Genomic DNA, 115,343 nt, shown 5'->3' on the forward strand with positions numbered 1-115,343 from the left:
TGCGATATCCGCAATATTGTACATAAAAATTAGTCTTTCATTCGTTGTAATATCAGGAACATCCGTGATTTGCTCCAAACGCTTGGAACCTAATCGAAGAGTCAGAACCGCATTAGCTCCTGAACCAGAAGCTTGTTGATATACGATTCGATTGTCGTACTTGGGTGAAGCTAGAGCGAATGGGCCGACCCCGCTGGAGCGAAGAATAAACTTTTCATTTTCTCCGATCACAGCAGCATCTGCTTTAATCACATGATTACCATCAACCATTTCATCCTTCACCGACAAATAGGTATTTGTCTTGACCAGCTTGATTGCATAGGTACCGTCGCTATTAGCAGTCATTTGGAAAAATGGTGCTGCTTGCTTTATCACACTGGTCACTAGCTCACCGTTTTCATTGATATCATAATAAGAATTCAATGTCTCTGCGACTCTCTGTCCATCCACCATACTCCAATTTCTCTGATACAACGGCTCCCATCGGGTTCGCATCTGAAAATAGGACTCATTGGAGCGAAGCGGCTCACCATTGTAGAGCGTCAGTGTGCCGAAGTTAAGGTTATCAAAATGCACCATGCCTTGAGGACGGGCTGCCCGCGCTGCTCTCTCCGTCCATGGCAACTCAACGTGTCCCGTCTTGCGGTAAAGTGCCAGCGCCTGTTCGAATACGGGCCGCAATTCACCACGGTTAAGTCCGTTGGACTCTCTGTCAAAACCCGCCCCATAGTACCCTCTGGAAGGATCACCGAATACATTCGGCATCCCGACAAAAGGAACCTCCTCACCATAGAGTTCCTTCGAATACAAATTATATTTTGCTGTGTATTCAAAAGCTTTAGCCAATCTGTTATCGTACAAGGAATACAGATCCGAACCTTGATTGTAAGCGATGATGCAGATTTCAGCCATGTATCCGATGCCTAACATTGCATGAGCTTGATCGCGTCCGGTTTCCATGGTTTGTCCGGTGTCATTCACATATGCAAAGATCGACCCGTTCACATGAATATCTTGATATAATGCCATCGCACGATCATAAATTTCCGTATTGTCACACAGAACACCTATTGACATCATAGTGACCAGAGCCGCTGTATCCCAGTTGCCATTGGCAAGCATTGGGGCTGCCGCATCCTGGATGACAGGATAAACTACGTTTAACATCATATCTTGCAATGCTTGAAAGTCAGCATCACTGTATCCGCTATATCCGCCGTCATAATACTTTAAGATTTCGGCAGCACTGGCATATTTGTACGCATTGATACCAGCGCCAAGGATTCGGTCTCTGCCATCAATAACCTTAAGTGTATGCGCCCAGGTGCTCAGGATCCCCGCTGCATTCTCCGCATACTTGTCTTCTCCCGTAATTACCCATTGCAAGGCATTGAAATAAGCAGCAGTGCCGCCTTATTCAAAATAACCGATATTTCCGGAATCCGAAGGTGCTCCTCCACGTCCCACATTTGTAAAGGCTGTGGTCATATAATTGAAGCTGGATAGGTGATAGGGAACACTGTTCTGCAATCTCTGGTAATCGGAATACCAAGGTTCTTCCTTGGCCTGAACATGATGCCTCATGCTATCCAGATCTTCTTGCGTATGCAGGATACCCGGATGACTGAAAATTCTGACAGCGACCCCCGATTCTGTCTGAATGCCATGGCCACTGTAGGTAATAGTAAATCTGTGGCTGCCGATGCTCAAATCAGCTATTGTCGCCTTCATTCGTCCTTCCGTAAACTGAACCTCTGTACCAGCTCGATCGATACTGTAATTTTCAGGGTTGGTATCCCCATTTAGGGGACGCCAGTGCAGCAGCACATCATTTCCTGTTACCTTCTGGCTGACCTCCAACAAATCCGCACCAGTCACTTCTTCAAAATAAAACCGATATTCCGAATTTTCAAGGGCAATACCGGTCGATTGCATAGAATCCTCTGTCATCTTAACGTTGAAGCGGTCAAAACCCGAATCATCCCTCATCGTGGACAAATGGGAATAGATGCGATAATAATCAGACTGTGCATAATGGTCGATATAAAATCGCTCGTTCCAGTTCGGGGTAACTGCAGATGCTTTAATTTCAAATACTCTGTCCGTACTGGTTCCGCTCGAAGCACCACTTATAATATTAAAGTACCTGTGCGTATTATTCAGGAATTCTTCTGCTGTATAGTAGTTTTGAATCGTTAGGTATTTTCCTGTATCCAGCGATTTTATGGAATAAATCGTCCTGGTAGCTCCTACTTCTTCTTCCGCTTTATCAACTGTGGCGAAGTAGTCCAGAACGTACAAAGCAAAGTTAGATCCGTCTTCCCTGCTAGCCGTAAGCGATAACGTTTCAGTAACAGGATCCACCTTCACATATCTGCCATCTGTATTTTTTATTTTCATAATTTTTGCCGCATGCTTACTATTATCAAAATAATTGCCCATGTTCGGGCCCGAAATTTGAACAGGCCTCTCGGCAGCTTCCAGTCTGTCCATAGCCGCTTGCAGAGACAGCATTGCTTGATCAACCTCCTGTTGCGTCACCGGGGATCGGATGGTTCCCTTCGCATGCCGGATTGCTTCCAGGAGCGCTGCCCAGCTGTCAATCTCATAATCCGATTCTGTTAATTGCTCCGCTGCGGCAACTAATGCTTTTAGAGCCTCTTTATCGGTTCCATCATTTACAACTGGTTCACCCAGCGTGACGGTCAGAGATGGACCGGGATGCCCCGAAGTATTCCTTGAAGAATACATCTCGCTGGCATTAACTGTGTTGTCATTCACACTAGCGGTTGTCAAATGAATACTTACCGTTTTTCTTCCGCTGCTTAATGCAGATTGAAAGATGGATGACACATCCACAGAGAGATTCTCCTCCCCTGTAGACACTACATTCTTTGTCACAACCGGCGATCCCGCCATATCATAGGGGCGGTTATTATAAGTGACATTTGTTACCGTCCATGGTTCTGTGGAATTTCTCAGCGTCGGCTCGCTCTCCGTGAATATCAGTTCATTGGGCGCATGACTCTTTCTGAAATTCAAATTCATTTGCATCTCTTCAATAGCATAATATTGGGTATCTATCGAGGATAAATCGAATTGAAGATACACGTGGCGGTGCTTTCCGTATATCAGTTTATTTGCGTTCGAGTTAACCATCGTGGTGTTGTCTTGGGAATTGAAATTCGATACAAATGCATCTTGTGTTGCCGGGAAGGTGTCGGCCTCAGCTGCCGCAACTAGTGTTGTTCCCAGTAAAAAAGTGGTGAGGGGCGTGCCTAACAGGGAAACGCATAACAATAAAGACAAAGCCCGCCTAATTAATCTAAACATACTTCTCCTCCTCAAAAGAAATCGTTGAAAGCGCTATCATTAATCTCTTTTAAAGAATACCACTTTGTTTTTTGTCACAACATGCTCTTTTTTTAGAATGAACTGAGGTTTTTTTAGGAAAAGCATAAAAAAACCGGCTTGCGGTCATAAAGTGCCCCCCTAGAATTCATCGGTTAAACCAAGGGGTGCTAAACCTTTAATCCATTACAATATTTCAATATACCCTTCTGTTCCATTTACGCGAATTCGTTGCCCGTCTTCTATCCGTTTAGTAGCATTCTCCACACCAACAACTGCTGGTAAGCCATATTCACGTGCGATTACTGCTCCATGGGTCATCAGCCCACCAACTTCGGTGACTAGGTCTTTTATGGATACAAACAATGGTGTCCAGCTTGGATCTGTAAAGGCGGTAACTAATATATCCCCAGCTTGAACGAGTCGTTCGCCCTCTTTTAGTAAAGCCTGCTTATAAGCGAAATAGCGATGAACCATGCCGTATTCTGGATATTCCCTAAACCCGCTGAAATTCCGGTTGAGGTTGATCATTCGTTTGCTTTCCTTGGCTTTTTGTTCGCCATCCGGTAATTGGCTTAATCGATCTAATAATGCTTGCTTTTTTGCCAAAGCTTCCTGTCTCCCTTGCTCAAATTTCCGACGGCTTGCATTAGGCTCAAAGTTTTTGATGTTACCAAGAATCAGCGGGATAACCGTCATTGGTTTTTCGCTCCAACGAGTCCGGGTGATATCGATTTCTCCGGTACATCGCATGCCGTATTTATCCAGATAGGCATCGATTTAATGGGCCGGCTCTGGACAATATGGAATGTGTCGTTAACCAAATATCACTCCATATCTTCTGGCTGGCCAAAATAAGCTTCGATCTGTCTCCCAATGCGTGCCAGCTGTAATAACGCCGCCTGGACAGAAATTTGATTTGTCTAACAGCGACTTAATATTCTCCTTTAATTATGAAAAACGAGCCCCGAATGGTTCCAGCTAATTTAGACTTCTGTCTAGCGAACTTAAACTTCCCTTCTAACTCCTTGGGGATTTCCATCCCCTCAGAAAGCTTAAAACCAACGGCTCGCTTCTTAGGTTCATCAACCGTATACATGACGTTGAGCGCAAGACCATCCTCATAAAAGACGAAAGTCCATTTGATATTTTCCACTTGGAAACGCGACGTTTCTAATGGTTTGGCCGCAAACTCAATATCGCGTTCTTCTTTCAAAATTTGGTTCACATAATCAAGGATCTCCTGGCTTTCACTGGCAGGTACAACCGTAAATTCATGCTTATATTTGTTCATAAAGTAACGGGCTTCATTCGCTCGTAAGCCAGCAAGCGCTTCTGCTACGGGTGAAGACTCTAAACCAAGCGTCGATACGTTTTTAAAGTCTACGATATAGGACATGTTCATCTCTCCTAAAAGTTTTGTGATTAGAACCTGCTTCGAGTAAAACTCGCAGCGGAAGCTTTACTGATCTCTTTATTTCCTTACAACGGGAATCCACATTTCACCAAATACGGAGCCGTTTCGCTGCCCCATCTCAACCGTTGCATTTGGCCCGCCAACATAGGCAAAATTCTGTGCTTCCGGCAAGACTTGTCCAAAGGCAATACCAGTAAGCATATTACTCAACTCCCAAGATGTCTTCCCTTCCCCTTTTACAACCAGGTATTCCCCTTTAGGAAATTGAATCACTCTGGTTGCTTCCGGTACTGATGCTTCTGTCATGACGCCAGCATAATGCATCATCTTGTTATTTACCGCTTCGTTTACGGCAAAAATGTAGTCATTTGCGGCTATGGTTTTTAAAGTGTCAAGCCTTCCATCTTGTTTCACTGCCTCCCAAAAGTCTGCTTTTTCCTTATTTATGCCGGCATAGTCTGTGTAATCGCTCTGAAGCTCAATTCTGATACCTAAAACGATAAAGCTGTCTTTTTCCTCAAGGATATAATTTGCCATATTCAAAACCTTCCTTTTTTTAAAAATTATCAAATGGTTTTGTCTATTCACTTGATGGGTTTATAATAACCTTAAATCATGTCAAAAAATGATACTGTTTCGGGGGGCCCGATGAAAAAAGTTGAACGGATAAATATCATTATGCGGTATATCAACAACCGCGCTCACTTTACCATTTCTGAAATCATGCGGGAATTTAACATCTCTCGTTCGACAGCCATTAGAGATATCCGAGAAATCGAAGCGATGGGGATGCCGCTTGTCGCTGAAGTTGGAAGGGATGGGGGGTATTTTGTCATGAACAACTCTGTCCTGCCCACTGTCCGCTTTACCGATAATGAAATTAAAGCTTTATTTATTGCCTTTATGGCCACAAGAAATCAACAGCTCCCTTATCTCAAAAGTCGTCAGTCTTTAGCTGAAAAATTACTGGGTTTCATCTCCGAAAACCAGCAAGATGACCTTGTTCTTTTAAATCAAATATTGCTTTTTGAAGGAACCAACCCCCATAATCCAGACCTGCTTGATCTGTCAGACCTGCCCCACCCCATGTTAGAAAAACTTATCCAAATCCTTCTGTTGGACAGCTATTTATTGGTTTCCATCAAAGAAGAGAACGCAATAAAATCTTGTCCCATTTATCTCCTGCATCTTTATCATGAAAAAAGTCTATGGCAAATTGAAGGCTTTGACTTAGAGGAAGAAAAGAGACGGATTATTCCTGTCGACAGTCTCACCAATGTAGAACCATACCCTGCGAAAAAAAGAGGAAGTAAGAAGAAGATTCTAGAAAGCCTAAGTAAGCAGGAAGAAGTCATCAACCTTGTCCTTGATCTTGGTCCAAAGGCGATTGCCCAGTTCAAAAAATACCATCCTTTAAAGATTTCGATCTCGTATACGAATCCGTATCAAACCACGGCCACCTTAAAGACTTTTATCAATGTTCATCATTCAGAGGAATTAACCGAGATAACCAATTGGCTGCTTTTCCTGGGTGAAGATCTCAAGGTCAGGGAGATACCAGAAGAAGTCCTAGAAGGCTTACAAGAGAGATTAAGCTTATACGGCCATAAGCAGTGCCAGCTTTTTGATACATTTCCATAAGAAACCTTTAAGGGCCTTTGAGTTGAACATTCCATTTTAATCAATCCTTTATGCGATCCTGGACTTTAGTCGAGGTTCGCTACCTGCCACGGTCTGTTCCGACTCAAGGAGATATTCGTTATAATATTGCCAAGTCTTTTGGAGGAGCGATTGATCATGAATTACGAACATAAAGTACAGAGGGAAGTTGCCAACTGGGAACAAAAAATGTTCAAACCGCCAGGATGGCTGGAGAAAACGTCAAAAACGATCGGCAATCGAATAAACCATTTCATTCCCCCGAAGGTGCACAGTATCATTACGACCACCATACGATCGATCGTGCGCACGGCACTGTTCGGTGCAGAATATACACCTAGCCGTCCCGTGCAGCGTACTCTGGAACTGGAGTCTGCCGATCAAGAAGCGAATGAGTTGTTTGCCCTGTACCAAAAAATCGCAGTTGCTGAAGGCGCCGGAACTGGAGCTGGCGGCATTATGCTTAGCATGGTAGACTTTCCAGCGTTAATTGCGATCAAGATGAAATATTTGTTCGAGCTGGCGCATGTTTATGGCTATGACACCAAACACTTCTCCGAGCGAGTATTCATTCTCAAGGTATTTCAAATGACGTTTTCGGGGCCGGAAAATCGTGCCAGATTACTCTCCTCCATCAAGTATTGGCATATTGAAAAGGAACAGTGGTTCTCCGATGCTGAATACTCCCGGAATATGGACTGGGAGACATTCCAGATCGAGTACCGAGACGCCATCGACTTCCGGAAAATGCTGCAAATGGTGCCTGGAATCGGTGCTTTCGCAGGCGCATGGGCGAATTACACGATCCTTGAGGAGCTGCGCGAATTTGCTATGAATGCTTACCGCCTGCGCAGATTGCACGATGATTTCGTGTTTTAGGGTTAATCCTCTCTCTGACTCCCTTGCGTAACGGCTTCTAAAAAAAATGCCTAATAGAATGGAATTCCATTCTATTAGGCATTTTTAATCAACATGAAGTAACAATTGATCCAAATCTGGGATTTTAATTTTCTTTTTGGGTAATTGCTTGATCAATCCATGTTGTTCAAGTGAAGTAAATTTACGGCTGATTGTTTCTGGTGTTGTACCAAGATACGAAGCTAAATCCTTTCTAGACATCGGTAAAGTAATCGTTGGACTATTGCCGCTCCCCTTTTCAACACACTCTGCTAAAAAGGAAATAAGACGGGATTCCACATTTTCAATCGCTACCTGAGTGGTTTGTTTTTCAGATTCTTTCAAACGCATGGTAACCTCTGACAGTATTCTTAAAGAAATCTGCGGATATGCCAACAAATATTTCTGTAAATCCTCTTGTTTGATTAAACAAATTGACGTATTCTGCAGGGCTTCAGCATAATTCTCATGAACACTTCCGGGTTGGAAGATGGCCACCTCACCTGTGAAATCTCCTGGATTTAAAATTCGAACGAGTTGTTCCTTTCCGGAGTCAGATAAACGGTAAATCCGAACCTTACCTGAATTGATAATATACAGGGTGTCATCCTCCTCACCTGCACGGAATAACAATTCACCTTTTTGTAAATGAAGTGTTTTGGCTGATTCTGCAATCATATCCATTTGACGATCTTCCAGATGGTTAAAAATCGGAACTAAACGAACGCATTCAGCATGTCCACGGTGGTGATGACAACCTTGACTTTGTTCCAACATAATATCCCCCTTTTTATTTCTAGTACAGCTTGCTCTATTGTAAAAAAGGCTTTGCGCCCCTAGATAAAAAGATCTTTGCTATTTATTATATCAATCTATGAAAATGAATTCGAGAAGCCTCCACAGTATTCGTGTATCAGTTACCAGTAGGTTCTTAAATAAAATAGCCACTGAGAAATAATGTTTTCTCAATGGCTATATATGGAGTTTTTTTCAATAGCCTTTTCCTGCCCCGTCCCATATCCTTAAGAGTGATACGCTTTGTCTGCTTCCGACAACATATTATATACGGCTGCATAAGTGTCGCATACATCTCCAGGAATGGTGTAATTGCCTGTAATTTTACGTAACTGAGCAAATTCGAGATCCAAGTTGGGTTTGTTAGTTCTTGCGTTTTTAACTTTATCGTTTATTGCTTCAAATAGACTACGTATTTCAAATGCTTCTGGGTGATTCTTACCATGGGCACGTGTGATAGCAGTAGTGAATAAATCTAATTTTTCAAAATAGTCCGTTGCAATATCGATAAATGTTCCTGTTTGTTCTAACATGCTGCTTCCTTCCTCCTTGAATGAATTTTGTTTTGCATCTTAGGCAGATTTTACTTTTGATTTTATGACGGGATACCCCAAGTCCTCGATGGCTTTTTCGATATCGCCAATAGCTATCTTTTCTGAATGAAAATCTACTTTTACTTTACTTGCATTGAATAATACTTTTACGCTATCTGGATTGATGCCGTTCAATCCTTTTACTGCATTCTCAATCTTTTGCATACATGATGGACAAGATAAGGTATCTAGTTGAATGCTAGCTTTTTGCATGATTTATTTCTCCTTTTTTTTTAATGTTGTGGCTTCGTTATTCCGCCTCTTCCTCTTCACAGTTCAAGTATAGCTTTGTTTTGTCTTCAAAAAATTGATAGAGATCAAGTTATGATGATTTAAATTTTTAAACGGAATCTCAACAATCTCATACCATTAAAGATGACCGCCAAGATACTTGCTTCGTGAACCAACATCCCAATGGACATGTTCATCCACTCACTGAATAATACGCTGGCGAGCAAGACCAATACCACACCTACCGCAATGAAGATGTTTTGTTTCATGTTTCTTGCGGTTGATTTTGTCAGGCCTAATGCGTGTGGCAAACGGCTGAAGTCAGAATTCATTAAGACTACATCGGATGTTTCAATCGCAACGTCTGTTCCGCTTCCCATGGCGATCCCGATATCTGCTAAGGCCAAGGATGGGCTGTCATTGACCCCGTCACCGACAAAGGCTACGATTTGACCTTCTGCTTGCATTTTTTCAATATAAGCTGATTTACCTCCTGGCAGCATATGACCATGCGCTTCAGTCAGCCCAAGTTCACGAGCAACTAAATCAACTGTCCCTTGGTTGTCCCCGGAAAGAACCACCAGGTTTTTCACGCCTAGTTTTTTAAGTTTTTGGAGATCTTGTTTGACGCCTGGACGGATTTGATCCCGAATACCCATTAGAACTTTCAATTTTCCATCAACTGCGGTCAAGACAAGAGAGTTCCCGTTTTGTTCAAAGCGTTCTACGTCTCTTCGGACTTTTTTGTTTAGTTCAACATTTTCCTTTTCCATTAAAGCTACGTTACCAACTGCTATACGATGACCCTTTACTTTTGCGACAATCCCGCCACCTTTAACCACTTCGGTTTCTTCTACAGTGGAAAAAGTAGTCTCGCCAATGTCTTGCAGGACTGCCTTTGCCAGTGGGTGATCTGATTCACGTTCTACACTTGCCAAGTATCCTAGTGCTTCCTCAATATTTTCACCGTAAAATTCTTTTTCGGCAACCTCAGGGTTCCCTACGGTTAAAGTTCCGGTTTTATCAAAAACAATCGTGTCAACATTACTGAAATCATGGATCACTTCACTACCTTTTAAGAGTACACCATTCCGGGCGCCATTTCCGATCCCGGCAACGTTGGATACTGGCACTCCGATAACCAATGCCCCTGGGCATCCCAATACCAAGATCGTGATGGCCAGCTCAATGTCACCGCTGAACAGCCCAATAATTAAGGAAAGGATTAGAACAGCTGGGGTATAGTATTTCGAGAAACGGTCAATGAACCTTTCTGCTTCTGATTTGGAATCCTGTGCTTCTTCAACTAATTCGATGATTCTACCAAATGTTGTATCTTCGCCGACACGATCAGCTCGGATTTGAATCGTTCCGTTTTCCAAGATAGTTCCCGCAAACACTTCAGAATCAACAGTCTTGCTTACGGGTACGGACTCACCCGTGATACTCGCTTCATTGATGTGACCTTCTCCAGTCAACACGGTTCCATCCACTGGAACTTTCGCACCGGTCTTTACGAGCAGGATATCTCCTTCGTCTACTTCATCGACCTCTACCTCTTCAAATTCTCCGTTTTCCATTTGTTTCAGGGCACTTTCTGGTGCCATCTCGGTTAATTCTTTAATGGCGGATCGTGTTTTATTCAAAGTGCGCTGTTCTAAGAAAGAACCGAATAAGAATAAGAAAGTAACAATAGCTGACTCTTCATAGTTTTGAATTAAAAAAGCTCCAATAACGGCGATGGTGACTAATACATCAATACTGATGACTTTTACTTTTAATGCTTGATACGCTTGAATGGCGATGGGGGCCACCCCGAAAATAGAAGCAATGATGAATGACCAGTTGAAAAGAGTGACATTACCTAAAACAAAATGACTAAACAAACCAATTAAAATTAAAGTTCCGCTAATCAGCGTTATCTGATTTTTCTTCCTTAATACATGGATTTGCATTTTTGTCCTCCTACTAGTTTTACTTTTTCTTATTGTTGGTGATTCTAGTATAGGATGTTTTAGGTTAATGAAAATTGACTCGTATCAAGTTTCAGTATTTATGAGAAAATAATAGGTTGGAATCCGCCGATGACAATATAAGCAAGCCCAAATCTTCAACCTTGCATTTTTTTATGGTTGTAGTCAATGTATTAGCCTCCTTATAATTCCCTTAATTCCCCTCCCTACATTTTTCCGATTAACTAACTAGTTTCAGACCAACAGCAGATCCAAGCACCATGGCAATAAATAAAATTCGCAAGAAATTTTTTGGTTCACCATAAAAGACCATTCCGAGAACCGCTCCACCAGATGCCCCGATTCCTGTCCATACCGCATATGCCGTTCCCATCGGCAAGGTGCTCATCGCCAAAGACAAGAACAAAAAGCTTAATCCGAAGCCTGCAACCAACAAAAATAATGATAGCGCATTTCGATCTTTGTTCAATTTATTAATCATCAGGACGCCGAACATTTCAAATAACCCTGCTAGAACAAGAAAAAACCAATTCATCTGTTAAGCCACCTCCTTTTTCTTATCTTTGCTTAACATTTTTAGCCCAATAACCCCCAATAGCAGCACTGCAATGAGCAGCATCTTTTCCATTTGAACAGGAGCGCCAAATATAATTATTTCTGCAAGAACAGTACCAGCTGTACCTAAACCAACGAAAACAGCATATACAGTGCCAACAGGCAGGAATCGAGAAGCCCCAATCATCAAGGTGAAGCTTACGATAATGGCAATCACTGTTGCCCCCCATTCAAAAATTCCGCTGGCATGTTTCAATCCAATGACCCATCCCACCTCAAATACCGCAGCGATAATAACAGACAACCACGTTTTGTTCATTGCTTTAACCTTCCTCTCTAGAATTACGCTACTTATAACATTTATCAAATGTAGCAAAAATATAAAAAAGCCTGGGAAAACAAACTGTTTTACAACAGTTTATCTCCCAGGCTTTTATCCCTCCGTGGCACAACGAATGAGTTGTGAGTTATCTCTCGGACCAGCCAACAATAAATCGCGGAACCCTAGATAACATTTGAATTATTCAATTCTTTTAAATTATACACAGTTTCTTGTTCTTTTCAACTCCGCAAAAAGACCGCTCTAAGCTTGAGAACATTATTTAATAACTACATATTCCAAGTCGACAAGCTTTGCGTAGGTGATAATTTGGTCTGTTGTTAAGTTTAATGAAACAACGGTATGATGGCCGCCGCCATTCTCGATCCAAGCTTTAACCCCATCTTGGAAGTTTGGCTTAACTTCCCATAGTACGCGGGCCACTGGCAGTTTAGGGGCTGGAACCGTCGGTTCAAAGGCAGAAACTTCGTTGATCAATAGTTTATAGTGAGTGCCAAAGTCAGCCATGGAAACAACTACGCCTTCTCCACTTTTACCATCAAATACTAAACGGGCTGGATCTTCACGATCGCCAATGCCTAATGGTGAAACGATAATTTTTGGTTTATTGCCCGCCAATGTAGGATCCACTTCAAGCATATGCGATTGCAGGATGGCTTCTTGACCAGCCGCCATTTCATAAGTGTAATCTTCCATAAAGCCTGTAGATTGGTTATGGCTCATCACTTTGAGCAAACGGTCAAGTGCCGCCGTCTTCCAATCCCCTTCACCCGCAAAGCCATAACCTTGAGCCATCAAGCGTTGGACGGCTAATCCAGGAAGCTGCTTCATGCCATGCAAATCTTCGAAGTTCGTTGTAAAGGCATTGTAGCCGCCTTGATCCAGGAAACGTTTCATGGCAATTTCATAGCTTGCTTGTACTTTTACACTAGCCTCCCAGTCTTCCTTACTGTAAGTCCCGTAATCGAAGTCATAAAGCTTTGCATATTCGGCGAACAATGCATCAATTTCTTCTACTTTAACCTCATTCACGTATTGAACAAGATCGCCGATGCCAAAGTAATCAACGGTCCAGCCAAATTGAATTTGTGCTTCAACCTTATCTCCTTCGGTTACGCCAACGTTGCGCATGTTGTCGCCAAAGCGAGCAACTTTAATATTGAAACTTTCGTTATAGGCAACCGCGACGTCCATCCATTCTGCAATCTGCTTCTGTACTTCAGGACGCTCCCAGTATCCTACTACAATTTTGTTTTGTTTCTTTAAACGTGCATTGATGAAGCCATATTCACGATCACCATGAGCTGCTTGGTTGAGATTCATGAAGTCCATATCGATCGTAGCCCAAGGGATGCTCTCATTATATTGCGTTGCCAGATGAAGCAAAGGCTTTTGCAAAAGCTTTGTTCCGCGGATCCACATTTTTGCAGGCGAGAACGTATGCATCCAAGTGATGACACCAGCAACCTCGTCACGATAGTTGACTTCTTTCATGATGCTTGTGATTTTATCTGCGCTAACAGCCAAATCCTGTAATACTAACGGGTAAGGCAGAACTCCGCTGTTGTTCAAAGCATCCGTCATCGCCTGCGCGTGTGCCTTAACCTCAGATAATGCTTCTTCCCCATATAGGTGCTGTGATCCGACGACAAACCAAAATTGTTTAGCTGCAACTGTTGACATATTCATCCTCTTTTCTGTGATTTTATGGAGTAATTAATTTTGCCCGTAGTAAGCGTCTTTCCCATGTTTGCGCAAGTAGTGCTTATCTAAAATTCGCTGTGGCAATTCCTCTGCAAAACGGTTTAATTCTCTTGCAAATAAATTCATTTTCGAAACTTCTTCCAGCACAACACTGTTCATTACCGCAGATTTCGCATCTTTCCCCCAAGTAAACGGCCCATGTCCTTTAAGCAAAACGCCAGGAACTGCCATAATATCAATGCCTCGCTGTTCAAAAGTTTCGATGATTACCCGGCCTGTTTCCGCCTCGTAACCGCGATCTACTTCCTCTTGTGTCAAGAAGCGAGCGCAGGGTACGGAACCATAGAATGTATCGGCGTGCGTCGTCCCCATAACAGGAACATCAAGCCCAGCTTGAGCCCAGACGGTCGCCCAGGTGGAATGGGTGTGCACGATGCCGCCGATTTGCGGGTAATGCTTGTAAAGTACAGCGTGAGTAGGCGTATCGGATGAAGGTCTCAATTCTCCTTCGACGACATTTCCATCTAGATCCATAACGACCATATCACTGGCTTTCATCGTCTCATAGCTAACACCACTAGGTTTAATTACGAACAAGCCGCTTTCACGATCGATTGCACTTACATTTCCCCACGTATATTTAATGAGTCCCTGTTTCGGCAATTCCAGATTGGCCTGGAAAACCTCTTCTTTTAGCTGTTCTAACACCTTGCTCCCTCCATTTTCATACTAAATTGTCGACGGCAGCCTGCTCAATGACGAGGCCTTTTTTGTATCTTTCGATAAAGGTTTCAAACCCTTTTACGTCGATCGGATCGGGATGAATTTCTTGTGACTCAACATCATTGAACACTTTGTGGTCGAGGAAGTCTTCCAAGCGTTCTTCCTGAGCTTTGCTCATCATGTAAGAGGCTAGAATGGACATGCCCCACGCCCCGCCTTCTCCAGCAGTCGACATCACGGAGACGGGTACATTCATAGCGGCGGCCATCATCTTTTGACCGACTACCGGAGTCTTAAATAAACCGCCGTGTCCTAGAATGCTGTCAATCGCAACATTCTCTTCCTTCGTCAAAATGTCCATACCGATCTTCAAAGCTCCAAATGCAGTGAATAAATGAACCCGCATAAAATTAGCCAAATTGAATTTGCTTTCCGGCGAGCGAACAAATAATGGACGCCCTTGCTCCAATCCCGTAATATTCTCACCCGAGAGGTAGCCATAGCTGAGTAATCCGCCGCCATCCGGATCGGCTTCCAGCGCTTTATTCAGCATCACGCTGTACAACTGCTCGTTATCTATCTTATTCCCCACGGCTTCAGAGTACTCGCGGAACAATCCGATCCAGGCGTTGATATCACTGGAACAGTTATTGGCATGAACCATGCCAACCGGACTACCGTTCGGCGTGGTGACCATATCGATCTCCGGATATACTTTAGAAAGCTCTTGCTCCAGTACTATCATAGCAAAAACAGAGGTGCCAACAGACACATTACCAGTACGCTTCCTTACGCTATTCGTCGCGACCATCCCGGTTCCGGCATCCCCTTCTGGAGGACAAAGCGGAATACCTGCTTGCAATTGGTTGGATGGATCGAGAATTTTCGCGCCCTCTTCGGTTAAGACACCAGCTTCTTTACCTGCGGTATACACCTTGGGAAGCAGATCATTGATTTTCCATGGGTATCCCTTGCCAGCTACGAGTTCATCAAACTGCTTGATCATCGATTCATTATAATTGCCTATGGATTCATCAATCGGGAACATCCCTGAAGCATCTCCGATACCAAGAGCTTTGGTTCCGGTCAACAGCCAATGAATATATCCTGCTAACGTCGTAACATAGCGGATCTGCGGCACATGTTCCTCATCGTTTAAGATCGCTTGATACAGATGAGCAATGCTCCATCGTTCAGGGATATTAAATTGGAATAGATCGGTCAATTGTTTGGCCGCTGCCCCCGTCGTTGCATTACGCCAAGTCCGGAACGGTACGAGTAATTCATTCTTCTCATCAAAAGCCATATATCCGTGCATCATCGCAGAAAACCCGATTGAACCGATCGTTTGAAGAGTAATTCCGTAAGCGCGTTCAACTTCTTGCTTCAATTCGGAGTAAGCCTTTTGAAGACCTGTGATAACATCCTCTAAGCTATACGTCCAAAAGCCGTCCTTCAACTGGTTCTCCCATTCGTAGCTTCCAGAAGCAATCGTCTGAAAGCTACGATCAATAAGTACTGCTTTAATACGTGTGGATCCGAATTCAATACCAAGCGAAGTCTCGCCCTTAACGATCGCTTGTTCCATACTCATTCGATTCGACATCACGTTAGTCTCCTCTCTGATAGCGCTTTTTAAAGTAAGGTCTTATTTTAAGATTAAGCTTTTCTTATTAACAATTCTAGTATATTTTTTTGTACGTACATTTGTCAACACATTACGATAGATATACATACAAGTTTATAATAGCATGAGACGACACTAGCTTTCAAACAACAAATCTACGCGTCATCATAAGGATTGCTCCCTCTTTTTATTTTTTTCACAATCATGCTATAATTTGTACATACAAGTATTCTAAATATGCAAATATATAGCGAACAAGTATGGAAGAAGGAGTAACATGAAACCTAAATATCAAGTGATCATTGATGATATAAAAAGCAAAATCCTTGCCGGAGATTACAGTGTAGGAGAACAAATTCCTACAGAGTCCGCCATGCAGTCCATGTACGAGGTTAGCAGACAGACCGTTCGAAAAGCGATTTTAGGACTAGCCACCGAAGGGTTCCTGCGAAGCGAGAAAGGGTCTGGAACTTATGTCAGCAACCAATACCGCTCGAAATCCGGCGGTAATTCCCATAAGAAGACCATCGGCGTAATCACTACTTACATCTCCGATTACATCTTCCCTTCCATTATCCGGGGGATCGAAAGCAGATTGAACGAGGATAATTATTCATTGCTATTAGCCAGTACTAATAACGATGTAGAACAAGAAAAAAAGGCTTTGGAAATGATGCTGTCATATGGTGTAGACGGCCTAATTATTGAACCTACGAAAAGCAATCTATACAATCCAAATATTGCTTACTACCTGTCTTTTAAGGAACAAGAAATTCCGTTCGTGATGATCAATGCTTTTTATGAGGAAATTGAGGTGCCTTTTCTTTGTCTCGATGATGTGCAGTCCAGCTATTTGGCTACGAAGGAACTCATTTCCAATGGACACACACAAATCGGACTTATTGCCAAAATGGATGATTTACAAGGGAAATATCGAATGAAGGGGTATATCAAAGCCCTTGGTGAAGCCAAATTGCGCTTTGATCCAGAGCATGTTCTCTCATTTGACACGGAGACGAAGAAAGCGCTGGCTACAGACCTAAAGGATTTCTTGAGTAAAAACAGAGAGATGCTCACAGCTATCGTTTGCTACAATGATGAGGTCGGCTTGGAAGTGGTCAACGCTTGCAGACAGCTTGATATTTCTATTCCGGAACAATTATCGTTAATAGGCCAGGACAATTCCTATATCGCTAAAAACGCGAACATTAAGTTAACGACCCTTACGCACCCTCAAGAACAAATGGGACGTGATGCGGCGGATTGGGTCATTAAGAAATTACAAGGTAAGAAAGATTTGCAAAACCACACTTACTATCAGCCCGTATTAATCGAAGGTGAAACGGTATTAAAGAGACCGTAGGCCCCTTAAATACACTGACACAAGGGCTGCGTATCCTGACATTTCTACGAGACCGAAACTTTCACCGGCTAGAAGATACGTACTTGCCTCGGCTTGCCGACAACAAAATAATAGCCCTGGCTTAGTCGGCCAAGGCTATTTTCGACTTTCAGTTGCACCATTTGGGGGCTAATGCATACCGAATCCTTCCCCTCGCCAACTTTCGCTTGCACAGATCCCCAGAAGGAAATTTTAATATTAAAAGTCCACCGTTGTTCAATAAGATTAAAAAGAGATATAGTTATCCGTTCTATTTACAATAACTTCGAAGTACTTTGTGAGTTTTTACTTCTATAATGTTTTATATTGAATTCATTAACTGGAAGAAGTATTCAGGTTTGTGAGTCTTATTTAGGTTATACCATGAATGTAATGTATCTGGTGCAAATACATCTAATTTTTTCAGTACTTCCTTCGCAAATTCCAGAGGAGCTATTCCTGATGCAGTAATTAAATTCTCACCAGATACCGCAGGTTCCATCTCATAATATTTTTCTCCTTTATAATTAGGACAAACCGTTTTAATATACTCTAAGTTGTTGCTTGTATGCTTTCTAGAATCTAGGTATCCCATATTCGCAAGGGCCTCGGTTGCACCACAAATCGCAGCAACAATCGTACCAATCTTTAAAGCTTCGCCAATTTTTTTCAAGATTGGTTGATGAATAACTTCTCCCCAAGTATTCCCTCCAGGTAAAACAAAAAGATCATTACTCTCGAGAGTACACTCATCAAGGGAAATATCGGGTTTGATGCTCAGTCCCCCCATCGTGGTAATCATTTCTTTATTAGCTCCTACTGTAACTACTTTTAAAGGTGCTATATCCCTTTTGAAATATCTTCCTGTGTTTAGTTCAGCAATTAAGTATCCATATTCCCAGTCTGACATTGTGTTAAATACATATAGATAAACTTTTTTTGTCTGCATCCAATAACACTCCCAATCACAATTGATACAGCCAATTATAATATAACTACCCTGACAGCTAACGTCAGGGTAGTTATCATATTTGATGAAATTTTATTAATTCCGACAGAACTTCAATAAGTCTTTTCTTTAGATTTATTGGTTCAATAACTTGAATAGATTTACCGTACGGTAAAAGTAAATAAGGTACATATGTATGTATCATATCCTTTTCAAGAAGAAATACTGCTTGATTTGAAGTCCGTTCTTGTAAGTAATGTCCTAAAAACCAATGTTGGCAAATATCTCCCAAAGCCCTTCTATCCCCATTAATAACCAAAGGGGTGATCCCTTCCTTATCATCTAGAGTTGGAAGGAGGTTTTCCATAAAAAAGTCACGTGCTGAAAAATTTTCTGGCTGATTAAACTTATTTTCGGTTAGCATTAGACTTTCAATTCGATCTACTCTAAAACTACGGATATCATTCCTAAGATGACAAAATCCAATCACATACCACTTATTATTCCAATAGATAATTTTGTACGGATTGACCAATCTATTATTTAATTGCTTTTCGCCACTTTTATGGTAAAGAATTTTTACTGAGTACCCCTCAGATACGGCCTGCTCCAACTCCTTCAAAAAAGGTTCCGTAGAGAGTGAACTAAATCGACTTATTACTTCAAGACTAATTAAATGTTGGTTTATCTTTGTTTCCTGCTCTTGATTTGAGTATTTACTTAGTTTTGAAATAGCCCTGTTTAGTGCCTCCCCTCCATAATATCCGGCTTCTTCTGCAAAAACAGCAGCGTGAAATAGTGAAGTTTGCTCCTCAAAATCAAAAAAAAGAGGAGCCTCAATAAAATTGTTCAATAAAGTGTATCCACCGTTATATCCTGGTTCTGAAATTATAGGTACGCCACTTGTTGAAAGTGTATCAATATAACGATACACAGTCCTTATATTCATCTCTAACTTTTCTGAAATTTGTTTTGCAGTAATTTTTTCACCTGAACGAAGCATCCATAGAATTGCTAACATATTGTCTATTTTAGCCATATAATCCCACCTTTATGTGGAGTTTATTTTCTATTGTATATTTTCAATTCTCAGTATAACCCATCAACTGTTCCTTTCCGATAGCTTTCACGAGCCTATCTTTATTATTGGTAGATTCCCAGAAGGTGAGCAGGTGACCGATTACACGATCATGGCTACCATCCTTCCGTTAGTTATTCCCTTTTAATATTCGTATTGCTCCATTAAGCGTCGTGTAGTTGCAGCCGGTTTTCATTGATTCGATCAAATAGGGCTAAATATAATACCAAATCATTTCGCATTGGGGAAGGAAATAGAGGATGAGAAATGGCAGAAGCACGGAATGAGAAATCAATGCAGACCCTATGAAGAAATGGAGTGTTATTAGACGGAAATTGTCCTAAATCAGCTTCTTAAGTTAAAATTAGCTAAATGCCGTCCTCATTTCATTAATATAAAGAAGCATCAGAAAGGAGAATGTTGAATGTCTTTATTCCCTTATACTTCCTATGACGCTGTAGGGCTCGCTCAGCTAGTCCGAGAGAAAGGGGTTTCGCCCGGTGAGCTCATACATGCTGCCATTGCACAAATCAACCAGCACAATCCTGAACTGAATGCCGTCGTGCATACTCGCTATGAAGCAGCTATTCAAGAAGCTGAACAAGTCAGTATCGGCGAACAGCCGTTTGCAGGCGTGCCTATTTTGCTAAAAGATATTTCTCAAGCCATCGGCGGTGAGCCGCTGACTTCTGGCTCCCGTCTGTTCCAGCATCATAAAGCAAAGTCGGATTCCCATTTTGTCGCCAAACTTCGAAGAGCGGGGTTTATTCCCATCGGGCATACCAATACCCCCGAGTTCGGACTGAAAAATATCACAGAGCCGCAATTGTATGGCCCAACACGCAATCCTTGGAATCCTCTCTATTCAGCCGGAGGTTCAAGCGGAGGTGCCGCAGCTGCAGTCGCTTCCGGTATGGTTCCACTTGCAGGCGCAAGCGACGGCGGCGGATCAATCCGGATTCCGGCTTCGTTCAGCGGCCTGTTTGGACTTAAGCCAACACGCGGCCGGACTCCGGTAGGTCCTGGTGTCGGCAGGCAGTGGCAAGGCGCCTCAATTGATTTTGCTTTATCCAGGACGGTTCGAGACAGCGCAGCCCTGCTTGATGTGCTCCAGGTAGTGCAGAATGAAGCTGCATTTCAGGTTCCATTATATCCGGGAAGCTATCTCGAAGATATGTATCGAGCTAACGATAGAACATATCGTTTTGCCTACACCATCGACTCTCCTGTAGGCACTGAGGTTAGTGAAGAAGCCAAACAAGCCGTGCTTCGGTTAGTGGAGTATCTGGAAGCGGAGGGCCACTTGGTCGAAGAGAAATTAAGTCCCGTCAACGGTGTGCATCTTATGGAAAATTACTACATGATGAACAGCGGCGAAATGGCTGCCATGGTGCTTACCATAGAGCGCTCGCTCGGAAGATCGATTACATCAGAGGATATTGAAATTGAAGGCTGGGTGCTGCTTGAAGCCGGACGCAAGCTATCAGCCGCTGAATATGCGCTCAGTCTTTCGGCATGGGATGTAGCTGCTGCCCAAATGAATACGATTTTTGATACGTACGATTTCTATATTACACCGGCGACGGCCTCCCCTGCCCCACTTGTCGGAGAACTAACGCCGAGCCCTGAACAGATCCAGCATTTGCTTGCTGTAAGCGAGCTTTCAAAAGAAAAACAGCAGGAACTGATTTACAAAATGTTTGAGCCAAGTTTGACCTATACCCCGTTCACTCAGTTGGCTAACCTGACGGGGGCACCGGCCATGAGCGTTCCGATTTTTCTCACCAAGTCAGGATTGCCATTAGGGGTACAAATCATGTCTTCCAAGGGACGGGAACATGATTTGTTCTCTCTTGCCCATCTTTTAGAAAACTCTTCATTATGGATAAGCTGACGCTTTTATTTGCAAATTTGTTCCTGGGCGACATCGTTTGCAACTGGTAACGTATGGTTTCCTCTCTGCGCTTTACAAAAAAACCGACTCTAAATTTAGAGTCGGTTTAGTATTATAAATAACTATGTTCTTCTTTGCTTTCGGGAATTCTCCAAAACATAACTGGAATAAGCAGGAGTGAAAGAATACTCCCAGCGAAAGAAAGTGCAGCAAAGCTGAAATAAGCCACCACCATACCTGATAACACTCCTCCCACCGCACCAGCGAGAGCGATTAATACGTCGACAGCTCCTTACACTTTTGCGCGATTTGATGGAGTTGTTGCATCGATAATTAGTGCCGTACCGCTAATCAATCCAAAATTCCAGCCCAACCCCAACAGTGAAAGAGCAACGATTAATACTCCCATTGAATGCCCAGGTGCAATCGCTGCGATTACTCCGGCAATCAGAAGCGTAGCTCCAGAAGCAATCGACATCGCAGTACGCCCAATCTTATCTACGAGGATACCGGTGATCAGGGATGGAAGATACATCGATCCGATATGAAAACCAATGACAATTCCAACTTCACTTAATCCATGTCCATGATGTTTCATATGAACAGGCGTCATGGTCATGATAGAAACCATAACAATTTGCGTTAATATCATGATTGCTGCTCCAATCATGATTCCACGCTTTCCTGCTCCTATATTAGCCGTTTCGATGGCTGTGGAAGCGTATTGCTCATTTTTTTCCAGAGCCGCAATAGCATTTGCTACCAGCAAAGGATCGGGCCGAAGAAAAGCAAGCAGAACGACTCCCGCTAGAATGTAAGCCACTGCTGCCAAAAGAAAAGGTCCTGCTAAACTTGGAACGCCTATCGAAAGTGCAAATTCCCCAGTGACATCAACTAAATTCGGGCCAGCAACCGCGCCAAATGTTGTGAACACCATAGCAATACTAGCTGCAGTGGCCCGCTGTTTTGAACTGGCCAAGTCTGTTCCGGCATAACGCGCTTGCAAATTCGTTGCCGTCCCTGCCCCATAAATCAGCAGCGAAAATAAAAGAAGTGCAATACTATTGGCTATAGCAGCCGCCACCACCCCAATGGCCCCTATACCGCCAGCTAGAAATCCCAAGCCCAATCCCCAACTCCTTCCAAAGCGTTGGGAAAGTCGGCCAACCAACAAAGCCGCACCTGCTGAACCTAACGTAAACAGTGCTGTTGGGACACCCGTAAAATTATCAGTTCCTAGCATATCCTGAGCCAAAAGCGCTCCTACTGTAATTCCAGCTGCGAGACCGGCGCCTCCAAAAATTTGTGAAAGAATAACTATGGCTAAGGTACGGCGGTATAATTTATTTTTCTCTTCAGGAGAATCAACATAGCTTTGCACGGAGATTGGCAGCTTCTTTAATTCTGTTCTCGAAGACATTGTAGATCCGACATCCTTCCATCCTCTTAGATTAAGTTAGTTACAAATGCATTCCAATCATGAACTCTCTTGCCCAAACGCGCAGCCTGAATTCCTTTTGATTTCAACAACTCTATTGCCTTGATAGACATCAAGCAGTACGGGCCTCTGCAATACGCTACAACTCTAGCACTTGCGGGCAACGATGCTAACTGCTCAGCCAGCTCTTCCATAGGCATCGATAAAGCGCCAGGTATATGAGCAGCGTCATACTCATCTTTTGGACGTACGTCAATAAGGGTTACCTCTCCGGCTTCCATACGTTTCAAGAGTTCTTTCATTGAGATTTCTTCTACATCTGACAGTTGCCCTAAGAATTCGTTTTTAATATGATCAATTTCAATTAATTGTTTATCAGCTAGTCCATAAAGAGAATCTAAGAAATGTAACACAGCAGGATCAGCCAGCTCATAAAAAACGAAGTTCCCTTGTTTTTTAGAATCTACCAATTTAGCATGATGTAGAGTTTGCAGATGCTGAGAAACATTAGCTATGGACATGGAAGTCATTTTCGATATACTCTCCACCGATTTTGGGCCTTGTACTAAAACATCCAGGATCTCTAATCGTTTCGGGCTTGAAAGGCACTTGCCAACCCGTGCATATTCTTTAAATAGTTCATCTTTAAAGTATCTTTCATTCATCAAAATCAACACCTCAATAATTCAATTGATTTATTGAATAGTTTAATTGCTGATGTTTCGTATGTCAATTGAAATACTTAAAAACAATTTTTTGGAATGACAAAAAATCCTTCATGGGTATGAAGGATTTCGGAATATTGTTGAATCTTGCAGGTAAAATTTTAAAATTAAAATCTGATAGTGATTTTTAAATTCGAGAATTTCATCCTCTGTTGCGTATCTGAAATGCAACCTTCGTCCCTGCGCCTAACGTGCTTTTAATTTGAAGCCCTGTTCCAAAATGTCGTTTTAAACGCTGATTCGTATTGATCAATCCGACTCCTGAATTTCGATCTGCTTTTCTTTGTAATATGCGCTGCATTTGGGTTTCGTCCATGCCGATCCCATCATCCTCAACGGTGATTTCTGCATGTTTCTCATAAAGAGAAATCCTAATATATATTTTCCCCCCGTGCGCACGCTTCATTATGCCATGTATTATCGCATTTTCGACTAAAGGCTGGATCGAAAGAAATGGTACTTTTAGTTCCTCGTAATCATCTACCTCCCAAATCACCTCGAGTCTTTCATCAAACCGAACCTTTTCAATATACAGATAAGAACGTACTAGACTCAATTCCTCTTCGATTGGAACAAGTCCATCCATATTTTGAAAGCTAAATTTATTTCTTAAAAAATGGCTGAACTCTTCAAGCAAGTCCCGCATCTTATCCAAATTGACATCACTTAAAGCGGCTATAGCGTTTAGGGCATTAAATAAAAAATGAGGCTGAATTTGTGCTTGCAGCCAGGCAGCTTCTAGCCGCAATTGTTCCTTGACGACTTGTTTAATCGTGGTCAGCGCCTCAATCCGCGATCTTATCTCTAGGGGTTCCACCGGCTTAGTCACATAATCGTTTGCACCTGCCAAAAAACCGCTTTGAATATCTTTCGGTTGACTTCTTGCAGTAAGCAGCAAAACAGGCAGTTCCGTGAGTGTAAAGCGCTCACGAATCTTTTGCGTAAGCTCATAGCCGGACATCCGCGGCATCATCACATCGGAAATGACCAGATCCCATTCTCTTGCATCAAGTATCGCCAACGCCTCCTTACCGCTCGTCACCATCGTTGTATCATATTCGTCTTGGGGTAATATCGCTTCAAGCACTTGAAGATTGACCGGATCATCATCCACAATGAGGATGAGCGGGCGATCCCGATTCATTTCTATTGAAATTGTTTGTTTCACAGCTGGCGGAACTTCAACTTTTTCCAAACTGACTGAAACTTCTTCCTGAGTCGCCAAAGATGGCGCTCCCGGATTTGCAAGCTTTAGCGAAAATGTAAATTTTGTGCCCTCGCCTACAACAGAAGACACCTCTATCGCACCGCCATGAAGCTCAACCAACTGCTTGCTTATACTTAAGCCCAACCCAAAGCCGCCTTCAATCAATGTCTCGCTCGTACCCGCTTGCTCATACGGACGGAATAGACGCTTTATCATATTCTCATCCATCCCGATCCCGGTATCAGTAATATCAATATAAGCTCTTCCATCCTTCGCAAAAGCTTGGATTGAAATGACTCCTTCATTTGTATATTTCACAGCATTATGAAGTAAATTGAAGATGATTTGAACAACCCGATTCTCATCCGCAAAGACAGGTGGGAAATCATCGGGAATTTGATTCGAGATTTTTATCGACTTCACTTCCAAGTTTAATTGCAGCATATCAAGTACTCCCGTCACGATCGGCTGTATCTGTATGACTTTTTTCTGCAGACGCGGGTTGCCCTCCCGCAAACTCATGACGTCAATCAAATCATTTAATATCAAGGTTAGACGCCGTCCTACAGACAAGACCGTTTCTAGCTCATGAATGCTCCTTTCCTGCATTAAATGCTGCTCTCTCTTTAAGACGGATTGTGACATGTTAAGCATGCTATGTAACGGATTTTTAAACTCATGGGAAGTGTTTGCCAAAAATTGATCCTTATGATCATTCATTCTTTGCAATGTTGCTGCAAGCTCCTTGGTATTCGCATGCATGTTAAAATAATCTTTAAACCATACAGAAGCCAAAAAGCCCATAGAAAGAATCAACTCAAACGGATAGTAGACTAGACTCAAACCGCTTTCCCGCCAGATTAACGACCAAACAAAATGATGAATCAACACAACCATTGAAACAAGCAATAGCAAATTGCCCTTTCTATCCTTGACCGCTTTTTTAAAGATTGCAATCATCGTAATCCCTGCAGCAATTCCGCTCAGCAGGAAATAAACCGGAAAGAGCATAATCACCTGAGGGGGATCTAAGAACAACGTGATCCCGGCCGTCCCGAAGCTTATTGCACGATATACAGGATACACTCGTCTCCAATAAGGAAGTTCACGGTGATGCGTACACCCTAACAAAGCATAGGTTCCTATAACAAGAGCAACATTAGATAACCGAAAATCCCAACTGCTGCCCATATAAAATAATTGGTGAAACAACTTCTCATCATTGCTTAATACACTAGTAAGTGTTACACATAGGGTCACCAAGGAAAAATAAAGCAGCCTCTTCTCCTTATTGCCCAATAAGAACAAGATGAGCGAGTAGATCGAATGCATAAGAAATATTATCGCAGCCAGAAGCTGCATGGAAACAGAGACTTTCATGTCCGTTAAAATCGTTTCTTCAGAACCGAATTTGATGGATCGGACGATGCCGCTGCTTCGGCTATCCACATAATTTGCCGCCTGAACAACAAGCTCGATGACACCGTTATCGTCTGCCGTAAAGGTTGTTGTATAAGGCAGGTTCTTTGCAGTATAATCCTCCTTCGTTTCCGCCACGCGCCCGGATTTAGCAATCAAACGCCCATTGACGAATAATTCTGATGAAGTACGCACGCTGGGCACGCGAATACTATAGTTCATATCCTCTTCAGGATTTACATAAAGACGCAAGCGATAGGAAGCAAATCCATATGGAGTTGGCTTATCAGCATCCAAAGCTTCATTCCAACCCCCTGGCACCTGGATCAGCTGTGGTTTCATCTCACTTAAATCTTGCTGCTGTCTGCCATCCATCAGCCATTGCGAGGGATAAAACTCCCATTCCCCATCCAGCAAAAGAACATCGCCGTCTTGGGCATTCCAATCACGCAAATCTAACTGCCCATTTTGAATAAACACCTTTTTTTGATCAGGGAAAAAATCCATCCAAAAAAGACGCAAGCTCGATAGAGTGACTAGTAATAACGCTAATAATAAAATAAGATGGCTCTTTCTCATTGGTTGCTTTGCCGAATTATTTGCCAAGAAACACTCCTCCCCTGAATATACTATAACAAACATGACGGATAAACGGACGATATGATCTACGAGGTCTTCCTCAAAAGACAAAACAATAGGACAGGCGAGCGGGAAGTAGTAAAACTTCGCCGTCGCCTGTCCTGATTCAGTCCGAGATTACACGGATTACTCCGGTGTTCCTTCGGTCACGCCATGGATATAGGTGAGCCAAGGAGTATCCAAAGCCCCTTGCCCCGGGTTATAAGTAAAGAAGTACTCCACGGTATCCCCTTGTTGCAGGTTATTCAGAGGATAAGTGTAATCGCCGTTTCCGTTTGAGGTCATGGCTACGTTCATTTGCGCACCATGATTGATCTTGTAATGCAGATCGGCAAAGGTTGCGCCATTAACGTAGAACAGCAAGTCATCGCCTGTTTTCTTTAGGCCCCGCACCTCATCGCCGATAATGATCGTGGTAGATGGCCCCGGCACATTTCCATTTCCAGGGCTGCCTCCGCCATTTTCTTTATAGACCCGCACATAATCGACCTGCATCGTGGCAGGAATATCGGATGGATTCGGGGTGATGCCGCCGTCAAACATTCCGCCGATCGCCAGATTCATAATAAGATAGAAAGGCTGGTCGAAAGGCGCGTTTGGATTGTTTGGTGCAGCTAGCGAATACCATTGCTCATTGGTCACTTTAAAGAAAAATTTGCCATCCACATACCATTTGATGTTGTCCTCTTCCCAAACGACGGAATATACATGAAAATCATTGTCGATGGTTTGGCCTTCAGGGAACTGATATTCGCCAGAAATATGCTGGTTCGCCGGCCATGTTCCGCCAAAGTGTACGGCACCGGTCGACATGCCAGGCAAACGCCCTCTCGCTTCCATTACATCGATTTCGCCGGATGCTGCCCATGTCCCGTAAGGGCTGTCTTGTGGAAGCATCCACAATGCCGGCCACACGCCATGGCCTGTCGGCAGCTTTGCGCGGAAGTCGACTCGGCCATATTTAAGGTTAAAATGATCCTTCGTGTTAACTTTACCAGATGAGTATTGCGCAAACCGGTTTGGATCCTGCGGGAAAGACTTGGAATCATGCAGAGCCCGGAGATTCAGTTGCCCGTCCTGTACGAATACGTTTTGCGGACTGTCGGTATAGTGCTGCAGCTCCGAATTGCCCCAGCCCCATGTACCAGGATCATCATTAAGATAATAGCCTTGTTCGTAGTTCCATTTGCTCATATCCAGACCGGTGCCATTAAATTCATCCTGCCAAATGAGATCCATGCCCGCGATCACTGGGTCGTTTGGCGTTCCAATAGCAATATCCTCATGATCGCTTACATCCGGTCGAGGGGCATTCGGATTGCCGATCAATGTGTAGTTAACATAATTGTTTCCGATGCTGCCGCCCTTTTGCCCGTTTAATGGATAGCCGATACGAATCTGCATATCTTCCTGGATCGGTTGGAACCACAAGCCATAAATGTAATCAGCCCAGTACCCCCATTGATTCTTATCGGACATATTGTTGTAGCCGTTCGCGGAGTATGAAAACCCGCTCTGACCCGAATCCCCCAAATTAACCCATTGCCCATTGATGTTAATCTCGTATACGAAATTGTCAAGCTCCGTGCCGATCGCCGCGCCTCCGTCAATTTTAGGCAGCGGGATGCCGATCGTACCGCTTTCATCCGCCGTAAAGGTCGTTCCTTCATAAGGAGTAATGACATATGAATTTCTTTCGGCTTCATTAAAGATGATCGTATATACGACATGAACCAAAGAACTCTTCGATTCCAATTTGACGTTGATCGACTCCGTTACGTTAAACCAGTAGCCGCCCCCGCCTTCAGTAAATTGACCGAAGTTTCGATCATAAATCCAGCCGCTCGCCGCATTATTGTCGATATCGATCCATGCGCTGCTGTTTACAGGCTTCACATACACCTTCAGATCTTCAGCGACAGCATCATAAATGACGGCAGGGTCGTTGTTGAAGGTTGGATAAGTGAAGCCCGCTCCACCCGTAAAGCTAGCGGCAATCTCCGGCCCTTGAGTAGGTGTCATGGCCGTAATCGTAGTTTTGTTGATGTTCTGAAACTCAAGCGTGTATTCCAAAGCAACCCCATTCGTCTTGGAGTACAGTTGAATCTCGGTCGTTGCTGAGAGAGTGAACCAATAACCGGTAAAGCCTCCGTCGCTCCAGTGTCCCCAGTTCTGGTTATAGATAAAGCTGCTGACACTGTCAATATCGACCCAGTTGCCGCTCACTTTCACATTAACGCCTACGTCATGAGCAACATCACTCCAAGTTGCGGAGCCTCCGTTGAATATGGGCATGACAAAACCGTAGCTGGCTTGTCCTACGCCTGACTTGGAAATGACAGGCCCGTCTGCTGCTGAGAAATAATCCATAGAGATAACTGCGGTTTCTGCAGCCTGGACCTTTGAGGTGGACCATAGGCCAGCACTAGCCAGCAATACAATCACTAAGAGCAAACTCAATCCCTTCTGCAAATACCGCCTTTCCGTTGTGTGATTTCCCTTCATAAAATACACTCCCTTATCAAAAGTAGATGTACCCAGCCTTAACGCCTTTAAGAAAGCGCTTGCAGCGAGAGTGTCTTTATTCTATCGAATTCCCATTCCGATGAATAGGTACCGTTTTTAGGATTGTGTCCCAATATTTCGGCATCCTCGCTTGCAATGAATAAATTTCCTTCTTTAACAAACACTACAGTTATGAGGAGGCTGATATATTATGTGTCAACGTCTTTCCATGGCGGCCGAGCTGCCGGATGTTCAAGAGCATTTTCAGATTGAACGGGTGATGTACTACTATAAAAACCGCTATAATATCAGCCCGACGCAGAATATGCCGGTCGTCCTGCAACAAAACGGGGAGCGAATTCTGGATGAGTTTCGTTGGGGGTTCATTCCTTACTGGGGAAAAGATGCGATCAATGCAGATCTTAGAAATGTGCATCAGAATCCGACCTATCGCAAAATGGTGGACAGGCAGCGCTGCGTCATTCCGTGCAATGGATTGTATTATTGGAAACAGCAAGGAAAAAGATCATATGCGGTGCGGGTGGTCATGAAAAATCGGAGTATGTTTGGAGTCGCCGGGCTATACGAAATATGGCGCGACTCACGTGGAGAACCGCTCCGCACCTGCACCTTGGTCATGACGGATGCCAACCCGCTGATTGGTGAATTCGAGAGCCGGATGCCGGCGATTCTTTCTCCGGATAATATGGCCCGATGGCTCGATGAGCGGACAAATAACCTCGATGCGCTCGATCCGATTCTACGGCCCCATTCGGCAGAAGAAATGCATGTGTATGCCGTGACGCCGTTGATCGACAACAACAGACATGACACGGATGAATGCATCCGGGAAATGGATTTGAACCGGGCGTGGGTTAAGCGCTGAATCCCCAGCGCCCGGATAAAGTGAAGTTCTTTAAAATAATTTTGATCCCTGCAGATCCATCAGTTTGCTTGCTCGATATTAGGTTAACTTTCTCCGCACTAACTAACATGAAGGCAAGCAAAGCTATCACCACCAGCGGAAATGAAGTTATGCTCGTTTGTGTGGCAAGGAGTCCAAATGCGGGAGGAAGCAATGTGGTTCCTGTATAGGCGACAGCCATCTGATAACCCATAAGTCTTGCTGAATTCTCTCTCCCAAACCGAGACGGCGTTTCATGCACCCGCAACACTTAGCACCTGACCGTAGCGGATCAGCAAACGATTAGAGACTTTCAGCGTAATGAAGCCGGTAACCAGCCTTCCGACCGTTATCCCGCCATAGTATAGTGAGATCCACCATACAGCCGTCTCTGCAGTAATATTTCTTGCCCCGACCAGATAACTGGCTCCCCACAATCCTACGGTAGCCTCCACGCCGTAATAGAATAAAAAGGCAATAAGGGTTTGACGCCTCTAATACGAAAGACATTAACTTTGGCCATCATCTTCGATTGCTGTTTGTCGTTTTGTATATGCTCATCGTTTTGCGGCTGCTCAAGTTTTCGAGCTGCAGCGACGCGTTTCCATAAAGGGAGCGCAGCAAGAAAAATATAAACGAGTGCAAATTGAATTATGGCAACCGCAGCATAACCTCATGGTTACTTAATCTCTGCTCCAGCATTACTGCCAGATCTTCGATTGTATCCCAAACGATGGGACGGAGCTCTTTTGATTTTACAGGAAGTCTATTGGACTCGCTGCCCTTTATGATCCATATCACCGGGATGTTCAAACCAAGCGCATATCCTGCCGCAAAATACACCTCAGGGGATTGACCTGTTAAATCCGCGATAACCAATTTACTCTCCCCTATAAGTTCTAAGGAATATGGTTCAGAGTTCTCTGTTTCCTTAGGTGTAAGCAGGCGCGGCAGATAACCGTACTGCTCCATTTTAGGCATCAGTATTTGCAGCCAGTTCATCCTCATGTCCTCCTCATCCGAAATAAGGACGGAGCACGGCAATATTTTTTTTCCGCCAGCGCTTGCTTCTGCTTCCCTCCATCCTTTCTCCGTCAACTGAAAGGCCGTTCCTTCCCGGTTGAGCAGTGCCTCGCTTCTCAGTTTGTCCATGATATATACCAGCTCTTGCAGATTCGGAGAATACGTCAGATTGTAGCTGCTGGAGAGTGGATGAATGACCACCGATTCCCCCGGGCTCTTGGAATGTCTGTACAAATATTGCAGTAGACGGTTTCCTTTATCCTCAATGGACACAGGAATTCTCGGGGAGTTTACTATGGTTTCCAACTCCTTGGCGGTCAGAGTAACACTTTCATTACAATCTGTTAGCTCCCGGATATAAGCCGATACTAAGTGAAGCATGTCGCGTTTCTTTTGGTGTGGCAATGAATGAATAGGTTCATAGCTGTCTCTTAGCAAGCTGTAGAAGCCGGCGGGAGAACAGGCGCAGCCGATATATCTATCGTAATCGCCTTCCGGTGTAATGGGGACAATCTCATCGCAAAACAAACAGTGTCTTTTCATCATGACTACGCATCACCTCTTATCAATTGCTACCCTATACCTTATCAAGATTTTCTAAGAAAATGGACTGGAAGATCTTTCCCCAAATGAGTAAAAGACAGCCGGATATCCGACTGTCGTTTATCTGATTATATGATTTCTTTCCGTTTGTATAGATAAGTATATAGTATGATTCCGGCAACCGAACTTAACGCTGCGCATAAGCCTATAACGCCATAGCCGGCCTGAAGCCCCCGGAACAGACCAATTGGCGAATCCGCTCCGAAAATGCCCTTAGTGATTTCGATAACTCCCCCGATCAAGTAGTTGCCGATGACGCTGCCTACTCCCATCAATGTAACGGTAAACGTAATTGCAGTATCGCTGCCTTTCGGGTATCTTCTGGCAATAAAAGCCATGACCGTTGGGTAGATCATTGCAATGCCTACACCGGCGGCAGCGAATAGAAATGCTAAGTTTTCTCCGCCAAAGATTGCTGCAAAAGTACAAGCCGCCGATATCCCCGAGAATACAATCAATGATAAAGTAAAGCCAATTTTGTCGGTTAACGGCCCAAGCAAAAGCCGGGCAAGCGCAAAGCACAAGAAAAATGCTGACAACATGCTTGAAGCTGAAACCGTGCTCCAGCCGTAAGCTTTTTCGAGAAAATTAACGAGCCATCCTCCAACGGCCAATTCGGATACGACGCCAAAGGTTAGTACAAGCACCATCAGCCATATAACGGGATCTTTAAGCAATGTTTTTAGAGGTAAACGATCTTCTTGCTCGATGTCGTCCCCAGGGAAAGTACTGAACAATGCAAAAACAATCGGTATCACGGACAAGAGCAGCATGACTAGATACATGCCACGCCAGTCCAGCGTATAACCATTGATCGTAACCTCCATTAGCCCTGTCGCAATGAGCGGTGCAACCGTCGAGCTAAGGCCATAGAAACCGTGGCTTAAATTCATCATCGTTCCCGTGTTTTTCACAAAGATGCGGGCACCCAGAATAGCCAGCCCAATCTCGAGCATCCCGTTCCCAATATACATTAAGAAATAGGACGCCGAAAACAAGGAATAGTGCTGTGAGAAGAATATGAGGATACCCGAGATGGCCATCGCCGCAAAAGCTATAATCGTTACTCGTTTTATTCCCCATATCTTAGTGAGATAAGCCGTAAAAGAGCAAGCAATTAAATAGCCCAGCGCATTAAGGGACAATAAAGTGCCCAACTGTGATTCACTTAGCATAAAATCCAATTGAATGCGTGGAATTGCAGGTCCCTTTATATTTTCCGAAATACCGAAAATGATGAAGCCTATAAATATTGTAGCAAGCTGCATTGCGAATATTTTATTGAAATTTCCTGATCGTTTTCCCACTCTAAGCTGCTCCTTATCCATTATCTTTTTTCAATGATTCGCAGGCGATAGGCTAGGCTCTCCAGTGTCTCTGTCACCATACCTTTCATATATTCCTGGTGTGTGTCGTTTTTGACAAAAAGCTTTGGCATATGCTCCTCCGGAATGTGTTTCACGCACCCCTCATAGATTTCTTCCAGCTGCGCTTCACGGGGCAAATCCCCTGTTATCGCAATGGATACCGGGTTAATCAATGCAATGATCGAGGTTAGCGTTTGGATTGCCAGCCGGACAAAGCCTTCATCGGTGTGTAATTGCAGCAGCTGCTCCTCACGGGAGATTCCAAAAGGCAAAAAAGAAACCTCGCCACCGAACTTTGTGTTACCGGATAGAATTTGCCCGTTTACGATAAAGCCGGCACCGGGAAAATGTTTTTTTGGAAACGTGACTACGGCAAAGGTTTTTTCCTCTTCAAAGTTCTGCAGATGGTAAAACCCATAAACCGTCATATTCATATCGTTTTCAATTATGACTGGAATCGTATATTTTTCTTCGAGATACGGCCCCAGTGATTGGCCTGCAAGGTCAGGGACATCACAAACACCGATTACCCCGCAATGGGCGACCCCGGGTACTCCAATACCGATAGCCTGTGCATTGCTATGCTTGCTGAGCAATTCGCCGACCAAGCTATCGACCTCATCAACACCGATATGCATCAATTCCAACGAAGCTTCTTCGACGGTCTCGCCGATAAGATTAACGATACTGTAGCTGACCCAGTGGATGCCATCTTCCGTCTTGATCAGCAAACAAACGACGCAGCCAAAGTCAGCATTATACTCATACTGCATGGCCGGCCGCCCGCCGCTTGGTTCATCCGGCTTTACCTCGATCACTTCGCCGATTGCCACAAGATCGTTTAATATGGTTCCGCATGTAGCCACGCTTAAGCCGATTAAGCTTGCAATGGACGCTTTGGTGACCGTCCCCTGCGCTTTCAACGCATTTTTGACTAACTCAACATTCATTTTTTTAACTTGACTCGTATTATACGAGACAGGCTTCACTGTTCATAACCCCATTTCATAATACTTTTTAAAAGTCTTTTAATAATCGGATTATACCTTTGCCCTATTGTTCAGTCAATTGCAAAATAAGGAGCATACCAGCGATGATTAAGACCTAAGCATATTTTTGTTGTTTTTTTGGAATATTACAAAAGATTAGTTTAGGAAAGGCGAGGATTCCAATGAGTGCATACAGCTTAAGACTTCTCGAAGAACTGCTCTCCGATAATCCAGATATCGTATTTAAATCATTCCTCATACATGGCAGGACATGCACGTTGATCTACATTCCTACCATTATCGATAACAGTACTCTCCAAAAAAACATTGCGCATTTATTACATATCGAAAGTCAGTCCGACAGTCAATGGGATGATTTTCGTACTAGGCTAGAGCACGGGCAAGCATTTCCTATTGCTTATCAAGCCGTCTCAAATATTAAGCAGGCATCTGAATTGATTGTGCAAGGAAAAGCTGTACTCTATGTACAAGAACTCGCAACTTTTTATTATTTTGACATCGTACAATATCAGAAAAGATCGATCACCGAATCGCAAAATGAATTAGTTGTCACCGGTCCGCAAGAGGCTTTCATTGAAGATATCCAGAGCAACCTTTCATTGCTTCGCCATAAGCTTAGGCACCCTAAATTGAAATTAAAAGAATATACGATTGGAGACTATTCTAACACTTTAGTCTATGTCGTTTATATTGATGGACTCCCCAAGAAGGAGATTTTGAACAAAATTGATAAAAAGCTGACAAGCATATCTATAGACGGAGTCTTTGGAATCAGTTATTTAGTTGAGCAATTCAAGGATCAGCCTTCTCTTTTTCCAATTTTTCAGTACACGGAACGTCCAGATGCGGTTGCTGCTTCCATTCTGGAAGGCCGGATAGGCATATTAATGGACGGAGTCCCTGACGCCGCAATCGCTCCTGTAACCTTCTTTTCATTGTTACAATCCTCCGAGGATTATTACCAGAATTTCTATGCCGCCAGTTGGATTAGGATCGTTCGATTTACGTTTTCTATTTTATCTCTGCTTCTGCCCGCGCTGTATGTTGCAATTACGACTTTCCATCCCCAAGTTCTTCCCGCCAATCTGTTAATTACGATCTCCGCAGCTCGCGAGAACATCCCTTTCTCGGCATTATCCGAAGCTTTAATCATGGAGCTCACCTTTGAAGCACTCCGGGAGGCAGGCACACGAATCCCCAAACCTGTTGGACAAACGGTTTCTATCATCGGCGGGATTGTCATTGGACAAGCCGCTGTTCAAGCTGGGATCGTATCCGCTCCTATGGTCATTGTTGTCTCCATTACAGGAGTTGCATCATATATCATCCCTCATTTAGAACTAGGGCTGATTTTAAGGCTGCTTCGTTTCCCTTTTCTTATTTTAGGCGGATCGATGGGACTGATCGGCATATTCGCTGGATCATTTGTCATCTACGCGCATTTAGTAAGCTTGAAACCTTTTGATGCGCCATACATGCAACCGATCGCTCCTTTGGTCTTATCCGATTGGAAGGATACATTCCTGCGTGTCTCCTCGCCTCAAATGAAGAAGCGCAGCAACGCCTTTTCAAGAATCAGGAACCGAAGGAGAGACAATTAACATATGAGAGGATCGCTTTTGAACATCGTTTTCTCACTGTTAGTTCTATCCATGATGACCGGATGCTGGTCCAAAGTGGAGCTGGATGAACGTGTTTTTGTTAACGGATTATATGTGGACGTAGGTAAAACCCCTGGAACCGTGGCCGTGACTATCAGCACCCCTCTCTCGAATCGGCTTCAATCCGGTCAGGAAAGCGGGGGCGGAAGCAGCAGCGAAAAGCCCTATTCCCTGCTCACCCAGCAATCAACAAGCATCGGCAAGGCCCTTGAGACGATTCATAAGGATCTCTCCCGCCAGCTCAGTCTGTCAGAGATAAAAATTATTATGATCAGCCAAGAATACGGTAAACAAGGAATCTCCGATCTCCTGGAATGGATCAAAAGAGAGCCTGATGTCCCAATAGGAGCCTATATATTAGTGACATCCGGAGATTTACAAGAGACGGCACATCTAACGCCGGTATTTGAACAGTTGCCTACTACTGTCCTTCTAAGCTTCGCTTCTCAAAGTTACATGCTGAACACAACCATTCGAGACTGTATCGTTTCGGAAACGGCAGGGTTAGGGTTTGCTGTTACCCAATTGAAAAACGGTACGATCATTTCGGCTGCGGACACTGACAAAAAAGAAGTCTGGGCAGGGATACAGGGCGCTGCTTTGTTTCAGGGGGACAAGCTAAAAGGAGCACTGCCCTATGAAGAAGCCAAAATTATAGCTTGGGCTAAAGGAAATCTTAGGTTTCCTATTTACTCTGTTCAATGGGACGGGACTCGAGGCAATGCCGATGTGAAATTCACTTACACGAACGGACGAACCTCCGTCAAGATGACCAATGAGGAGCCGATCTTCACGGTTCACCTAAAGGGAAGAGCCAGCATCATAGCTAAGAATGATCCCTTAAACCGTCCAATCAAGGACATCAGCGGAATCATTATGGATCGGTTAAATCAAAAAATCTCAGCTGACTTTAACAATAGTATAAAGGCAACTCAAAAGGCTGGTGCTGACGTTCTTCAGCTTGGATTTCTATTGGAGTGGAACTACCCTCTTTTTTGGAACAAGGTAAAGGATAAATGGCCGGACTACTACAGCCATCATGCCAAAATTAATGTGGTCACGAACTTTACCTTCGATGATTTTGGCAAAGAATATTGATCTAAAGGAGAGAAAAAATGACTTCAAACAACTGGCGGTTGGCTAGATTTGCATTTGTCTACTTCAACTCACAAGCCTCCATTTTTCTAATTCCTTCTCTGCTAGCATCCTCTAATTATCAAGGGATTGCTGGTATCGTGTTCGGATCTCTCCTGAGCCTGATCGTTTTAAGTGCAGTCGTATATGTTGGGAAATTGCAGCCTTCCGCTTCTTGGGTAGAATTCGGCAAACAAATCATGGGCAAAGGACTCCATAGCCTCATGATTTTTTTACTGCTGGTGTGGTGCGTGTATTATGCTTCCTACGATATTCAAAACTTTGTTTTGTTTTTCGGTACGAATTATTTAAAGGGCACACCGCCCTGGTTTATTCAGATAATTATTGCTCTAGTGGTCATCTATGTCGTCAGTCGAGGAGTAAAGACTATTGTGTATATGTCTGATGGGCTTTTTCTAATCATCTTTTGCTCGACCTTGTTTATGTTTTTCTTTTTTGCGCAAAAAGCCAACTTTCAGATGCTGCCTGCTTTAGTGCACTACTTTGATTTCTCTACCTTTTTCAAAAACACTTTGGCGACATTCTCTGTAGTTACGGAGTGGGTTGTTTTCCTCTTTCTTTTCCCCGAATTTCAATGTGGAAAGGGAACCTTCCAGAAGCTGGCGGTTGCATCAGTAGGGAATTGCCTCATCGTTATGGTGGGCTGGATCTTCACTTTGCTAAACTTTAGTCCTCATTATGCTAAACAGATTCAATATCCTTTCCTCGAAATCATTCGAAGTATGATCAACGAGGGACTGTTGGAAAATTCAGCCCCTTTTATTATCGGGGTTTGGACAGCCTCTATGTTCATTCATTGCGCTTTCCTGATTTATGTGGCAACAAAATGCCTGACCTATTTAACGAAGGGTAAGAGCGAAGCTGTGATAATCCCGACTTTAGTTGTAATAGCAGTTGCGATCGCGCTTTATTACGCCTATCATTTATCAGCTTATCAGAAGCATTACTTTTCTTTTGCTGTGGTGCTGATCTGGATGTTGATTGAGTGTATACCTTTGTATTATGCGATTGTAGCCATGATTAGGTTCCGGAAAAGGCCCCTTCATAGAAAGGAAACGAGTCAATAGGAGGACTGCCCCATAAAGCTCTACCTTGCGGAACTGAACATCGCTATTCAATGAAATATCGCATTGCTGTTTATATTTTGTGTTCAAAGACGTTCTCGTTTATTTATGTATAATGACATCCCTTGTTTTTCAAAAATACAAAAGTCTCTCAAAACGCCATAAACCACCCTAATATCCACGATAAACAATCAATGTATCCCTGCATTGATGATGGCAATTTCTACGTTAATGAAAGCTTTAAACCGCTTTAAAACACGTATTTCAAACCCATCTCCCATATGTTATCATCACTTTAGCCTTGTAGCACGAAAGAATGTAGATTTAACCATCCTTTTATAACCTGGATTCAATTAAAATGACAAGGAAGATCGTGATGAATAACAACATGAATTACCGATTTGCTAATGAGGGAATTCCAAAACTAATTCTCTCGCTTGCTGCGCCAGCCGTCGCCGCGCAGGTCATCAATGCACTATACAATATAGTTGATCGAATGTTTATTGGAAGGATGCCGGAGACAGGAACTCTCGCCTTGTCTGGCATCGGCGTTGGATTCCCGCTGATTATGGTGATTTCAGCCTTTGCTGCGCTTATTGGATTTGGCGGAGCGCCTCTCGCCTCTATTCACATGGGAGAAGGGAATCCAAAAAAAGCGGAAGAAATGATGGGCAATTGTTTTGTTATGCTTCTGATCGTTTCAGTTGTGCTGACCCTATCTATTCTCATATTCAAAACACCGTTATTGACTCTATTCGGAGCTAGTCCGGAAACTTTGCCGTTTGCTGACGATTATATGGGAATATATTTAATAGGAACGGTCATGGTGCTTCTAACGGTTGGCTTAAATCAATTTATTGCCGCCCAGGGATTTGCAAAAACGGCAATGATGACGATATGTGTAGGGGCAGCCGTAAATACGATCCTTGATCCTATTTTAATTTTCGGGATGGATATGGGCGTCAAGGGCGCGGCACTTGCTACAGTGATATCACAGACCATCTCAGCGGTATGGGTCTTATGGTTTCTCACTTCGAAACGAGCCCATCTGCGTCTGCGAATCAACTACATGCGCATCAACCCCAAAATTGCTGTAAGTGTACTTACTTTGGGACTTTCCCCGTTTATAATGCAATCGACGGAGAGTCTTATTCAAATTGTATTCAACACTTCCCTTGCGAGATATGGCGGAGACCTGTACGTTGCCGCTATGGGAATCATGAGCAGTCTCATGCAAATCTTCACCCTGCTCTTGCAAAGTTTTGCACAAGGGGCACAGCCGATTATCGGATATAATTTCGGTTCCGGCAATTATAAGCGGGTTAAATCTACTATATTGTTTTGCAGCATTTTTTGCGCTGCTTTTGGGTTAGCTATGTGGAGTATCGCTATCTTTCTACCTCAGCTTCCCGCTATGGTCTTTACGAATAATCCCGAGTTGATCACACTAACAGCTAAGCTTATGAAAATATTTTTTCTCGGCACATGCATTTACGGCCTTCAATTAGCATTTCAGCAAATTTTTCTTGCCTTGGGACAAGCCAAGGTTTCTATTTTTATCGCCATCTTGCGTAAAATAATTTTACTTATTCCGTTGGTATACGTACTTCCAGCTTACATTTACCCCAAAACGGATGCCGTTATTATGGCTGAACCGATTGCAGATGTCTTAGCGGCTTTAACTTGCTGCGGTTTATTTGGATTAACTATCAAACGGCTTCTAGGAGAAAATAATTGTAGCACCTGAACGGCTAATGCCAGAGGCAAGTGCGGCAGCCTGCATTGTTCCTTTTTGAAACGAGTCGTCCGCTATCCGGAACTCCATCGCTCTCCAGTACTGTGATGGATTGTCAGAGCAAGTCTTATTATACTTGCTTATCCGCGGATGATTAGATAATATGCAAATATTATGGGTCACATTAGAACGGGATTGTTTATTAACGAGGGAGGATGCATATGGGTTATTTAACATCGAATCAGGCCGATCAAATCTTGCAAGATCATCGCCATTATTTCCGCACTGGTCAGACGCGAAGTGTTCAATTCCGTCTGGAACAGTTGAAGAAATTGTCAGATGCGATCCGACGCCATGAGCAAAATTTGCTGTCTGCCTTATATAAAGATCTGCGCAAAAATGAGTTTGAAGCTTATACAACGGAAATTGGATATGTGCAGAGCAGTATCCGTCATACTATGAAACACTTGCGGCAATGGGCAAAGCCGAAAAAAGTAAGAACCCCCTTCTATCATGTCGGTTCCAAAAGCTATATGTATAAGGAACCCTACGGAACCGTCTTGATTATCGGTCCGTTCAATTATCCGTTCCAATTGTTGATTGAGCCGCTCATAGGGGCGATTGCAGCAGGAAATTGCGCCGTCTTAAAGCCCTCCGAGAATACCCCTACCGTGGCAGCCGCCGTGAAGCTGCTCATTCAGGAAGCGTTCAATGAGGAATATATTCGCGTGATTGAAGGTGAACGAGAAACGACCTCGTCTTTAATACACGCTCCATTCGACTATATCTTTTTTACCGGAAGCGTGCCTGTGGGTAGAATCGTCATGGAGGCAGCTGCCCAAAACCTTATCCCCGTCACGCTTGAGCTTGGAGGCAAAAGCCCAGTCATTGTAGACCGAACCGCGGATATCGATGCAGCTGCCAAACGAATTATATGGGGAAAGATGATTAACACGGGCCAAACCTGCATAGCTCCCGATTATGTACTCGCTCACTCGGAGATTAAAGATGAATTAATCGCAAAGATGAAAACAGCTATCACATCCTTTTACGGATCGGATGCAAGACAGAGCAGCGATTACGGCCGCATCGTGAATGAGCGGCAATTCGATCGGTTGGCTGCGATTCTAGATAAAGATCGAGCTAATGTGCTTATCGGCGGCAATGCATGCAGGGAAGATCGATATATCGAGCCCACTCTTCTTAATACGTCTTCCTGGTCGGATGCGGCGATGCAAGATGAAATCTTTGGCCCGATCTTACCTATTATGGGGTTCCAACAACTAGAGGATGCGATTCAGATGATTATTTCCCGCCCCAAACCGCTAGGCCTATATTTATTTACAAATGATAGACGTGTCGAAAATGAAGTTCTTACCCGCCTCTCCTTCGGAGGCGGCTGCATCAATGACACCATTACACATGTGGCCAATCCTCATCTGCCGTTTGGAGGAGTTGGGGAGGCAGGCATTGGCGCTTACCATGGAAAGTACAGCTTTGACCTGTTCTCCCACACCAAAAGCATTATGAAAAAGAGTACAAAGTTCGACATGAACATCTTGTTTCCGCCTTACGGCGACAACGTGAAATGGATCCGAAAATTATTGCGTTAAATTTCTTTCTCCATGACGTAATCATCCATAACAAAACCATTTCCGATGTCTGCTGCTTGGGTTCGGACGGTCTTAAACCCTTTTTTCTCATACACCGCGATTGTGGAAGTGTTATGCCGGTTTACCGTTAGCCAGATGGCAGCTAAATTACGGTTGCGGCAAATATCGACCAGAAGTTCCATCGCCTGACTGGCATAGCCCTTACCACGGTGTTCTTGTTGAATATAAAATTTGCTTAGAAACAGCTTGCCTTCTTCTGGTTTCACACCCAAATAACCAACAGGATTATCCTGGATGGTCATAAAATAATATTCATAATCCTGATTCGTCATTTGATCCGTCAACGCCGGAACTGATTGAAACTTCTCGATCATATAATCGATTTGTTCATTGGAAATGATAGTGATAAAATATTCGTGCCAAATCTCTGAAGCCAAATGTGCCAATGAGGCAATCTCTTTCTCGGTATCGATTTTCATTAGAGACAGCTGCATATAAAATTTCCTCCCAACTTCATTTTATACTAACGATCCGAGAGGTTACTAAGCTTACGCCAAAACAGTATCGTGAAGCTTACGGTGTCAAATAAAAAAATGTCATTTCCATTATTTAATGATCTGGACCTCAGGTTCTGGAATGAACCCGTATTTCTTGGATATCGCTTCAGACACGATCGCTTGCAGTTGAAGAATATTTTCCGCCGTGGCATTATTTACATTGATCAACATATTGCCATGGTGAGAAGAAATCATAGCACCCCCGCACGCTGTCCCTTTCAATTGCAGTTGATCGACTAACGCGCCAATGGACTTCCCGATATCATAATTATTTTTAAAATAGGAACCGCATGAATGATTGACAAAATGCTTGTTTTGGGATCGATACTCTTCGATCTCTTGGATGAATACTGGCGTTTCAGGCTGCGTAAGTCTCTTCATTTCCCCCGAGAAAAACGCATGAAATTGCATTAAATTTGATTTATTGTCTTCCATGAGCATATATTTTTCCAAAACCGATTCGATCTCTAGCTTGCTCAGCAAGGGATGGCCTTCTACAGATATATCCGCACCGACAATAATCCAGGGGTTATTCTGAAATATAGATTGTTTATAACCATACTTGCATTCTTCAACGGGTATACACTTGATCTCTAAGCTCGGTTCAGCCATATCCAAATAATATACCCTGGAGATAACATCGCCTATTTGCCCCTGGTAATACTTGGCATTCATGTAAATGCCGGCGCCAAAACTACCCGGCAACAAATGCGTGAATTGAAAGTCTGTACTGTGAATTAACTCTCCTGCAAGAGCTAACATCGACATCGGAATCCCAGCCGACACAAACCACTCGTGGTCTTTAACCTCGAATTGCAATAGTTCTTTTAATGAGATATACATCGTATTTACGTTTGGACGGTCAGAAAATAAAATATTACTTCCAATTCCAAAAATCGTATACTCTAAACGCTGTTGATTACAATATCGCAGTAGTGCAACTAACTCTGCAACAGTACGTGGGCTGGCAAAATACTCCGCATTTCCTCCTATAGCATATGAGCAGTGGTTGGCTAATTTCTCTTGCTTCCTGATGAATTGTTCGAGTTGACGTGCCTCTTTATGTGAAATCAATCGTGGTCACCTTTCTATCCCTTATATTCATTCAGTAATTATTTTATCATATGAAGCTGACACCTAAAAAATCAATACCGAAATCGCCTTCACCTGCTCTTAAGGCAAACCACTTCTTCCAAATCACAGGGTCGTTTCTCTGTCCAATTCTAATCAGAAGTCGCAACTTGTTCAGCCAGCTTATGACTGTCGATCACTCGACTTGCATTGATCATGCAATGATCTGGACGATCCAAACAATGCAGGAAATCATCAACTGCACCTGTAAATCCACGGCGATACAGGACACTGTCCCAGCTGCCGAACGTCTCCTTCTGTGAAAGTGCCCCATGCTCCATATACGTAGCTTCATCCAAATTGAGGACAGTTGCCGACCTTCCGCCCCCATGCAGCTCGATTTTCTCCAGGTCGGTTCCTGCTTGCCGCACCATATCGTACGTACTGTACACGGTATCACTGAGCCGTACCGCCCCGGTTCCATGCAGCAGCCTGTCTGCGTTGTCCTTGCGGATATAATGATGAAGTAGTTCAAAATCGTGATCCGCCATCCATATTAACAGGTCAAGCATGTGAATCAAATCATCGTAGACGGTCTCCTTCGCAGGGCGCTGATGGAGCCCTGTCCGATGCTTGACCACTGTCACTGATTCGCAGCCCCGGCCTCCCCCCATCCACTCCCGGGCTTTCCGATACAGCGGAGCGTATCTACGATTAAATCCAACGGCCAGCAACAGTCCTTGAGCTTCGGCAAAGGCAGTCATCTCATTGGACTCCCGCAAGTTATAGGACAATGGTTTGTCCACATAGACAGACAACCCTCGTTCAAGGCACTGCATAACGATATCAAAATGAGCCTCAGTTGCTGTGTGAATAAAAACCGCATCAAGCTCCCATGACAGCAATTCTTTCATATCCGTTGTCCCTCGTTCAATTCGGTACAGATTTTGCATTTCCGCCACCGATCCTGCAGATCGGTTCATCAACCCAGCAATTTCCACATCGGGATGGGATGACAACAGAGGCATGTATACTTTTCGCGCGATACCGCCGAGCCCTATGATGGCAGCACGGGTTCGTCTGCTCACATTGTCCATCGATGAATTTCACCTCTCACACAGCTTTGGTTTTTACTTATAAATAACCAGATCAATCTCTTGAAAGCGGCTCACTTTTGTATTCCAACGCTCCTCAACATATTTGACATGTACCGGATGGTTATTGTAAGTGTCGTAAGCGCTCTGATCAGCAAATACCATGGAGAATCCATAATCAAATTCATTCTTCTCACTTACCTGGCGAAACACCTCGAATTGTTCAACACCAGGTATTGCAGACAGTTCCTCCCTACTTATTTGTAAAAAAGCTTCTGTCTCCGGGTTATCTTTGCCAGAATGCAATGAGAATGTCACCATGTGTTTAATGGAACTCATTCAATTTCCTCCTTTATCCCCCTCGATTCTGAGGTTTCGCTTAGTCAATTAAATAATAAACTACTAGAAACCTGATGTATACTGCTTAGGGACAGTCATTTCCTTCTTTAGACTTGCCGCTGCTTCAAGTGTCCAGTAAGGATTCCTCAGCATCCCTCTTCCGATTGCTACAAGATCTGCATCTTCATTGCCGATGACTGCATTGGCCAGAATAGGATCTTCGAGCCTGCCAACGGCGATAACTGGAACATTCAATGAAGTCTTAATTTCTCTAGCCAAGGGAACTTGGTAAGCCGCATGTGTTCCTGGCTTTCCGAATGCGGCCATCGGGTTCCACATCGGTCATTTCAATCATAATAAACCCGGCTCCACCAATCGCTCGGCTAACATAATGAAGATAATGCCAGTCGGTAGCTATCCCATCTTTATTCTCGACTGAATATTGACACATCGGCGGCATAACGACACGATTTTTTAATTCCAAACCTTTTATTTGATATGAGCTAAATAAATGGTTCATGAAAAACACTCCTTTTCATTAGATGAGCCTATCCACACACCAAAAAAAGCGCCCGAAAAACGGGCGCTGCACCAGATGCTTTCATATTGAGTTTACTACCCATTTGCTTCGATCATATCCAATAGCTTATCTTCACTGATCTGATTAAATTCCAAGCCAATAAATTGATTCTCGATTTGTTCGCAAGGAACAAGGCTAAGACTGTCGGTATAGATATTGATTTTTTTGATCCGACCATTCTCAATACTTAGAAGAGCTTGAATAATGCCTAGAGACGTTTTTCTTTCGAGCATGACATCGTATTTCGGACACTCCCCATATATCCATCCAGAATCTTTATACTTATGCAAATTAATAGGCTTGTAATTTTGACTGCTATAAGTTAGCGGCTGGCAAGTCTCTCCATAATCTTCTTCAAAGTAGAACATTAGCAACTCAGTCAATTTGGCCACAGAAAAAGAAGGGTTAAGCGTTTTTAAATTAACAACTCTGCTTTTTACCGAAGTGATTCCTCTAGCTTCCATTTTTAACTTGGACGGCTTCAGCACTTTGACCAGTTGGTTCACATCTACATCGACCATTAAAGTGCCGTGATGAAATTCATTCCCGTCCTCCGCATAGAAAGCATGTCCGGAAAATTTGAAACCCTGTATCGTCAAATCGTTTCTGCCAGACAGTTCAACTGCAACATCAAAGGCTTCAACCGCCTTCTTAATCACATTCAGTTGCTTTTCTACATTTTTATTGCTTTCTTTGTAAATAAAGGTGAAGTTCAAATTGCCTAAGTCATGATAGACTGCACCCCCGCCAGAAATCCGTCTAGCCAAGCGCACCCCGCTCGAACTCAATTGCGAGACATCACATTCAAGAAAGGGATTTTGATTCCTGCCAATCACAACGGTTTTTTCATTTTGCCAAATATACAGAATGACCTCATTCTGCTGAACATGCTTGAGCAAATCTTCTTCCAATGCCAAATTATAATAAGGGTCGTGCTCGGTAGAAACAATAATTCTATTCATCGAAATGTAACGCTCCTATGCTCAACCCCAGTACAGCTTCATGTATAACTTCTCCCGTAGTTGGATGAGCAAAAATGGTATGCGCAATCTCACTTTCGCTTACACTGGAATTAATCATCACCGTTAATGTACTAATCAGAGCAGAAGCTTCAGGTCCGATGAGGGAGGCGCCGACCAGCTTGCCGCTATCCAGATCTTTAATCAATTTGATAAATCCTCTCGCTTCTCTCATCGTTAATGCCTTTCCATTGGCCTGAAAAGGGAATTTGCTCACCTGAATGTTTTTACCCATCAGCTTAGCCTGGTCTTCACCGAGTCCCACCGCAGCTATTTCGGGCGATGTAAAGATGACATTAGGCACCAAATCATAATCAACATATCCGTCCATGCCCAACATATGATCGACCGCTGCTATTCCTTCATGCGAAGCCACGTGGGCGAGTTGGATGCGATTGGTTACGTCTCCGATCGCATAAATATGCTCGACCGAAGTCTTCAAATGTTCATCTACCGCGATGCCTTTTCCATTGTCATTCAGCTTAATTCCTGTATTCTCAATGTTCAGCCCCTCGATATTCGGCATTCTGCCAATGGCCACCAATACCTTTTCGCTCGTTATATACTTTTCGGCACCATCCTTTTCATAAATTACGATCGCTCTTCCAGTCTGATCCTTTTCAATTCTTGTAACCTTGGCACCTGTATGAATCCCTATCCCTCGTTCAACAGCAATATTGGAAATCTCTTCGGAAATATCTTTGTCTACTATTGTCAGCAGCCTGTCGCAGAATTCCAACACATCCACCTGAATTCCGAAATTGGAATATAGGAAAGCAAACTCCATACCGATCACGCCGCCGCCGATAATCGTAACTGAGCTAATATTCTCTCTGTGAGCAAGAGCAGACGTACTGTTCATGACAAAATCATGATCTATGCCTGGAAGATGGGTTTCGGAAATTTTTGAGCCTGTCGCAATCAAAGTGTTTTGGGCATCTATGGTGTACTCATCTTTTCCGTTCTTGACGAGCACCTGACTATCATTAACAAAAGAAGCCGTTCCCTTGATGACTCTGATGTTATTTTTGCTCAGAAGGTATTCTATACCTGATACCAATGTGCCTCTGATTTCATCCTTTTTATCAATCACTTTCGCCATATCCAATTCCAGTTCTTTGACGGCTAATCCGAAATCATCGGCATGCATCATTTGGTGGAAAACCTCGGAGGATTTGATTAAAGCCTTCGTGGGGATACAGCCAACATTTAGACACGTTCCGCCCATGGCATCCTTCTCCACAAGAACGGTTTGGATTCCCTTTTTTGCTGCATAAAGAGCAGCTACATAGCCTCCAGGGCCGGCACCGATAATTAATAATTCAGTTGCCAGCTCTTCCTTTTTGCCTTGCAGCAGCCCGCCAAAATAATCAAGCTTTGGCTTGGCAGGTACGGATTCTTCGGATGTCACCTCAAACAGGCTTTCCCCGATTTCAATTTCCTGCCCCTCCTCAACCAGTACTTTATCTATTCTACATTTGTACTTGGATAACAACGGAGAGTTTCCTTTTTTACTTTCCATTTGAAGTAATGCTTGACCAACTTCTATCTGATCTCCTTCGGCAACATTGAGCTTTCCGATTTTCGTCTTCTTGTCATGCCCTGTTAGTTGCTCCAGCTTAATGATCATGATGTTTGCCTCCGATTATACGTGATGTGATGCAAAATGTGAAAAATAGCAACCCCCTGCCCTTGTCAGGAGGTTGCCGTGATTAAGCTTATTTAAAATCCTTTTCAAACTCGTCAATGGAATCTTTGAGTAAAGTTACAGAGTAAGCCATGCTTGGTCCGCCGCCGAATGCAACAGCAACCATAGCCGCTTCCATTATCTGCTCTCGGGTAGCCCCTGCTTCCAATGCTTTGTATACATGAAAAACGATGCAGTATTCGCAACGGTTATATGCGGCAATCCCTACGCTGATTAATTCTTTCGTTTTCGTATCGAGGGCACCCTCCGCATAGCTGGTTCCAAGCAAATTCATAAATGCATTTACGCTCTCCGGATTCGTTCCGGACAATTCTTGCAAGCCACCCATAAAGTCATTCAACATTTGTCTAACATCCTTCTTCATTCTTACCAGCTCCTTATTTGTGAATTTATTCACTTGTTATCTAACTAATACTTTACACTGCATTAGTTGCTATGTAAAGCATTTTAGAAAAAAATAGTCTGGCAAATAACTCCAAGTTGTTTTCCCCTTCTTTATTTCGTTAAGTTTGATACCATTTTTTCCAGTACATTCTTGAAGATTTCCAAGTCTGTTGGGGAAATGTCTTCCGTTGCATCCTCATGAAAATTTTCTCCTAGTGGCAGGAGTTCTGTTCTTAATTGCTCTCCCTTTGCCGTCAGGTTAATCCTTATAATTCTGCGATCCGCTGTATCTCTTGTTCTAACGCATAAATCGTCCCTTTCCATCCGCTCCATCAGTCTGGCGATAGAAGATTCGTTGGCGTTCATCTTGTGTGCTAATTCTTTCTGAGAAATATTTTTTTCCTCGCCAATAAAAAACAGAGCAATCCATTTCACTCTAGTAACATTATTTTCCCTTAGTCGCGTATTAAATGCGTCGACAATTTTTTTGGAGGCTGTATTGGTAATGAATCCGATGCAATCGTTTAGATTAAACACTATGATATCCCTTCCTTATTGTTTCAACTAAATTTTTTCTATATTCTATTCTAAACTATAACATATCATCTTAAGCAAATACCCCTGTGCTCATCCAATTCCGTTTCCTGCTAAAATAAATGGAGACCCTGCGACAGGCCTCCTTATCCCTATATTAATTCCAGTTGATTGGAATTCTAATAATTGTAACAACGCCCGACTACATCCAACTTTATCTATGCGAATATAACATTAACAGCCTATCGGCTGTTTGCCGCCAAGTAAAATTGTCAATTACGCTAATTCTTCCTTTGGCTCCCATTTCGCGTCCTAGCTTCTTATTTTTACCGAGCTTTATCAAATACTGAGCAAACCGTTCAGCACGCCTGTAATCGTCTACCAAAAAACCATTGCTTTCATGTTTCACTATTTCAGGAATTCCGCCAATTTTCGAAGCGATCACGGGCAATCCCGACGCCATGGCTTCAACATTCACTAGTCCGAAGGCTTCATGCTTTTGGGATGGACAAACCAAGCAATCCGCAATTCCATAGACCTTATGAATGTTGGAATGTTTCTGTTTACCGAGCCACTTTGCAGGTACGTTTAACTTCGACGCCAGGGTTCGCAGCTGCTTCACATACGAAGCCCTTCCCCGTCCAGCAATGACCACTTGCAGAGGTACTTCTTGCCCGGCGAGGCTTGCCGCTTTCAGCAGTATAGGAACACCCTTACGCGGAATAACGCGCCCAACGAACAAAGCGGTATATCGCTCTCCTATACCATACTTTTTCCTGTACCTGGATCGATCAGCCGGGGTTGCCGGGGAAAATCTTCCCGTATCAACTCCAAGTTCAACGGTTCGGATTTTTTGCGCTGCATCTGGAAACCGGTTCATTAATTTTTGTTTCAGCGAGCTGCTGTTTGCAATGATAAGCTTGGCATGCCTTAGGCTTCTTGCAACATGATTGGTAGGCGGTACAAATGTGAGTGAATGCAGATATAATATTACCTTCATGTTTGGAAATGCTTTTTGAATTGATGCCATATAATGAGGACGATTGTCAACCTGAATGACATCAAAAAGCTTCCCCTGGATAAAACGAAGAACAGCGGCAATATAAGTCTTTGAGCTCCCCGATGGAACTCTGACGATGTTGACACCGCCCTCGTTGCTTTGAATCGGCATCCCCTTTGACGTTCTGCTTAAGATCGTCACCTTATGTTTCCTTGCAAGCTGTTTCGCTATAGCGAGAATACATATTTCTACCGATCCGTTTCCTGGAACGGGGATTTGCTCAGGAGCAACAATCAAGATCTTCATTCCTTACCCTCCCTCTCAGAGCACGCATTCTGCTTGAACACTACTATACCTATTCAATCTTGTGGAATGGGTATAGTCTGTTCACCTTGTTGCCAGCCCTTTTTTCTTAAGTTACAAGAAAGTAAATTTTTGTTTTAATGAATTGTATAAATTGCCTACTCGGGCAAGGGTGAATATACATAGAATGTGAAATAAAAACGGCATGCAGCATCTAGTTAGATCAGGAGGAATGATTGCGATGAGCGAAAAGAAACCACGCAAGACAGTAATGAGCAAATGGGCTAAAACAAAGGTGCTCGTCAAAAGCAAAAAGGTGCTTCCCTTTATTCCGGATACCCAAAAATTCAGCGAATCCACCTTGAAGAAAATGCTCAAGCTATATAGCATGGTATATGTTAAGCCTGAAAACGGAACTTATGGCAAAGGAGTAATACGTGCACAGCTTCTGAAAACCAATGAACTTATGTACCAAATTGAAACAACTGAAAAAACCTTTAAGGATTATAAAGCATTTTATAAATCCATACAAAATTTCACACATAAGAAAAGCTATATTATTCAGAAGGGCATTCATTTATTGAAATATAACAAACGACATTTTGATATCAGGGTCATGGTACAGCTAAGCCCGAAAGGAAAATGGGAAACAACAGGCCTCATCGGGAGGGTGGCACATCCTAAAAAAATAGTGACGAATTATCACAGCGGCGGCAGGCCTATGGATGTCAAACGCCTTCTAGCTGCCCACACTTCAAATAGTGAAATTCAAAAAGTAATGCATACTCTTAACGAGCTAGGTGTTGCCACAGCAAAATCACTGCACAAGAAATACCCCGGAATACAGCAAATTGGATTGGATATTGGGTTCGATCATACCTGGACACCGTGGATTATTGAAGTGAACACAAACCCAGATCCGTATATATTCAATAAATTAGCTGATAAATCGATGTACAAAAAAGTAATTCGCTACAAAAGAGCGGCGGCGACGATCTAACCAAGGCCGAGGCAAACCCTCGCAGCTGCTGGAACGGTATAAAGAAGAAAAACCGCCAAGCGGTTTTTCTTCTTAAACAGTGGTTATTGAACTTCTTTACCTGTGAAGAGAGATACTCTTGCTTTGACAAGCGCAGTGTATTCTTGCTCCATTTTCTCGGCGCCTACTTGGTTTATTTCAGCGATAAAAACGTCATAGATTTTGTCAAACTCACCCGGCTTGGCTAACACAGCTTCCGGTATCCGCTTACGAACGATATCCTGCGTTTTATTATAAATAATTTGGTAGTCTCCGTCCGTAGGCACGTGCATATTGTACAGAGCTCCCCATTCCTTGACCGGAAACTCATCTTCACCCGGGAAAAGATCCTTCCAGGTCGTAGCGTTGTACGCGGCCAGCGCTTCCTTCTCGGGAACGGAGTAACTGGCGATAATTTGTTCAGGGAAATTGGTTGTGTAGTAGTTGTCCGTGGAATCTGTAACGCCATCCCCGTAGCGCACCCCGAAAATAGAATACATATCAATGCCGCTTTGCTTTGAAAAATTCGTCGCATCATTGACTTTTTGGTTGAGAACATCGGCAGGTATGACGCGTTTGCCATCCACGATGTCGTAATGCTTGCCTTCGATTCCCCAATTTCTCAACACCTGCCCCTCTTCCGAGGATAGCCAGTCAATGAATTTGATGGCACGCACTGGGTCTTTACAAGCGGTCGTGATGCTGATCCCATACCCGTCTACTCCAATGGCTTGCATCGTGTGATCCTTGTACTGCTCCCCCATCGTAACAGGAAAATGTCCGTAGGTGTACTCTTCTTTACCCACGGTTTTCAGAGCATTCACCGCATCCTGGTATTCCCATTTTACCGAAGTAAGGCCCAGCACGCGCCCGCTGGCAATTTTGGCTTTGTATTGATCTTCCTTTTGCACGAAAGATTCTTTATCCAGTAAACCTTCGAGATACATATGATTCAGCCACCGGAAATATTCTCTCTCTTCCGGGCGTTTGTAATGAAGCATGGCTTCATAGGTTTTTGGATCCACGTAATATTCACCATCGCCGGGAATTCCCGTTGTAAAAGCCGCTTGGTTCGTTACCGTAATCATGATCTTCCAATCGTCGGCATTCAGCGTCAAGGGAATCGTGGGCTGGCCATCCGTCGTCGGATGCTTCGCTACGTATTGTTTGAGTACGTTTTCAAAATCATGGACTGTTTTGATTTGCGGATAACCTAGCTCTTTCAGTACACGCAGTTGAACTTGAAAACCGCTGTTGGCGTCAAATACTTGCTGATCCACACCAACATTGGTAGGAATGGCGTAAATTTTCGGATCGTCTTTGCTGTATTTCATTCGGTTCATATTTTCTCCCATAACCTTCTTGATATTGGGAGCATGTTCATCGATAAGCTCCGTGAGGTCAATAATCGCATCGGCATCTATCAGGGCTCCGAGCTCTCCTTTGGCGTAAATCAGATCCGGGTACTGTCCGCTAGCGGCCATCAAAGCGATTTTGCTTTGCCCCCCGCCGCTGCCTATATCGAATTCCGCATCTAGGGTAATGCCGGTTTTGGCTGTAATCTCTTTACCCACATCATCCTGCATGTTGTTCCAGTTCGGGCTTGCGTCCGCACCGAAAAATGAAAATGTAATCGGGCTCGTACCATCCTTGCTAGCCTCAGGCGCTGGATTGGCGGATTGCTTTCCTGAGGAGCTGCAGCCTGCCGAAAAAGCCAGTGTAGTGGCGAGAATCAAAGCTGCAAGCTTTTTAGGTTTGCTTCCTAGCATGACCATCGTTTCCCCCTTCATCTTTTCTTGATATTCAATGCTTATTCATCATTTTAATTCACGAATTGAGGCTAAACCTTGATTTTTAAGTCATGCACTAGCATGATATAGACATGAAAGAATCATTGTCAGGTGGGGATATTTCTTGAGCGATGTATATTTAAACTGGTTTACGACGGACATGCAGTTCCCATTTTTTATTCAATACGGCGGACATGAAGCCGATACTTCCCTGCATCAGCATATGGATTTCTCCGAGCTCGTTATCGTGCTGAATGGAAATGCTACACATATCGTCAATGACGAAGCCTCTTTCATCAAGAAGGGCAATGTGTTTGTCATCAACGGTGGAACGGCTCATGGCTTTAAAGATCCTGTTGATTTTAAAATTTGCAACATAATGTTTAGATCCGAGATGCTCCAATCTGCTGGTCCCGACTTAAGAACATCTAACGGATTTCAGGCGCTTTTCATTTTGGAACCGTTTTACCGCAACATCCATGCCTATAAAAGTAAGCTCAGCATGTCGGTTTCCAGCCTTGAATATGTCTCGTCACTCATCTCTGTTATGGTCGAGGAATACGATATGAAGCTTCAAGGCTATAAGACGATGCTGGCTTCTAGATTTATGGAACTCGTCGTCTATTTGTCCAGGCAGTATGACAACCAGGAGAGCGCCTTGGACAGCAGTCTGATGCATCTAGCAAATGCAATCTCCTATATAGAAGATCATTATCTCGAGCCGATCTCGTTGGAGGAAATTGCGGCGAGATCCAATATTTCAGTAAGGCACCTGAACCGGATATTTAGAGACTATTACCAAACGACGCCGATTGCTTATCTTCAGCGCCTCCGTCTGGAACGGGCATGTTCTTTATTAAGACAAACAAATCTTACAGTTACAGAAATCTCGTATGAATGCGGATTTAACGACAGCAACTATCTTACGCGCCTGTTTAAAAAAACATATGGCGTTTCGCCTAAAGCCTATCGACAGAATCGCTGATCCGGTTAACTATTCTCCAGCCCGCCCAGCTTCGTAGAATCAAGCGGTTCATAATCAAACCAGTCGAAGAACGCCGGGGTCGCTTCCTGCGTTTCACTTGTCGCATACATCGCAATGAATACCCCCGTAAAGCCGCCTGCTACTTCTGTAGATAGCAGATGCGTTTCACCCCAGCCTACTTTAATGACCTCCGATGAATATGAGCGGATAGAAAACTCAAATCTCTGGGGCAAGGCTTTAATCATTAGTGCAACCTGACCTTCCGGGCAATCCATTGTTTCCTCTACCCTTAGCGAACCAACGGTTCGCCGAAAAACGACTCTTTTCCTTCCCTCTATCAATCGTACGGCAAGATCATAATGGTGTCTTTCGTTCATATAAACAGTTAATCCGGCTTCTTCTCCATCGTTCAGCGGTTCAAATTCCAGCGCTGTGGCAAGGCGGCAAGAGAAATGACAAAGCCTGCGGCCTATAAAAGCTGGAGATGCGGCATCGTTCAAAGTCGTTCTGTTTCCTCTTAGGGCAAGATATCCTCGCCTTTCCTGCAAAGACCAACTCTCCGGTAGCGGATTTCTCAGGAACGTCCAGTCCAAGCCTAGCTGCGATTGATTGAAGTCATCTCGAATCGGCTTATCCGGCCAGCGGACTTCAGGCAGCGGCGGCGCATCCATGACAGACTCCATCCTTCCCCCATTGCCGATGATGGGCCATCCATCCTCTGTCCAATTCACAGATGCCAAGAAAACCTCTCGCCCAAGATGATGCTTCATCGGATATGAGAGGGGCCTGATGCCTAAACAAACAGCCCACCAGCTGCCGTCCTGTATCTGTACCATATCCGCATGTCCCGTAGCATGTATACTGCTCTTCATGCTCCTGTTTGAAAGAATGGGATTATAGGGACAGGATTCATAGGATCCGTACGGATTGCTGCTTCTGGCAATCGTCACCATATGGCCGTATTCGGTTCCACCTTCGGCGATCAATAAATAATAATATCCATTGATCTTATACAGATGAGGAGCTTCCGGATACGCGCCTCCTGTCCCTTTCCAAATGAGTCGACTTTCCGTCAGCATATTTCCGGTTTCAATATCAATTTCGCACTGATAGATCCCATCCCCCTGATCGCCGGTTCGGGTGGATTGAAAATAGATGCGGCCGTCTTCATCGAATAAAAGTGAAGGATCTATGCCGTTCTGAGCTACCGGAATGGGATCAGACCATGGCCCGGACGGCTGCGTGCTTTTCACATAGAGATTTCCAATTCCGCCAAGGTTGGTCGTCGTCATATAGAACCAGCCGTCATAATAGCGGAGCGTCGGGGCGTAAATCCCCCCTGAGCTCCATGCATTGGCAAGAGGCAATTGTCTTTCTGTCGTCAGGCAATGGCCAATTTGACGCCAATTAACAAGATCTTTGCTATGAAAAATAGGGACTCCGGGAAAATACTCAAACGAACTGGTGACCAAATAGTAATCGTCGCCCACACGGCAAATGCTGGGATCGGGGTAAAAGCCCGGGATTACAGGGTTGGTATATTGCATCAAAGTTCCACTCCTACTCACTGTAAATTTTGTGCTAGAACATGTTAGCTCGCATCGATTATTTTAGTTTACAATTCGGAATTTAACCTTGATTTTCAAGCCCTGCGACTAGCATAAAATAGACTTAACTATATGCAGCAGCATGTTGTAGGTGAAATCAAACAAATTTGACTTAGGCTGCACTATGAATCTATCATTAAGTTTAGTATTAATTGTCATAAAAGGATAATATTGATTTGTCAGGATTCAGATTCTATGACTTGCAGAAAGGATGGCTGTTATGAATCATTCAAATGGAGTAGCGCCGGAAAAAGCAGTATTCAGCTTATTTAGCGGTGAAAGCGGTGATAATCCGTTTTCATTATTTGCCCAGCTTCGCGGGATCGGTTCCGTTATTCCAATCCCGTTTCCGATGGGCAGCACGGATCGTCCAGCCTGGATGGTCACGCGCATGGAGGAGGCTATGCTTGTCCTCAAGGATCATCAGCTCTTTACGGTGGACAGCAGCTCCATAGCGGGTAGTCATCCGATGTTGTCTTTAGCGGACAGTGCAGACCCTGCATCGCCTCCTACCTTCTTTACCGGTAAATCCATGCTCACCGTTGATGAGCCTGATCACCGCCGGCTGCGCAGATTAGTATCAAAGGCTTTCACGCCCAGATTTATTGAGAGCCTGCGTCCGCGCGTACAGAAAATTGCCGATGAACTGATTGACCTGGTGCAAGCTCGGGGCCAAATGGACCTCGTAACAGACTATGCTTATCCCTTGCCGATTAACGTAATTTCCGAAATGCTCGGCGTGCCTAGAGCTGATCGGGAGCAAATCCAAAGCTGGTCGGCAGCGCTGGCCCATGGATTAGGACTAGGACGGCGGGAGCCGGGAGTCGACGAGCATTTGCGAGCCTTCGGCGAATATACAGCTCAACTTGTCGACATTAAACGACAGCAGCCGGGCAATGACCTGATCAGCCAATTGATTGCAATTGAAGAAGAGGAAGACCGGCTTGATGAAGCAGAGCTCGTATCCATGATTACATTGCTTATCTTTGCAGGACATGAAACGACGTCGAACCTGATCGCGACCGGAAGCCTTATGCTGCTGGATCATCCTGAGCAATTGAAGAAGCTGCAGGCCAATTTAAGTCTTGTTCCCTCTGCGGTAGAAGAGCTGCTGCGGTTTAACGGCCCTGCTACCATTGCCGGCCCTCGTTTTGCTACGGAGGATATTGAGCTCGCCGGACAGCAAATCAAGAAGGGCGACGCCGTCATCGTTGTACTGAAATCCGCAAATCGAGATGAAATTCCGTTTGCTTACCCTGAGGAACTGGATATTACACGCAAAATCAACCGGCATCTTGCCTTTGGGCATGGCATTCATATGTGCCTAGGAGCGCCGCTCGCCCGAATGGAAGGCGAAATTGCCTTTACCACCCTGCTGACGCGAGTGCCCGGCATTCGGCTGAATATGCCGCGAGAGAAGGTGAAGTGGAACTTCACATTAAGCTCACAAGGATTAACTAAGCTCCCTGTAGCTTTTTAAGAGGAGGCTTTAAAAAGACATAACGAAAGACATCACAGCGGGATGATGTCTTTCGTCTTAGTTATTTATTTATGGCCAACGAGCGGATGCGGAACATACGGTTCTTCGAGCGCGGCGATTTCTTCAGGTGTCAACTTTACCGATAGAGCGGCAACCGCATCCTCAAGATGAGAAATTTTAGTAGCCCCGATGTTCACTAGAGAAATTCTATATCGCCTTTTGCAGGGGCAGCATGGGACTACTTTGGGACAGATTGCGATGGAAGGAAGCAGCACTTACCGAATCAGGAACGCTATTGAACAAATCATGCATCATTATGATCAGCCGCTGCGAATCGATGAACTGGCTCAATTAGCCTGCATGAGCGTTTCTTCATTTCATCGAAACTTTAAGGAAATAACCGCTATGAGCCCTATCCAGTTTCAAAAAGAATTGCGATTACAGGAGGCTCGGAGGCTTTTATTATCCGAGTCGGCAGAGGCCGCTGCATCGCGGCCATCTTGTACGATATGACATATATCTAGTCTATTATTGCCGGAATAATCCGCTCCTTAATTAGTGTCCACCGATCACGGGGCTGAACGATAAATTCGGAAGCAATCGCTATGACCAATTCTATCGCCGGAATGCAGCAAATGACATTTCCGCCATCGCCTAGTGCTAAGTAAGCAAAAACTCCGTCCTCTTCACGCAGCCACCATAAATACCCGTAATTATTAGGGTTCATCTCCGTGGATTCTTTAATCCATTCAGCAGGAATGACCTGCCGATGACCCCATTTTCCCTGACTTGAATAAAGCAGGCCCAAGCGTGCCATGTCCCGCGGAGTTAGCGTAAGTCCCCATCCACCCGCAGTAATGCCCTCGGGATCGTTAACCCATCCTTTGACATGAACCCCGAATAAATCATCAAACCCAAATGATTTCATGTTATAATCCTGAATTTCTTTCATGCCGATAGGTTTAAATAAATGTTCATTGGCGAACTCGCGTGCACTTCTTCCAGTGGTCCGAGTAATGATGGCGGAAAGGAGATGTGTCCCTGCCGTGGAGTACTTGAAAGAACCGATACTTCCTCTTTGTCCCAGCATATCGAGCGTATATTTGATCCAATCTGGCTGCATGCACATTTCGTCGAGTGGTTCATGCCAGTCTTCAAATGCATAGGGAGCTGTCATTGTGAGTAAATGTCGTAGCGTAATTTTACTTTTCTGCTTGTCAGCAGCATTCCGAACATATTCGGGGAAAAAATCCAATACGTGCTGGTCAACACTTTTAATATATTTAGCATCAATGGCGATTCCAATGAGGGCCGATAGGACGCTTTTCGTAACTGAGGTTACATGGTGCGCATCATTCAGGTCATAGCCATTATAGTACTGTTCAAAAGCAATACAGCCTTTTCTCGCCACGACAATGCCATTTACGTTGCTATATTCCGATGAAATGATCGTTTCAAGCTCTGACAGCCTTTTTGAATCCATTCCTAAGGTCATCGAGTCTGCCGTTTGCCACTCCGTAGTCGGCCAGTATCTTATTTGCATCATGCGTCCCTCTCTATTCAAATCGTTTTATTGGAAAATATACTTCGGTAATCAAATTCATAGGCTCGATCGCCTGGTTAGGGTCGGTTACATACAATTCATAAGGAGAATTTATTAATTCATAGCCCTCGATCTCGATCCATTCCCGCAGTTTGGCATACACCGACGTCAATTCTGAGTAGGCGCCTTTAAAAGTAGACTTCGCACACAGGCCGCCTGGCAATTCCCTCACTCCGCTTATAGTTTCTGCAATGGGGATCGCAAACTCTGTATCATTGCCGGCAGGATTGTATTCGGCACTGTGATAAATCGTCATTGGTTTGCCCAGCAGGGTGAGCCTCTCCGTAGCGATCTTTTCATATAGCATGCTGAAATATTTCCCATATCCTTCTGCATAATCATTGCTGCTCATCGTCCTCCGCAGCGATAGAAGCTTCATCAATGGGGCCTCGACAAGCTGTACTTCTATATGGTCCAAATATGTCATCATGGGTATGCCCTTCTCCAAATTTAAAATATCATGGTTCATTTGTTGAAGGATCATATGTAATGTATTTATTTTCTTCTGCATTTCCCCCCTCTTGCGACTCAGGGCGGAACGAAGCTTCTCTTCTGGATGCTCCTCCTCCAATTCCAAAATGACTTTAATTTCTTCAAGAGAAAAATGATAGGTTTTCAAACGATTAATAAAAATCATCTTTTTTAGTTGGCGGATAGAATAATACCTATATCCATTCTCATAGTTAATCTCATCAGGGTTTATTAATCCGATTTCGTCGTAATAGCGAAGTGTTTTGGTCGATACGCCGCAGATCTTTGAGAACTCTCCTATCGATAACAAGAGGCCACCTCCCTTTCGCCTTGAAATTATTTTGCTTATTTCCAACCATATACCTTCCCCTAGGGGGAAAGTCAACATATTTGAAAAATCCCTATATGTTGTCTAGGACATCATCCATAAGTATTAAATATAGTTCATTTAAACCTTGGATCTAACAGACTTTTTAAATATCTAATCTTCGCCCGTCTGCTCATAGGTGAGAACCCACGTTATCTAGAACGGTGAACTCGATCCATACTCATTAAGAAGCGCGGAAAAAACCGTCCCGATTCGGGACGGTTCATCGATGTTGGCTATTCCTTTTATTTCAACACGCTGGATGGCCAGTTTCCGTACCAGGAGTAGCCCGTTCTTCTTTCCTGCTCAATCTCGCTGAGCTTGTACTTTACCACACCGTCCCGACCGACAAAAATCGGCTTATTCGTACCCATCTCGTAAAAACGCGCCCAAATCGGCGTAGTTACGCTCGAGTCGTTCACAACAACAACGTCATCGCTTGTTTTGACGACTTTAATGCCGGTAATTTGCACGGCTTTGAACCAATCTTGCGCAGCCTTAATGGAGGCAGAGATTTGTGAAGTGGAAGATCTGGTTTTTAGGAATTTCACGATTGTAGTGCTTTCTTTAGCACTTAATGAGGGAACCTCGTAGCTTCTTGCCCCTGCCGGCTTCAAAGTGGAAGAGTCATGCTGCTGTCCCCATGCTGTCAATTTACCGTTCACAACGACTTGGGTCTTAAGGATACAATCAACCCCTTTATCGACAGCTTGCTTGCTTTTACTAGCTAGGCTGCTATCCACAAATGAAAAGTCTCCCTTTCGATTAGCGATTTCATCCAGCAAGATCATGACGTTGATCATGGCATCATCATTGTAAGTAATATGTTTATGATAACCGGAGCCTTGATAAACCTGCGGCCATCCGCCATTGGAATACTGCATTTTAATCAGGAAGTTGATGCCCTTAATGGCTGCAGAAGAATGCTTGCTGTCTCCGGTCTTCTTATATTCGGCCGCCAATCTACGGATTTCCGTATATGTAGCCTTATTATCAATCGTTGATTTGGCCCACTCTCCGCTCGTTACCGCGTAGTCCTTCTTCCACCCGCCGTCGTTCTGCTGATTTTTCAAAATATCAGAAATACTGGCTGTTGTACCTGAGGCATCTGCAGCTAGGACAGTTGTAGCGGGTTGCAGCAAGACTGCAGGAACGGATAGCATGATCGAGAAGGCCAAAGCCAAAGCTATCGTTGTTTTCTTCATAGTTAAGCTCCTTTTCAAAGATTAGTATATCGTTCAATGAATATATTTTTTGATAGATATTGGTTTATGCATCTCTCCTTACTATAAAATACTTATTAAAAGACAAACTTAAATGGAAGCGCTACCAATAAGTGTGTCTTTATTCTATCCACTTCTCTCCCGGTTGTCAATTATTTCCTGTACAACGTTTGACATCTATTTTTGAACTCCTCTTTTCGTTCTATTTTTGAATATACAGGTGAATATGCTGCTGCGATGCTGGTTAAGATAATAGTAACCACTTTTAAGGAGGTTTTCATTTTGGGAGAGAATAAAGATATGAATGCTTTAAACAGGCAAGATGTAAGTCGCGAGATACTGACAACGCGTCAAGGCCATCCTGTAAAGGATAACCAGAACATTCGAACGATCGGTGATCGTGGCCCGGCCACCCTGGAGAATTATCATTTTATCGAGAAGATTTCCCATTTTGACCGTGAAGAGGTGCCGGAACGCGTAGTACATGCTCGCGGAACTGGAGCATTCGGGTATTTTGAAACTTACGGAAAGGTCGGAAATGAACCGGTAGAAAAGTATACTCGCGCAAAAGTTTTCTCAGGTGCCGGAAAAAAAACACCGTTAATGGTTCGATTCTCCACAGTGGCAGGAGCGAAAGATTCACCGGAAACCGCACGGGATCCCCGCGGCTTTGCTGTGAAGATGTATACGGAAGACGGAAACTGGGATCTCGTTGGCAACAATCTTAAAATTTTCTTTATCCGCGATGCGATGAAATTCCCCGATATGATTCATGCATTTAAAGCAGATCCCGTATCCAACGTGCCGCATCCTCAGCGGATGTTTGATTTCGTTTCCCGTTCACCTGAAGCAACGCATATGATTACCTTCCTATTCTCTCCTTGGGGCATACCTGCAACATACCGCCATATGCAGGGTTCAGGCGTTAATACCTACAAATGGGTCAACGATAAAGGCGAGGCTGTGCTAGTGAAGTATCATTGGGAGCCTAAGCAAGGGATCCGCAATTTGACCCAAGAAGACGCAAACGCCATTCAAGGGAAGAATGTCGGTCATGCGACACAAGATTTATTTGAAGCAATCGAGCGCGGCGATTATCCGGAATGGGAGCTCTTTGTTCAGATCATGGAGGATGGTTATCATCCGGAGCTTGATTTTGATCCCCTTGATGATACGAAACTATGGCCGGAGGATCAATTCCCATGGCTGCCTCTGGGCCGTATGGTTTTGGATCGCAATCCGGTGGACTTCCATGCAGAAATCGAGCAAGCTGCCTTTGGTACCGGAGTACTTGTCGATGGAATGGACTTCTCCGACGATAAAATGCTGCAGGGGCGTACCTTCTCCTACTCCGATACTCAGCGCTATCGCGTTGGTGCGAACTATTTGAAATTGCCGGTGAACGCGCCGAAAGTGCCTGTTCGCACGAACCAACAGCGAGGCCAAATGGATATTCGCGATCCGAGAGAATCTGGAGAGAACCAGCATATTAACTACGAGCCCTCGATGATTGGCGGCTATCAGGAAGCAAGCCAGGAAGATCCTCCGCAGCACCGCCCAATGTATAATGCGGCAGCAATGAGTGCGCCGATCGATCGTCCGAACAACTACGGTCAAGCAGGCCATACATACCGGAGCTTTGAGGATTGGGAGCGCGATGAACTGATCAACAACCTGTCCGAAGCGCTTGCGGTATGCGACAAACGAATTCAAAAAGCCATGATCGAGCATTTCACTCAAGCCGACGAGGATTATGGTCGCCGCGTGGCAGAAGGAATCGATAAGGTAATGAAAGAGAGCCAAGAATTGAAGCAGGCTAGCCAGCTTCCAGGCCGCGAGGCCGGCAGATCAAAATTCGGTCAAGGTTCCTTGGCTGCGAATGAAGCCACCAAAGAGGCGGTGGAGAAAAGCCACGAAGCCGATCCATACTAGGTTTATTGAGGAGATGACTATGGAGAACATTGTTTTTCACCTAACAAATACATTCAAGGCCAAGGCGCTTTAAGTGATATTGGGAAGTATGTCAAGGAAATGGGGCGAAAGCCTCTGATTCTAGCTGATGAAGTCGTTTGGAACATTACGAAAGAAATAATTACCGAAGGATTGTCATTAGAGAGCATTGATTTTCAATTTGAATTATTCAATGGCGAGGCTTCTGTCAACGAGGTAAGACGTATCGCCCAGGAAGGAAGGACGCATTCCGCTGATTTCGTCATTGGTATCGGTGGAGGAAAAACACTGGATACTGCCAAAGCGGTCGCCGACGAGCTTAAGACGAAGGTGGTCATTGTTCCCACCACCGCATCGACCGATGCGCCGACAAGCGCATTATCTGTCATTTATAGTGACGAAGGCGTCTTCGAATCCTATAGATTCTACAATAAGAATCCCGATCTCGTGCTGGTGGATACAGCTGTTGTCGCACGAGCTCCAGCCAGATTATTTGCATCCGGAATCGCCGATGCGATGGCCACCTGGGTAGAAGTTCGAGCTACGGTAAAAAGCGGCGGAAGCGCCATGTCGGGCGGCAAACCAAGCATTGCTGCTCAAGCGATAGCGAAAGCATGTGAAGAGACTTTGTTTCAATATGGAATCCCCGCTTATAAAGCTGTAAAGAAAGGCCTAGTAACTCGGCATGTAGAACGATCGTCGAAGCTAACACCCTCTTATCAGGTCTTGGTTTCGAAAGCGGCGGATTGGCAGGCGCACATGCCATTCACAATGGCATGACCGTGTTGTCTGGCGAGATACATCATTTAACCCACGGGGAAAAGGTAGCTTATGGGACGCTTGTCCAGTTGGTGCTTGAACTCCATCCTGAAGAAGAAATTCTGAAGTATATTAACTTTTATCGCGAGTTAGATCTCCCGACCACCTTGGAGCAGCTGCATTTAGAAGATGTAGCTTATGAGGATTTACTGAGGGTAGGAGCCGCAGCCACCCAACCGAATGAAACGATGGTTAACCTGTCCCCCGAGATTACGGCCGAGCAAGTAGCCAACGCCATACTCGTGGTTGATCTACTCGGCAAGCAGACTTAAGCAGCAGCCAGCCCACCGGTATCCCCGGTGGGCTTACTAATGCCCGTGTAGCAGTTCCTCTCTAGACAGCGATCTTCAGAACGAAACTGAAACTGCAGTTAATAAAGCATGGATCGCCCCCTTCATTTCATAGAATGTTATAAGGGGAATCATTGTCAGGGGGGCTCATTTATGCGGGTAAGAGTTCGAACCGGGGATACGCTCTGGTATTATGGCCAGCTTTTTAATATGCCTTTACGTCTCATCATCGATTCAAACCCAGGACTGGACGCCGCAAATCTTTATTCTGGCCAGGAAGTCGACATTCCCGGCTTTGTATTCATCGACTATCATGTAAAATATGGCGATTCGATCTGGAGACTCTCCATGGAGCGGGGATACCCTCTTGATGCGATTCTATTGCTGAACCAATCGGCGAATCCAAACCATTTAATTGTAGGTCAACAGCTTCGGCTTCCGCTCAAAGTCACATGGTACGTCGTTGACGTACAGAAGCCATATGATTTGCAGGCACTTCGCTCCGACCTTAATCGACTCACCGAAATTTATCCCTTTCTTAGACAGCGGAATATCGGTGCCACCGTTATGGGCAAACCCATTCCGGAAATTAGAATCGGGCAAGGAAGCAGAATTGTTCACGTAAACGGCTCGTTTCATGCGAATGAATGGATTACGACCCCGGTATTAATAAGGTTCTTAAATGATTATGCACTTGCTTTGACAAATAACAGCGGAATTCGAGGCCTCGAAATGTATCCACACTATGAGGCGGTTACGCTATCCCTCGTTCCCATGGTCAACCTTGACGGGGTTGATCTTGTCATTAACGGGCCTCCAGCGGAGGAGCCTTATCGAAGCGATGTATTAGCCTACAATCGTGGCAGCACTAACTTTCGGGGGTGGAAGGCCAACATTCGCGGCGTCGATTTGAACGACCAATTCCCCGCTCTTTGGGAACGTGAAGTAGCTAGGAATCCCAAGGAGCGGGGCCCGCGGGATTATCCCGGTACGGCACCCCTTACCGAACCGGAAGCGATCGCTATGGCTGAATTAACGCAGCAGAGCAACTTTGCCTATGTGCTTGCTTTTCACACCCAAGGCAAAGTGATTTACTGGGGGTTTCAGAACTTGGAACCGCCTATTTCCGAAACGATGGTCAATGAGTTCGCCCGAGTAAGCGGCTATGAGCCAATACAATCGATTGAAAGCTACGCGGGCTATAAAGACTGGTTCATTCAGGACTGGAGACGTCCGGGATTTACGATTGAGCTTGGGAGTGGCGTGAATCCGCTGCCTCTTGAACAATTCGCCGAAATTTATGAAGAAAGTCTAGGAATCCTTCTGGCTAGCTTATACTTGTAGGGTTAGCAATAGTCAGTAAAATTATATGTCTCATTCTAGGTAGCCTCATTTCTCTGCTTCTTCCCCTCTTTTCGTAACAAGTATTTTATGAATACGCCGCTTGCCTACTTCCGCTACCTTGAATAGGAATCCGTTAAATTCGAATTCAGGATGCTCCTGCTTAGTTGGAATACGCCCTAGTTTCCCAATGACAAAACCGCTTAAGGTATCATAGTTGCCCTCCGGGAGACCCGTGGATAAAACATCATTTACTTCATCCAAATGGCATGTGCCTAAAAACACATAAGTATTCTCATCCATCCGTTCATAATCCGACTCATCTTCATCGTACTCATCAAAGATTTGTCCTACGATGTCTTCGATCAAATCTTCGAGCGTGATAATACCTGCTGTACCGCCGTATTCATCAATAACGACCGCCAGATGCTCGCGGTTCTGCTGAAGCTCCTCCAATAGTTCATCGCCTTTCTTGGACTCCGTTACGAAATACGGCGCACGAAGGATGGAGTGGATATCCCACACTCCCTCTTCATTAGATGCCAAATATCTAATCAGATCCTTGACATGAAGTATCCCGATGATATTATCCAGCCCTTTTTCATAGACAGGAAATCTGGAGTAACGCTCCGAGGCTACAGTATTGATGATTTCAACCCGTGTAATACCAGCATGAATCGCCCTCATATCGACGCGATGTGTCATGAGCTCAGAGGCTGTTTTATCGTCAAAATCAAACAGATTATGGATGATTGTGCGTTCGCTTTGCTGGATCGTCCCTCTCTCTAATCCAGCATCTACCAGCATACGTATTTCCTCTTCTGAGGCCTCTTCATCTTCTGCATTAGGATCAACGCCAAACAACCGAACCATTACATTTGTAGATGCCGTCAACAGCTTAACGAAAGGCGATGCCACAATCGACAATGCATTTAGAGGAATAGCTGCGAGCATGGCAATCGGTTCCGGCTTCTTCATGGCCAGTCGCTTGGGCACGAGTTCCCCAAATACTAAAGTAAAATAAGATAAAATAAGCGTGATTGCAATAACAGCCAGCTTATCCAGAAGTGCTGGAGCAATTGTTACTCCTAAGGAAAGCAAATAATCCACCAGTATACTCGAGAAACTGTCTGCCGCAAAAGCACTGGCTAGAAAACCCGCCAAGGTAATTCCAATTTGAATCGTTGCCAAAAATCCACTAGGCTCGGAAATCAATTTGTGAATGATTGCCGCTTTTCGATTGCCCTGCTTGGCCAGCATTCTTATTTTATTATCGTTAATTGAAATCAAGGAGATTTCCGAAGCGGCGAAAAAGGCATTAACCAGGATCAGCACAATCAAAACGATGACTTCAAATGTCAAATTAAGTAGCCTCCTCAAATTAACTTTTTGATGAGACAGAAATGAATTTTTAAATCTGCCCTTAAGTAACATTATAGCTTTTTATTAAGAAAACAATCATTAACCTAATTGAATTAATTTCATCTTCGTATTACTATAATCCCTACATCCTTAGGATCAACAAAAGACCGTTTTCCTAAAGAAAACGGTCTTTCCCAATAAGTATTAGTCCAATCACTTACTATTTCCCAACAATATACAGCCCTTAGAAGTACGAGACAAACTCACCAACCGGTTTACGATACCCCCTTAATCTCCGACTCTCTTCCTTTTCTTTTCCGATCGTAATCATTAATACGACTTCATGTGTATGCGGGATATTTAATAGCTCACGCACTTTTTCTTGGTCAAAACCAATCATTGGACAAGTATCCCACCCGCGGTTTTTGGCGGCAAGCATAAATAACATCGCTGACAAAGAGCCATTTCGAACCGCATCTTCTTTTTTGAAATCTTCTCCTCGGCTCTCGTAAAATTTCCAATTGTCCTCGATAATCTCCTGCACCTCAAATTCCTTCAGTATTCCCAATGCCAACATTCCTTGATGAAGCCGCTCTGTTTGTTCAAACGCCTGACGATCCGCAGTTACGATGATTACAGCGGAAGCACTATGCACTTTATATTGGTTGTAAGCCGCTTCGCGAATTTTCTCCTTCATTTCTTTATCCATAACGACGATATACTCGCTGGGCTGCAGATTAAAAGAAGATGGAGCAAGCATGATATCCTTAAATATAGGCTCTAAATCCTTTTCCGTTATTTGAACACCCTCTATAAAATTATTAGCAGAGCGACGTTTGTCAATTAATTCGATAAACTCCATTTGTACTTCCTCCGTTCAATATTAAGATCGTATCTTCAACTATTCCTTCGCTAACATCTCAAAGCTTGGCCTTAGCGCTCCCGAACTGTACACGATATAGCCAATACATAGCGGCTACCATCAAGCACATAACGATAAAAATGTTGCTGTACACGTAGGCACCTTCATTCGCAACAAATGGATTAATGCGAAGTGCTGACTGCTGTTGATCCAGTAATTTGCTTATGATACTCATTGATATCGCACCTGAAATAAAATTCAACATTGAAAATAGCCCCATGCCAACACCGACCTGTTCTTTAGCCAGTGTTCGGGAAATCGTATTTGACATCGTAATTTGCATGAAGGTTTGTCCGACATTTCCTGCAATTAAAATAACTGCAATAATATAAGGCGTCACGCCAACAAAGCTTGAAAGCAATGCATAGCAAACTAACATCAAACAAGCTGCTGCGGACATTAGGAATCCATTGCCACGCTCGTCAGCTAATTTCCCTCCCCTTCGGCCTAACATTGCGGAAACGATGGCTGCCGGGAATAATACAAATCCGATGTTTTCAGGAGAAAGATTATTTAGTGCCGCTAAATACTGAGGAGTCATAAACGTAAGAGCAAAATTCATTGATGTCGTTATAAATGCAATGAACAGTCCGATTGCAAAATACTTATTCGCAAAAATACTTGGCTGGACAAACGGGTGCTTGGCTTTTCGTATTCTGAGAACAAATAAAACAAATAAAGCAATCCCGATGACAAGCAGCAGCCAATGACTTTGTGTAATAGCTAGAAGTAAAAAGGTTACTGTTCCTGCTAGCAGTCCTCCGCCCAGAAAATCGATATGTCCGGCTTCCCCCCTATCATCATCCAAATATTTACGGAACAGAGGGAGCGTGACCAGAGACAGCAATGAAAATAAAAACAACCATCTCCAACTACCATAACCTGAAATCAGGCCAGCGACAACAGGGCCTAGCGCTGCCCCCAAGGACAATCCAACCGCCGATGTTCCAAGCGCTCTTCCCCGCTTCTCGGGAGCGAAGTAACGAATGGGAATAATCATCGCCGTTGCTGGTAATACGGATGCCCCGGCAGCCTGCAGTATGCGTCCAAGAACAATCATCCAATATTCGGATGCGGACGCCCCAACAATTGAGCCGACGGCAAAGAGCAGCAGCCCAAACGTTAACAAGTCTTTCAGCTTATATCTGTCCGCAAGCTTCCCGAACACGACCGACCCGATGGCATATAGAACCATGTAACTCGTCATAACCCAGCTCACCTGAGATGGGATCAGTCCGAACTCTTTTCCGATCATGGGCAAGGCCACATTAAACATCGTTCCATTCATGACCGAGAATATTAATGCAAAGACGAGAACTCCTAATAATTTGTCAGCTCTTTTATCAGCAGCTGTTTCCTGCAACATCGTGATTCCTCCAATCATAATCATTATTATCGCATCACTATCAATTCCGTGAATCGTGACTTTAGCAGGCTAAACAGGTTATAATGTATGAATTACAAGAATGGCTGTTATAGAATTACAAGTCAAGGGAGCCGATACATGTGTCCATAAATATAAATGATCCTCTAGCCATTGATATCATTCATTTGTTAATTAGAACGACCCACACGATTCAAAGAGATTTCAAGACGCAAATTTCATCCGTCGACCTTCCCTTCAAAATATCAGGCCCTCGCTTACGCATGCTGTCCACCGTTTCAGAGGCTGGAAGAATACGGATGAGCGAATTGGCCGCTAAGCTGGATATCCAGGCTCGAACCGTAACCGATTTTGTCGACGCGCTTGAAAGAGACGGCCTTCTAATCAGAATTCCTGATCCGACTGATCGCAGGGCAACCCTCATTCAACTCACCGAGTTGGCGGAAGCTCATCTAAAGGAAGCCCTTGAACAACAAGCGATCATCGCAGAGCAGCTAATTCAAAGTCTTTCTGCAAAGCAGCGTAAAGAACTGCTGGAGATGTTATTGCTTCTAATAAATGATAAGGATCTTTCCAGCGCTTGCGAAGATGATCTAAATTAATCATGGATGCGACGGATGGAAACAGAAGGGATGTAGCTCATATATTGAGGTTACTCATTATGAGGATACTCACAATATTCAGGCATGTCAATAGCAAGCGTTCTATCCTATAGATAGAACATCAAAATGAATCATCAAAAAAGAGGGCTGCCTCCAAGTTACATTTCACGGGGGCTGCCCTCTTATTGCTGCTTTTTCCTATTTCTCGAACCGGAACCAGCCAAAATCAAAATTACTACCTGGCAAGAATATGAAGGTTATTTTTTGCATCCCGTTGATTTTCTCGAGATCGAATACTCGCTCTTCATATCCGTCAGACTGTGTAAACTCAACGAGCTGATTGCTTTCGTCCTCCTCCGAGGCAAAACGGATGTGTATCGTATTCTTGTCGATCGGCGAACGTCCGAAAATGACGAGCTTCGTCGCCCCTTCACTTCCAAAATCCATCTGCTCGAATACAAGGGACACGTTGTTGCCGATCCCTTCAACACTATTCTCCGTTATAGTATACGTATCTCCGTATATACGGTCGCTATGGGCAACAACATTCTGCTCAAAGGCCCTGTTCTTCAGCTCAAATGAAAATCCTTTAATATGCACCTTTTGCCGCAGAACGAAGCAAATTGAGGTTACACCGCGCAGTGTCTTGGATAAGCGGTACGTCTCCTCCTGATACACATTCCACCTTGTCTCTTTCTGATAAATGACATCGGCCAATAGTGAGCTGCCTTCCTCTCCCGGCATGCCCTCCCAAATCTCCAAGGGGTATTCTTCGCTGGATAAGGCAAAAATCGGAATCGTAATTGTATCGGAGCCGTAAGACCCGAAGTCAATATCGCGGAATCCAACTTGGGTTTCGCCGTCTCTGCTTGTAGCTACGCCCCTTTCGTTCCCGTTGCCTACCTCGCCCTTGCTATAGTCGTACAATCCTGCAGAAATAAATTTATAAGGATCTTTATAAGCTGAACCTAGGCCAGTTGCTGTAAACTCCAATTGGGATATCTGCTTGATTTTATCCGTCCCGTTCTTGCTCATGCAGCGCAGCCGGAATTCTCCATCCCCTAGAGCCGTAATCTTTGCTTCATGGCCGTTCGCTTCTACCTTGGCGATATTCGATTCAATTCCCGCGTCATTGACGACGGCCCAATCGACCTCCTGGTAAGAAGCTGTTGCCGGATGGAATTTGGCCCTTACGACCATTTCCCGCTTCATCGGATCGAATTGCTGTCCGGCTTCGCTAAGCAACTCGATCTTGCGGAGCGGAATCTCTTCCTCGTTCCCCATTACACAAGACAGATTTTCATTCTTTGTTCCCGCTGACACTCCAATGAGCATATCTGCATCGGCCGGAAGAGATTCGAACAACATTACTGCGCCTTCCAAACCCTCGGAAGTCACCTTGATTTGGAGCTCACCGGGCTCCAATGCCGATCCGACGATAGCCATTAGCTTGCCGCTGAACAGCCTTCTGCTCTGTCCTTTGTACGGATCGTAATCGGTGCTGTCTCCGTTATCAAGACCCAGCAGCCGCCCGGCTCCCGTAACCTCGACATGCACTCTGTTATTGGCATTTTCTACTGTATGTCCGTCTTCATCTTGCATCGTAATTTCTACAAAGAGAAGATCCGTGCCATCAGCTATTAGCTGCTCTTTGTCTACATTTAATTTAATGTTCTTTGCATCTCCAAAGGAGGATTTTTCATCCGTAGCGATGATCCGGCCAGTTTCGTCATAAGCGATCGCTTTCAGTACACCTGGCGCATAAGGAATTTTCCACCAGCCCACAAGCTCGGTTCCATGCGCATGATCAATGTTATGCGTGCCTATCGTTTCTCCATTAAACTGCAATTCGATTCGCGGCGCATTTGAGCAGACTCGGACATCGATCATTTGACCGGGATTGAAATCCCAATAGGGCAAAATATGCACCATAGGCTTGATCTTGTAATTCGTCCAGGCGGATTGATAAATATAGTATGAATCTTTAGGAAATGTTGCCGTATCGATTTGTCCAAAATAAGAATTCTTCGTATGATACGGTGTCGGTTCCCCAATATAATCAAATCCAGTCCATATAAATTGCCCGAGTGAAAAAGGCGTGTCCCTTTCGGCTAGAATGCATGCTTCCGCGGATTTTGCTCCCCAGCTCGTAGAGCTGTTGCCGAGGGCTGAGCACTGCTCGTCATCATCGGCGAGAATGGACTTCTCGAACGGGAAATGATAAATGCCTCGGCTCTGCACCACGGAAGCTGTCTCGCTGCCGTAGATGATCCAGTCCGGATGCTCTTGATGGTGCTGGTCATAATATTTTTCCGAATAATTATAACCTGCAACCTTGACGATATCCGCGCATTTTTGCGCGTTCTCCCAAGGCATATAGTTCGAGCCGATCGTCACTCTCGCATTCTGCTTTGGATCAAATTCCAGGACGGCATTCATGAGCATCCGGGTAATTTCCTGTCCTCGCTCATCGGCGTGGGTATCATAAATTTCATTGCCGATACTCCACATCAGCAGGCTCGGGTGATTCCGATCCCGCATAACCCAGCTTTTGACGTCCCGGTGTGCCCATTCCTTGAAGAATCTCGCATAATCATATGTTGTCTTTGATCTTTCCCACATGTCAAAAGCTTCCGAAACAACGAGCATGCCCATCTCGTCCGCCAAATCCATCAGCTCTTTGGCAGGCATATTATGAGCCGTGCGTATCGCATTCGCTCCCATTTCCTTCAAAATGACAAATCTTCTACGCAGAGCGGTTTTATTGAAAGCAGCTCCGAGAGCGCCCAAATCATGATGCTCACAGACCCCGTTCAATTTCATCTTATTCCCATTGAGAAAGAAGCCATGTTCAGGATCGAGCTGGATACTTCTAAATCCGACATGATGAGAAACGGTTTCAATCTCTTCCACAAGCTCTTGCTGTTGGTTAGCTCCCTGGCTCGGCACAACTGCCTGTAAACTTGTAATGAGCTGGTAGAGATGCGGCTCATCGGGACTCCAAAGTTTTGGCTGCTGGATGATCAGCTTTTGCCGGTTCGTGATGGTAGATTGACCAACAGCGGTTACTTTGTCTGATACTTCGGCGATGGTTTGGCCTTGATCCAAAATGGAGTGCGTAACAATTACATCCTTATGAATGCTTAATTCGGTGTCGATCTCGACCTCCCAGCCGCCATCCATTTGTTTCGTCGAAATGTATACGCCATCGGTAACAATATGATTGTTATCTCTTTCTTTAAGCCATACGTTACGGTAAATGCCCGCACCTGAATACCACCTGCTATTAGGGCTTTGGTGCACGACTTTCACAAGAATTTCGTTCTCTCCCTTAACAAGGAAATCCGTAATCTCGTATTCAAAGGAAGAATACCCATATTTCCACTCACCTACAAGTTGATCGTTAACATAGACAGAAGAATCCATATAAACTCCATCAAAGCTTAGCAGGATCTGTTTGCCTTCCTTGGTATGTTCAAACTTTTTACGATACCAGCCAATGCTGTTCTCATATAGATCCAGCGTATTATAGATCAGCCAATCATGGGGAATATCGACAGGCTCGAAAGCTAGACCTGCGTAATCCATTGTCCCCAGACCGCTTTTTGCAAACTCCCATCCATCATTAAACAGTGTCTTCATATTCATGGTCGGCATGCTCGCTTTCTTCAAAAATTTAATCAAATTTTACGTTGCATAATGCTGTTTCCCCCTACTATAGCATGTTAACAGCCGACTGATGTTCAATTGAGAATGAATCTAAGTTTTTTTAAGCATTTTCTTTAAGCGCTTACTATTATGCTTATTGCATCGAAACTAAATGCACGAAAAACAAACTATAACACTGCTATATTTGTCTCTTACCAAACTCTTAGAGTTGAATAAACTATACTAATCTACAAAAAGGAGTGATATCGTTGGCAAATAGTGATGTACGTCTTGCTCTTTGGTCTGGCAACAATTTTTCTGTTCGTCGTATTCTGCTTAGACGCGGAGGTGTTGCGATTCGCGACCTTGGAGCATTCCGATTCAACAATGCCCTCTCAAGCTTTAGACTTAGAAATGTCGTTCAAAGCTCTCAAGTCACGTTGGTACTGTTCTCACGACTTAACTTTCAGGGATCATTCCGTGTATTTCGCGGTAGCCAAAACGTAGCTAATCTTAGCAACTTTAATTTTAACAATGTTACATCTTCCTTAATTTTAGTAGGCCGAAATCTGACAGACACTGAAATTTCACAAATCCAAAGCTCAGGTAGACCACCACAAGACGTACTCATTATCAGACAGTAATACTGTTTAAAAGGGGAGCCCTTTGGGCCCCCCTTTTTTTACATCTAATTCTTAAAACAATCCGCAACTTTTCTCCTGAGTAGTAAGCCTTAAAATATTACATAATTAAACATTTATCTACATCATGTTATTTCATGATATAAATGGAGTAGTTCCTTTTATACCTCTCCTCAATTCGTTCATTATATTAAACACGTCCTATAAGAACATGGGCTCATATATTTTTCTGCTATCAATGCTATAATAACCCCGTTCAGTTTTTGTAGAGAAATCAATTTCATTAGAGAGGAATGGAGGGTAAACCATGAATGTGAAAGGTTGCCAAAAGCTTGTCAGTCTTCTGGTTGCCTTGGTTCTGGTGGGAATTCAATCCCCCCTGGTTTATGGAGAACAATCATTGGTTAAAGCTACTTGGATATGGCAAACGGAAATGATAAGGGATGGCGGGGAGCAAGTCCTCCGTTTTTCCCGAAATGAAGGCATTAACTTGATTTACTTGCAGATCAATCGACAAATGCCTAGAGAAACATACGAAGTTTTTGTAAAACACGCACATGAGGAGCGAATCAGTGTCCATGCCTTGGGAGGTGATCCCAGATGGGCGCTGACGGAGCATCGTGATGACATGCTCGGATTGGCTGATTGGGTTATGAACTATAACAGCAACGTCTCGCCAGAGGGCCGATTCGATGGCGTCCATCTTGATATCGAACCCTATGTGCTTGCCCAGTGGGAAAGCGATCATAATGCGATCATTTCATCCTGGGAAGGTAATCTAAGAGCATTTCTCAGCAAATTGTCGGAATCAGGGCTAGAGCTCGGAATAGATATTCCCTTTTGGTTTGACGATTTCATCCTAGCTGATGGCACCGCCTTAAACGAATGGCTCATGAGTGCTTTTGACCATGTAACGGTAATGGCTTACCGGAATCAAATGGATTCAGAGAACGGTATCATTAGTCTCACTCAAGATGAACTTAAACTCGCGGATAAGATGGGAAAAAAAGTTTTGGTCGCGGTGAATACTAAGGAAATGCCACAAGAAGTCCACACGACCTTTCATGGGTATAGCAAGGAGCAAATGGAACAGACACTGCAGTTGTTGTCTAGTAGTCTAAGTTCTTATGCATCCTTTGCAGGATTGGCCATCCATGATATCCGCAACTGGGAGAATATGCATCACACTGACATAGAAGATGATATATCACCTGATGAACCGTCTGCTCCGAAACCGGTACCTGAGCCCGAGCCTGACCCAGTACCTGATACAGAGCCACAGCCTGAACCGGAGCCGGAGCCAGTCAACTGGGTGCCTGATGCTGATCCTGTTTTACGGGATCAAATCATAAGGGGAACTTATATTTGGGAAGCGAATGAAGTCATCCAGAACAGCCAGGAAATTCTTGATTTTGCGATGGAAAAGCAACTGAATTGGCTATATGTGAGGCTAGATCTCCAGCAGCCATTCAGCTCTTACTCTTCGTTTGTCAAACAAGCCGCTGCTGCCGGAATAGAAGTACATGCCTTAGGAGGCACTCCGACTTGGGCATTGGAAGAAAATCTGCCATGGATGATGAGGTTGGTCAATTACGTTAAAAACTATAACCGTGCTGTAGAAGGCGATGAACGATTTCACGGCATCCATGTTGATATTGAACCTTATGTACTGCCTGAATGGAGAACAGAGCCGCAGCAGATCATTACCGAGTGGACCTCGAATCTGGACGCATTTGTCACTGAACTGAAAAAAGACTCCAACCTTGAGGCCAGCATGGACATGGCTGTATGGCTCGATAAGTACCAAGTTACCGGCGAGGACATCTCCCTCAGCAAATGGATGATCGATCGTATGGATCATGTCTCTCTGATGGCCTTCCGGGATTCCGCCGAAGGATCGAATGGCATTGTCGCCGTAACCAAAGAAGAAATCGCCTTTGCGAATGAACTAGGCAAGCCGATTTACATCTCGGTAGAAATCAAAGAAAGCCATGAAGGCAATCACATTACCTTCTATGAGGAAGGCGCAGCCTACATGGAAGAAGAGCTTGCCAAGCTACATGAATTATTGAAGGATTCATCGTTTAAAGGAACCCTTGTACATGCCTATATTTATTGGAGGAATGCGAAGCCTTAATTCGGTATAAGGTTCTTTGCAGCCCCTATGCCCGAAAGAGCATAGGGGCTTATTCCATAACAAAAAAGACCGTCCTCCGAGGAAAACGGTCATTCATGTACAAATTAACTTTGCTAAGTCTCTTTTGTTACTGTTATTCTTCTTGCAAAATCAACAAACTGGAACTTGTCCAGACGATGTCTCGATTCCGTGTATTGAAAAAGTGTTGTATCCTCTAGGTGGACGTACCCCCGGACGACAACTACATGCGTATCATCTTTTAAATCCATGTATTGATGATCCATGTCCGTAGCTCGCTCTACACAAATGACTTTCTCTGCATAGCTGATCTTCAGCTGAAGCTCCTGCTCCAAATATTGATAGATGGAATCTGACGCGATTTCCTTCGTCAAATTCGGTATGATTTCGGCAAGCAAATAATCAATATCCAGAATGATCCGCTCCCCGTCAATCTCCCTGGCGCGAATCACCTTCCATACCGGCCTACCCGCCTCAATCCGCAGTTCCTTTGCGATATCATTCCCTGCCAGCACGCATTCGGTAGCATGAACCAAGGTTCTACTCTTCTTGCCTAGCCTTTCGGAGAGCTCTTTGTAGCTGACCAGACCGGATATCGGAAAATTAAGCCTGCCGGTATCTAGAACAAAAGAACCCTTTCCTTTTACTTTGTTGATGTAACCATTCTGAGCCAGCAGGTTTAGCCCCTTGCGTACGGTCTCTCTCGAAATCTGGTAAGTCGCAGCCAATTCATTTTCCGAGGGCAGCTTGCTTCCTGGCGCGAGTACCCCTGCATCGATTTGTTCAGCGTAATCCTTGTAAAGGCTCAAAAATATATTATTCTTCATCACCTGATCACCAACATTATTGTATCATGATTTACGGCAATGTCATTATAACCTGTCTCTGCTCTCAAGACTTCAATGCAAATGAAACGCGAAGCACCGGATTGTTGTTTTGAATCGCTGCTCCCTCGTATTCCTTCATCACCTGAACCCCTTCCTGACCGTCTGGCACAATAACCGGGGTAATGATCGGAAGACCAGCTTGTTCAATACGCTTTTGATCGAACTCCAGCAGCAGTTGTCCTTGGGTAAAGCTTGAGCCCGACTCCACATGAGCGGTGAATCCTTCCCCTTTCAAAGAAACTGTATTAATTCCCACATGAATCAATAATTGAATACCGTTCGTATCGGTAAGAATCAAAGCATGTTTGCTCTTAATCAAATGTGCCACTGTTCCGTCAAAAGGAGCATATACCTTGCCCTCGGATGGCTTAATGGCAATGCCTTGGCCCATTTGCTTCTCCGCGAAAGCCGGGTCTGGCACTTCGGACAACGGGACAATTTCTCCACTGATCGGAGCTGCGATTTCCACGGTACGTTTGACGGAGTTGTCGTGGCTCTCTTCAGCGATATTGCTTACTGTTCTACTCGATGCTGCCTCTGCATTCACATCCATGTCACCCGGACTATTATCCGTCGGCTTATTTGATCCAGACATCTGGTATTTGCCGTACAATAGCGTCCCTGTAAAAGGAACCACAAGCACAATAGCCATGCCTAGGAAGAAGATTCCCCATTGGTTCGGGAAGATGGATAAAAATCCCGGAATGCCGCCCACACCGATCGAAGATGCAAGTACATTATTGAGAGCTAACAATACACCCGCGATGCCGGAGCCAATCATGCCAAAAATAAATGGATATCTGTGACGCACGTTCACACCGAAAATCGCCGGCTCGGTTACGCCCAAGAAGGCGGAGATCGATGATGTCACGGCTAGCCCCTTCGCTTTTTGTTCTTTGGTATTGAACATCATAGCCAGGGCTGCCGCACCTTGCGCAATATTGGCTAAGGCCAGCATCGGCCATAGAAATGTTCCGCCTTGACTGCCGATCAATTGAATATCTACAGCTAGGAAAGTATGATGCATCCCTGTGATGACAAGCAAGGAGTACAACCCTCCGTAGATGAGACCTCCTAAGGCAGCAAAGGAGTCAAAGATGCTGACCAGTCCTGAAGTAAGGGCGTTGCCTATGGCGAAAGTGATCGGACCTACGATAATAAATGCAAGAAAACCGGTAACTAGCAAGGCGACAGGGGCAACGACAAGCAGCTTAATGGAATCATGCACTCGCTTGTTCAGCAACTTCTCGATCTTCGCTAATATATAAGCAGAGACAAGTACGGGCAGCACTTGCCCCTGATAACCGATCTTCTCCACTTCAAATCCAAACAAATCCCAAACCGGTACCGTGCCTGCCAGTCTGGCATCGGCGTATTGATAGGCGCTCATGAGATCAGGATTAACGAGAATCAAACCTAGTACAATCCCTAGCAGCGGGCTGCCTCCAAATTGCCGAACTGCCGACCAGCCGATCAGCACGGGCAGAAAGCCAAAGGCTGTGCTTGCAATCAGGTTAATAATCGAAGCTACATCCGCCCACTCTGGATGCACTGCAATCAGAGATTGATCTGAGTAGAAAATGCCTGGCCCTGTCAGAATATTATTAATCCCGAGAAGCAGACCTGCCATCACGATGGCTGGCAGAATCGGAATGAATATATCGGCCAGCGTCTTAATAGCTCGCTGCAGCGGGTTCTGCTTTTTACTGGCAAGTGTTTTCACGTCATCCTTGGACGCCCGGGCTCCCCCGGTAATATTAATCATTTCGCTGTAGACTTGATCGACTAGCCCCGGCCCGATCACAACTTGAAATTGACCTTGGGTAGAGAATTGTCCTTTCACAAGCTCATTCTCATCCAAAGCCTTGGTATCCACCTTGCTTTCATCCGCAAGGGCAAATCGTAATCTGGTTACGCAATGCGTAGCGGCTTCAATATTCTCTTTGCCGCCAACGGCTTCAATGATTCGCTCTACATTTTTGCGATCTATGTTCGCCATTATCATCGGCTCCTGACTTTTAAGAATAATAATTCATGATATTAACTATATTAGTTAACGTTGTTAATTAACCACATATATGATCCATAGGGCGGAAGCTTCACGCTAACCGCTATTTCCGGCGTTTTCTCTGTATTGCCGACAAGCAGCTTTTTAGAGCGTGCTGCCAATAGAGTTGCGCGGAACCTGCTAGGAAATTCGAATTGTACCTCATCCCGGCTGAAGTTCGAGATAACAACCAGAGTTTGCTCCATATTTTTTCTTGTGTAGGCATACACCTGAGGGTGTCCATCATCAAGACGACTATATTCACCGTCCGTAAGTACCGCAAGGTTCTTCCGCAATTCAATTAATTCCCGATAGTGATGGTAAATCGATTTCGGATCTTCTGCCTGTGACCTTGCATTGATGGCCGGATAACGTTCATCGATTTTAATCCATGGCGCACCGGTCGTAAATCCAGCCTGATGGCTATCGTCCCACAACATTGGCAGCCTTGAGTTATCTCTGGAGCGAACCTTTACGATCTGGGCCGCTTCTTCTGCTGTTTTTCCTCTTTGCAGAAGAATTTCATACATATTTCGTGATTCGATGTCTCGAAACTCCGAAATGTCACCCCATTCGGGATCCGGCATCCCAATTTCTTCGCCCTGATAGACATAAGGCGTCCCCTGCAGGCCATGAAGCGTAGTCGCTAGTAGCTTGGCGCTTTCTACCCGGTACTCGTTATCATCGGTAAACCTTGTCAGTGCTCTTGGTTGGTCATGGTTGTTCCAGAATAGCGCATTCCAACCTCCGCCCTGCTGCATGCCGATTTGCCAATCAGAGAGCAGTTGCTTCAGCTCTTCGAAATCATACGGCTTCAGCTCCCATTTTTGGCCATTCGGATAGTCCACCTTCAAATGGTGGAAATTGAACGTCATAGAGAACTCATTCTCCTCAGAATGTGAGTAACGAATGCATTGCTCCAGCGTTGTAGATGACATTTCTCCCACCGTTACCAGATTATAAGGTCTGAATACTTTATCATTCAGCTCTTTAACATATTCGTGAACACGAGGCCCATCGGTATAAAATTTGCGACCATCTCCTGGCGGAATAGATCCGTCGTCATTCGGAAATCGCTGATCCTTGGAAATCAAATTAATGACATCCATGCGAAACCCGCTTACACCTTTCTCCGCCCAGAAGGTGAGTATATCAACAACCTCCTGTCTGACCTTCTCGTTCTCCCAATTCAGATCCGCTTGCGTCTTATCGAACAGTGTTAAGAAATATTGCCCCGTTCCTTCGTCATACTGCCATGCGGAACCCCCGAATTTGGACTGCCAATTATTTGGCGGCCCTCCGTCGGAGGCAGGATCTTTCCAAATATAGTAATCGCGATAAGCATGATCTCGGGACGACCTTGCTTCCTTGAACCATCGATGCTCGGTGGATGAATGATTCACCACGATATCGATCATCAAGTGCATCTCTCTTTTCTTAAGCTCCCTTACAAGCTCATCAAAATCATCCATGGTTCCGAAAGCCGGGTCAATATTGTAATAATCTGCAACATCGTAACCGTTATCATTTTGCGGAGATACGTACACAGGCTGCAGCCATACAATATCGATTCCTAACCCTTTTATATAATCCAGTTTCTCAGTAACCCCGCGAATATCTCCTGTTCCCCGACCGGTTGTATCTTTAAAGCTCTTTGGATACACCTGATAAACCGTAGAAGTTCTCCACCAATCCCTAGGCTGGTTTCCCTTAATCAGCATGAAGCTCCCCCTCCTATTTCATCTTGTATATACAGGTTGCACGTAAATCATATTATACTTGTATATACAGGCTGTCAACCTTCTAAGTATAATTACCCTCTTCTTGCTGGGTAGACAAATTTTTTAAGAAAAAAATCAAATTAATTGATGATATAACAAGGCAGTATATGCACAAAACAAAATAAACGGCTTAGGCTTCTCGAATTCTTTATTTTATTCAAAAAAAGCTTATTCAAACTCATAGTTCAAGTTTGAATAAGCTTATGAAAGGCTATCAAAGTATTTAAGTTATATCGCTTAAAGCCAACTTCTTCAAATTCGCAATCATTTGATCCAATCGGTCAAATTCTTTCACGATCCCTTCAATGCGATCAGTCTGTTCATTATTGGATGCAGAGGTCTGCTCTACGCCGGCGGAGCTTTCCTGAGTAATCGAAGCAACCATTTCAGCTCTTTCAGTGACCTCGCGCAGCGTCGTCTCCAAGCCTTCGGATTTATCCTTAACCGCAGAAGAGGTTAAGGACACACCCTCAATATGCTCCAAAATGCTGCGAAAGCTGCTCTCTACTTCTTTCATCGCTAGCATGCAGTGTTCTACCGCTAAGTTACTGTGTTCGACTTGAAGCGATACGTTGTCGGATTGCTGCCTCAGTTCGCCCATAATTTCAGAAATATCCTGCGCGCTCTGCTGGGAATGCTCGGCCAGCTTGCGAATCTCCATAGCAACTACAGCAAAGCCCTTTCCGGCCTCTCCAGCTCTTGCCGCTTCAATACTGGCATTCAGGGACAACAAATTCGTCTGGTTGGCTATTTCCTCGATCGCTGACAAGATCGTATCGATTTCCTCTGTCTTGTCATGCAATTGGCCCATGACCTCAGAGGTAGAAGAAGCCGCCTTCTCGACTTGTTTAATATTTTGAAAAAGCGTTTGTACGTGCTGATTTCCTTGTTCCGTCTCTTGCCGCGCCGTACTGGATAGTTCGGTAACATAGATGTTTTCCTTCAGCACTTCCCCGACAAAAGCATCGATTTGCGCCATGGATTGGCTAATCTCTGTCACGCTGGAAGCTTGTACTTCTACGCCCGTCGAAATATCGTTGAATGTGGACGTAATTTCACGAGCGGTTCTTCCGGTCAGTTCGACGTTCTCACGCAATTGAATACTGAAGCCCGTCAAATAATCGATGGAGTTTCTTAGTTCCGTAAGCAGTTTATCGTTCTGCTCCTTCTGCCGTTCGCTTTCCCGCAAGGCCGCCCTAGCCTGATTTAATGTCTGGACGTTCACCTTGGAAATCATATAAAGCCCAATCGTAACTAAAATGAACGCCAGAACAACCATAATTCGCCCAGCCCTAATCCGATCTGCAGGCAATCCAACGAACACTTGCTCTGGATAAATGAGGGTAAGCACCAAGACGAATGCGGTAATCAGACCGCCCACGATCAGAATCGGCTTAGATTCAGGATAGACCATGGTCAATACGAGCGGGATGAAAATAATCAATAAAACATAAATGCTCTTTGTCGTAAATATAAGCGAGCAAATATACACAGCCAAAGAAATAAGCATAAAGTACTTCATCTGGAATATGAATAATTTTTTCTTATAGCAATATGTCCATACACTAAATGGAAGCAATCCTAAGACAAGTATCTTCCACAACACTTCCAAGAAAAATCCGGTGGCAAACGTGCTTAAACTCCCAATAACGACGAGTACCCAGGCTGTAAGTAACAAGGTCTTGTTGCGATCATGATAAATTTCTTTTCTATCCATGCACGCTCTCTCCTCTTTCCCTATTCCAATGTTAGCCGCTCTCTCATTATTTCGGCAAAATGCATGGATAAGTGAATAAGATTCCAGCACAAGCATGGCAACATTGTCTCCGATAATCTATCCATATCAGCACAATCCCCAATTAACGGGGATTGTGCGTTTTTCATATATGCCTGCCTGTCTAATTTTTCTCCTCTATATCTGCAATCAATTTCTTTAAAAAAATGTATAGCGAATCTCTTATATCTTCATTTTTAAGGCTCCATTCAATAGACGCGATCAGATAACCGAGGTAATTTCCAACATCATACAACTTCCCTTCATGCTGATATGCATAAAGCGATCGCTTGCTGGTCAATGTTTGAAGGGCATCTGTCAACTGAACTTCTCCCCCGACACCAGGTTTGGTATCGTTCAAAATATCGAAAATGTCTGGCTCAAGAATATAACGCCCCATAATAGCCATTCTGGAAGGCAATTCCGTTTTCGGTTTCTCGACCAACCTATGAATCCGGTAGAGTCGTTCGCCTTTCTTTTCACCTAGAACGATACCGTAATTTCCGATTTCTAAGTCAGGCACTTGCTCTACTGCGATTACAGGAGCTTTATATTCGTTGTAGACATTAATTAATTGATTCAAGCAAGACAATGATTTCTCCATAATCATATCTCCAAGCAGCACAGCAAATGGTTCATTTCCGATAAAACTTCGAGCCGTCAAGATGGCATCTCCAAGCCCGAGTGCTGTCTTTTGTCGTACAAAATGAATATTGGCCAAAGTAGTTGGCTGATGGATCATTTTAAGCATGTCTAGTTTTCCAGAAGACTGCAAATGCAACTCAAGCTCCGCATTATTATAGAAATAATCTTCTATGGATCGTTTGTTTTTCCCTGTAATGATAATAATCTCTTCGATTCCTGAAGCAACGGCTTCTTCTACAATATATTGAATTGCTGGTTTATTCAGCACAGGCAGCATCTCTTTTGGGACTGTCTTGGAGAAGGGAAGAAATCTAGTGCCTAGTCCCGCAGCGGGGATAACAGCTTTTCTTACCTTCATTTCCAATCTAATCACCCCCCTTTACAACATCATTATAAATAGACAAATATTTCTCAGCCATCTTATCAAGTGCAAATCGATCAGATACGTACCGCCGGAGATCCGACGGACTAAAAAGGGGGGGACTCGAAACCTTGTCTGCCATCTCATAGACATCGCCGCACAGGAAAGTCGGAAATCCTGATAAAACTTCGGGGACTGCACCTCTCGGGTAAGCAGCTACCGGAGTTCCACACGCCAGCGCTTCTATCATCACCAAGCCAAATTGCTCCTCACAAGCAGTAGGAAACAGCAGCCACTTTGCATTCTTTAGCAATTTCTGCTTTGCCATACCATGCACTTCTCCAACATATTCAATGTTCGGATTGTTGTGGATTCTAGGCAGCAGCTCATTGAACAATTCACTGTCCCATGGAGGCCCCGCGATAATTGTTCGCATGCCTGTTAGTTCAGCTACCTTAATCGCATCCTCAACCCCTTTTTCCCTATCGATTCTTCCTAGAAACAATAGATAATCTCTCTTATTTTTACTGAATTCATACTCATCGATATCAATTCCATTATGCACAAAATATCCGCGATCATGATGAATCGATTGTCTGAGTTTGGTTTCACTCACAAAGACGGGGTATTGAACGGGTTGATTTTTTGACCATTCGGTATGAATCGTAGATACTACTGGAATGCTCAGCTGAGCTTCTCCGAAAATCAAATCATGCGTATGATCATGAATGACATCAGTATCATCTGGCATCGTTTGTAAGACGAATTCTTTCAAGTCCCATTGATCCCATCGGTGTCCATAAGGAATTATGATCCCGCCGCCCTTGCTTCCTGCTACGGCATAGACATATACCTCGTGACCCATTTTATCAAGTTCGATCGATAAATTATAAACAACACGTTCTAGTCCCCCACTACCGGGAAGTGGAATAATATAGGGTGAGATTTGAACAATAATCAAATAATTCACCTCCCTATTGCGTATGAAAAATAGCTTACTTCTGTCCTTATGGAGTTACGCGAAGCAATCCTTCATACAATATATAGGGTTCTAGAGTTTCAATAACATACATTTGACTCTCATAATGGCTTAACAGCTTCATTTTTTTCTTCAAAATATGCTTCGGCAGCATCTTATCTGACATATCGAATACATACAAATTATCCAGCTGCATGCTATGAAGAATACGAGATAATGCCTTATGCTGGCTATGCCCGTATTCTCCATGCAAATTATGTGTCACAACACGCTCGTAGTTACCCGAATTCAGCACCTGTTTTAGATCGCGTTTGACTTCTTCATCATCGAAGGTTCCCTCATATTCATCGGGGTAATCCCACATTTCGTAGCGGACACCAGCATATTCCATAGCCTGTTTAAATTCTTTCGCACGTATTTCATCGTTCGCATTCGTTAAACAAATCACTCTCCATCCCGGCTCAAAGATTAATGCTCCTCCTCCAAATATGCTCTCGTCGTCGGGATGGGCAACAATCATCAACTTGTTGGACGTATTTCTACGACACATTATTTCACCTCGTAAACCATCCGCTGGTTGCGGAGTAGATCATTGTATACATTTAACAATATATTTGTCGTATCGATGATATCAAATTGTTCTTTTACAAAGTTCCGTCCAACCCATCCTTGTTCTTCTCTTTCGTAATCAGACATTTCCAGTACCTGCTGCAGACTTTCTTTGATGTTAGCGCTCGACCACTTCTCATTGGCATGATGATCCCCAAACCATGAATCCCACGCCGCTTCATAATTATTCGGATTAACTGGCCCGATAAAACCTTTTACGCCAATAGCAACAACAGGGCATCGGCAGGCGAGAGCTTCTACTGCAGTTCGACCCGTGCCAACAACAAGATTACATGTCGTGTAGTACCTTGACATATTTAAAGAATTTCCCAATAGATGGATAAAATTTTGTCCAACTTGCTCATGAACGACGTTGGTTAGGTCGGAAATCAGTTCACTCTGTCTTCCTTCTCCTATTATGAGCAGATGAAGGTCAGGATATCGTTCTTTTCGCAGTTCATAGCAAGCTTCTATCATATCTCGACAAATATCTGCTTTCTCCCAGGATAGTCTGCCAGCATACATAATTAATGGCGCTGTTTCCGGAATACCTAATTCATTGCGCAACTCGGTTTTTGCGTAGGGCCGGTCATTAAATTGAACCATATCAATTCCGTTAGGAATCAAGTGTGTAGCCACTCCATGTACAGGTAATTTTTTAAGAATAGATGGACTTACACATAGAAGGGATTTACTCTTTCTCATTACTAGGGCTTCATTAATTGAGTAATGACCATGTACCGTAAAGATTAATGGAATGCGCAGTTGTTCAGAGGCTGCCATTGCAAAATGACTGGAAGGAATTTGATGGGCATGAATGACATTAATTCTCTCGACATTCAAGATTTGTTTCATTTGGGCGACAATCTTTTTCTCTTCCTTCGTATTTTGCAAATAATCCTCTGTAACGAAATTCAGTTCATAGATGGGACATCCGAGCGCTGCAAATGCATCCATCATTTCACCTTTTTTCCCAACAACTACGACGTGGATTCTTCTTCGGAGCAGTTCACGGACACTAGTCAGAATATGCGTCTCGGTTCCGCCAACATTGAATTGATCCAGAACCATCATGATTCGAAGCTCGGAATCGTGATTTCTTATCCGGGATTCTCCTATAGCATGATTCTTCTCCTCATTATTCAGAAGTACGATTCGTTTAGGTGCCTGAGCATTCACGACATATTTCACAATTGGCCGATTAAATGGAACTTTAACTGGGTGCTTCCTTTTAGATCCAATATTCTTCCTTCTCTTCAAAGTACTTCATCTCCTTAAAATGAATAGAATTCTCTAGATCTCTGCTCAGCATGGAGACGGTAATAATACAGCACATCTGGTAAGTTATTTATGCCATAGCCATTCTGAATAAACTTAACTACATATTCATAATCCTCTGCGCCATTCATATTTCGAGTTAGACCACCTATTTTATCAAACGCGCTGGCACGGAACATTGCTGTGGGGTGAGAAACACAGTGATCTCCCTTGGCGTATCTGGCTTTAATATCTTCATCATAACTAAGCCAATTCGACAAGGATTTCTCATGAACGCTTTCGTTTTGGAACGCCAAATAGTTTGTACCGACAAAATCAATATCCTGATGTGTTTCAAGATATTCAACTTGCTTCAGTAATCGATCCCGGTGAGAATAGTCGTCTGCATCATGAATAGCAATGTACTCGCCTTGGGCCAGAAAAAATCCGCACGTTAAGGCTCCAGAGAACCCTACATTTCTTGGCAATTTCAAGAGTGTCAATGCAGTGAAATTAGTACGTGCTTTCCACCTCTCGATGGTGTCAACCGAATTGTCTTTGGAGTTGTCATCAACAATAATAATTTCCATGTCTTTATAGGTTTGTTGGTACAAATGATCTAGACATTCCTCGATATAGTGCTCTGCATTATAACAGGGTATTACAACGCTAACTAATCGATGAATTCTCGGATAGGTCAAAAGTAACTCATCCTTTCATGAACTTGCTTTGCTCCAACTTATGTTTATTTCCGCTACATTGACAGGTACAACCGTACAATTATTTAACTGCAAATGCCCAATCCATTTAGAGAAAACGCCATAAAATATGACTAATCAAAAGGATGGAGGTTGAAATGAATTGGCAGAGAGTTCGGATTTTTCAACAGAATATACTGAGTATACAAATGAATCAGAGTATTCGGACTACTACCGCTCCTCAGATAGCAACACTTCTAGCCACACTGATGGCCATAAGAACAAAATCTGTTTTGCTGTTCTCGTCCATAACCGTAAAGATATCATCATTGATCTGCTCGATAATATTCGCTGTTATTGCCCGAATAGCTCAATCGTCCTGTATAACGGCGGCGACGATCCTGAGTTATGTCATGGACTGGGTTATCCGGTTTGCCCGACCAGCAGAAAGCTAAAATACGGTATCACAGCAATATATATGCTTGAAGTTATGAAATGGCTGGAAGATATCAATAACAAGTATGATTATTTAATCAATTTAGATTCTGATGTTTTGTTCACGAAAGAAGGTTACGAAACTTACATCATAAAAGAAATGGAGAATAAGGATTATTTGGGCGTGGGGACTAAAATTCCTGACGACGATTTTTATTGCTTGCTTCAGTTGCGGCATGAAAAGCACATGTGGAAGCCACTCCTAGGAGAGGAGCCATATCTTGAATCATTCAACGTTGGACAGGTCTTTAGCAGACGACTGGTTCGTCGCTTCCTATCGAACGATAAATACCGTTTATTCAATCAAAATTTATTGGATACCCGAGCATTCGGCGTTGATGAGCTTGTTTTTGTAACGATGGCGGATCGATTAGCTATTCAAGTGCATTCTTACCAGGACGAGGTGGCCTCAAGCATCCGTTATCGTCCGCATTTTCCACTCGATGAAGTTATTCATTGCTTAAACCAGAACCCCCAATCTTATTTGCTGCATCCCATTTATCGACGAATGAAGGATGAATCGAGAATAGCGATTCGCGAGTTTATGAAACGTGATATTCAATTAGATCCTGACATGCGTCAGGTCTTTATTAATAAAGATCTGGGACAACTGCCGTATATGATCCGGCGAAGCAAGTATAATGACACCACAACGGAATGGATTTCTGCCTCTGAATCGGGAGGACTGCTCTACTGGAAGGTAAGGGATAATGTCTTGTATGGCCCTTACGCGTTTGGCAGTGGAAAGGTCCAAGGAATTAGCGCCCTGGAGAGCTCCTTTGGAAATATTGAGGTTCTCTGCCGGATCAATAATTATCTTGTACATTACTGGAGAAATGATGACACAGGGGAATGGATTGAGTCAGCTTCCTTTGCTGATGGAGTAACCGGAATGCCTTCAATCCTAGAGAGCAGTTATGGAAATTTTGAAATAGTAGCTCCCTTGGCAAACGGTGGATTGGGACATTGGTGGAGAAATAATGAGGATCCAAGCCGTACCTGGTTCGGTCCAACACAGTTCGGAACGGATCACTATAATGATTCTCTTCTCATTGAAAACAATTCCGGGCAACTTACCGCTATTGCTCAATTAGGCGATAAATACAATTATTTTGTAAGGGATGACCGAAGCAGTTGGCAATGGTTCGGCCCTTACGAATAATGGGTGAGCGAGCGATGTATCGTCGAGCAATACAGTACATTAAACCTATGGAACAAGGTTGGACACAGCCCCATATTTTTAGATGCGATGATCTTAACACCTATGTAGTCAAATTAATTAACAATCCCGACGGCACGGGAGTATTGGCTAATGAATGGATAGCCGGCCGGCTTGGTAGTTTGTTGCATTTGCCCATCGCTAATTCCAGAATTATCGTGATCACGCACGATCTTTTAGATATGTATCCGGAATTGAAAAAATTAGATATCACAAGCGGCCTCCATATCGGGAGCTGCTTTGAGGAGTATGGAGTCAATGTAGGAGAACACGTTGATTTATCAGATTGCAGGAATCTACATCACGCAGCAGGCATGATAGTATTCGATCACTGGATCAATAACTGGGATCGACATATTACACAAGCGAATCTGCTCTATCTGCAAGACAAACAAGAAATATTATTGATCGATCATTCTGACGCATTTTTTGGACCGGATTGGGACATGGATGAATGGTGGGAAAACGAAGAGCTGGAAGTGTTCTGGGGACCACTCTACGAAAAATTTGCCCCATATATCGATAATTCTGATCCATTTGAAGAATACCTAGACGCTATTGAATCCCTGGAGGAGGCGGATCTGAGAAACGCCATTCACGGAATTCCTCATCAGTGGTCGATTCCCGAAGACGACTTAGATCAACTGGTTGATTTTTTACTTTTTCGAAAAGACCGGGTTCGTTTTGCGCTTGGGGAATTGATAGAACATTTTCCAATCTGGCACAGCACTAGACTAGAGGATTAATTACCTATTTTTAAACAAATTATACTAAAGTCTAATAGAAAACCCAATCATTATTGACATGCTGGCATTTACTATTAGAGGATAAACAATCCTAAATTATTCTCTTAAGGAGTGTGTTAATATGTCAAAACATAATTGCCATCACAATAAAAAAGAAACTGTAACCTCTGGCCCTTTCTATGTTTCACGTTACAGCCCTACTCTTCTTCCTAATAATAGAATTGTCGTAACTCTTAAAAATCCAACCCACAAAAAATTATCCGCTTTCGTAACTCTCGGAATCTGTAAAGAATGTCCCTCACCACAAGCTGGAGGACCTGGTAACTACGTAAGCGGATGTGTGGACAAAATTGAAACTTTAGAAAAGGAACAGAGTCTAGGATGGCACCATGTTGAACCAATGAGCTGTCTCCGTCTTGAGAAAACTTTTGACTACTATGATTTAGGAAACACTGTATTAAGAGTAGAAGCAAAAGGCGACTTCAACGTCGATAAGGAATCTAATACTTTACTCGGCGGATTACTGGAAATCAGCAGCATTGTCGGTTTCATCTGGCTTCCTGGCGTAAACGCCGTAACCCTCCCAGAATCTATCCTCACAACTATACAAGATCCAACAAGTCCTTATTACATTCGTACCGGACTTGATGTTCCCGATTCTTCAACTTTCGTAGCATTCGGTGACTATGTTGTTGTTGACCATGAACATTCCGATTCATCTTCCAGCTCCAGCTCGTCGAGTTCCAGTTATTAAGATCATTTCATTCTAAGCCTAGCAGCCTCTTTCACTGCGAAAGAGGCTGTAAAGCTGTCAACCTCTCCTTCTACCAACTACGCTTTGGAAGGTGATTACATGCTTGAGCCCTTGCTGTCAGCAGTTTCTTCTCATTATGGTTTAAGCATAGTGAAGCATGAGATTCTGCATAAGACCAACAGAACCTTGGTCGTCTCCCTTGACACAACCCAAGAATGCTACGTCTTAAAGAGCATCTATGTTGAGGAGGAACGGCTTCGATTCATATTGGATGCAGAGAACTACTTGAGGCAGAGAGGTATGGCCATTCCGATCACCTTTCCTACATTGAACAAAGAGCCTTATCTTCGTTGGGAAGAAAATCGTTACGTTCTGCAAGAAAAAATACAAGGAATCCCCCAATCTCTATCCTCTCCAGATGCGATTGCTAGCAAGGCTTCTTTGATCGGAATGATGCATGCTGCCTCCCTCGGTTTCCATTCATCATTCGGTCCAGACTATGCGGAAGAATATTATTGGGAAATGCTCTACGACCGTAAAATTAAAGCTATTTCAAAATGGAAGGAGCGCTTCTCCAAGACGCGTTCAGCTAAAAAGAGGAACATCCTAAAGATGATCGATTACTACCTTGTTACCGGAACAAGCCTGAAACAACAATTGCAGATGGATCCTCAGTTTCAGGCTTGGAGGAAACAGCCCGTTGAACAGCATTTTATAGCTCACGGCGACTTTCACAGTGAGAACGTACTCCATACTAGGGATAGAATATATATTATTGACTGGGAATTTGTACGCTATGATTTTCCTTCAAAGGATATTGCGAGAATATTAAATAGTATCTCAAAGCATTATGAACCCTGGAACGCTACCGTATTTCAAAATCTTCTTAACTGCTATCGTCAGTTTAACCCTCTAAACGATTGGCAAATGCAAATGGTGTTTCTGGATCTTTCATTTCCCCATGCCTTTTATCGTTTCTTACAAAATCGAGCATATAAAAACATGTCTCTTGAAGAAGTCAACATGTTTCTACAAAGAGAGCATGATAAAACCTCTTATTTACTCCATCTTTTGAAAAATGCTTAATCGTTCTCCGCCCTGACTTCTTTATTGCAATCATAAAATCAGGGCTTTTTCGAACGAAAATGGGTCAGTAGATCTTATCTATTCTATTTTTATTCCGCCAAGGCTTGCGCCTTTAACAAACAAGCGCTCGATGTTCTTCTCCACCACCGGATCGGGAATGAGCGGCGGAGCTTGATGAGGCTTGCTGCGAGCATCGATGATTACGTTGTCGCAAGCCCAATGCTTGTTGTCGTAATAGCTGTTCACTCCATAAATATCGTGGGAAGGATTGCTGCGCGTGAAGGTGACCCATAGGAAGTTGCTGAGCGATGCGCTTAGAAACTCACTGTCATCACACAAAACAATCAGCGGACAGGACGGGAGTTCTCCTCTTGCAGCAATAGCTTTGCTTAAGTCGCCCATCTCCTTATTCCCACTTGCATAATCCCGGAACGCAGAGCCCTGCATAGCAACGATACCCGGCATGATGAAGCGTACGTTTTCATAACCGCGAATTTCTTTCAAGCCTTCTGGCACTTCTGTGCACAGCTCCCTTTTCTTATCTCCATATGCCGCAAAAACAACCTTACTGCCGGTATTCAGTCCCGTTCCAGAGTAATCCAATGTATCTATCGTCGTATTCGTATGAAAATGGATATCCCGATGCAGGTCGATGCGCTCTAGAATATAGCTTAAGAACTCAATTTCACGATACGTGCTGAGCGGCTGCTTTTCTTCGGCGGTAATAAACAGATATTTCGCCAAGCTCAGTTGATTCGTACCTAGTATATGATTGGCAATCGTCAGCAGTTCGGCCGGCTGTTTAACTTTCTGATACGGCGTGTACCGTTCGCTACCGATCGCGAACAACAATGGATGTACGCCTGCGGCGTCGACCGCCTGCACCTCCTTCACGCCCGGAACCTCCAGTTTAACGGCATCCCCCGTCAACTCATGGATCAGTTCACCGAACGCCGTGTCCTCCTGTGGAGGTCGGCCTACTACCGTAAATGGCCAAATGGCATTCGGCTTGGCGTACACTTTGTGTATCTTCATCACTGGGAACGGATGAATCAGGCTGTAATAACCTAGATGATCGCCAAAAGGCCCCTCAGGCTTCGTCTCGCCGGGATGGATTTCGCCCGTAATGACGAAATCGGCATCATGGCTAATGCAATAGCCGTCAGCATAGCCATAACGAAACCGCCGGCCGGAGAGCATGCCCGCAATCATCAGCTCGCTCATCCCCTCCGGCAGAGGCATGACAGCGGCTAAGGAATGCGCTGGAGGACCGCCGACAAAGCAGCTTACCTTCAGAGGAACTCCATGCTTGTTCGCCTTATCCTGATGGATGCCGATCCCGCGGTGGATCTGGTAATGCATGCCGACATCCTTATTGATTTCATACTCATTCCCACTCAGTTGCACGCGATACATGCCCAGATTGGAATTCATGATGCCCGGCTTGTCCAGATCTTCCGTGTATACCTGCGGCAGCGTAATGAACGCGCCCCCGTCCATCGGCCAGTGATGGATTTGCGGCAAATCGGAGATTTGGATCTCCTGCATGTTCGTCGGCAGCCCGCCCCGCTTCTTTAACGGCAGTGCCGTCAACGCGGCAAATCCTGAGCTCATGCTCTGAATCGGCCTCTTCAATGCCTTCATTGGATCGTTGCGCAAAGCAATCACATTCTCCGCATCCTGCCAGGTATTGCGAAAAATAAATTTACTCCGCTCGATGGTGCCAAACAGATTCGAAACGGCCCGATACTTCGTGCCCTTTATATTTTCAAACAACAACGCCGGCCCTCCAGCTTCATACACACGCAAATGAATGGCGGCCATTTCCAAATAAGGGTCTACTTCCTCATGAATACGAACCAAATGTCCGTGCCTTTCTAAATCAACGACGCATTCTTCCAAATTGCGATATTTCATATGTTAGCTCCATCCATTCTCAAGAGATATTCATAATCGATCATACGCATTTCAACATCATTGCTGCTTTCACCATGATAACATATCAAATGCTGACCGTAGTAGTTTAATAGCTGGCTCACTTGTGACAATATCCAATTCTGGACGTAAAAAAGCAGCTTAAATCTCTGATCCAGGGATTTTAAGCTGCTTTATTTCTTATTGGCGTATTGGCGCAACAATTATTCCTCGAACTCAACGTTATGGAACACTTGCTGTACATCTTCCAAATCTTCCAATGCGTCGATCAATTTCTCGAATTGGGCTTGCGCATCCTCCGGAAGACTCACATAGTTCTGAGCCAGCATCGTCAGCTCTGCAACGGTAAACTCCGAAATCCCCACAGCGCGGAAAGCTTCCTGCACGGCGTGGAATTGATCGGGCTCCGCGTAGACGATCACATCATCCTCTTCCTCAACGATGTCTCTAACGTCCAGGTCAGCTTCCAGCAAAATCTCAAACACTTCATCAAGCGTTTTGTCTGCTACGCCGATGACAGCCGTGGCATCGAACATATAGGACACTGAGCCGCTAACCCCCATGCTGCCGCCGTTCTTATTGAAGGCCGATCGCACCTCAGGAGCCGTACGGTTCACGTTATTCGTCAAAGTATCGACAATGACCATCGAGCCGTTTGGCCCAAAACCTTCGTATCTCAGCTCTTCATAGGTTTCCTCCGAACTGCCTTTTGCTTTATCCAGAGCCCGGTCGATGATGGCCTTAGGCACATTGTACGTCTTCGCTCGTTCAAGCACGACCTTCAGCGCCCGGTTCGATTCGGGATCGGGCTCTCCCTTCTTGGCAGCTACGTAAATCTCAACGCCGAACTTCGCATATATACGACTCGTATTTGCATCCTTGGATGCTTTCTTCTCTTTAATATTATTCCATTTACGACCCATGATGTTCCCGCTTTCTTTTATTATTTTACGTTCCTATTATAACATCTTCCCTCAGTTTGAAAAATTACGTATCGGCTCATATATTCAGAGAGAGGCATGAATACGCCCAATGACACGTTCCACGACTTCGGCAACAGAGATGCTCTCCTTCATTCTCAGGTGCCTTTCCATGAATTCAACCCTTCCCTCTGCGGCTCCTTTACCGATCACAATGCGGATCGGAATGCCGATTAAATCCGCGTCCTTGAACTTCACGCCCGGCCGCTCATCCCGATCATCAAGCAGAACCTCGATGCCATGTTTAACTAAATCGTCATAAAGCTGCTCCGCTGTGCCCAACTGCTCCTCATCTTTTATGGAAATAGGGATAATATGGATCTGCATCGGAGCGATCGATAAAGGCCAGATCATTCCATCCTCATCATGATGCTGTTCAATAACTGCAGAGAGGATCCGCGATACCCCGATCCCGTAGCACCCCATGATCATCGCCTGCGATTTGCCGGAAGCATCAAGATATGAAGCGTCCATCTGCCTGCTATATTTTGTCCCAAGCTTAAACACATGTCCGACTTCAATGCCTTTATAAAACTTGAATCTCCCTTCCTGGCAGCGCGGACAGCGATCTCCCTCTACAACGCTGCGGAAATCGCCGACATGCTCTAAGGGAATGTCACGCCTGACATGAAGATTTCTATAATGGTAATCTATTTCATTTGCCCCTGCAATCGCCTTTGTCATATTTATGACCGTTTGATCGAGCAATACGGGAAGCGATAAACCTTTAGGCCCGATGAATCCCGTAGCAACACCTGTTAATGCCATTACCATTTTCGAATCTGCGATGCTGATCGTTTCTGCTCCCAGATAATTTTTGACTTTAATTTCGTTGATTTCGTCCATTCCGCGCACAACTACGGCCACGGCCTGATCATCTGCCAAAAATACTACGGTTTTCAGTATTTCCTCCGGCATGATATGCAGCTCCCGAATCAGGTCATCGATGGTGCGAAGGTTCGGCGTATGAAATTTCTCGGCTGAAAAATCTTGATCATGCCCAAGTTCGCCTTGTGAGGGCGCTTTATGATCATTCAAACTGAACTTGACCGACTCCGCTTTTTCGAGATTCGCTGCATAATTACAGTGGGTGCAAGTGACAACGGTGTCCTCGCCAATATCCGCCAATGCCATAAATTCATGGGTTTCGCCTTCGCCTCCGATCACCCCAGCGTCAGCCTCAACCGCACGAAAATCCAAACCGCAGCGGTGAAATATTCGCTCATAAGCACGGTACATCCTCCAATAAGATTGATCCAGGCCCTCCCAGTCAATATCAAAGGAATAAGCATCCTTCATCAAGAATTCCCTGCCGCGCATAAGCCCAAAGCGCGGTCGCCGCTCATCGCGGAATTTTGTCTGAATTTGGTATAAAATTACCGGCAGCTTGCGGTAAGATTTGATTTCACTTCGCATAAGCGTTGTGATGACTTCTTCATGAGTTGGCCCAAGAGCGAATTCCCGCTCATGCCGATCTTGTATGCGGATTAACTCCGGCCCATAAAGGGAATAACGCCCCGATTCTTTCCACAACTCTGCAGGCTGCATGGCCGGCATGAGCAGCTCTTGCGCGTCTGCACCATCCATCTCGTCACGCACGATTTGCTCGATTTTACGAAGAACACGTTTTCCCAGCGGTAAATAGGTATAGATGCCCGACGCCAATTGCCGGATAAATCCGGCTCGTATAAGCAGTTGGTGACTGACTGCCTCCGCATCTCCAGGCAATTCGCGCAATGTAGTTGACAGCAGCTTGCTTTGTCTCATGCTATAACCTCCTCTATAAATTTCAAACATCGGCGATAAAACAAAAAGACACATCCGTCAGGGACGAATGTGTCGTGGTACCACCCTATTTATGACCGCAGCAAGCTGAATAAGCTGAGCGATCCTCAAGACGATAACGGTGTAAACCGGTGGCGGTTAGTCTGCGATTCGCATTCCCGCTACAGCTCGCAAGGTAGGAGCCGGTTCGCACGCGATGAGAAACCTTTCAGCCTAGGGGTTTCCTCTCTGGACGGCGAGGCTAGAACCGCTGCCTTGGTCATGGCTATTTTTCGATATGATAGTTGATCAATTCAACAATGAACATTAATTTATAACATTCAAAATACATGAGACTGGAAGATTAGTCAATCGCAAACGTTACTGTCATCCTTATTGCGTGCGTTATAAATACAGCGGAATTTCTTTGACGCCCCTAACGATCATGCCTGGCCGCCATTCCAGCTCGCTTATATCCCCTCTTAGTCGGACATCTGGATAATGCTTCAACAAGGTATTGATCGCGATTTCCCCTTCTAACCGTGCAAGCGGAGCACCGAGACATAAATGGATTCCTTTGCCAAAGGCCAGATGCGGACTCTTGTCTCTTGTAATATCAAAAAGATCCGGATCATTGAATTGTTCAGGATCGCGATTGGCGGAGCTTAAGGATATAACAACCAAATCTCCCCTGCTCATCGGCACTCCCTTAAATTCTAAATCCTCCCTTACCCAGCGGGAGGTGCTGAACTCAACAGGGCCATTATATCGCAGCATCTCTTCAATAGCGGTATGAATCAGCTCGGGTCGGTTCTGCAGCAAATGAAGCTGATCCGGATGCTGCAGCAGCGCAAGCATGCCATTGCCGATCAAATTGACTGTGGTCTCATGACCCGCAATGATGAGCAGCATGACCAGATTGTACAGTTCATCCTCTGAAAGCCGATCTCCTTGCTCCTCGGACATGATCAGTTGGCTGATCAAATCATCGCCCGGCTGTGTTCTCACTTTCGCAATCCATGCCTCTAGATATTCCCTGAATTCCAGAATTAAGCCGCGCATTTCCTCATCCGTCTCATGACCCGAATGTTCTATGAGAGCATTTGACCATAGGCGGAATTTGTCTCGATCCGAATGAGGCACCCCCAGCATCTCGCTGATGACAATAATCGGCAAAGGAAATGCGTAATCATCGATTAAATTCATGGTGTCCCGCCCTTTTACCGCTGCTAATAGTTCATCCGCGATTTGCTGTATTCGTTCCCTCATACCGGAAATCAACCGCGGTGTGAATGCTTTCTGTACCAAGCCTCGCAATCTCTTATGATCGGGTGGATCGGAGAACAGCATATTATCCTTGATAAAAAGCACATCTTGGTCAATCCCGGCATTTCGCATATCCTTGACAAAACGGGAATCCTTCAAGGCCAAGGCGGCATCCTCGTACCTGCTGATGATCCAGCTGGTCTGCCCGTCCGGGAACAGCATGCGCATGATCGGTTCACGATCTCTCATCTGCGCGTATACAGGAAAAGGATTCTGGGTAAATGCTTCCGTGAACATGTTCTCGCTTAAAGACGGATTGTTTTGCATTGGAATCGTCCCCTCTCTCCAGTGTTCAGAAATTGTAAAGCAGTCACATGAAAATACTACCATGTCTCTCATTTAATTAGCAAATAAACACATTTATACCTATTTTTTTCACCCCGTTATTTAACGCCTCAATCGGTAAGCTATACAGCGCCGACATTAGAGGAGCTTGTATAAGTTAACTTGGCTCGTTCCTGCGCTGTAACATCAATTGCTGTCTCCGGCTGTTCTATAATAAAATCTACGATACTTGGCTCTTGCACCGTAAGATATAAAAAAGGGTGCTGAAAATGAGTTCAGCACCCTTTTTATATATTTTCGCCTTTCATTTTATATCATCACAAATTTTATATTCATTGCAAGTCGATCTGGAATTTTGCTCCTTTATCGCCCGCAAACACAATTACACCGTTTTTTGGCAGCTCTACGGTACTATTGCCGCTGACTCGTTCAAAATGCACGCAGACCCCCTGCTCATTATAAACGGCAAACGAGCCATTGTTAGGTACTTTTACCCTCATTGCTTTACCTACCGCGGCATCGGGGATCGAAAGCCATCTGGCATGCCCTTTCTCTTGAATAGTCAAATAGGAGCGCGATCCGTTATAGACCGGTTTGACCGCTTCCTCGCGGACATACAAGCTTCCGCCGATTTCCAAATACTCCTGTCCGCCTTGGATATAGAAGTTATAATCCATCGTATCCCTGCCGCTGATCGACGGAATCTGAAGCTCGCTGACCGCACTGTCTGCATCAATCATCTTGCGGTTCAACAAATAATTCGGCGCTTCTGGCAATGTCGCCACAGTCTGGACAGGCATCATGACCAAATACATCACAGAGGAGTATTTCTCATTGACCGCAAAGTATTTTTTCCCTTCCCTTTCCTTCCAAGCTGCCTGTGCCTCGGCCGTTAGAGAATGCGCCTCGAGCTTCTCAGCAGCGTAATGGGATAAAGCCGTCTGCCCTAAACCAGGCAGTGTGGAATAATCTCTAAGCCATAAATAAATGCGTCCGTTCTGTTCTCGAACAAAACTTGCTTTCGAACTGCCATCCTCTTTTATGAAGGAACCGTCGGCGGTATAAACGAATTTCTCAGCCGGATAATTCGGGATATTAAGGACGGATACAATCATTTCTCCCTCTTCCGTGACATCGACCTTCATTAGCGCATTGGTCATTCCGTAGATCCCGGCATACGCTGCCGCCTCCTTCGGCATGGGCACCTTGACCGGAATGCCATGGGATTTCTCAGGCTTCAGTTCAGTAATGACGCCTTTCTCTTGCAGCGCGCCAAGAAGCATTTCATTCGCGAGTATTTGATCCGTCGTGCTAGTTCCGCCTGATGAGAGTACGGCAGCTGCCATATTATATTCCGGCAGAACCACGAGAGAAGCATGATACATAAGCGTATCTCCTCCCTTGGAAAGCGCCTGGATGCCATATTCGCTAAACGGGAACATGTTCACGGTATCCCAGCCGAGTCCGAACCCGATCGCCGTATCTGCCTCCTTCGGCCACATTCCCCTTTTGTACTCCTCCTGCTGCATCGCTTCTGCCGATTTTTTGCTGATTACCGTATCGACCTGTCCTGTGAAGATCTGCGAGAATTTTGCCAATTCCTCTGCGGTAGAGTAAATGCCGCCCGAACCGATGACATTGACGGTTTCGTTCGGCAGCTGCCCCGGATACGCTGGGTAAAATAACGGTGCCGCCTCGCTTCGCTCGATCTTGTCCTGTGAAGTTTTTGTAAGCTTCATGTTTAGAGGCTTCGTAATGACGGTATGAATATACTCCGTGAAGCTAAGGCCGCTGACTCGTTCAACTAAAATTTCAGCTAGTGTAAAGCCGTCATTGCAGTACACCGAAAATGCGCCCGGATCGGCTTTCAGGTTTTGCTCGGCGAGCTGTGCCAGTAATTGATCATGCGCGTATGTGTCATTATCCTCGAACATAAACGTATTGCTAAGCGCGCCACCCTGAAGTCCCGAAGAATGATTCAGCAGCATCCGCGGAGTGATCTGCTTATAGCGAGCGTCTTTCATTTTAAAGTCCGTTATGTAGTTGATGACTGGAGCGTCTAAATCTACCTTGCCCTCATCAACCAGTTTCATAACGGCAGCTGCAGTAAACACTTTGCTTGTAGACCCGATGCCGTACAAGGTGCTCGTTGACACCTTATCTTTTCCTTTCCCTGTATCTTTGCTGGCAACTCCGGAAATCACGATATTCCCTTGGTCGATCAGCGCATACTGTACGCTATTCGTACTGTAGGACTCTACCAAGAGCTGAGCCTTCTTTGCAGCCTCCTCCCTGGTAAGCTTGTAGTCCAGGTGGAGGTTCTGCTTGGATTCCTTCGATTTCCCCTCTTCCTGAACACTTTCCGCTATTACACTTCCCGCCGGCATCAGCAGGCTGAACGCTAGCATGACGGATACGGCAATTCGACCTCTTTTGTTCATTTCTCTCCCTCTCATTCTTTGTTATGTTGGCAATTCATAGATAATACGACGAGCGAACCTGTTTCGTTCAATCCGCCAATATTAAAAGTATGAACTGTTGACCCGCGGCATTCGCACTTATGTTTTAGAAATCTTCGGAAGGTTTCCCAAAAAGATTTCAGAAAACTGCCAGTACTGTCGGATTGGTGCCAGCAGATCGAGCTAAACTAGAAATATTGGCCCTAATGTCCCTGGTACAAAAAAAGAATCCGCATTTTATGCGGATTCTTGTACCAATCAATCTTCAACATCAGCATTAGACATTAGAACGGAACGTGCCCGCCTAACAATACTGACAGTTAATATTACAAAGCCCCCACAACACTCTGGAACTGGGCCTGATGCAGACGGCTGTAGACGCCGCGGGCTTCGAGCAATTCGTCGTGCGTCCCCTGTTCGGTAATGCCCTCCTCGGTGACGACAACGATGCGGTCGGCATTCTTGATCGTTGCGAGCCGATGGGCGATGACAAGCGTCGTCCGTCCCTGGGACAATTCCGCCAGCGACTGCTGAATGACCTGCTCTGTTTCCGTATCCAATGCGGAGGTCGCTTCGTCCAGTATGAGGATCGGAGGGTTCTTCAAGAACATCCGCGCGATCGCTAAGCGCTGCTTCTGCCCGCCCGACAGCTTCACGCCGCGCTCGCCGATCACCGTCTCCATGCCCTCAGGCTGGGAGCGGATGAATTCATCCAGACGCGCCCGGCGCGCCGCCTCCCAAACCTCCTCTTCCGTCGCATTCAGCTTGCCGTAGAGAATATTCTCACGAATGGTGCCCGCAAATAAATATACATCCTGCTGCACAATCCCGATCTGATGGCGCAGCGACTGCATCTTGATGTCTCGAATATCCACACCATCTATCGTGATCGCGCCCGATTCAACTTCATAGAAACGCGGCAGCAAGCTGCACAATGTCGTCTTGCCGGCACCGGAAGGGCCGACGAAGGCCACCGTCTCCCCTTGATGTATCGTCAGATTAATATTACTCAGGACATGTGAATCATTATCGTAGCCGAAGGATACTCCTTCATACCTGATTTCCCTCTGCAGCTCACCGATTTCTACGGCACCCGGTTTATCCGCAATATCCGGCTCGGTATCCAGCAGCTCGACATAACGCTTGAAGCCGGCAAATCCTTGCGGATAGCTCTCGATGATCGCATTGATTTTCTCAATCGGCCGGAAAAAAACGTTTGTCAGCAGCAGAAAACCGACAAATTCGCCATAAGACAATTGGCCGCGAATCACGAACCAAGTACCGCACACCATGACGAACAACGTAACTAGGCGCATCATCATATAACTGATGGCTCCGTTCTTAGCAATCAGCTTGTACGAGAACAATTTCGTCATGCGAAACCGTCCGTTGTTTACGGCGAATCTTTCCTTCTCATGCTCTTCATTCGCAAATGCCTGAACGACGCGGATACCGCCCACGTTATCCTCGACCCGCGCGTTAAAGTCGCCCACGTCCGTGAACAGCTGATGAATCGCTTTAGTCATTTTGCCGTTAAAATACACCACAAGCCAAATAATGACTGGAACGACAACGAAGGTTAACACCGCCAGCTTCCAGTTAATCAGTAGCATAAGTGTTAAAGAACCGGCCAGCGTCATAATCGCAATGAACAGATCCTCGGGTCCGTGGTGAGCCATTTCTCCGATTTGCATCATGTCATTCGTCAGCCTCGACATCAAATGTCCTGTCTTGGTGTTGTCAAAGAACCGGAAGCTCAACTTCTGAATATGGTCAAACAGCTTCTTGCGCATATCCGTCTCGATATTTATCCCGAGCATATGACCCCAGTAATTGACGATATACAGCAATACCGTATTTAACAAATATAAGACCAATAACCCCAGCGATGCCCAAATGATCAGATGCCATTCCTCATTGGGCAGCAAATCATCCACAAAGCGGTTCACGACCAGCGGGAAACCCAGCTCCAGCAAGCCAGCGATCAAGGCGCAGCCGAAATCAAGCAGGAATAATCCCTTATAGGGCCGATAGTAAGCAAAAAAACGGCGAATCATCATACTCATTAGCTTAAATCCAGCCCCTCTCTAATGCTTAAAGATCTCCCGTATGAAAAAGAAAGCTATTCAACCGAGATTGAAAAGCTCTCCAAGATAAATTCGGCGGGAAAATAATGATAATCATTCTCATTATATTGATTACTATTGTAGCTCACGCCGTGCGTGACTACAATACACATTTGCAAATCGTTTTTTATACAGCAGAACAATTTTCATAGAACTGCAATTTTTGCAATGCATGATGGTTGGTGTCTAATCGTTTGAAGCCTGAACCAGGGCAAAGCGCACCGCTCGGCCGATCAATGCAGGCAGCACTGAAATATGGCTCTCTCCGGCAAATTCGGAATATTCCACGCGTAGCTCCTTACTTCGCTCGGCGATCTGCGCCAACCGCTCAGCCAGTCCCTTCGCATTCTCTACCATACGGCTAGGATGTGACTGCTCCAGCTCACCTGCCGTAATCAGCAGGTTCAGTTTCTTAAGCTTGCTTGAACCATCCACCTGATTATACCTCTGCTCCAGTCGGGACACGAACCTCTGCTCCGCTTCGGTCATAAAGGGCTTATTCCAATGCATAGAGGGGCTGCCGGCGGCATAAGTCTGGAACATGTCCGGACGATCGAATAGGGTCTGCAATACGAAAAGACCGCCGAGCGAATGGCCTAGAACGGCCTGTCTGTCGAGATCAATCGGAAATTTTCGTTCCACCTCCGGCTTTAAATCCTGCTCGATAAATGCGGTGAATGCATCTACACCACCGAGCTCCGGCCATGGCTTGCCTTCCGGGCCTGAAATCAGCTGATCGGGCGGGGTCGGCATCGTGTAGTCGTAATAGCGCGAAACATCAAACAGGGCATCGCTCGGATAGCCGATGCCAATCACGACGGCGGGTGATACTCCGGTCTTCTTCTGAATGCGCGATTGGGCGCGTACGGCATCCACCATGGTGGCAAAAAGCGCGTTCCCGTCGAGCAAGTAGATGACTGGATAACCTTCTGGAGGCGGAGCGTCCGACGGCTTATATGCAAAAATGCGATACTCGCGGTTCGCAGCCGTAGAGCGCATATCCCAATACTGCGTGTTCGGTAATGTAAAAGGCTGATTCGTATGTTCCAACTTAACCTATCTCCTTTTCATTTTAATATCCTGACGGCCGGACGGCGATAGAAATCATGAACTGCTCCGGCCTTTGGCTCTATAGAGCAGAAAGATAAAGTACGGTACGCCAATGATCGCAATGACGACACCTACCGGCAATTCCGATGGTGTAAAGACCGTTTTGCCGATATAATCGGCCATCATTACAAGCAGCGCTCCCACGATGCCGCATACCGGGAGCATGCGCCGGTGGGCTTGACCGACAAGTCTCCGTGCAATATGCGGGGCCATGAGCCCTACAAAGCCGATTCCGCCCGATACGGAGACACAGGCGCTTACGATGCCGATGCTGCATAGCAGCAGTATGGCCTTTTCTTTTTCCGAAGCTACTCCGACACTAATGACGCTGTCTTCATCAAGCTGAAACAAATCGAGGGTATAGGACCTCCTCACAACCACAGGAATAAGCAGCACGAGCCAAGGAACCATAGCGACGATATATTTCCAGTTCGCGCTATAAATACTGCCCATATTCCAAACGGCGGCCATTTCAAAATCGCCCGGATTCATTTTCAAAGTCAAATAGAGTGAAACCGCGCTGAGTCCCGAGGCGATAGCAATACCGGTAAGCAGCAGCCGCTGCGGCTCCAGCCTGCCGTTCTTCCACGAGAACATATAGATGAGCACCGCCGCCAGAAGCCCTCCCAACAGGCCAAAGAGCGGCATCGCAAGGATCGACAGCCACCCTTCACTGCGAATCTTCCCTTGATAAAAAAAGAGAAAAATGACCATCGCCGCACCTGCACCGGAATTGATCCCCAGAATACCCGGATCGGCTAGTCCGTTGCGGGTAATGCTCTGAATAACGGCTCCGGCAATGCCAAGCCCTGCTCCTACGAGTAATCCAATGACGATCCGCGGCAGCCGGAATTCGAAAATGACCAAATCATGCTCCGGCTGCGGGTGGATGCGAAGCAGCGTACGGACGACATCCCGAATCCCTATATCGAAGGTGCCATTCGTCAGACTGATATACAAAGTAGCTAAAATCAGAGCAAGGCCTGCCAGTAGCACCCCTAAAAAACGTTGGTTCGTTGGCTTATTCACGCTTTCCATCCCCCTTGGTTCGAATGAGATAGAGGAAAAAAGGAACGCCAAGCAGGGAGGTGACTACTCCAATCGGCATTTCATAAGGATAATTCAAAAACCGGCTCAGAACGTCGCAAAGAGCCAGGAACAACGCTCCGACGATGCCGGAACAAGGAATGATCCATTTGTAATTCACGCCGGTCAAGAACCGGACGATATGGGGCACGATCAATCCGACAAAGCCGATTTTTCCCGCGAGGGCCACCGAAATCCCCGTAAGAATGACAACGGTCAGCATTGTCGCAAACTTAATCAGCTTCGTCTTTTGCCCCAAGCTCAGGGCAATTTCTTCTCCGAGGCTAAGCAGCGTAATGGACTTGGACAGCCAGACGGCCAGCGCTATGCCTATGATTGCAAATGGAATCGCCAACTTGATCAGCTCCGGATTCAATTGGTGAAGCCGGGCATTGTACCAGAAGCTGATGTTCTGCGAAACCTGGAAGTAAGCAGCAATTGCGGCGGACAGGCTGCTCAGGAACGTGCCGATAATTGTCCCTAGGATCGCCATCCGAACCGGAGACAATCCTCCAGGCAGCAGTGAGGCAAGCCCAAATACAATGACAATGCTGAGCGCCGAGCCGATGAATGAATAGAAGATCATTTCGATCGAGGTGGAGTCCGGCATAAATACCATACAGAGCGTGATGGCAAAAGCCGAGCCGTCGGAAACGCCCATAATAGAAGGGGATGCAAGATAGTTTCTTGTCATCCCCTGCATTAACGCCCCGGATATAGCCAGGAATGCTCCAATAAGCAGAGCTCCGATCACTCTTGGTAATCTGGAATGGACAATAATTTGATGATCCACATTCCCTGGATCGAAATGAAGCAGCGCATCACGGATTGTGCTCAGTTCGATATTTTTCGCGCCATACAGCACGGATAATAAAATCGTAAGCATAATCAGAAACGGTGAGCTCCATAAGATCAGGACAATCGCGGAACGCCTTGCTCGAAAACTCTTCGCCGTCACTTCGGTTCAGCTAATTTGCTGTTCTTCACAGCCTCCAAGAATGTGATCTTGCTGTAGGCCGTCCCGCCTTGGGCGCTCGGATCAACGATGTTCACGTACAGATTATCGTTCTTTACAGCATTAATGCTGCCCCAAATCGGGTTGCCCTGCAATTCCTCCAGCGCTTTCGGCGCTTCCTTATTCTCTCCGGCCGAAAATTGAACGAACAGGTAGTCCGGATTCATCCCGGACAGCTTCTCCAGCGAAATCATTTGCTGGGCGTTGGCCTGCTTCACTTCCTCCGGTACGGCCGCCCCTAAATCCTCGTAAATGGACGGATTAAAGAATACATCCTGCGGATAGATCATCATGCTGCCCGAACGCAATCTAACGAACAACACTGTTTTATCTTTCAGGTTCGGGCCGATTTTCTCCTTTAATTCAGTAGCCTCCTGCCTGTACGTCTCCAGCACCTGATTCGCTTGCGACTCCTTGCCTGTCAGCTCGGCGAGCAGCTTCAAGTTCGCTTCCCAATCCGTGGAAATATGGGATACAGGAATTGTCACGCCGACTTTGCTCAGCTTGTCCAGCGTCTCGGCTGGGAACTTGGTGCTGGCCAATATGACATCCGGCGCTAGCTTCAGAATAGTCTCGAGGTTGGGCTGCGTCTTCTCTCCGATGGCAACCGCCCCGTCAGTGATCTCGGCAAATAACGGTTCGAACGCACCGCCCATCGTCATAGCGCCAGTTGGTTTGACATCCAGTACAAGAGCGTCCTCCATCGATTCTACCGACCCGGTGATTACGATCTTCTCCGCCTGGGCAGGTACCGTATATTCTTGACCTAAATATTGAATCGTTCTCGTCTCAGCCGCTGCATTCTCTTCTTTTGCTGCAGATTTTCCGGCAGAAGCGGATTTTTCAGTGGATTGATTTGCTGTGCCTGCCTCAGCGGGCTTGGACTCTTCCTTTGTACCGCACGCGGCCAGACCAAGCATTACTGCCAGCACTAAGGCTAACATGGATGATTTCTTAAACATGTCTTGCTCTCCCCTCATTTTCGATCATCTTTGAGATTGTATCTTTTTCATCGATAATCATTCTCAATTACAAATTATAAGCCGCTCTGCATGAATGGAACATAGACTAATTCCAGATTACGTTTGGACGATTTCCATGTATGTGAAGCAGCAGATCATCAATCATTCGGAGACAGGCATAGGCGGAATACTCGCGCCAAGGATCCGAGGAGATCATATAAACGTTGTTTTTGCGGACGGCCTTTAAATCCTGCCATGGCCTGGACATTTGCAAGCTTTTCCAATAGCCTAGCGACTCTGGCTCCTGGCATACGTTCAGCAGTATTCTGTCCGCTTCCAGTCCAGCCAGTTGCTCCGTGGAAACGGCTTGCTCATAGCCGCAGAGCTCCACTCGGCGAGGAACCATATTCAGCTGCAAATCCTCGTACAGCACTTCACGCATTCCCCGCAGAGGGCTTACGTAGCAACGCCGCTTATGAATGCTAATCAGGAGCAGCGCATCCCCGCCTAACTCCCGGCTTATCCTTTCCCTCGCTCTCGCGGCCTTGCGTTCGTAATTATTCAGCCAAACGTCTGCCTCTTGCGAAGCGTTAAGGAACTCCGCCGTCATTTTAAATTGTTCCCGCCAGTCATCCTGGCAGGATATCGTGAATACAGGCGCGATGGCTTCTAGCTCCTTCCTTTCCGCCTGCTGCAAATGACCATCATCACAGATAATGACATCCGGGCTCGAATGGCGAAGCGCCTCGATATTGGCCGGCCAATCGCGATTGAACCGATAGGCGCTAAGATGCAGCGGAATGGATGCCCGATGCTTGCGATAGTAATAAGCAGTCCATTTCGGGTGTAGAGGTGCCGCATAGGGGGTCATGTTAAGCGCCAGCAATTGACCCAGAATCGACGGAGTATAGGCAACGATTTTGCGGCGGCGGTTTTTAATATAAACAGAAGGGGCAACGCCTACCTCTTTCTTAAATTTTCGGCTGAAGTAAAACTCGTCGCTATAGCCTACCTGAACCGCAACCTCCTTTAACCTGGCTTCCGATTGTAGCATCAGCAGCTTCGCATGATTCATCCTGACCTCTGTCATGTAATCGATGGCGCTCAGACCGTAGGTTTTCTTGAATAAATCGACATAATATTTTGGGCTTAGCTCCGCTATGCCTGCGAGCAGCTCGATACTCAAATTTTGGTAGTAATGGCTGTCAATGAACTCCTTCGTGCGCTCATGCGCTGCACGGGAATGAGACTCCGGAAGGCGGCGGATGTTCCCCAACAACCGATAAATCAGCTCTTGGAACGCCGACTGTGCACGGAGCCGTTCCAGCGGCTCATCCTGCTCCCAGCAACTGAACATTAATTCGCTCAACAGAATCGTCTGAACATTATGGTGAACCGGGAGTTCGCCCGTAACCGGATAATCAACCTTGGCGCCCGAATCATTCAGCACATCAAACCGAATCAGATAGACCTCGATCTCCTGCCCAGCTTCAACCTCTATTCCAATCGTCTGACCCGGCCTAGCGAAATGCACGGCATCCCCTCTAATCCGGTAATCCTCTAGATCTAGCTTTAACTGGCCCGCGCCTCGTTTGCACACAATCAGCACCGGCGATTCCACGAGCCGATGCTCCATGCCCTTTCCGCGAATGCAGGTGATTCCGCGAAGCTTGTACCAAAGCTCAGCAGCCAATATGTATAACGATGGATGATCTATTTTGATATGCGACATATCCTTCACTCCTACTAATGAAAATGATAATCATTATCATAATACGTTAACATAGTTAGAAGCATCTGGTCAAACGCTTGATGGATTCCAGCTAAGACATTCAAATGCAACAAAAAACTGCTGCCCAACGGGCAGCAGCAATGATGCAAGATTGTTTCTATTGCTACATTACAACGGAGTAAACTCCTCATATCTTATTTCAAAATACTCTCAATTACATCGTCGATAATTTGGCTATTTGCTATGACACCTGTATAGAGCCAGCTAGATTCATTATCATACTCATAGATCTGGCCGCTCTTTACCGCTGGAAGTCCTGCCCAGATCGGATCGGATAACAGCTCTTCCATCGGCACAGCGGAGCTGACAATGAAGATATAGTCCGCATCCAGTTCAGCCAGCTTCTCCAGCGAGATTTGATTCCAGTTCGCTGCTGCCGAGGCTGACATCTCCTGTACAACTGCCGGTACTTTCAGCCCTAAATCCCGATATAGAACATCCCCGCTGGAAAATTTCTCATGAACGACATAAGTACTCTTGCCCAGAGGCCACAGGACTGCAGCCGATTTCTCGCCAATAGCGGCTTGCAGTTTCTCCTTTGCCTCCTTCGCCTTCGCATCGTAATCCTCCAACGCCTTCTTTGCCTCGTCTGCCTTGTTCAATACTTCGCCAACGACCAGGAGTTCCTCCCGCCAATCGTTGTTTTGCTCCGTGCCGACAGAGTATGTAGGCGCAATCTTCGAATACTGCTCATATTTATCCCCAGCGACCATTTCTGCACTATCCACAAGGATTAAGTCCGGCTGGAAGCTCAACACGGCTTCATAAGGAAGCTCTGACGGAATCGTCGGTATATCCTTTAGCTCATATTGCAAATAATTTTGCACCTTCGTTTCTTCGGCCACAGACCACTGTGCTACAGGCTTGACGCCTAACGCGACGAGATGATCCTCTAGATAAGAAGCGATAATTCGCTCCGGATTAGCCGGAACCTTTACTTCATGGCCCAGTGCATCCGTAAGCTGACGCTCGGTCGTCTGCGATCCTGCGGCTTGATTCTCGCCGGAAGGCGCATTTGTATTCTCGCCTGCGCTGCCGTTCGTATTTGCCGGGCTTGATCCGCCAGAACAAGCGCTTAACAACAATGTCAAGCTCAACAATACAGCTGCGAAGGCAAATTTGTGTTTTTTGTTTCTCTTCATTTCCAATCTCCTCGCCATCCAACTGATAATGATAATTATTTTCAATAAAGTCAGTATAACCTGAATTTTGAGGATATTCAATCTTAATTAAAGTTGTTCATTACTGCATGCGTGCCTCCCCGCCTGTTCCGACTTCTCTTCCTGGAATACGCGCTGAGCAGGATAAGCTAGTTATAGCTGGAAGCTATATCAACCATAATCTTTGGCCACGGATTCCTTGAGCGCTTCTACATAAGCTGCCCCCAGCTTCGAGAGCGGCATGTTCCGATGCGAAATCCAGCCTACATTAATCGTCTCGTCACAGTCCAGCGGCACAGGAATGATGTCGCGACCGTTCAGATCAGCGCTTAGCACGCCCGTGGATATCGTATAGCCGTTAAGACCTATCAGTAAATTAAACAACGTCGCTCTGTCGTTAACGCGAATGATCTTCTTATGCGACAGCGTGCTCAAAATTTCCTCCGAGAAGTGGAACGAGTTGAATTCGCCCTGATCAAAGCACAGGAACGGGTAATCATCCAGCTGATCGATCGCCACGATAGACTGTTTTGCAAGAGGATTCCTCACACTGATAAAAATATGAGGTCTTGCCACGAACAAACTGGTAAACTGCAGCCCGGCATCATCCAACAGCCTGTTAATGACCTTGGCATTGAATTCATTCAAATACAAGATGCCGATCTCGCTGTACATATGCTTGACATCCTCAATCACTTCGTAGGTTTTCGTCTCTCGCATCGCCAGCTCGTATTCATCATGCCCATATTGATTCACAAGCTCCACAAAAGCACTGACCGCAAATGCGTAATGCTGAGCCGACACGGAGAAATGCTGGGGAGCCGGCTTCACGTTCAAATAGCGGCTCTCCAGCAACACAGCCTGCTCCACGACCTGCCGGGCGTAACTCAAAAATTCCGCACCATCCTTCGTAAGCAAGATGCCTTTATTCGTCCGTTCAAAAATAGTAATCTGAAGCTCTTCCTCTAAATCCTTGATTGCATTGGATAAGCTCGGCTGCGATATGAACAAGCGCTTCGCGGCTTCGTTCATCGAGCCGCGGGTCGCCACCTCGATCACGTACTTCAACTGCTGAAGGGTCATCCTCCATGCCTCCTTTGTCGATGATGAAATAGGTTTAACTTTGCAACAAACCGACCAGTAAGAACTGGTCGGCTGTCAACATCGTATGAAGTTAGCTGAAACGAATGAGCAAATGTATGAGTGCAGTGCTACGCCTGAATGATATCATTCAATTCAAAGGCGACGATCTGGTTGCGCCCGCGCTTCTTTGCTTCATACAAGGAGCTATCCGCCTTGGCGACTAGCGCTTCTAAATCGGAGGCGTGATCAGGATATGAGGCGACTCCTGCGGAAATCGTCACAATGTCACCGCATGGACTGACCGTGCCTTCCATCTTCGATCTTAGCCTCTCCGCTACCTTCACCGCATTCTGCTGCATCGTGTCCGGCAGCAGAATGACGAATTCTTCTCCGCCATAGCGGCAGCAAATATGATGGGGCTCCACCGATCCGGCCATCTGCATCGCCAGAAATTGCAGCACATGATCGCCTTCCGCATGACCGTATGTGTCGTTGACCCGCTTGAAGTGGTCGATATCCAGTAAGATCAGCGAGAACGGTGTTTCTTCCTCCAGCCACTTCTTCATATGCTCATCCATTCCGCGGCGATTCGTCAGCTTCGTAAGTGGATCAGTCTTTGACTGATGATTGGAATAATTAATGCGATTGTGAAGAAAAGCCAGGCTATGAACGAGCGCTTTCTTTAACTGGATGACCTCGTAATACCAGGCAGATATCTTCGCGATATGCTTCTCTTGATTTTTCTCCGTACTGTTTTCGGTATAATAAGCCAGTTTATGCAGCGGCTGAGCTATTTTATTGGACAGCCAGATGATGAATATAAGCGATACGAACAAGAACGGAAAGGAGGTGACGATCATTTTCTTCAGCATTGCCTTCGCAGGAGCTAGTGTAACTGCTGTCTCCCGCTGCGAGACTACGCCCCAGTCCGCCGTAGGAATATAACTATATCCCGCTAGCATGTCCTTGTTCTTCGTATTGATGACGCGCTCGGCCCCCCGCTGCCCGTTCATCAGCTTCCGAACGACCGGGTTCCCGTCCACGATATCATTGACGCGGCTTTGATCCTGATGATATATAATGCGCCCGTCCCGGTCTACCACATATACATAGGAGCCGTCTTTATAGAAATGCTCTCCCAGAATTTCGTTAAGAATGTTCATTTCCTTCAGATAAAGTGTTCCGCCGACCAAACCCAAATAATTATGCTCCTGATCGAAGATCGGATAAGAGATAAAAATGATCAAACGCCCGGTGATTCCTGTGTAAGGCTTGGAAATAAGCGGCCTTCTCTCTTCAAGTGCTTCCTTGCTGGAAGGCGACTCCAGTATTTTTCCTCTAAGATCAAGCGATTGCGGCGATGTCGCCAATACTTTGCCGGCGGCATTGGTTATGGCCACGGAGTTGAAGGTTCGCGTTTGCATTTTCAAGCGATCCGCTTCCCGCAGCAGAGCTGCCTCGTCATCCATGATCAAAGCGATTTCCGCAGCGCTCACACTCAAAGTCTGCAATGTCGTTTGAAGGAAGCTTTCCGTTGTCTGCGCCAGCTTCTCCGCGTACATCCGATTCGTTTCAAGCGTGCTGGTGAGCAGCGTCTGTTTATTTGTATCGTACCCGCTTAATAGGCTGCTGATCAGCGTTAATATAAAAGATAATAGAGCAACAAAAACAATCAGGTACCGCAGCGACAGTTTCATTCTTTTCATTCATGAGTCTCCCATTTCAATAGATGTAGGCAAAAAGAATGCTGCTCTATTTTTTTATGTAAAAACAGAGGGAATTCTTTATCTCGAAACATTTAAAAAATTGTCTAATCCGTTGAATTCTATCATATTTACGAATGCTTTTAAACAATGATTTTATATAGGCTGCCGCTGCATGCCGTAAGTCATCTCCGCCATATTAAAAGTCCTCCCCCGCTTGGTAATTGCAGGGAAGGACAAGTAAATTTAGGTATATGTTTTTTGTTCTTATGCCCCCGGGCTGCCCTCGATTTTAGGCAGCATATTGCCTTTAGGAAGATCCTACGAGGAAATTATTCCTCCTCATCATTGGCAAAATTCAGCACAGCATCGTCCACTTGGGCGACCGTTCCCAAATCGGGCATGTCCGTCAGCTCAATTTCACAGCTCACAGGAGCAGAATGAAGCTCGAAGAGGATGATCTCATTCTGTCCTTGGCGCAGCAGCGGACCGGGGACATACAATGTGCGCTGCGGCCCTGCGTTCCAATAACGTCCCAGATTGAAGCCGTTAACCCAGGCCATGCCTTTATGCCAGCCGTCAAATCGCAGGAACGTATCGCCAAGCGTCTCCGCCGCGAAGCTTCCGCGGTAAAATGCTGGCTGCTCTTCCCCGCGCCCTTCAGATGCTGTAGCGGCATCACCTGCATCATATTTAAGCCCCGCCAGAACTCCCGCCTCCAGCGGCAGCGGCCGAACCGTCCAATCAAATTGGAACTGATTGTCGATGCGCACTCCCTCCGTAATCCCTTTCGCATCGCGAATGAGCGGCCCGTAATTGACGCGCCCCATATTTTCGACGAGAATATCCAGCTTCGCTCCCTCGGCCGGTACGGAAATGTCCAGCGGCTGCGGATTCCAGCGCTCAATGACACCGAGCAGGCGCCCATTCAGGAATACCTGAGCACGATCGCGCACGTCCTGGATGTACAGCTTCTGGCCGTGACGCGGACCTTTGACAAAGGTGCTGTACAGGATGAACCCGAAGGACTGCCCGAATTTCTCCATCGGTCGTACGTTTACGCACTGAATTGGCTGGGATAGCTGCTGCAGAGCAGCATCCGTGAACAGCTCCGCCTTCTCCATCAGTTTTATTTTCCCATAGGAAACCTTCGGGATCGGCTCCGGGAACGGACAGTCCGGTGTAAATCCGTGCTTGGCAAGCACTTCTCTGACAGCCTCCAGCTTCTCCGTACTGTCACCCCATTCTGACAGAGGAGCATCATAATCATAGCTTGTCGTCGTCGGTTCATAAGTAACGATATGATTAGCCCCATTGTAAAAGCCGAAGTTGGTTCCGCCATGGAACATATACATGTTGATGGATGAGCCCTCAGTCAGCATTTCATCGAGCACTTTCGCGACATCCGCTCCGTCCCGGACATGGTGATCCTCCATCCAATGGTCGAACCAGCCGTTCCAGTATTCCATCACCATCAGCGGTTCGTCTTTCCGGTATTCCCGGTATTTCTGAAACGAATCCTTTACCCGGGAACCGAAGTTAACGGTGGCGTGCACATCAGAAAGTGTGCCTCCAAGGAGCATCTCATCGGTTGGCCCGTCCGAAGTGAATAGAAGAACATCGATGCCCCGATCGATCAATCCATTACGCAAATAATCAAGATAAGCCGTGTCATTCCCGTAGCTGCCATATTCATTTTCTATTTGAACAGCAATTATCGGTCCGCCCTTGGTCGAGAGGAGAGGCACAAATTTAGGAATTAACTCATCATAGTAACGATCCACCTTAGCCAGGTAGAGAGGATCGCGACAGCGAACCTGAAGGTCGCTATACGATAACAGCCAGGCTGGCAATCCGCCGAATTCCCATTCCGCGCAGATGAAGGGGCTTGGCCTTACAATAACATGCAGTCCAAGCTCTCCGGCCAAACGAATAAACGACTCGACATCCGCGATGCCTGCGAAGTCAAACTCTCCTTCTCTTGGCTCATGCACGTTCCAAGCAATATACGTCTCCACCGTATTGAATCCGCTGGCCTTCAATTTCAATAACCGATCCTTCCAATATTCCGGTACTACTCGGAAATAATGGATCGCTCCCGAAATAATCCGATAGGGCTGTCCGTCCAGCAAATATTGACCTTGATTCCAAGTAAGTAAGCTCATGTATATATTTCCTCCGCTAATAATGAGATGTTAAATATGTTGCTTAGAATCCGCCTCACTAACATGGATTTACTTCTGAACGCCATATATAGCAAATTTACGTATGATCGGATTCGCGACAGCTTCAGTAATCTGCAGCCGTATTTTCTCTGCAAACATAGGGGTTACTACATCAATCTTCTTGTGACCGATAGCAATGCCGTGCACGATCTCCTTCCATGCTCCATCTGCGTATGCCTCGAGGACGTATTGACGCACCCTTTCCCCATGCGCAATATCCTCCATGAGCACGACGTGGCCGATCAACGCTGGCACAGGCAGCTCCAATTCGATCCGATGACCACTGCCTGATGCCTCAGTTAAAGGATGATCGAATCTGCGTCTGATCTCCTCTCCAAATTCCAGCAGACGCTTCACATCTGCCTCAGGCAGAAGTCCGCGGTTGTCCGGAGATACATTGAGCAGGAGAGTCGCTCCATGGCCGACCGAGCGATAATAAATATCCATCAACTGGTCTAGAGATAACAGCGATTCCTCGTCATTCGGATGCCAGAACCACCGATCTTTACGAATCGGTACATCGCATTCTGCGGGTACCCAAGCCGGCGTCTCAGGCAGCCATTGCAATGAAGCCTCGCTAAACATGCTGCCTTTAGCGGTCGTCGCTGTATTCCAGCAAGGATAAGGGGCAAGCCCGTCCTCATTGCCTACCCAGCGGATCGTAGGAGCGCCCATGTTGAAGATCATCGCCCCCGGCTGATGCTGCCGCACCAGATCCATGATCCGCCGCCAATCATATTCGCGCCCCTCAGAGCCGGCGCCATCGAACCAGATTTCTACCAGCGGACCATAGCCGGTAAGCAATTCCTCTAGCTGCCGACAGTAGAAATTATCATATTTTTTGGGGTCTGAGTAACAGGGCTCATGCCGATCCCAAGGGGATAAATAAATGCCGAAGTCGATCCCCTCCTCGCGGCAGGCGTCCGCACATTCCCTGACAACATCGCCGCTTCCATTGCGCCATGGACTGGAAGCAACGGAATAATCGGTCGTTGATGTGGGCCACAGACAGAAGCCGTCATGATGCTTCGCGGTCAGAATGAAATAACGGAATCCCGCCGCTTTGGCTGTTTTGACCCATTGCCTGGCATCCAGCTGCAGCGGATTAAATAATAAGGGGGAATCCTTGCCCTCTCCCCATTCCTGATCACAAAAAGTATTGATCCCAAAATGACAGAACAGCCCAAGCTCCTTGTCCTGCCACGCTAGCTGCTCTGGAGTCGGCCGGGCCAAAAAATCTTCCGTGTGCTGCTTTTTCAAATCATTATTCCTCCTTTTGCACGCTCATACAGTTTACTGCTGCATCATATTGGAACGATTCGATAACTTTTCCCACGCTCTGCGGCAAATATATACTGATAGCCCGACTGTAAGCTTAAGCTTACAGTCGGGACAGGAAATTGAGTGGAATCAAAAACAGCCAGCTGTATTCCGCTAAACAAAACGCATTTCCTCGTATGCTCGGAATAAATCTCAGCCGCTTCAAGCTTCGCTTTTTCCCACTGAATATCG

The 115,343-nt window shown here is 45.1% G+C and carries 87 protein-coding genes, 7 pseudogenes and 1 riboswitch (2 of these 95 cut by a window edge); of the genes and pseudogenes, 23 read left to right on the forward strand and 71 right to left on the reverse strand.

The features are described 5' to 3' along the window. The 6 genes and pseudogenes from CZ379_RS26980 to CZ379_RS17725 form a co-directional block, all read right to left on the reverse strand. Nucleotides 1-765, reverse strand: the 5' portion of a protein-coding gene (locus CZ379_RS26980) for an S-layer homology domain-containing protein (RefSeq protein ID WP_324616515.1). 1,539 nt of this gene lie to the left of the window's left edge; 765 of the gene's 2,304 nt are visible here — the first part of the coding sequence; the start codon lies at nt 763-765; its stop codon lies off the left edge, out of view. A 57-nt stretch (nt 766-822) separates the two neighbouring features. Then, nucleotides 823-1,392, reverse strand: a pseudogene (locus CZ379_RS26985) (alginate lyase family protein); the annotation flags it as partial. 21 nt (nt 1,393-1,413) lie between these two features. Continuing rightward, complete coding sequence (locus CZ379_RS17710; protein WP_110932835.1) at nt 1,414-3,333, reverse strand: DNRLRE domain-containing protein; 1,920 nt, start codon at nt 3,331-3,333, stop codon at nt 1,414-1,416. A 204-nt stretch (nt 3,334-3,537) separates the two neighbouring features. Continuing rightward, nucleotides 3,538-4,122: pseudogene (locus CZ379_RS17715) on the reverse strand (PEP-utilizing enzyme); the annotation flags it as partial. Between the two features lie 163 nt (nt 4,123-4,285). Next, a complete protein-coding gene (locus CZ379_RS17720; protein ID WP_110932836.1) occupies nt 4,286-4,750 on the reverse strand; it encodes a phage tail protein in 465 nt (154 codons plus the stop codon). A gap of 75 nt (nt 4,751-4,825) precedes the next feature. After that, a complete protein-coding gene (locus CZ379_RS17725; protein WP_110932837.1) occupies nt 4,826-5,305 on the reverse strand; it encodes a GyrI-like domain-containing protein in 480 nt (159 codons plus the stop codon). A gap of 111 nt (nt 5,306-5,416) precedes the next feature. On the opposite strand from CZ379_RS17725, the gene CZ379_RS17730 reads away from it, so the two are divergent. Further along, complete coding sequence (locus tag CZ379_RS17730) at nt 5,417-6,409, forward strand: helix-turn-helix transcriptional regulator (RefSeq protein ID WP_110932838.1); 993 nt, start codon at nt 5,417-5,419, stop codon at nt 6,407-6,409. A gap of 156 nt (nt 6,410-6,565) precedes the next feature. After that, on the forward strand, nt 6,566-7,306 hold the full coding sequence (locus CZ379_RS17735) for an EcsC family protein (protein ID WP_110932839.1): 741 nt from the start codon (nt 6,566-6,568) through the stop codon (nt 7,304-7,306). 84 nt (nt 7,307-7,390) lie between these two features. Here CZ379_RS17735 and CZ379_RS17740 read toward each other — a convergent pair whose 3' ends face one another. From CZ379_RS17740 to CZ379_RS17780, 9 genes are all read right to left on the reverse strand, one after another. After that, nucleotides 7,391-8,101: a Crp/Fnr family transcriptional regulator gene (locus tag CZ379_RS17740; protein WP_110932840.1), complete on the reverse strand. Its 711-nt coding sequence runs from the start codon at nt 8,099-8,101 to the stop codon at nt 7,391-7,393. 245 nt (nt 8,102-8,346) lie between these two features. Beyond that, complete coding sequence (locus tag CZ379_RS17745; protein WP_110932841.1) at nt 8,347-8,652, reverse strand: iron-sulfur cluster repair di-iron protein, ric; 306 nt, start codon at nt 8,650-8,652, stop codon at nt 8,347-8,349. A gap of 39 nt (nt 8,653-8,691) precedes the next feature. Next, nucleotides 8,692-8,925 carry a heavy-metal-associated domain-containing protein gene (locus CZ379_RS17750; protein ID WP_110932842.1) on the reverse strand — a complete coding sequence of 78 codons (234 nt, stop codon included), beginning with the start codon at nt 8,923-8,925 and terminating at the stop codon, nt 8,692-8,694. A gap of 119 nt (nt 8,926-9,044) precedes the next feature. Further along, on the reverse strand, nt 9,045-10,898 hold the full coding sequence (locus tag CZ379_RS17755; RefSeq protein ID WP_110932843.1) for a heavy metal translocating P-type ATPase: 1,854 nt from the start codon (nt 10,896-10,898) through the stop codon (nt 9,045-9,047). 238 nt (nt 10,899-11,136) lie between these two features. Beyond that, a complete protein-coding gene (locus CZ379_RS17760) occupies nt 11,137-11,451 on the reverse strand; it encodes a DMT family transporter (RefSeq protein WP_110932844.1) in 315 nt (104 codons plus the stop codon). A 3-nt stretch (nt 11,452-11,454) separates the two neighbouring features. Further along, nucleotides 11,455-11,790, reverse strand: a complete 336-nt coding sequence (locus CZ379_RS17765) for a DMT family transporter (RefSeq protein ID WP_110932845.1) — start codon at nt 11,788-11,790, stop codon at nt 11,455-11,457. 101 nt (nt 11,791-11,891) lie between these two features. After that, nucleotides 11,892-11,990, reverse strand: a riboswitch (guanidine-I (ykkC/yxkD leader). Between the two features lie 79 nt (nt 11,991-12,069). After that, nucleotides 12,070-13,494, reverse strand: a complete 1,425-nt coding sequence (gene araA, locus CZ379_RS17770; RefSeq protein ID WP_110932846.1) for an L-arabinose isomerase — start codon at nt 13,492-13,494, stop codon at nt 12,070-12,072. Nucleotides 13,495-13,527: 33 nt separating this feature from the next. Then, nucleotides 13,528-14,223 (reverse strand): L-ribulose-5-phosphate 4-epimerase, encoded by a 696-nt coding sequence (locus tag CZ379_RS17775; protein ID WP_110932847.1) that lies wholly within the window; start codon nt 14,221-14,223, stop codon nt 13,528-13,530. A 16-nt stretch (nt 14,224-14,239) separates the two neighbouring features. Beyond that, a complete protein-coding gene (locus CZ379_RS17780; protein WP_407668678.1) occupies nt 14,240-15,844 on the reverse strand; it encodes a xylulokinase in 1,605 nt (534 codons plus the stop codon). A 298-nt stretch (nt 15,845-16,142) separates the two neighbouring features. Here CZ379_RS17780 and CZ379_RS17785 point away from each other — a divergent pair, with 298 nt between their 5' ends. Continuing rightward, nucleotides 16,143-17,228 (forward strand): GntR family transcriptional regulator, encoded by a 1,086-nt coding sequence (locus CZ379_RS17785; RefSeq protein ID WP_110932849.1) that lies wholly within the window; start codon nt 16,143-16,145, stop codon nt 17,226-17,228. A gap of 340 nt (nt 17,229-17,568) precedes the next feature. Here the strand turns inward: CZ379_RS17785 and CZ379_RS17790 are convergent, their stop codons facing one another. Both CZ379_RS17790 and CZ379_RS17795 read right to left on the reverse strand, forming a co-directional pair. After that, nucleotides 17,569-18,195 carry a type 1 glutamine amidotransferase family protein gene (locus CZ379_RS17790; protein WP_110932850.1) on the reverse strand — a complete coding sequence of 209 codons (627 nt, stop codon included), beginning with the start codon at nt 18,193-18,195 and terminating at the stop codon, nt 17,569-17,571. Nucleotides 18,196-18,271: 76 nt separating this feature from the next. Beyond that, on the reverse strand, nt 18,272-19,234 hold the full coding sequence (locus CZ379_RS17795) for a helix-turn-helix transcriptional regulator (RefSeq protein WP_110932851.1): 963 nt from the start codon (nt 19,232-19,234) through the stop codon (nt 18,272-18,274). A gap of 463 nt (nt 19,235-19,697) precedes the next feature. Between CZ379_RS17795 and CZ379_RS17800 the strand changes: the two genes are divergently transcribed. After that, complete coding sequence (locus CZ379_RS17800; protein ID WP_110932852.1) at nt 19,698-21,167, forward strand: amidase; 1,470 nt, start codon at nt 19,698-19,700, stop codon at nt 21,165-21,167. 292 nt (nt 21,168-21,459) lie between these two features. Here CZ379_RS17800 and CZ379_RS17805 read toward each other — a convergent pair whose 3' ends face one another. The 4 genes from CZ379_RS17805 to CZ379_RS17820 all read right to left on the reverse strand — a co-directional run bounded on the left by CZ379_RS17805 (nt 21,460) and on the right by CZ379_RS17820 (nt 29,100). Further along, nucleotides 21,460-22,587, reverse strand: a complete 1,128-nt coding sequence (locus CZ379_RS17805; protein WP_407668679.1) for an MFS transporter — start codon at nt 22,585-22,587, stop codon at nt 21,460-21,462. A gap of 26 nt (nt 22,588-22,613) precedes the next feature. Beyond that, nucleotides 22,614-23,270: an ArsR/SmtB family transcription factor gene (locus CZ379_RS17810; protein WP_110932853.1), complete on the reverse strand. Its 657-nt coding sequence runs from the start codon at nt 23,268-23,270 to the stop codon at nt 22,614-22,616. A 202-nt stretch (nt 23,271-23,472) separates the two neighbouring features. Then, nucleotides 23,473-26,535, reverse strand: coding sequence for a hybrid sensor histidine kinase/response regulator (locus CZ379_RS17815; RefSeq protein ID WP_407668707.1), 3,063 nt, complete (start codon nt 26,533-26,535; stop codon nt 23,473-23,475). 186 nt (nt 26,536-26,721) lie between these two features. After that, nucleotides 26,722-29,100, reverse strand: coding sequence for a glycoside hydrolase family 16 protein (locus CZ379_RS17820; RefSeq protein ID WP_110932855.1), 2,379 nt, complete (start codon nt 29,098-29,100; stop codon nt 26,722-26,724). A gap of 211 nt (nt 29,101-29,311) precedes the next feature. Between CZ379_RS17820 and CZ379_RS17825 the strand changes: the two genes are divergently transcribed. Next, the gene (locus CZ379_RS17825; protein ID WP_110932856.1) at nt 29,312-29,986 is read left to right on the forward strand and encodes an SOS response-associated peptidase; all 675 of its coding nucleotides are present in this window, start codon (nt 29,312-29,314) and stop codon (nt 29,984-29,986) included. Here the strand turns inward: CZ379_RS17825 and CZ379_RS26745 are convergent. From CZ379_RS26745 to CZ379_RS17850, 4 genes and pseudogenes are all read right to left on the reverse strand, one after another. Then, nucleotides 29,976-30,677 (reverse strand): annotated as a pseudogene (locus CZ379_RS26745) (MFS transporter); the annotation flags it as partial. The gene CZ379_RS17825 and the pseudogene CZ379_RS26745 overlap by 11 nt on opposite strands. Beyond that, complete coding sequence (locus tag CZ379_RS17840; RefSeq protein ID WP_110932859.1) at nt 30,656-31,573, reverse strand: hypothetical protein; 918 nt, start codon at nt 31,571-31,573, stop codon at nt 30,656-30,658. The pseudogene CZ379_RS26745 and the gene CZ379_RS17840, both read right to left, overlap by 22 nt. A 125-nt stretch (nt 31,574-31,698) precedes the next feature. After that, complete coding sequence (locus CZ379_RS17845) at nt 31,699-32,937, reverse strand: MFS transporter (RefSeq protein ID WP_407668680.1); 1,239 nt, start codon at nt 32,935-32,937, stop codon at nt 31,699-31,701. Nucleotides 32,938-32,957: 20 nt separating this feature from the next. After that, complete coding sequence (locus CZ379_RS17850; RefSeq protein ID WP_110932861.1) at nt 32,958-33,986, reverse strand: ROK family protein; 1,029 nt, start codon at nt 33,984-33,986, stop codon at nt 32,958-32,960. A 182-nt stretch (nt 33,987-34,168) separates the two neighbouring features. Here CZ379_RS17850 and CZ379_RS17855 point away from each other — a divergent pair, with 182 nt between their 5' ends. From CZ379_RS17855 to CZ379_RS17875, 5 genes are all read left to right on the forward strand, one after another. Further along, entirely contained in the window at nt 34,169-35,608 is a 1,440-nt protein-coding gene (locus CZ379_RS17855; protein WP_110932862.1) for a spore germination protein, read from the forward strand. A gap of 3 nt (nt 35,609-35,611) precedes the next feature. Continuing rightward, nucleotides 35,612-36,766 carry a Ger(x)C family spore germination protein gene (locus CZ379_RS17860; RefSeq protein WP_110932863.1) on the forward strand — a complete coding sequence of 385 codons (1,155 nt, stop codon included), beginning with the start codon at nt 35,612-35,614 and terminating at the stop codon, nt 36,764-36,766. A 17-nt stretch (nt 36,767-36,783) separates the two neighbouring features. Beyond that, complete coding sequence (locus tag CZ379_RS17865; RefSeq protein ID WP_110932864.1) at nt 36,784-37,890, forward strand: GerAB/ArcD/ProY family transporter; 1,107 nt, start codon at nt 36,784-36,786, stop codon at nt 37,888-37,890. Between the two features lie 373 nt (nt 37,891-38,263). Further along, on the forward strand, nt 38,264-39,634 hold the full coding sequence (locus CZ379_RS17870; protein WP_199925665.1) for an MATE family efflux transporter: 1,371 nt from the start codon (nt 38,264-38,266) through the stop codon (nt 39,632-39,634). A gap of 209 nt (nt 39,635-39,843) precedes the next feature. Further along, nucleotides 39,844-41,235 (forward strand): aldehyde dehydrogenase, encoded by a 1,392-nt coding sequence (locus tag CZ379_RS17875; RefSeq protein ID WP_110932866.1) that lies wholly within the window; start codon nt 39,844-39,846, stop codon nt 41,233-41,235. Here the strand turns inward: CZ379_RS17875 and CZ379_RS17880 are convergent. The 10 genes and pseudogenes from CZ379_RS17880 to CZ379_RS17925 form a co-directional block, all read right to left on the reverse strand. After that, nucleotides 41,232-41,729 (reverse strand): GNAT family N-acetyltransferase, encoded by a 498-nt coding sequence (locus CZ379_RS17880; RefSeq protein ID WP_110932867.1) that lies wholly within the window; start codon nt 41,727-41,729, stop codon nt 41,232-41,234. The two genes, CZ379_RS17875 and CZ379_RS17880, sit on opposite strands and share 4 nt — an antisense overlap. Nucleotides 41,730-41,840: 111 nt before the next feature. Further along, complete coding sequence (gene murB, locus CZ379_RS17885; RefSeq protein ID WP_234404947.1) at nt 41,841-42,866, reverse strand: UDP-N-acetylmuramate dehydrogenase; 1,026 nt, start codon at nt 42,864-42,866, stop codon at nt 41,841-41,843. Between the two features lie 149 nt (nt 42,867-43,015). Further along, nucleotides 43,016-43,960 carry a Gfo/Idh/MocA family protein gene (locus CZ379_RS17890; protein WP_110932868.1) on the reverse strand — a complete coding sequence of 315 codons (945 nt, stop codon included), beginning with the start codon at nt 43,958-43,960 and terminating at the stop codon, nt 43,016-43,018. 33 nt (nt 43,961-43,993) lie between these two features. Continuing rightward, on the reverse strand, nt 43,994-44,296 hold the full coding sequence (locus tag CZ379_RS17895) for a Dabb family protein (protein ID WP_110932869.1): 303 nt from the start codon (nt 44,294-44,296) through the stop codon (nt 43,994-43,996). 63 nt (nt 44,297-44,359) lie between these two features. Next, nucleotides 44,360-44,816: pseudogene (locus CZ379_RS17900) on the reverse strand (oxidoreductase). Between the two features lie 95 nt (nt 44,817-44,911). Next, a complete protein-coding gene (locus tag CZ379_RS17905; RefSeq protein ID WP_110932870.1) occupies nt 44,912-45,838 on the reverse strand; it encodes a lipoate--protein ligase in 927 nt (308 codons plus the stop codon). Then, nucleotides 45,831-47,525 (reverse strand): dihydrolipoyl dehydrogenase, encoded by a 1,695-nt coding sequence (lpdA, locus tag CZ379_RS17910; protein ID WP_110932871.1) that lies wholly within the window; start codon nt 47,523-47,525, stop codon nt 45,831-45,833. The genes CZ379_RS17905 and lpdA overlap by 8 nt, the downstream gene beginning before the upstream one ends. Nucleotides 47,526-47,613: 88 nt before the next feature. Then, nucleotides 47,614-47,967, reverse strand: coding sequence for a carboxymuconolactone decarboxylase family protein (locus tag CZ379_RS17915; RefSeq protein WP_110932872.1), 354 nt, complete (start codon nt 47,965-47,967; stop codon nt 47,614-47,616). 131 nt (nt 47,968-48,098) lie between these two features. Beyond that, nucleotides 48,099-48,524: a MarR family winged helix-turn-helix transcriptional regulator gene (locus CZ379_RS17920; protein WP_110932873.1), complete on the reverse strand. Its 426-nt coding sequence runs from the start codon at nt 48,522-48,524 to the stop codon at nt 48,099-48,101. Between the two features lie 211 nt (nt 48,525-48,735). Further along, nucleotides 48,736-49,827 carry a glycosyltransferase family 4 protein gene (locus tag CZ379_RS17925; protein ID WP_110932874.1) on the reverse strand — a complete coding sequence of 364 codons (1,092 nt, stop codon included), beginning with the start codon at nt 49,825-49,827 and terminating at the stop codon, nt 48,736-48,738. Between the two features lie 238 nt (nt 49,828-50,065). Here CZ379_RS17925 and CZ379_RS17930 point away from each other — a divergent pair, with 238 nt between their 5' ends. Further along, nucleotides 50,066-50,824, forward strand: coding sequence for a YheC/YheD family protein (locus CZ379_RS17930; protein ID WP_110932875.1), 759 nt, complete (start codon nt 50,066-50,068; stop codon nt 50,822-50,824). 83 nt (nt 50,825-50,907) lie between these two features. On the opposite strand, the gene CZ379_RS17935 is transcribed toward CZ379_RS17930, so the two are convergent. Then, a complete protein-coding gene (locus tag CZ379_RS17935) occupies nt 50,908-52,611 on the reverse strand; it encodes an ABC transporter substrate-binding protein (RefSeq protein WP_407668681.1) in 1,704 nt (567 codons plus the stop codon). Nucleotides 52,612-52,756: 145 nt separating this feature from the next. Here CZ379_RS17935 and CZ379_RS17940 point away from each other — a divergent pair, with 145 nt between their 5' ends. Then, complete coding sequence (locus CZ379_RS17940; protein WP_110932877.1) at nt 52,757-53,617, forward strand: helix-turn-helix domain-containing protein; 861 nt, start codon at nt 52,757-52,759, stop codon at nt 53,615-53,617. 5 nt (nt 53,618-53,622) lie between these two features. Here CZ379_RS17940 and CZ379_RS17945 read toward each other — a convergent pair whose 3' ends face one another. Continuing rightward, a complete protein-coding gene (locus CZ379_RS17945; protein WP_110932878.1) occupies nt 53,623-55,164 on the reverse strand; it encodes a glycoside hydrolase family 43 protein in 1,542 nt (513 codons plus the stop codon). A gap of 280 nt (nt 55,165-55,444) precedes the next feature. On the opposite strand from CZ379_RS17945, the gene CZ379_RS17950 reads away from it, so the two are divergent. Continuing rightward, nucleotides 55,445-56,704, forward strand: coding sequence for a cytochrome P450 family protein (locus tag CZ379_RS17950; RefSeq protein WP_110932879.1), 1,260 nt, complete (start codon nt 55,445-55,447; stop codon nt 56,702-56,704). Between the two features lie 65 nt (nt 56,705-56,769). On the opposite strand, the pseudogene CZ379_RS17955 reads toward CZ379_RS17950, so the two are convergent. Continuing rightward, nucleotides 56,770-56,895 (reverse strand): annotated as a pseudogene (locus CZ379_RS17955) (aldo/keto reductase); the annotation flags it as partial. Here CZ379_RS17955 and CZ379_RS27205 point away from each other — a divergent pair. Further along, nucleotides 56,882-57,190 (forward strand): annotated as a pseudogene (locus CZ379_RS27205) (helix-turn-helix domain-containing protein); the annotation flags it as partial. The pseudogenes CZ379_RS17955 and CZ379_RS27205 sit on opposite strands and share 14 nt — an antisense overlap. Before the next feature lie 34 nt (nt 57,191-57,224). On the opposite strand, the gene CZ379_RS17965 reads toward CZ379_RS27205, so the two are convergent. The 3 genes from CZ379_RS17965 to pelA form a co-directional block, all read right to left on the reverse strand. Continuing rightward, nucleotides 57,225-58,247 carry a serine hydrolase domain-containing protein gene (locus tag CZ379_RS17965; RefSeq protein WP_110932881.1) on the reverse strand — a complete coding sequence of 341 codons (1,023 nt, stop codon included), beginning with the start codon at nt 58,245-58,247 and terminating at the stop codon, nt 57,225-57,227. Between the two features lie 13 nt (nt 58,248-58,260). Beyond that, nucleotides 58,261-59,088: a MerR family transcriptional regulator gene (locus CZ379_RS17970; RefSeq protein ID WP_110932882.1), complete on the reverse strand. Its 828-nt coding sequence runs from the start codon at nt 59,086-59,088 to the stop codon at nt 58,261-58,263. 302 nt (nt 59,089-59,390) lie between these two features. Beyond that, nucleotides 59,391-60,350, reverse strand: coding sequence for a pectate lyase (gene pelA / locus CZ379_RS17975; protein WP_110932883.1), 960 nt, complete (start codon nt 60,348-60,350; stop codon nt 59,391-59,393). Between the two features lie 300 nt (nt 60,351-60,650). Here pelA and CZ379_RS17980 point away from each other — a divergent pair, with 300 nt between their 5' ends. From CZ379_RS17980 to CZ379_RS17990, 3 genes and pseudogenes are all read left to right on the forward strand, one after another. Continuing rightward, nucleotides 60,651-62,300 (forward strand): catalase, encoded by a 1,650-nt coding sequence (locus tag CZ379_RS17980; RefSeq protein ID WP_110932884.1) that lies wholly within the window; start codon nt 60,651-60,653, stop codon nt 62,298-62,300. Between the two features lie 51 nt (nt 62,301-62,351). Continuing rightward, nucleotides 62,352-63,409 (forward strand): annotated as a pseudogene (locus CZ379_RS17985) (glycerol dehydrogenase). A 171-nt stretch (nt 63,410-63,580) separates the two neighbouring features. Then, nucleotides 63,581-64,771, forward strand: coding sequence for a M14 family metallopeptidase (locus CZ379_RS17990; RefSeq protein WP_110932885.1), 1,191 nt, complete (start codon nt 63,581-63,583; stop codon nt 64,769-64,771). A gap of 45 nt (nt 64,772-64,816) precedes the next feature. On the opposite strand, the gene CZ379_RS17995 is transcribed toward CZ379_RS17990, so the two are convergent. The 3 genes from CZ379_RS17995 to CZ379_RS18005 form a co-directional block, all read right to left on the reverse strand. Continuing rightward, the gene (locus CZ379_RS17995) at nt 64,817-66,130 is read right to left on the reverse strand and encodes a hemolysin family protein (RefSeq protein WP_199925666.1); all 1,314 of its coding nucleotides are present in this window, start codon (nt 66,128-66,130) and stop codon (nt 64,817-64,819) included. Between the two features lie 244 nt (nt 66,131-66,374). After that, nucleotides 66,375-66,992, reverse strand: coding sequence for a nitroreductase family protein (locus CZ379_RS18000; RefSeq protein ID WP_110932887.1), 618 nt, complete (start codon nt 66,990-66,992; stop codon nt 66,375-66,377). 58 nt (nt 66,993-67,050) lie between these two features. Beyond that, complete coding sequence (locus CZ379_RS18005) at nt 67,051-68,418, reverse strand: MFS transporter (RefSeq protein WP_110932888.1); 1,368 nt, start codon at nt 68,416-68,418, stop codon at nt 67,051-67,053. 146 nt (nt 68,419-68,564) lie between these two features. Here CZ379_RS18005 and CZ379_RS18010 point away from each other — a divergent pair, with 146 nt between their 5' ends. After that, on the forward strand, nt 68,565-69,038 hold the full coding sequence (locus tag CZ379_RS18010; RefSeq protein ID WP_110934436.1) for a MarR family winged helix-turn-helix transcriptional regulator: 474 nt from the start codon (nt 68,565-68,567) through the stop codon (nt 69,036-69,038). A gap of 198 nt (nt 69,039-69,236) precedes the next feature. Here CZ379_RS18010 and CZ379_RS18015 read toward each other — a convergent pair whose 3' ends face one another. Next, a complete protein-coding gene (locus tag CZ379_RS18015; RefSeq protein ID WP_110934437.1) occupies nt 69,237-72,686 on the reverse strand; it encodes a glycoside hydrolase family 2 TIM barrel-domain containing protein in 3,450 nt (1,149 codons plus the stop codon). Nucleotides 72,687-73,634: 948 nt separating this feature from the next. Here CZ379_RS18015 and CZ379_RS18025 point away from each other — a divergent pair. Continuing rightward, on the forward strand, nt 73,635-75,464 hold the full coding sequence (locus tag CZ379_RS18025; protein WP_110932890.1) for a hypothetical protein: 1,830 nt from the start codon (nt 73,635-73,637) through the stop codon (nt 75,462-75,464). Nucleotides 75,465-75,577: 113 nt separating this feature from the next. Here the strand turns inward: CZ379_RS18025 and treR are convergent, their stop codons facing one another. The 9 genes from treR to CZ379_RS18070 all read right to left on the reverse strand — a co-directional run bounded on the left by treR (nt 75,578) and on the right by CZ379_RS18070 (nt 86,523). Beyond that, nucleotides 75,578-76,309, reverse strand: a complete 732-nt coding sequence (treR, locus tag CZ379_RS18030) for a trehalose operon repressor (RefSeq protein ID WP_110932891.1) — start codon at nt 76,307-76,309, stop codon at nt 75,578-75,580. A gap of 64 nt (nt 76,310-76,373) precedes the next feature. Continuing rightward, entirely contained in the window at nt 76,374-78,368 is a 1,995-nt protein-coding gene (gene treP / locus CZ379_RS18035) for a PTS system trehalose-specific EIIBC component (RefSeq protein WP_110932892.1), read from the reverse strand. A gap of 50 nt (nt 78,369-78,418) precedes the next feature. After that, nucleotides 78,419-80,137, reverse strand: coding sequence for an alpha,alpha-phosphotrehalase (gene treC, locus CZ379_RS18040; protein ID WP_110932893.1), 1,719 nt, complete (start codon nt 80,135-80,137; stop codon nt 78,419-78,421). Nucleotides 80,138-80,420: 283 nt separating this feature from the next. Next, a complete protein-coding gene (locus CZ379_RS18045; RefSeq protein ID WP_110932894.1) occupies nt 80,421-81,914 on the reverse strand; it encodes a methyl-accepting chemotaxis protein in 1,494 nt (497 codons plus the stop codon). A gap of 181 nt (nt 81,915-82,095) precedes the next feature. Further along, entirely contained in the window at nt 82,096-82,974 is an 879-nt protein-coding gene (gene galU, locus CZ379_RS18050; RefSeq protein WP_110934438.1) for a UTP--glucose-1-phosphate uridylyltransferase GalU, read from the reverse strand. A 7-nt stretch (nt 82,975-82,981) separates the two neighbouring features. Then, nucleotides 82,982-83,947: a glycosyltransferase gene (locus tag CZ379_RS18055; protein ID WP_110932895.1), complete on the reverse strand. Its 966-nt coding sequence runs from the start codon at nt 83,945-83,947 to the stop codon at nt 82,982-82,984. Nucleotides 83,948-83,984: 37 nt separating this feature from the next. Then, on the reverse strand, nt 83,985-84,506 hold the full coding sequence (locus CZ379_RS18060) for a PIG-L deacetylase family protein (protein ID WP_110932896.1): 522 nt from the start codon (nt 84,504-84,506) through the stop codon (nt 83,985-83,987). After that, complete coding sequence (locus tag CZ379_RS18065; RefSeq protein ID WP_110932897.1) at nt 84,506-85,825, reverse strand: glycosyltransferase; 1,320 nt, start codon at nt 85,823-85,825, stop codon at nt 84,506-84,508. Before CZ379_RS18065 ends, CZ379_RS18060 begins: the two co-directional genes overlap by 1 nt. A gap of 14 nt (nt 85,826-85,839) precedes the next feature. Beyond that, complete coding sequence (locus tag CZ379_RS18070) at nt 85,840-86,523, reverse strand: glycosyltransferase family 2 protein (protein ID WP_110932898.1); 684 nt, start codon at nt 86,521-86,523, stop codon at nt 85,840-85,842. Between the two features lie 160 nt (nt 86,524-86,683). On the opposite strand from CZ379_RS18070, the gene CZ379_RS18075 reads away from it, so the two are divergent. The 4 genes from CZ379_RS18075 to CZ379_RS18090 all read left to right on the forward strand — a co-directional run bounded on the left by CZ379_RS18075 (nt 86,684) and on the right by CZ379_RS18090 (nt 90,820). Beyond that, nucleotides 86,684-88,177, forward strand: a complete 1,494-nt coding sequence (locus tag CZ379_RS18075; RefSeq protein ID WP_110932899.1) for a hypothetical protein — start codon at nt 86,684-86,686, stop codon at nt 88,175-88,177. A gap of 14 nt (nt 88,178-88,191) precedes the next feature. Then, nucleotides 88,192-88,980 carry a HipA family kinase gene (locus tag CZ379_RS18080; RefSeq protein WP_110932900.1) on the forward strand — a complete coding sequence of 263 codons (789 nt, stop codon included), beginning with the start codon at nt 88,192-88,194 and terminating at the stop codon, nt 88,978-88,980. A 121-nt stretch (nt 88,981-89,101) separates the two neighbouring features. Next, nucleotides 89,102-89,734, forward strand: coding sequence for a hypothetical protein (locus tag CZ379_RS18085; protein ID WP_110932901.1), 633 nt, complete (start codon nt 89,102-89,104; stop codon nt 89,732-89,734). Nucleotides 89,735-89,833: 99 nt separating this feature from the next. Then, complete coding sequence (locus CZ379_RS18090) at nt 89,834-90,820, forward strand: phosphotransferase (protein ID WP_110932902.1); 987 nt, start codon at nt 89,834-89,836, stop codon at nt 90,818-90,820. A gap of 78 nt (nt 90,821-90,898) precedes the next feature. On the opposite strand, the gene CZ379_RS18095 is transcribed toward CZ379_RS18090, so the two are convergent. The 17 genes from CZ379_RS18095 to CZ379_RS18175 form a co-directional block, all read right to left on the reverse strand. Then, entirely contained in the window at nt 90,899-92,737 is a 1,839-nt protein-coding gene (locus tag CZ379_RS18095; RefSeq protein WP_110932903.1) for a UbiD family decarboxylase, read from the reverse strand. Nucleotides 92,738-92,958: 221 nt separating this feature from the next. Next, nucleotides 92,959-93,678, reverse strand: coding sequence for a YebC/PmpR family DNA-binding transcriptional regulator (locus CZ379_RS18100; protein WP_110932904.1), 720 nt, complete (start codon nt 93,676-93,678; stop codon nt 92,959-92,961). Nucleotides 93,679-93,762: 84 nt separating this feature from the next. Beyond that, nucleotides 93,763-95,502, reverse strand: coding sequence for a proline--tRNA ligase (locus tag CZ379_RS18105; protein WP_110932905.1), 1,740 nt, complete (start codon nt 95,500-95,502; stop codon nt 93,763-93,765). A 402-nt stretch (nt 95,503-95,904) separates the two neighbouring features. Beyond that, entirely contained in the window at nt 95,905-97,092 is a 1,188-nt protein-coding gene (locus CZ379_RS18110) for a cytochrome P450 family protein (protein ID WP_110932906.1), read from the reverse strand. A 350-nt stretch (nt 97,093-97,442) separates the two neighbouring features. Continuing rightward, complete coding sequence (locus CZ379_RS18115; RefSeq protein WP_110932907.1) at nt 97,443-99,551, reverse strand: serine hydrolase domain-containing protein; 2,109 nt, start codon at nt 99,549-99,551, stop codon at nt 97,443-97,445. Between the two features lie 344 nt (nt 99,552-99,895). Then, nucleotides 99,896-101,626 (reverse strand): ABC transporter ATP-binding protein, encoded by a 1,731-nt coding sequence (locus tag CZ379_RS18120; RefSeq protein ID WP_110934439.1) that lies wholly within the window; start codon nt 101,624-101,626, stop codon nt 99,896-99,898. 255 nt (nt 101,627-101,881) lie between these two features. Further along, nucleotides 101,882-102,694: an alpha/beta hydrolase gene (locus CZ379_RS18125; protein ID WP_110934440.1), complete on the reverse strand. Its 813-nt coding sequence runs from the start codon at nt 102,692-102,694 to the stop codon at nt 101,882-101,884. A 105-nt stretch (nt 102,695-102,799) separates the two neighbouring features. Further along, complete coding sequence (locus CZ379_RS18130; RefSeq protein WP_110932908.1) at nt 102,800-103,834, reverse strand: FecCD family ABC transporter permease; 1,035 nt, start codon at nt 103,832-103,834, stop codon at nt 102,800-102,802. Further along, a complete protein-coding gene (locus tag CZ379_RS18135) occupies nt 103,827-104,777 on the reverse strand; it encodes a FecCD family ABC transporter permease (protein WP_110934441.1) in 951 nt (316 codons plus the stop codon). The genes CZ379_RS18130 and CZ379_RS18135 overlap by 8 nt, the downstream gene beginning before the upstream one ends. Before the next feature lie 68 nt (nt 104,778-104,845). Further along, nucleotides 104,846-105,868 carry an ABC transporter substrate-binding protein gene (locus tag CZ379_RS18140; RefSeq protein WP_110932909.1) on the reverse strand — a complete coding sequence of 341 codons (1,023 nt, stop codon included), beginning with the start codon at nt 105,866-105,868 and terminating at the stop codon, nt 104,846-104,848. Nucleotides 105,869-105,974: 106 nt separating this feature from the next. Next, nucleotides 105,975-107,600 carry an AraC family transcriptional regulator gene (locus CZ379_RS18145; RefSeq protein WP_110932910.1) on the reverse strand — a complete coding sequence of 542 codons (1,626 nt, stop codon included), beginning with the start codon at nt 107,598-107,600 and terminating at the stop codon, nt 105,975-105,977. A 194-nt stretch (nt 107,601-107,794) separates the two neighbouring features. Further along, the gene (locus CZ379_RS18150) at nt 107,795-108,802 is read right to left on the reverse strand and encodes an iron-hydroxamate ABC transporter substrate-binding protein (RefSeq protein ID WP_110932911.1); all 1,008 of its coding nucleotides are present in this window, start codon (nt 108,800-108,802) and stop codon (nt 107,795-107,797) included. A gap of 189 nt (nt 108,803-108,991) precedes the next feature. Beyond that, nucleotides 108,992-109,903, reverse strand: a complete 912-nt coding sequence (locus tag CZ379_RS18155; RefSeq protein ID WP_110932912.1) for a LysR family transcriptional regulator — start codon at nt 109,901-109,903, stop codon at nt 108,992-108,994. A gap of 128 nt (nt 109,904-110,031) precedes the next feature. Next, complete coding sequence (locus CZ379_RS18160; RefSeq protein WP_110932913.1) at nt 110,032-111,609, reverse strand: sensor domain-containing diguanylate cyclase; 1,578 nt, start codon at nt 111,607-111,609, stop codon at nt 110,032-110,034. 329 nt (nt 111,610-111,938) lie between these two features. Then, nucleotides 111,939-113,771 (reverse strand): glycoside hydrolase family 35 protein, encoded by a 1,833-nt coding sequence (locus CZ379_RS18165; RefSeq protein ID WP_110932914.1) that lies wholly within the window; start codon nt 113,769-113,771, stop codon nt 111,939-111,941. Nucleotides 113,772-113,840: 69 nt separating this feature from the next. Beyond that, nucleotides 113,841-115,091, reverse strand: coding sequence for an alpha-L-fucosidase (locus CZ379_RS18170; RefSeq protein ID WP_199925669.1), 1,251 nt, complete (start codon nt 115,089-115,091; stop codon nt 113,841-113,843). Between the two features lie 44 nt (nt 115,092-115,135). After that, on the reverse strand, nt 115,136-115,343 hold the 3' portion of the coding sequence (locus CZ379_RS18175; RefSeq protein WP_110932915.1) for a glycoside hydrolase family 95 protein. It continues 2,147 nt past the right edge of the window; the window shows 208 of its 2,355 coding nt (coding positions 2,148-2,355); its start codon lies beyond the right edge, outside the window — the gene reads right to left on this strand; the stop codon is at nt 115,136-115,138.

This window comes from Paenibacillus bouchesdurhonensis (genome assembly GCF_900155685.1).
GTDB classification, from domain to species: domain Bacteria; phylum Bacillota; class Bacilli; order Paenibacillales; family Paenibacillaceae; genus Fontibacillus; species Fontibacillus bouchesdurhonensis.

Coding starts and splice junctions, on each gene's coding strand:
- CZ379_RS17710 (WP_110932835.1), bottom strand. CDS start 3,333: ATGTTTAGATTAATTAGGCGGGCTTTGTCTTTATTGTTATGCGTTTCC.
- CZ379_RS17720 (WP_110932836.1), bottom strand. CDS start 4,750: ATGTCCTATATCGTAGACTTTAAAAACGTATCGACGCTTGGTTTAGAG.
- CZ379_RS17725 (WP_110932837.1), bottom strand. CDS start 5,305: ATGGCAAATTATATCCTTGAGGAAAAAGACAGCTTTATCGTTTTAGGT.
- CZ379_RS17730 (WP_110932838.1), top strand. CDS start 5,417: ATGAAAAAAGTTGAACGGATAAATATCATTATGCGGTATATCAACAAC.
- CZ379_RS17735 (WP_110932839.1), top strand. CDS start 6,566: ATGAATTACGAACATAAAGTACAGAGGGAAGTTGCCAACTGGGAACAA.
- CZ379_RS17740 (WP_110932840.1), bottom strand. CDS start 8,101: ATGTTGGAACAAAGTCAAGGTTGTCATCACCACCGTGGACATGCTGAA.
- CZ379_RS17745 (WP_110932841.1), bottom strand. CDS start 8,652: ATGTTAGAACAAACAGGAACATTTATCGATATTGCAACGGACTATTTT.
- CZ379_RS17750 (WP_110932842.1), bottom strand. CDS start 8,925: ATGCAAAAAGCTAGCATTCAACTAGATACCTTATCTTGTCCATCATGT.
- CZ379_RS17755 (WP_110932843.1), bottom strand. CDS start 10,898: ATGCAAATCCATGTATTAAGGAAGAAAAATCAGATAACGCTGATTAGC.
- CZ379_RS17760 (WP_110932844.1), bottom strand. CDS start 11,451: ATGAATTGGTTTTTTCTTGTTCTAGCAGGGTTATTTGAAATGTTCGGC.
- CZ379_RS17765 (WP_110932845.1), bottom strand. CDS start 11,790: ATGAACAAAACGTGGTTGTCTGTTATTATCGCTGCGGTATTTGAGGTG.
- araA (WP_110932846.1), bottom strand. CDS start 13,494: ATGTCAACAGTTGCAGCTAAACAATTTTGGTTTGTCGTCGGATCACAG.
- CZ379_RS17780 (WP_407668678.1), bottom strand. CDS start 15,844: ATGTCGAATCGAATGAGTATGGAACAAGCGATCGTTAAGGGCGAGACT.
- CZ379_RS17785 (WP_110932849.1), top strand. CDS start 16,143: ATGAAACCTAAATATCAAGTGATCATTGATGATATAAAAAGCAAAATC.
- CZ379_RS17790 (WP_110932850.1), bottom strand. CDS start 18,195: ATGCAGACAAAAAAAGTTTATCTATATGTATTTAACACAATGTCAGAC.
- CZ379_RS17795 (WP_110932851.1), bottom strand. CDS start 19,234: ATGGCTAAAATAGACAATATGTTAGCAATTCTATGGATGCTTCGTTCA.
- CZ379_RS17800 (WP_110932852.1), top strand. CDS start 19,698: ATGTCTTTATTCCCTTATACTTCCTATGACGCTGTAGGGCTCGCTCAG.
- CZ379_RS17805 (WP_407668679.1), bottom strand. CDS start 22,587: ATGTCTTCGAGAACAGAATTAAAGAAGCTGCCAATCTCCGTGCAAAGC.
- CZ379_RS17810 (WP_110932853.1), bottom strand. CDS start 23,270: ATGAATGAAAGATACTTTAAAGATGAACTATTTAAAGAATATGCACGG.
- CZ379_RS17815 (WP_407668707.1), bottom strand. CDS start 26,535: ATGAGAAAGAGCCATCTTATTTTATTATTAGCGTTATTACTAGTCACT.
- CZ379_RS17820 (WP_110932855.1), bottom strand. CDS start 29,100: ATGAAGGGAAATCACACAACGGAAAGGCGGTATTTGCAGAAGGGATTG.
- CZ379_RS17825 (WP_110932856.1), top strand. CDS start 29,312: ATGTGTCAACGTCTTTCCATGGCGGCCGAGCTGCCGGATGTTCAAGAG.
- CZ379_RS17840 (WP_110932859.1), bottom strand. CDS start 31,573: ATGATGAAAAGACACTGTTTGTTTTGCGATGAGATTGTCCCCATTACA.
- CZ379_RS17855 (WP_110932862.1), top strand. CDS start 34,169: ATGAGTGCATACAGCTTAAGACTTCTCGAAGAACTGCTCTCCGATAAT.
- CZ379_RS17860 (WP_110932863.1), top strand. CDS start 35,612: ATGAGAGGATCGCTTTTGAACATCGTTTTCTCACTGTTAGTTCTATCC.
- CZ379_RS17865 (WP_110932864.1), top strand. CDS start 36,784: ATGACTTCAAACAACTGGCGGTTGGCTAGATTTGCATTTGTCTACTTC.
- CZ379_RS17870 (WP_199925665.1), top strand. CDS start 38,264: ATGAATAACAACATGAATTACCGATTTGCTAATGAGGGAATTCCAAAA.
- CZ379_RS17875 (WP_110932866.1), top strand. CDS start 39,844: ATGGGTTATTTAACATCGAATCAGGCCGATCAAATCTTGCAAGATCAT.
- CZ379_RS17880 (WP_110932867.1), bottom strand. CDS start 41,729: ATGCAGCTGTCTCTAATGAAAATCGATACCGAGAAAGAGATTGCCTCA.
- CZ379_RS17890 (WP_110932868.1), bottom strand. CDS start 43,960: ATGGACAATGTGAGCAGACGAACCCGTGCTGCCATCATAGGGCTCGGC.
- CZ379_RS17895 (WP_110932869.1), bottom strand. CDS start 44,296: ATGAGTTCCATTAAACACATGGTGACATTCTCATTGCATTCTGGCAAA.
- CZ379_RS17905 (WP_110932870.1), bottom strand. CDS start 45,838: ATGAATAGAATTATTGTTTCTACCGAGCACGACCCTTATTATAATTTG.
- lpdA (WP_110932871.1), bottom strand. CDS start 47,525: ATGATCATTAAGCTGGAGCAACTAACAGGGCATGACAAGAAGACGAAA.
- CZ379_RS17915 (WP_110932872.1), bottom strand. CDS start 47,967: ATGAAGAAGGATGTTAGACAAATGTTGAATGACTTTATGGGTGGCTTG.
- CZ379_RS17925 (WP_110932874.1), bottom strand. CDS start 49,827: ATGAAGATCTTGATTGTTGCTCCTGAGCAAATCCCCGTTCCAGGAAAC.
- CZ379_RS17930 (WP_110932875.1), top strand. CDS start 50,066: ATGAGCGAAAAGAAACCACGCAAGACAGTAATGAGCAAATGGGCTAAA.
- CZ379_RS17935 (WP_407668681.1), bottom strand. CDS start 52,611: ATGCTAGGAAGCAAACCTAAAAAGCTTGCAGCTTTGATTCTCGCCACT.
- CZ379_RS17945 (WP_110932878.1), bottom strand. CDS start 55,164: ATGCAATATACCAACCCTGTAATCCCGGGCTTTTACCCCGATCCCAGC.
- CZ379_RS17950 (WP_110932879.1), top strand. CDS start 55,445: ATGAATCATTCAAATGGAGTAGCGCCGGAAAAAGCAGTATTCAGCTTA.
- CZ379_RS17965 (WP_110932881.1), bottom strand. CDS start 58,247: ATGCAAATAAGATACTGGCCGACTACGGAGTGGCAAACGGCAGACTCG.
- pelA (WP_110932883.1), bottom strand. CDS start 60,350: ATGAAGAAAACAACGATAGCTTTGGCTTTGGCCTTCTCGATCATGCTA.
- CZ379_RS17990 (WP_110932885.1), top strand. CDS start 63,581: ATGCGGGTAAGAGTTCGAACCGGGGATACGCTCTGGTATTATGGCCAG.
- CZ379_RS18000 (WP_110932887.1), bottom strand. CDS start 66,992: ATGGAGTTTATCGAATTAATTGACAAACGTCGCTCTGCTAATAATTTT.
- CZ379_RS18005 (WP_110932888.1), bottom strand. CDS start 68,418: ATGTTGCAGGAAACAGCTGCTGATAAAAGAGCTGACAAATTATTAGGA.
- CZ379_RS18015 (WP_110934437.1), bottom strand. CDS start 72,686: ATGAATATGAAGACACTGTTTAATGATGGATGGGAGTTTGCAAAAAGC.
- CZ379_RS18025 (WP_110932890.1), top strand. CDS start 73,635: ATGAATGTGAAAGGTTGCCAAAAGCTTGTCAGTCTTCTGGTTGCCTTG.
- treR (WP_110932891.1), bottom strand. CDS start 76,309: ATGAAGAATAATATATTTTTGAGCCTTTACAAGGATTACGCTGAACAA.
- treP (WP_110932892.1), bottom strand. CDS start 78,368: ATGGCGAACATAGATCGCAAAAATGTAGAGCGAATCATTGAAGCCGTT.
- treC (WP_110932893.1), bottom strand. CDS start 80,137: ATGCTGATTAAGGGAAACCAGCCTAGGGATTGGTGGAGAACTTCTACG.
- CZ379_RS18045 (WP_110932894.1), bottom strand. CDS start 81,914: ATGGATAGAAAAGAAATTTATCATGATCGCAACAAGACCTTGTTACTT.
- galU (WP_110934438.1), bottom strand. CDS start 82,974: ATGAAGGTAAGAAAAGCTGTTATCCCCGCTGCGGGACTAGGCACTAGA.
- CZ379_RS18060 (WP_110932896.1), bottom strand. CDS start 84,506: ATGTGTCGTAGAAATACGTCCAACAAGTTGATGATTGTTGCCCATCCC.
- CZ379_RS18080 (WP_110932900.1), top strand. CDS start 88,192: ATGTATCGTCGAGCAATACAGTACATTAAACCTATGGAACAAGGTTGG.
- CZ379_RS18085 (WP_110932901.1), top strand. CDS start 89,102: ATGTCAAAACATAATTGCCATCACAATAAAAAAGAAACTGTAACCTCT.
- CZ379_RS18090 (WP_110932902.1), top strand. CDS start 89,834: ATGCTTGAGCCCTTGCTGTCAGCAGTTTCTTCTCATTATGGTTTAAGC.
- CZ379_RS18095 (WP_110932903.1), bottom strand. CDS start 92,737: ATGAAATATCGCAATTTGGAAGAATGCGTCGTTGATTTAGAAAGGCAC.
- CZ379_RS18100 (WP_110932904.1), bottom strand. CDS start 93,678: ATGGGTCGTAAATGGAATAATATTAAAGAGAAGAAAGCATCCAAGGAT.
- CZ379_RS18105 (WP_110932905.1), bottom strand. CDS start 95,502: ATGAGACAAAGCAAGCTGCTGTCAACTACATTGCGCGAATTGCCTGGA.
- CZ379_RS18110 (WP_110932906.1), bottom strand. CDS start 97,092: ATGCAAAACAATCCGTCTTTAAGCGAGAACATGTTCACGGAAGCATTT.
- CZ379_RS18115 (WP_110932907.1), bottom strand. CDS start 99,551: ATGAACAAAAGAGGTCGAATTGCCGTATCCGTCATGCTAGCGTTCAGC.
- CZ379_RS18120 (WP_110934439.1), bottom strand. CDS start 101,626: ATGATTCGCCGTTTTTTTGCTTACTATCGGCCCTATAAGGGATTATTC.
- CZ379_RS18125 (WP_110934440.1), bottom strand. CDS start 102,694: ATGCGCTCTACGGCTGCGAACCGCGAGTATCGCATTTTTGCATATAAG.
- CZ379_RS18135 (WP_110934441.1), bottom strand. CDS start 104,777: ATGCTTACGATTTTATTATCCGTGCTGTATGGCGCGAAAAATATCGAA.
- CZ379_RS18140 (WP_110932909.1), bottom strand. CDS start 105,868: ATGTTTAAGAAATCATCCATGTTAGCCTTAGTGCTGGCAGTAATGCTT.
- CZ379_RS18145 (WP_110932910.1), bottom strand. CDS start 107,600: ATGTCGCATATCAAAATAGATCATCCATCGTTATACATATTGGCTGCT.
- CZ379_RS18150 (WP_110932911.1), bottom strand. CDS start 108,802: ATGAAGAGAAACAAAAAACACAAATTTGCCTTCGCAGCTGTATTGTTG.
- CZ379_RS18155 (WP_110932912.1), bottom strand. CDS start 109,903: ATGACCCTTCAGCAGTTGAAGTACGTGATCGAGGTGGCGACCCGCGGC.
- CZ379_RS18160 (WP_110932913.1), bottom strand. CDS start 111,609: ATGAAAAGAATGAAACTGTCGCTGCGGTACCTGATTGTTTTTGTTGCT.
- CZ379_RS18165 (WP_110932914.1), bottom strand. CDS start 113,771: ATGAGCTTACTTACTTGGAATCAAGGTCAATATTTGCTGGACGGACAG.